Here is a 115,343-nt window from a genome sequence, read left to right as displayed (position 1 = left end):
GGGCTCTCCCGAAGTGGCTCGCGATCCACGCGGCTTCGCCACCAAGTTCTACACCGAAGAAGGCAACTACGACCTGGTGGGCAATAACCTGCCTGTCTTCTTCATTCGCGATGCGCTGAAGTTTCCCGACATGGTGCACTCGCTGAAGCCATCGCCCGTCGACAACAAGCAAAGCCCAAAACGTTTCTTTGACTTCTTCAGTCACCAACCGGAAGCGACGCACATGCTCACCTTTGTCTATTCCGACATGGGCACTCCCGCCAGTTATCGCGAGATGGATGGCTTCGGCGTCCACGCTTTCAAATGGGTGAATGCCGCGGGCGATGTCACTTATGTGAAGTACACCTGGAAGAGTAAGCAAGGCCATCGCAATCTGACTGCAAAAGAGACAGAAGCTGTTGTCGGTAAGGATTGGGCCCATCTCACCACTGACCTTTATGAGAATGTTCGCAAGGGCAATTATCCGCAGTGGGATCTCTATGTCCAAACTCTGAAGCCAGAGCGTCTGAACGACTTCTCCTTTAACCCTCTCGATGCCACCAAGCTGTGGCCCGAAGCCATTGCCCCATTGACCAAGCTGGGAACGATGACTCTCAATCGCATGCCAGAGAACTTCTTTGAGCAGACCGAGCAGAGCGCTTTCTCTCCAGGCAATCTGGTTCCCGGCATTGAGCCTAGTGAAGACCGCCTGCTGCAAGGCCGTCTCTTCTCTTACTTCGATACGCAGCGCTACCGCATTGGATCGAACTTCCAGCAACTGCCGATCAACCGCCCGGCGGTCAAGGTCGTGACCAATATCCAGAACGGAGCCTTCAGTAACCAAGGCCGCACGGGCGAAGTGAATTACGAACCCAGCCGTCAGAATCGCAACGATGCAAACAAGTCTGAGTATCTCGACGACAACAAGTATCGTTACTCGAGAAAGCCTCTCTCCGGAACCACGCTGCAACAGGCCATTGCCAAGACCGACAACTTCGCACAAGCTGGCGAGCTCTACCGCTCCTTCAGCGAGAGCGAACGCGCAAACCTGATCTCGAATCTTGCCGGCGACCTTAGCCAAGTGACCGACAAGGTGGTGCTGAGCCGCATGGTGAATTACTTCTACCAGGCCGATAAGGATTATGGCACCCGTCTGATGAAGGCTCTTGGCCTCAACCTGAGCGAGGTGCAGAAGGCGGCAGCAGAATGAGGATCGCAATCCTAACACTGTTCGCCATTGCTGCTTTTGCCGCTACACCGGAAGAGTTGCAGAACGCAGCGCGTGCTGACGACGTTGTCAAAATTCGCGCGCTGCTCGATGCTGGGGCCGATATCAACGCCCCAACCGATAAGGGCTTCTCGCCCCTGATTCTGGCCTGCTATGCAGGTTCAGAGGCCGCGGTGGAAGAACTCCTCCGCCGCGGCGCCCGCGTCGGCGATTCCGATTGGACCGGCTCAAACGCCTTGATGGCCGCCAGCTTCAAGGGCCACAAAGGCATTGTGCTGAAGTTGTTGGCCAAGGGCGCCCGTGTGAATGATACGAACAAAATCGGAGCCACGGCTCTGATGTTTGCCTCGCTCACCGGCAAAAGCGATGTCGTCGATCTGCTGCTCGAAAAAGGCGCCGATCTTCGCCGTCGCGACCAACGCGGCTACGATGCCATCCAATTAGCCGAAGCGCAAGGCAACCAGCCACTTGTCGATCGCCTGATTGCAAAGTTACACGGCCGCTAAAGGTGTAAGGATGTTGAGATAGCAATGGAATTTCAGCAGCTCCGCTATTTTCTCGCGGTCGCACGCACCGGAAGTTTTGTCCGTGCCGCCGATCAGGAAGGCATCGCTCAACCCTCCCTCTCCCAGCAAATTCGCAAGTTGGAGAGGGAGTTGGGCGTTTCTTTGTTTGATCGCCTGGGCCGCAGTGTCCGGCTCACCACTTACGGGGAAAAATTGGTCGAACAAAGCGAGCGCATCCTGTTCCAGATGGATGAAGCGCGCGCCGCCATTGAAACGCTCAAAGGCGAGGACAGTGGTGACTTGAAGGTTGGTGTGATTCCGACCGTGCTTCCTTATGCGCTCGTAAAACCAATCTCAAATTTCCAGCAGCGTTTCCCCAAAGCCAATGTCATCCTCAGCGAAGGCACCACCGCGAATCTGGTGGAGCACCTGCGTCGGGGAGAAATCGATGTCGCCATCCTCGCACTCCCCATCAAACATGCGGAGATCGTCTGCAGCGAACTCTTTCGAGAACCACTGCTCGCCGCCGTTCCTCTCGATCATTGTCTGGCCAACAGCACCAAGATTGATTTAAGCCGCCTCGGCATTGAACGCATGCTCCTACTCAAAGAAGGCCATTGCCTGCGAGAAGATGTTCTCACCGCCTGCACCAAGGCAAAGGCGCAATTCCAGCAGATCTTCGAGAGTGATCACCTCGAGAGTATTCTGCGTCTGGTTGCGGAAGGGTATGGGCTGAGTCTGGTACCAGACCGGGCCGCTGAAGGCCGTACGGATTGCCGCTTTGTGCCTTTTGAGCCGACAGCAGTCCGCCGCATCGGCTACGCGCTCGCGAAAGGACGGCAGGCCACTCCGATCCGGGCATCGTTTATCCGGCATCTCAAACAATGGGATTGGAAGAAATAGAGAGGGAGAAAAGAGGAAAAGGGGTGTTGGAGCGGGAGACGAGATTCGAACTCGCGACATCAACCTTGGCAAGGTTGCACTCTACCAGCTGAGTTACTCCCGCACAGGAGCCCGGCGTCTGCGTTACAAGCGCCGAAATCTTAGTATCGCCGACAGAGTCCCAGCTTGTCAAATGCTCTGTTTGAGACGATGAAAACCCGATGACAGCATCAAGTTCTACACCCATTTGTCAACTATCGGAAGCCCCTGAAAAACGCTGCCAAATACCTCACAACAAAGCACTTATATTTTGATTGTTTTTTGGTTGCCCTCTTCAGTATCTGTGCTAGACTCTGTAATCGCAGGCCAAATAGCGGGCTAATGCCTTCTGCTCCTCGAGATTCTCTCGAGCCGAATAGTTCTCCAACTCACATCGCTCGTCCCCCGACTTTTCCACAGCATGTGGAAAACTTGTGGGATTTTTGTGTTTTGGTCTGCGCGGAGTAGTATCGCTTTGAAATTGCGGAAATCATGAACGCCTGGGAATTAGTAAAACAGACGCTGGCAGCGACCCTAAGCGCAGAGAGCTTTGAGAATTGGGTAGTACGGACTACGCTTGCCAGGACGGATGGAGACATTCTGTACGTCTCTGTTCCGAATGAAACCACGCGGGAGTGGATGGAACGCGAGTACTCTTTGCAGGTGGAGCAAGCCATTGCCCATCTCAACCTGCCCTATCGCCGCGTTGTCTATGACCTTGAAGCGATCGCCCCGATTGCGCCGCCAGCCCCCAGTTTCAACCGGCCTGCGCAAATGAATCATGCCTACACTGATTCCCCGCAGTCGATTGAGAACCTGTTCTCGCAACCAGTTGCTCCGCTGAATCCAAAGTTTTCTTTCGACAATTTTGTTGTCGGTTCCTGCAATCAGTTCGCCCACGCCGCGGCGCATGCCGTTGCCACCCGCCCTTCCCGCAGCTACAACCCGCTGTTCATCTATGGCGGAGTGGGCATGGGAAAAACCCATCTGATGCACGCCATCGGCCGCAACCTTCTCCATGAACATCCGGGGATGAAGATCATCTACACCACGAGCGAAAAGTTCATGAACCAGATGATCCAATGCATCCGCATGGAGAAGATGAGCTACTTCCACCAGTTCTATCGCTCGGCCGACGTGCTGTTGATCGATGACATCCAGATCATCGGCGGCAAGGAACGAACCCAGGAAGAGTTTTTCCACACCTTCAACGAGCTGTTCGACAACCAGAAGCAGATCGTGATCTCCTCCGATTCACCGCCCAAGGAAGTTTCGGGGCTGGTCGAACGCCTGCGCAGCCGTTTTGAGTGGGGTCTCATTGTCGACGTCCAGCCGCCTGATCTCGAAACGAAAATGGCGATTCTCGACCACAAGGCCGAGCACGAAGGCATGAACCTGCCGGAAGACGTGCGCATCTTCCTGGCTACACGTACGAAATCGAACATCCGGGAGCTGGAAGGCGCTCTGGTGAAGCTGATGGCCTATTCGAGTGTGACGGGCAGCCCCATCACGCTGGAGATGTCCAAGCAGCTTCTCAAGCACCTGACCCAGAACAGCGAGAAGCGGGTATCCATCGAATCGATTCTGAAGGCCGTCGCCGATCGTTTTGATTTAGTGCCCAGCCAGCTCAAGCAGAAGTCGAATGAGCGCCGCATCGCCTATCCTCGTCAGATTGCGATGTATCTGGCCAAGGAGCTGACCACGGCTTCGTTGCTTGAGATTGGCCGTTCCCTTGGGAACAAACACCATACCACCGTGCTGCACTCCATCCACAAGATTGACGAGTTGCGCCATAAGGACCAGGATTTGAACAAACTTCTCCACAGCCTAATCGACTCATTCCACTAGTGATAAGTCGTTTTCCACATCTTCGCTCCTTCTTCGCGTACAGGACGGGATAGGAAAACGGGCCGTGGAGCCGAGTGTTGCAGAAGTCGGCCACAGGGTTTTAATCGCAAGCCATAGCGGCAAGCGTTTTTGTTTTGTATAATTTAGAGAGATATCCACATTTCCGCAGCACCTACTATTACGGTTCTAGAGAATACATAGATATCTTGTCTTCTTGTAGTACTTCCGGAAAGCGTCGGGCAAGGACCACCAACGAATGGAATTTAGCGTAAAGCAATCGGACCTGGTCAGAGAGTTAAATCTCTCTCAAGGTGTAGTTGAAAAGAAGACAACGATCCCAATTCTGTCGAACGTCCTCATTGAGACGGGCGAAGGGGTCATTCATTTAACGGCGACAGATCTGGAACTGGGAGTTCGTTGCTCCTGCCCTGCGCGCATCATCAAAGCCGGCTCGGGCACATTGCCCGCGCGGCGCTTGCTGGATTACATCCGCTTGCTGCCGGACGCCGAAGTGAATTTCAAGATGATGGACAACCAGTGGGCGAACATCGTCTGCGGGCGTTCCCGTTCGCGGATCGCCGGCATGTCGCGCGAGAGCTATCCGGAACTTCCGGCCATGCCCGCGCCGCTGGGCGAGATTCCGGCCTCGACCTTGTCGCAGATGATCCAGAAGACGATCTTTGCGATCTCCAGCGAAGAGAGCCGCTTCACCCTCAACGGTTCGCAACTGTTGATGACCGACAAGGCGCTGACGATGGTGGCCACCGATGGCCATCGCCTGGCGCTAGTCGAAAACAAAGTATCCAATCCGAGCGTCGAAGGCGTCTACAAGACGCTGCTGCCGAAGAAGGCAATGACGGAGCTGCTCAAGCTCTCCTCGGACGCTGCTGAGGGCGCAACGCTCCAGTTCAGCGGTGATGACAATCACCTGTTTTTCCAGTTGGGCGACCGTCTGCTGCTGAGCCGCAAGCTCACGGGCAACTTCCCCGATTTTGATCGTGTTCTGCCGAAGACCCAGACCCATCAGGTCTGGCTTGGCAAAGATGAGCTGAAGTCCACTGTCCAGCGTGTCAGCCAGTTCTCTGAAGAACGTTCGAAAGCGATCCGCCTGCAGTTCGCCGATGGCGAAATGAAGGTCTTCTCGTCGATGTCCGACACCGGCGAGAGCGAAGAGACGATCGCGATCGAATACAACGGACCTGCCACCGACATTGGCTTCAATGCCCAATACTTGCTCGATTTCCTGGGCGCCACTCCTGAGGGCGCTCTCAGCTTCCTGTTCAACGACGCGCAAAGCGCCGGAGAGATGCGTCCCGCTGCTGCGGGTGATGGAGATAAGAAGGCTGGAGAGGTAGGCTACACCTATCGCTACGTCGTGATGCCGATGCGCATCTGACCGTCTCCCAACCGAAACAAGCTCAAATGGCTGATAACCCGACATACGATTCCACTAGTATCAAGATTCTGGAAGGCCTCGAGGCGGTGCGCAAGCGCCCCGCGATGTACATTGGCTCGACAGGAGAGATGGGTCTACACCATCTCGTCTATGAGGTCGTCGACAATTCCGTTGACGAGGCGTTGGCCGGCCACTGTACGGAAATCAACTGCGTCATCCACCTGGACAACTCGATTTCGATCTGGGATGACGGGCGCGGGATTCCGGTTGATATCCACGCGGGCGAGGGCGTTTCAGCTGCTCAAGTCGTGCTCACTAAGTTGCATGCGGGCGGCAAATTCGATTCCAACAGCTACAAAGTTTCCGGCGGCCTGCACGGCGTCGGCGTCAGTTGCGTTAACGCGCTGAGCGAATGGCTGCACCTCGAGATCTGGCGCGGCGGCCAGACCTGGGAGCAGGACTACCGGCAGGGCGTGCCGCAAGCGCCGCTCAAGGCCACCGGCAAGTCTGGCAAGAAAACCGGAACAAAGATCACCTTCAAGGCAGACAGCACCGTGATGGACACGGTCGAATTCAATTTCGACACCATCTCGCAGCGTCTGCGCGAACGCGCGTTTTTGAACAAAGGACTGCGCATCAACATCGCCGATGAGCGGGAAGATCCGCCCAAGGCGCACGAGTTCTTCTACGAAGGCGGCATTGCCGAATTCATCAAGCATCTGAATAAAGGCAAGCAGGTTCTGCACGAGAAGCCCATCTACTTTGAGGGCGAGCGGGACATGGCCAATGACCAGGGCCGCGTCTATATGGAAATCGCTTTCCAGTACAACGACGGCTATTCGGAAACTCTATTCAGCTTTGCGAACAACATCAATACGAAGGATGGCGGTGCACACCTCACCGGCTTCCGCACGGCTCTCACGCGCACCATCAACTGGGCGGGCGAGCAGGCCGGCCTCTTCAAAGATGTCAAAGAAAAACTAAGCGGCGACGACGTTCGCGAAGGCCTCACCGCCGTCATCAGCGTCAAGCTGCCGCAGCCCCAGTTTGAAGGCCAGACCAAAGGCAAGCTCAATAGCGACATCAGCGGCCAGGTCACGCAAGTGATCAACGAAAAACTGCAGGAATACTTCGACAAGAATCCTGCCGTGATGAAGCGCATTGTGGGCAAGGCCATCGATGCGGCACGAGCCCGCGAAGCGGCTCGCAAAGCACGCGATCTCACCCGCCGCAAAGGCGCGCTTGATGGTGTCGGTCTCCCCGGAAAGCTTGCTGACTGCCAGGAAAAAGATCCCACCCGTTGCGAACTCTTCCTCGTTGAGGGCGAGTCGGCAGGCGGCACCGCCAAAGGCGGACGCGATCGCCGTTATCAGGCAATTTTACCGCTGCGCGGTAAGATTCTGAACGTTGAAAAAGCCCGTTACGACAAGATGCTCGGCCACGAAGAAATTCGTTGCATGATCACTGCGATGGGTACTGGCATTGGCAAAGATGATTTCGATCTTGCCAAGCTGCGTTACGGCAAGATCATCATCATGACCGACGCCGACGTCGACGGCAGCCACATTCGGACGCTGTTGCTGACTTTCTTCTATCGCCACATGCAGCCGCTCATCGACCGCGGCCATGTCTTCGTTGCGCAGCCGCCGCTCTTCCTCATCAAGAAGGGCAAGAGCGAGAAGTACATCAAGAACGAAGCCGATTTCACTAAGGAAATTCTGCGCCGCGCAAGCGACAGCATCTCGCTCGAAATTGAAGGTAAGAAGGTAGAAGGCGCAGAAATGCGCGGCTTCCTCGCCTCACTCGACGAACTGGTGCAGGCCACTATCCGCACTGAGCGCCGGATGCGCGATGCGCGCGTGGTGGAAGCTCTGCTTTCGCAGTCGCTGGAATTGGATTCACGCGAGAACTTCATGGAAGAAGCAAATCTGCTGAAGCTGCAGGAGTTGCTGAATGAGGTGAAGCTCGAGTCGAAGATCGTCAGAGACGAAGAGCACTCCACCTATTCTTTGGTCTTCCAGGATTCCACCAAGGCAGAACGTGTGGTGGGTCTTGAGCTGGCAACCTCGCCCGAATACCGCCGCACCCGCGCTTTGGCCCGGGCTGTCGCGCCTCTCAACAAGCCGCCTTTCTTCATGGTGAAAGACAATGGATTCCGTGAAGAAGTAGGCGACTGGCGCACGCTATTGGCACGTACGAAGGAAGAGGGCACGCGCGACATCAACGTCACCCGCTATAAAGGTCTTGGCGAAATGAACGCTGAGCAGTTGTGGGATACGACGATGAATGTCGAAGGCCGTACCCTGCTCCGCATCGATCTCAAAGATCTGGTGGAGACCGATGAGATCTTCTCGACGCTGATGGGCGACGATGTTGAAAATCGCCGCAAGTTCATCGAAGAGAATGCGCTCGATGTACGCAATCTCGACATCTAGTCGAGACGCAAAACAATCTTTCCAAAATGCCCTGCGCTCTCCATATGGCGCAGGGCTTCTTGTATCTGGGCGCCTTCATAAACAGAGTCGATTACGGGACGGATGTGGTTCTGGACGATCGCGGCATTCATCGCCTCAAACATCTCGCGCGAACCGACATAGATTCCCTGCACCGTCACATGCTTGTGGAGCACTCTTCCGATATTGATCGGTCCGGCAGCGCCACTAAGAACTCCAATCAGACTCACTCTGCCTCCGCCGCGTACGGCAAGTAGCGATTGCTCGAGAGACCCAGCGCCACCGACCTCGACCACATGATCGACACCACCAGCCTTCGCAATCACCTTGCCCCAGTCGGCCACTTCTTTGTAGTTCAACACCCAGTCGGCTCCCATTGCCTTGAGCATCTCCATTTTCTCCGGCTGACTGGAGGTGGCAATCACCCGGGCTCCGGCTGCCTTTGCGAGTTGCAAGGCAAAAACACTCACGCCACCGGAACCCAAGACGAGAACTGTCTCTCCGGACCGCAGGTCTCCGCTGGCAAAGAGGGAATTCCAGGCTGTCACTCCGGCACAAGGCAACGCCGCGGCTTCCTCAAAACTCAGATGCTGGGGGATCGCAACCAGCCCTTCCTCGTCAAGCACGACTTCCTGGCTGAACACTCCGTCAATCGCTCCCCCGAGAGCCGAGCTTGCATAGGAATCGCGATAGCGGCCGGCGAGCCAGCCCTGCATAAAAATTCCCGCCACCCGGTCGCCCAATCGAAAACGCTTCGTCCCTTCGCCGAGGCCAATCACTTCTCCGGCGCCATCGCTGCCCATCACGCGCGGCATCGGGAGCTTGGGATCATATTTCCCGGTTGCCAAGAGGAGATCCCGGAAGTTCAAAGAAGCGGCGCGCATCCGCACCAGAACTTGCCCGGGACCCGCCTGGGGTGACGGGGCCTTGGCCCATTGCACATTCTCAATTCCGAATCCGTTCTCGATGCGAGCTTGGAGCATATTGCTAGGATTCCAGATTGCGCCCCAAAGATCTTGGATTTCTTGGAGGATCGTGAGTGAGGAGGGAGAGTGTTCTGGAGTGAATCAAAATGAGAGTTTTCGCTACCGACAAAAATACTTGTCAGTAATAGTAAAGAAAGTTGAGGTGCGAGTCGGTTCGCGTTTCGCTACCGACAATATATTTTTCCGGTCACAGGGCATGAAATTACTGAAATTCAGAATTTCTGATAAATACTCTAAGGCTGGGCAGCGTAGAGGAGGGATCTGGTGAGTTTGATGGTTGGTGATCTGTCGATCGAATCCGCTGTGGCAAGGGCTCTCTTGCTTTACGGCGGACGTCAGGCATTTGCTGTCGTGTGCTCGTGAGGGGTTGCTTGAGCGCCTAGGCTGCTGATGCTGGTTCCGGTTGGGCGATTGGAGGAAGCGAGGGAGATTCGCGAAAGGAAGGGAGAGAGGAGAAGAAGGAAGAAGTTGTTTGTGGCGTCCCCACGGGGATTCGAACCCCGGTTATCGCCGTGAAAGGGCGGTGTCCTAGGCCTCTAGACGATGGGGACGCATTGTTTGCTGTGGCCGCAGAGGACCGGCCACAGCTATTGATTGTACCAGACAGAAGGCCGATTGAAGCAATGCTGGCGTGAAGTTCTGTAAGATTTACAGTGTCTTCAGATAGGCGATCAGATTGTCGCGCTCTTCAGCGCTCAACAACTCTTCATAGGCGGGCATGCCATTGCCACCGCTGTTGATCAAACCGCGGACATTCTCTTCGGTCGGCTTCTTGCCGTTCTGCATCTTTTCTTTCTTGAAAAGACCCTTCAAGGCCGGACCCATCTTCTTTTCGTCCGTGTCAGCGTTGTGGCAAACAGAGCACTGCTCGAACACTTCTTTGCCTTTCCCCGCATCACCCTTGTCAGCCGCAGCGGACGGGAGCGATACCAGCGACAAGGTCATCAACGAAGTCGCGCCGAAAGTCAGCAGAGTACTCTTCTTCATGCGATTCAATTTTACAATGAGCATATGTTCCCCGTCATCTTGCTTTTCGCGAAGGCACCGGTGCCGGGCCAAGTAAAAACCGGACTCCAGCCTGTTCTCACTCCTGCCGAGAGCGCTGAACTGCACCTTTCCTTCGTAGCAGACGTGCTCGACTGGCTCAAGGGTTACAACAGCTTGGCGGACATCGAGCTGCACACCGATCTGATTAGCGACGCCTGGCGCGACTATCCCTACCGGCGTGTCCTCATGGGCGAGGGCGATCTGGGGGAGCGGATCTTCGACGCGGTGAGCGCCGCCATGACCGAAGGACGCAAGCAGGTGATCGTGTTGAGCAGCGACTCGCCGAATCTACCGCCGGCCTACCTGCAAGAGCTGCTGGAATCTCCGGCCGATCTGGCGATCGGTCCTACTGAGGATGGCTCCTTCTATGCTCTCAGTCTGCGGAAGCTCCCCCCATTTCTTCTGAACACTGTTGATTGGACCCGGAGCGATCTTACCCAGCAACTGACGGAAGCCGCCCAGCGTTGTCATTGCAGTGTTGAGATTGGCCGCGAGTGGTTCTCTGTGAATTCGCCCGCCGATCTCGTCCGTCTGGTGACGCATCCCACGCCGCCGCGCACCACGGAATTTCTCAAGCGGCACCATTTTCTGATTCCTAGTAACCGAGGCACAATCTAAATCTATATGGCACTCCAAGAAGGCGCAAAAGCTCCTGACATCACTCTCGAAACTGACAGCGGCGAAAAGCTGCAGCTCTCGAGCCTGCAGGGCAAGAATGTAGTTCTGTACTTCTATCCGAAGTCCGACACTCCCGGTTGCACGGTGCAAGCCTGTGAGTTCCGCGATACGGCAGCAAAGTACAAATCGATCGATGCCACGGTGATTGGCATTTCTCCTGATCCAGTTAAGAAGCAGGCAAAGTTTCGCGACAAGTTTGAGCTGCCGTTTACTTTGCTTGCGGATGTAGATCACGCTGCCGCCGAGACCTACGGTGTATGGGTGGAGAAGAGCATGTACGGCAAGAAGTATATGGGAGTTGACCGCACGACCTTCCTGATCGATAAAGAGGGCAAGATTGCGAAGATCTTCTCTAAGGTCAAGCCGGCTGGTCACGCGGAAGAAGTGCTGGTTGCATTGGCGACGCTGTAGCAGCGAATCACGCAGCCAGGCTCCAAGCCGACAAATAATTCTGTCGGCTTGGAGCCTAGGAGACAATTGAGTGCCTATTTCGAAGGATGAAGTGCGTGCTGCGAGGGAGCTAGTTCTCGAATAGTTCTTCTTCAACAGCACTGGAAGGTTTTGCAGCGATTGGGCAGCCGCAGATCGAAGACCTTCTACGTCAGGCAATGACGATGTTGGGTCGCCCTGCATCCGTGAACGTGAAATCCGGCAATCTGTCCTTGACCGCTTGCCTATACCGTGTCAAGTAATCGATGCCCCGAATAGATTCAGTTGGTGGCGTGGGATGACGAAATTTGCCTGCCACCGTACACTGTTCTCGGATGCCTAGGTGTGGGGTCTCAACAGGGATTCCTCTCAAGTAGGGATCTGCTGATCGGAGGCGACAGGCCCAGGCTCGCATGTGGTCTGTGCTGGTTGTATTGGTGGAGCCAGGGGCAAGAGCCCGGAATCGGTCCGCGGAATCCTGGTAGGGCCGTGCATCAGCCCGTTCTCTGAGCGCTGTTTGAAGAAAGTGTTCGGCCTTGTCGTTGGTGCGTGGCGTGTCGGGTTTTGTGAAGCGATGCTTGATCCCAGGATCGCGACAGGCAGCGGAATCGATGAGGTCGTGAACTGCGATCGACCAAGCCTGCAGAGCCCGGCGGGCGAAAACGCTGGACCCATTTGCTGCGGTCTGGGCGTTGACGTTCGTTTCCGGGCAAGTTGCTCTCGATGATGAATGGTCAGTCGGGCATTCTGGTGGTAGTCCATCTGGTCTCCTCGGTCGCCGGTCTTTGCAAACTCAGCTTCCCAGTTGTTGATCAGGTAGACCACCTATGGAGGCATCACGGCTAGAGCCTGTCATTCACTTTGACTCGAGGCCAACGGCAATATGGACCTTAGTTCTCTTTCGTCGTTTTGCCCCGCCGTAGTCGGCTCGGGCTCCGCTTTCTGGTGTCGATTGCAGGGCTTGCAAGGCACGGCTATCGAGAATCACCGTGGTCGGTTGCACCTGCCGTCCTTCCCGCAAGCGCACCACCTCTCGGAGGTCATGACCATGGCTTCAAACACCTGCGCCCGAATCCAGCGTTGTGTGCGGCATCAATTGTCAGGACACTCCGGAATTCACGAGATACCGCAACTGTCAAGGTCAGATAGGGCGCTGCACGTCCTGTTTCAGGAATTGAGGCGTCTCCCTTCAGCTTCTAGGGTCAGAGGATGGTTGGTTGGCCTGTCCATAGCTGAAAAGGGCGTATGCCGTAGTGGCACACGCCCTTTTCCAGTGCAAAATTCCAAACGCGTTTAGGATTTCACCAGCGGCCGGCGCTTTACGCTCGTACCTGGAAAATACTGCTCCAGTAATCCTGCGATATCCGCCCCGCGTACAGTGACCTTGCCGCCATTCGAGAGGCCCGTCACTTCATCATGCTTCAGCTTCAGGCCCTCCCATGTCGTCTCGACTGGCGTGAGCGCGACGGCTCCGCCACGCGGCTTTAGCTTGCCCTGCTTCAAGAGCGCCTCGAACTCTTCCGCGCCGAGCAGCAGATCGATCTTCTCCTGCGCTGCGTCCTCGTCCTTTACCTCGAAGATCACCTTGTTCACTTCGCCGAGCAGCGGCTTCATCATCGGGAAGAAGATCACGTCATAGATGTCTTCCTGGCCGGTGAAGATCATCGCCATGCGCTCAAGACCCGGGCCGATGCCGGTGGTTGGCGGCATGGCGTGTTCGAGCGTCTCGACAAAATCGTAGTCGAGCGGATGGAATTCGCCCTCGTCGCGATCCTCGGGCTTGAAGGCTTTCTTCCAGGTGCTGAGCAATTGCACAGGGTCGTTCTGTTCGGTCCAGTTGTCGCCGCATTCCATGCCGGCGATGAAGATCTCGAAGCGTTCGACGTAGCGCGGGTCTTCCTGCATGGGCTTGGCGAGCGGAGAGATCTCGATCGGGTGCCCGTAAATGAAGGTCGGCTGGATGAGAGTCTTTTCAACCTTTTCTTCAAAGGCCCGCACGAGCGCATTGCCGACGCTCGGTTGCGGATCGTGAATGCCGATTTCGGCCAGCTTCGCGTTTGCGACCTCGACGTCAGTGATGGCGGTGAAATCGATGCCGGTTGCGTCCCGGACAGCGTCGGTCATGCGGATACGCGGCCAGTCGTGGGCAAAGTCCACCTCGTGGCCCTTCACCTGGAAGGTGGTCCGCTGGAAGACATTCACCGCGATGTGGCGGAACATCTCCTCGATGAGGCGCATGTTGTATTCGTAGTTCTCATAGGCCGTCATGGTCTCGAGCATCACGAACTCGGGATGGTGGCTGCGATCGATGCCCTCGTTGCGGAAGTGGCGGCCGATGATGAAGACCTTGTCAAAGCCGGCTGTGATCAGCCGCTTCAGATACAGCTCATGCGAGATGGCCAGATACATGTCCGTCGACAGCGCATTGACGCGTGTGAGGAAGGGCTTGGCCGTGCCGCCGCCGTACTGCGGCTGGATGATCGGCGTGTTGAACTCAAGAAAACCCTTCAGATTGAGGAAGCGCCGGATCTCAAACAGCATCAATGCGATCTGTTCAAAGTGGGTGCGGTTCTCGGGGTTTACGGTGGTGTCGAGATAGCGCTTGCGCAGGATGATCTCGCGATCCTTGATGCCGAAATGCTTATCCGGAAAGGGGCGCAGGCTTTTGGTGAGGATGCGCAGGCTATCGGCAATCACCGAGATTTCGCCGGTTTTGGTCTTGCCCACCTTGCCGGTGCACTCGACGACGTCGCCGACATCGAGCAGATTGAAGTTCTCAAAGCCGAGGGTGCCGTTGGCTGCATCGGTGCCTTGCATTTCGCCGCGGCGCAGTGCGATTTGAATCTGCCCGCTCTGGTCCTGCACGTTGCCGAAGGCCATGCCGCCCATCTTGCGCCAGCTCATCAGGCGGCCGGCCACGGTGACCTGCTGGCCTTCTTTTGCGTCGTAGTCGCTGGTGATGGCGGCAGCCATATGCGAGCGGTGGCTCTTCGATGGGAAGGGATTCAGGCCCAGTTCACGCAGTGATGCGATCTTTTGCAGACGCACGTTGCGGATGGCAGCTAAGGGGAGATTCGACAAGAGGGTACCTCAAACAAAAATTGGAGCAAATTTTCAGGATAGCGCTAGCGTGGGCCGCGGCGTCGGGTTGCCTCTGCTGGACTGCTATTGCGGCGGAGGTAGAAATGAGGCGGGCCAGCCTCTCCTGGCTATACTCACGGTGGTCGCCAATGGATTCCCTTCTGCCTGGCCCCTCCTTCGCAACAGCGTTCCTGGATGGAAGTAAGCGCGACGGTCAGTCGCTCTCACTCTGCGCCGTTGCTGCACTGAACAATGATTGGGTTGAGTTTGATGAGCAATGGCGATCCCTCCTCATGGAACGCGGTGCGATCGATACTTTGCACATGAAGCATCTGATGCCGAAGCTCGGAAACTTTAGAAGCCCCGATCCTAACGAGATCCGGTGGACGATAAGTGGCGCATCGGATTTGCTCGCATGCTACACCCACGAATCGCGGATCCTTGTTGTCACATGCACCATTGACCTGCAAGCCTTTCAAAAGTGGAGCAAACGTAAAAAACTTTACAGTCCTGATTTTGTTTGCGCTCGTGCTGTTGTCGTTCCACTTCTGCGTTGGTACTCAAGTCTTCCTCTTAAAATCGCAAGCCAAGTCGACTTGAACTTCGACAGGAACGAGCCGTTTCGAAAGCACATTGAACGCTTAAAGCTCAATCATCCGCTCCGGACTGGTCTTCTGGCGCTGTCCTACTTGGACAGGATCTAACGCTCATCCGGGAATGCAGGCCGCAGACATGGTTGCTTGGTGTATGGGGCGACTTGCCGTGCAAAGAACCCTGAGTACGCCAACATCGATGAATTCGATGTGGAACGTGTCAGATGACCACTCCATCTTCGCCAACTGGATTGTTGGATGCCAGAAGACCATTCACATACAGGTTGGCGAATTTGAGATCGCGACGGGACGCCTCGATGTCATCACCGGGGAGTGCTGAAAATAACGGCTACAGATTGGCGATCAGCTTGGCCAGTAGCGCGGTGCGGTCGGCAACGCGGTCGAGGAGCAGACATTCCTGTAGGGTGTGTGCGCCTTCGCCCACCATGCCGAGGCCATCAAGCGTCGGCACGCCAAGGGCAGCCGTAAAGTTGCCGTCGCTGCCGCCTCCCGTTGCAGACTCCTCCAGCTTCACATCGAGATCGAGCGCCAGCGTGCGTGCTTTGGCAAACATCGCCGCAATCGCCTGGCTGCGCTCCATCGGCGGCCGGTTCAGGCCGCCTTCCACCGTGATCTGGCAGCGCTTGTCGATCGCCTTCAGCTTGCGGAATTTGCGGTCGAGCGCGTTAAAATCCTTCAGCCTCGCAATGCGAATGTCGACATCCACTTGCGCCTCGGCCGCCACCACATTGGTCCGCGTGCCGCCTTGGATCACGCCGGGGTTCACGGTTAAGCCGCGCTCAAGATCCGTAAAGCCTGCGATCACTTCAATTTGCTTCGCCAACTCGACAATCGCGCTTGCCCCGGCCAGAAAATCGACTCCGGCGTGGCTTGCGATGCCCTTCACCCGGACGCTATAGTCGCCGGTGCCCTTGCGCGCGGTTTTCAGCTTGCCGCTCAGGCCTGTGCCGGGCTCAACCACCAGCACATAGTCCGATTGCTTCGCCATTTTTTCGCTCAGCGCGCGTGAGGAATCGCTGCCAACCTCTTCGTCGCTGTTGATCTGCAAGACGACTTTCTTCGCAACCGGAATCCCCCAGGCGCGCAGCGCCCGCGCCGCAAATACGAACTGCGCGATGCCGCCCTTGATGTCGAGCACGCCGGGCCCAAACAGCCTTCCTGCCTTCGCTGCAAAGGGGAATTTCTGCAAGGTGCCGGTGGGATGCACGGTGTCGGAATGAGCGAGGCCGAGAATCTGCCCCTTCTTCTTTGCGCCCGGCAAATCAAACTCCAACAGCAGATGCGGCCCAAAGCCGGGGCCCTTCACGCGCTTGACGGTTGCAATGTCCGAGACGTGTTTTTCCAGCAGATCGGCAAAGCGCGTGATCGCCATCTCGTCGCCGCTGGGGGTCTCCACTTCGACCATTGCCTTGAGAAAAGCAATCCATTCCGGTTGGTTCGCTTGTGTCCAGGAAAGAAAAGGGTCCATCGGCGGCTATAATAGCTTGTTTGCATGCCTGAGCTCGATATTCTCGCGATCCAAGAGATTCTTCCCCATCGCTATCCCCTGCTGTTAGTCGACCGCATCCTCGAACTTGAGGAGACGCGCGTTGTGGGATTGAAGAATGTCACGGCAACGGAACCTCATTTCCAGGGTCACTTTCCCGACTTTCCAGTGATGCCCGGCGTCTTGATCGTCGAATGCATGGCGCAAACCGCGGGCATCCTCGTGCTGAGCCAGATTCCCGACCGGAAAAATAAAGTGGTGCTGCTCACCTCGATCGACAACGCGAAGTTCCGCAAGCCGGTGGTCCCCGGCGACCAGTTGCGCATCGAGATGACCGTCATCTCCAAGCGCTCCTCCCTCGCCAAGATGCGCGGCGAAGCGCGGGTCAACAACGAACTGGTTGCCGAATGCACAGTGATGTGCGTTCTTCGCGACAAGGCAGTTCTGTAGGACAGGCGATGCCGGTACATCCATCGGCAATCCTCGATCCCCAGGCCGAGATCCACCCGAGCGCCGAGATCGGTCCTTTTTGTGTGATTGGTCCCGATGTGAAGATCGGGGCGGGTACGCGTCTGATGGCGCATGTCTACGTCGAAGGCTCCACCGAAATCGGCGAGGAGAACGTTTTCTATCCTTATGCGACGGTCGGCGTCGCCTCGCAGGACTTGAAGTACCATGGCGAGCGCGCCTATACCTACATCGGCAACCGCAATCGCATCCGCGAGTTTGTCTCAATCCATCGCGGCACCGAAGGCGGCGGGCTCATCACGCGCATTGGCGACGACAATTCGCTGCTGGCCTATACGCATGTGGCGCACGATGTCCAACTCGGCAACCACTGCGTGCTGTCGAACGGCGTCACCTTCGCTGGGCATGTCACGGTGGGTGATTGGGCTGTGATCAGCGCCCACTCGGCCGTCCATCAGTTTTGCCGCATCGGGCGCCATTCGATGATTGGCGGCTTTAGCGTTGTGGTGCAGGACGTGTTGCCCTTTTCGCTGACGACGGGCAGTGGCCGCGAGATCAAGCTTTTCGATGTCAACAAGGTGGGGCTCGAGCGCCGTGGCTTCAGTGCTGAGGCGATCCAGGCTTTGCACAAGTGCTTCCGGCTCTTACGTGACAAGAAATTGAACACGACCAAGGCGATCGAAGCGATTCGCGCCGAGGTGCCAGCGCTTCCCGAGCGCGAAGAGCTGCTGGCCTTCATCGCCAGCTCCGAGCGCGGCTTCATCAAGTAAATGTCCTCCCGCTACGCCATCATTTGCGGCAATGGCCGCTTTCCGGTTCTGGCTCTCGAAGCCGCGCGCCGGCAGGGCGACGAAGTGCTGGCGATGGCGATCAAAGAAGAGGCCGATCCGGTGATCGAGACGCTGGCGGCAAAGACGGTTTGGATCTCGCTGGGCGATCTCAGCAAGCTGATCGACACGCTGCACCAGGACGGCATCACGCAAGTGATGATGGCGGGCCAGGTGAAGCATGTCAGCATCTTTTCGGCGATCCGGCCCGATTGGCGGCTCTTCAAGCTGCTGGGCAAGCTCGCCACTAAGAACACAGACTCGCTGATCGGCGTCGTGGTCGACGAGCTGAAGAGCGAAGGCATTGAGCTGGTTGCTTCAACACGCCTGCTCACCAGTCTTCTTGCGACCGAAGGCCTGATGGCGCGCCGCAAATTGACTGGCGACGAAGAAAAGAATGTCGCCTACGGACGCACGGTGGCTAATACGTTGGCCGGTCTCGACATCGGACAAAGCGTGGCCATTGCCGACCAGGCCTGCGTTGCGGTGGAAGCAATGGAAGGCACGGACGCGATGCTGCGCCGTGCGGCCAGTCTGGTCAATGGCAAAGAACTTACGCTGGTCAAGGCGTCGCGCCGCCGCAAGCATCTGCTCTTTGACGTGCCGGTCACCGGACCCACCACCATCGAGGTGATGCGGGAATGTGGCGCGCGGGTGCTGGCTGTCGATGCGGGCCGCACCTTGTTGCTCGACAAAGACGCTCTGCTGAAGGCGGCAGACGATGCCCGTATCAGCATCATTGGCTTTGCACCGGCAGAAGGCTGAGATGCTCGCTTCGCTGATCGAGAAAGATCGCCTGCGCTCCTTCCGCTATGGCGAAACGCCGCTCTTCTATCATGAAGACCATCGCTGGGTGTTGCCGCTCATTTTCCAGGCGCAAGAAGAAGGCCGGCTTCCCCGGCCCGTCAAGACAATCCTTTTCGATCGCCACACCGATGCCGCCGACCCGGTGGATTTCGAGCTCTTCCCGCTCACCCTGGCCTCGCTCCTCGATTTCTGCGAACACACGCTCAGCCATCACGACGACGATTGGATCGTTGCCGGCATCCGGCTTGGCATCCTCGAAGATGTCTTCATCTTTGGTGTCGACGATCGCATGGGAGACTTGCCCAAGGCAGTCGGCAATGCGGCGATCATGGGCCGCTACCAGATGCCGGCCAAGCTCGACAGTCTTGGCGCGCGCGCAAAAGCGTTGCTCGATTGGACCGACACGCCGATCCTGCTCGACATCGATCTCGATTGCTTTGCCTATGCCTACCGCGACCGCGTGCTGGCCTGGGACGAAGGCATCTTTGCCAGCGAGTTTGGTGCAAGCCTGCCGCTGTTTGCGCAATACGTCCGCCGCGCCGGGCTCATCACCGTTTGCCGCGAACATGGCTGCTGCGGCGGCGAAGCCAATGCCGACCGTATCTGGGAGCTGGTGCAGCGCTATTTGTTTGGCGCCTCGATTTTGCCCTTAGCGCGGGAGTGACTCCACACGTAGAAGCAACGCCTGCCGCAGAGCGGTCTGGGTGGGAGAGCTTTCTGGTAGGCTTCGTACAAGGCTCCCCAGTTCGGGATCTGTGGTCTGAGACAGTTTGGATAGATGAACCTGCCACAGGCCGTACTCGGGTACGCCAATCAATATCATCAGTTCAGCTCGCAACGCTGCATAGGAATCCACTTGTGCGCGGATCTTTGGGCCAACCGTTAGAAAGCGACGACGATGACGGTCTTTGGTCTCTAATTTCAAAATTTCAGCGTTCGCCCAAGGGGAGATGGCGTCGAGTCGCTCTCCAAGCGACTTCTCTCCTGGCTTCGGAAAACGCGGGACAGGTCTGAGATCAAACGAAACCACTCCTGGCATGAGTTCACTCTCGAAGCGGAACGCATCCGTTCGTCCGGTTGCAGCCATTGCCTCCCGGTCGATGCCATCGCCTCCCACTAAAATAAACTCAAGCGACGGATGTAATTTATCGACACCTTTAAATGTCTTCCACCCTGAGGGCAATCTGACCGTGAGAGAGTCTGGATCTTCGCTGGCCATGCTGAACGCGATGACTTGGTTTAGCGCACCGGGGCCAGTTGTCAGCTTGCAGTCATAGATAAACTTCGATGCCGCACGTGAAATGTCGCAGCTCCAGTTGGCGTTGATGTTTGTTTCAGGAGGGATCCGAAAGGATTCATTCCTGGAAGACACGATGATATCTCCGCTTGCGGCGTCCAACTGAACGGAATCGTTCTCTTCCCGCTCCAACTGAGGTGCAGTTGATGGCTGACCGACGGTGATCCGGATAGGTTTGGTTTGCTGTGCCGTCGCAATTATGCTGTAGGTTACAATTACTGGCAGTCGGTGTAAATATTTCATAAAGCACCTTATTTATTAAAACCTTAAATGGAAATGATCAGCGTGAACGACAATGGGGCCGCCACCATCCCCACCTCCCGCTTCAGCCATCGTTTTAAATAGCGCTCTTTGAGTCACTGTTCCTAAAGAAGCGAATGAAATATCAGCATTCGTTCCAAGTCGGTGCTCTTGATGGCCGCAAGACACAGTATCTGTCCAGCACCCGGAGCTGGAACTCCCTACCACAAAATCAAATTTCCCTCCATATATTAAACTCATATCGTTCACGGAGGGCAATAATCCAGTTGATCCTCTGAATGCTCCAATAATTACTCCTAATTTCGTAATTGCGTCAGTGGTGCCGTAGTGGTTTTGTGGATGTGGAGGCGTCATTCCAATTAGTTGGTAGCTGGAAGGGGCAACAGCTAATGGAAGCAATAGGTCTCCTCCATCGGCCTGAGTGTATACCAGCAAGTTCGAGAGGTCTGAACCGCCGCCTCCGTATGCGGAAATATCATAAAAGCCAGAAAATATTGGGGCAACCCATGTGACGTGAGCACATCCATCAACACCCGTGTAGACGCCAATAGTTGTTGCGGATCCAAATCCAGAGAAACTCCCTCGAGGACGCGCGCTGACATCGTGGTTCGTCGCCTCATGTCCTCCGCCCCCGCCGGAAGTCGTAGTAAAGGTTACAAGTTCCCCAGACCCGCCGGACGATAAACATCCCGAAAGTGGAATGGTGGTTCCCGGCTTAAGATAGTAGAGTCCAAGAATGTTGTTGCACACTATTAAAAATAAAAGGATGATTTTCATTCAAGCTACTCCATTTTCATTAGTTTGTTTCTTTACCACTCTGTGGATAGTCCATGTTGAGATGCTATAGGACATATGTAGCGATTGCAATAAAAAAAAGTTCATACCTGGAAGGCTTATAAGTTCCAGAGAAATGATAGAAATTTTTTATTATTCGCCGCGTTCAGTGATCTCCTTCTAGCTGTAGTTAGAGCTAAGCTGAGCGCAACGCCACCATGGGGTCGATCTTGGAAGCCCGGCGCGCCGGTAGATATCCCGCCAGCAGCGCCACCGCCGAAATCGTAATCAGCATCACCGCGAAGGTGAGCGGGTCATTCGGCGTCACTCCGAACAACAAGCCGGACAGCGACTGCCCCAGCGCCCAGGCCGCCGCCGAGCCAACCGTCATCCCAATGGCAGCCAACACAAGCGTCTGCTTGAGAATCCGCAATTGCAAGTCGCCCGCCGTCTCGCCGAGCGCCATGCGGATGCCGATCTCCTGAGTTCTTTGGCTAACGGAGTATGAGATCACGGCATAAATCCCAAGCGAAGCGAGCACCAGGGCAAAGGCGGCAAAGCCTCCCAGCAGCATCACGATCAGGCGCCGTGGCGAAGTGGATTTATCGACCAACTGCTGCAGCGTACGGAACTCGTTCGCTGGCAGATTTGGTTCAATCGGGCGGAGTGCCTGGCGCACGGCCTCGGCCAATTGCGCGGGAGGCAGCGTCGTCCGCACCACCAAATCGACGGAAGCAAAGTCTCCGGTCTGCCGAATGGGCACATACATCTCGTTGCCAGACTCCTTCTCGAGCGCCAGATGCCTCACGTCCGCGGCAATGCCGATCACACGGCGATCCATCTTCGGCCCAAAAGGCACTAGCTGTCCGATTGCATTCTGCCCCGGCCAGAGCGTGCGCGCCATGGTCTCGTTAATAATCAGAACCGGCTCCGTGCCCGGAGTATCGCGCGGACTGAAGTCGCGGCCTTCCTTGAGCGCAATGCCCATCGCCTTCAGATAGCCATCGCTCGAGATGCGGACAAAGGCCTCTGGATACTTGTCGGGATCATAGGCAACACCCTTTGCGCCTGCACCCCAGGTACGGTTGCGGCCGAGCGGTAAAGCGTCCGTCAGGCCTGCGGCCTCCACTCCCGGAATCGCCTTGGTCAGGCGCAGCGCTTCATCAAAGTAAGCGTTCTGTTTTTCCCTGGTGTTGTACTTCGAGCCAGGGTCAATGCGTATCGCCGCCGTACGGGCGGGCTCAAACCCAAGATTCACATCGAGCACACGCAGAAAGCTGCGAATCAGCAGTCCGGAGGCGACAACCAGGACACAGGCAAAGGCAATTTCGGCCACGACCAGCACGCCTCGAATCGAGCCGCGTCCCTTGCCTTCGCTCGATCCCCGGCTGTTGTCCTTCAACGACTCATGCAAGGCAAGGCTCGGAATCTGAAAGGCGGGCACTACGCCAAACAGCAAGCCGGTCAGAATAGCCGCCACCAACGTGAAGCTAAATGCTCCCAGATCTAAGTTGACCTTGCCCAAGAGAGGAACGCTGACTGTCGTGAGGTGAGAAAGAAGATAGGTGCCACCAGCTGCCAGTGCGAGTCCGACGATGGCGCCCAGCGAGGAGAGCACGATACTCTCTGTCAGCATCTGCCGGATCAAGCGTCTCCGGCCCGCGCCCAGTGCAATGCGAACGGCGATTTCCTTCTGCCGGGCGGTTGTTCTCGCCAGCAGAAGATTGGAAAGATTCGCGCAGACAATCAGCATCACGACACCGACTGCAAAAGCAAGCAAGAGCAGTGCGGAGCGCAGCCTGCCGCTCACATGCTCTGTGAGACGGCTGGCCTGGAGAGTGAGCCTGTTCATGTTGCGGTTTTGCTGCATCAACTGGACACTCAAGGCTTGTGCTTCCGCATTCGCTGCTGGTAGCGACACGCCCGGCTTCAATCTGCCAATCAACGCCAAGGTGTTGCCCCAGCGATTGGTCTCGGCCGTCAACGGGAAGGGAGCATACAGATCAAAATGCGTACCTGGCGCAAAGACCGAGGCAAAATCGAAGGACGCGGGCAGCACACCCACCACCGTCAAGGTTGCGTCTTCCATCGTCAAGGTGCGGCCAACAATCTTCGGGTCCGAGGCAAAGCGTTGCTCCCAGAAGCCATGGCTCAGCAACACTGCTTTGGGGCCGTTCCACTTGCACTCCTCGTCGGTGAAGTTGCGCCCCAGTTCAGGCTGGATGCCCAGGAGGGGGAAGAAATTCTGCGACACCGGTAACTGGGTGAGCCGCTCCGGCGGTCCGTTGCCCACCATTTTCAGATCACCATTCCCATAGAAAGCAAAGTAAGCGGCGATATCCGAGAAGCTCTGGTTGCGCTTTTTGAATTCGAGCAGATGATTCACTTGCACGGTCTGCGCCGAGAGGCCTTCATCGCTCTTCGCATTCGCCAGCCACACCAAGCTCGCCGGATCGGCAAAGGGCAGTGGCCGCAGTAACAACGCATTGACGACGCTGAAGATGGTGCAACTCGCGCCAATCCCCAGGCCGACGATCAACACGGCAAACACAGTAAAGCCAAGGTCCTTGCGCAAGGTTCTCGCTGTATAGCGGAGGTCCTGGAGAATCGTTTCGAGAAAGGGCAGGCCCCGCGCATCGCGTTGCTGCTCCGTTGTTGCCGACATGCCTCCCAGGCTGATCAGCGCCTGACGCCGAGCCTCGGTCTCGCTCATTCCTCGCGCGAGGTTCTCCTCCACAGCCAGTTCAATGTGCGAGGCGAGTTCTGCCTTCAGATCCGCATCCATCTGCTGCTTCTGGAACACCGAGCGCAGTTTGGCAAACCATTCCCGGGAGGCGCTCATTGTCCGGCCTCCATGGCAAAAACACGGCTCATCACGCCGGCCAGGCGCCGCCAATAGGCGAGATCTTCTTCGAGTTGCTTCTTGCCTCTCGGCGTGATCGTGTAGAACTTTGCCTTGCGGTTATTCGCGGAGCAACCCCACTCGGAATCGATCCACCCACGCTGCTGCAAGCGCACCAGGGAAGCATAAATGGTCCCTTGATTCAGCAGCACTTCATTGCCGCTCACCTGTTCAATGCGCCGGGCAATGCCGTAGCCATGCACCGCGCCCATCGCGTTCAGTGTCTGCAGCACCATCACATCGAGGGTCCCTTGCAGCAGATCGAGTTTCTCTTCAGCCATGCACTCTCCTGTGGCGATGCCACATCAGTACTACGCGCTGAGGCGGAGAGCGTTCCCTCATTCCGCAAAAAAAATTAAAAGCTTTGGTGAAAATCCCAAGGCCGCAGTTCTACACTCGTCTTCTCGAGCAGGCAGATGTTGGACGGCAGCAACATGGTCTGGAGATGGAAGCCTTCGCGGGGCGAGCGCCGCAATCGGCCTGCGATCCGTTTGATCGGCGATCCAAAGCCTGGCTTGGATTCATAGGGAACCATGCGATAGTTCTGATTCCGCAGAATAAAGGAAATCAGCTTGCGAACCGCGGGCATCCACACGTCATCGATCATGATCAGCCCGCCCACTTCCATCATCTTGTCGATGTAGAAGAAGTCGAGCAGTGCGTAATCGAACAAATGACAGCCATCGATAAAAGCAAAGTCGAAGATCTGTTTTTCGGCCAGAAGTGCCGGCAATGCGACATGAGAGGCTTGTTCGAAGAAGCGAAAATTCTTGCCGAGTCCAGACCGTTCGACATTCAATAGCCCAATATTTCCCCAGCGATGGTCTTGTCCCGGGTCGAGTGCAATGTGTGTCCCGCCACCGTTGTCACAATGGGCTTGCAGGATACTGAGCGTCGAGAGGCCATAGGCCATGCCGATTTCGATGGTGCGCCGGCGTTCACTGCCGACAATCTTGTCGTAGAGATGAGCGCTGATCTCAGGCGGAGTGGAAGTTGGAAACGGATTCCGTTGCTGGCCTGCGTGATCCGTAACGATATCCGTCAAATAGATCTCACGAAGTGTCGGACATTTCTGTGCGGGCAGGGGCAATTGATTTTCAGCGATTGGCACCTCAATACGATACTCGATTTCTAGGGTTGTGGAATCGAGTATCGATTAGATTTTCCTGTCCGCGATTGCCAACGTGATCTAGCCGTTCCTGCATCCCACCAATCGATCCGCAAAGCGTTCCGCCCGCACAAAGATCTTTCGGGCAAAAATCCTACGCGCACCGCCTTCCGCTCCTACTGCGGCGCAACCGAGCTGCTCTCGATGCTGCAATCCAGGTATACTTCCTCAATCTTCTCTTCAGCCCTGCATTCGACGATGCTGCCGAGCGCCACCATGTGCAGCGTACGCGCCTTGTTCTTACTCCTTATGTAATCAGGAACACGGCGTGAGGCATGGATGTTCCCTCTTTGGAGAACAATCTGAGAATTGAGGCTGTTCGCTTTTCGATTCCTCAGGAAGGAGCCGCCTGTGTTGTCGGTTCCTCGATCCAGGCTGCGGCCAGCGCAATCAGAGCCCCAGTCCAAGTCACTATCCATCCGTGGCAGTAGACTCTCTACATCTAGATCGCGAACAAAAGAAAACCCCGGCCTAAGCCGGGGTCTCGATCAGGGAGTCTTCTGCGGAGCGACTGCCAATCTGCGTCGCATCAAAGGGCGTTGTCTGGTAGATCTCGTTGATCCAGTTTCCAAACAACAGATGCGCATGACTGCGCCAACGGTTCTCCGGGGGCCGATGCGGATCGTCATGCGGAAAGTAGTTCCGCGGAACGAGAATCTCGCTGTTGGCCGCAACATCGCGCGCATATTCCTCAGCCAGCGATGTCGAATCGTATTCCACATGATTGAACATATGGAGAGCGCGGCGCTTCGGATCATCGAGCAGACAGACTCCGGTCTCTTCACTCTCTGCCAAAACTCGAATCCCATGACCAGACGGAATGTCTTCCCGCCGAATCTCCGTCCAGCGCGAAACCGGAATCGAGAAGTCGTCAGAAAATCCGCGCAGATACGGCGAGGCGGGCGCCAGGTTGTGATGCCGGAACACGCCAAAGGCCTTGGCCGAAAGATCATATTTCGGCATCCCGTGGAAGTGATAGACGGCGGCCTGGGCGGCCCAGCAGATATTCAGATTGCGATGGACATGGGTTTGCGACCAGTCAAAAACGCGGCGCATTTCGTCCCAGTAGTTGACGTCCTCAAAAGGCATCCGTTCGACCGGCGCGCCGGTGATGATGAAGCCATCGAAGCGCTCGTTCTGCACTTCTTCCCACGGGCGATAGAACGAGATCATGTGTTCGGTCGGGGTATTGCGAGCGACATGGTTCGTGATGCGAATCAGGCTCAGCTCCACCTGTAGAGGACTGGCCCCAATCAGGCGCGCAATCTGCGTTTCGGTCCTGATTTTGTTGGGCATCAGGTTCAGTAGCCCAATGCGCAGGGGGCGGATATCCTGGCGCACAGCGTCGGTCTCACGCAACACCATCACGCCCTCGGCTTCGAGGGTGCTACAGGCAGGCAGATGATCGGGTATTTTGATCGGCATGGACGCGTCTCTCCTACATTTCAGGGGATAGACGCCTCACCGTACTCCGTTTCGTTGCCGAATCGGCCACATCCTCCCTCGCGGGAGCGCCACCTTGCTCGGATAGCAGGTTGGCGTTGGGCGTCACCCCAACTCTTGATGTGTGAATTCCAGAGGAACCCACATGCGTCGGCAATCCAGCCGAGCGCTCGATTTCATTATATATGTTGCGGCAAGGAGAATGGTGCTCAGCCGCGAAGCGTTCATAGTGGGGCCACTTTACACGGAACTGCAGTTTGACTGAAGCCAAAGGCACCAGACTTTTGCTAAGGATCATGGTTCAGAAAGCGCCTGCGGGAATCAATTAGAAACTTCCAAATCCATCCCAGAATCATCTCGAGGCCGAATGCCCAGCCAAGCGAGATGTGAAAGTCGGCGATCCGGATGAGTTTCGGTAACTATTTACTGATATTTAGGAATATTCTACCTTATATCTGTTGACATTTTTTCTAGTTCTGTTACTGTCTCACGCATGCGTCGATTCCTTACCGCATATTGTTTCTTGGTCGGCTCGTTTACCCTTTTGGGTCAAACCACTTGTGCAAACTGGCCAACTGTGGAAAATGTTTCTGTCGGAACTGCCATCGATGGAGAACTTAGAGATCCATCGTTCACCTGTACTCAGCCGATGACGGCTCCAATCGGTCAGCGCCTCATTTTAGTCATCATGAGCGAATATTACTTGCAGAACCACATCCGTTGCTCAAGCCCGACGCCAGGTGAAACGTGTAGCGCTTCTTTCCAGACTTCTCTAAAGGATCTGACCACGAATACGGCCCTTATTGACTTTTCCTCTTCGGTGAGTGGGGGAACTACGCCCCCTAGTGGCTCAGGTTGGACGTCAATGCCGACATCAGACGGAACATTGTGGACTCGCTCCATTCCTAAGGCAATTGACATTAGCCACCTCACTACTGATGAAGAAGCCTCATTCGAATTCGAGGTAACCTCAACCCGAGGATCATATTTTTCACCGCTAGGATTTGACATTGTGATCGATTGTCGGTTTTCCTTTGATATGAACTCGACTCCTTATTCATTCCTTCCTCGGGCTAAAGGAGATTCGGCAGCGAAATGTGGCGTGGAAAATTTGGTTTGTGAGTCTGAGTATTATACTGGCTTCTCAACACGAACCGGATTTACCGCCAAAATCACGTTTGAACTCACTAAGTATGCAGGTGATAGTGGATTTCGTCCAGGAATCAGCAGTAACGTTGGCGCTGATACTGTTAACGATCCAGATTATAAGCTCGAGCCTTTCGTTGAAGATGATTTTGATCCACCAATCTCCAATGGGCAATCCATCACGACGATTGATGATGTTAACTTCGCTGCGGTAAAAGTGATCTCCCTGGATTACGGGGGCGTCACTTTGCTGCGAGCAAAGGCCAAAATTGGGGATGAGTGGATATACGCAGAATCAACTCCAGTTTATGACGCGGATTATGAAAATATTCTTCCGCCTCCTACTTGCGCTGTAGGGATGGAAGATGTCAGAACAATCATACAGATACCCATTGATACCGACTGCAACAAAATTGCAGACAGTTGGGAAATCGATTATGCAAGGACGGCACTAATGCAAGATCACTTTCCGCCAAACTGGGATGAGGAAAAAACATCTGTCGCTGCCACTGGTATTAAGGCTGGTGATGGCTATAGCGCCTATGATGAGTATCGAGGATTTCATATAACTGTCGACGGACAGCCCGAGCATATACGAACCAATCCTCTCATCTTGACTTCATTCTTCGCTGATGAAACAGGTATAAATAATCGGGCAAAGACAGCTATCGGGGTTATCTTAAAACCCAAGCTAGAAAACGAGGTAGAGTTCTTCGAGCTTGGATCGACACAGTATTCAACACTGCCGACAGGCGATCTAGACAAATTGAACTTAAATTCAGAAGCCTCAAGCGATCTTCAAAATTTTCCACTTGTCTTCACAGCCTCCACCACCGGCGCTTGCAATTCTGCAGAGACGATGGGATGGGTTCCGAATCTCGGAAAGGATAAAGTTAAGATAAATATTTGTTTGGTTAATATTGACAACGCAACTAATAGTCCAGCTGTGCAGGATATGATCGTTGCCATATCCGTGGCCCATGAAGTTGGGCATAGGTTTGGTCTCGAACATTATATGCGACCGTTGACGCGAAAACCGACTCCGCTAGATGATACAACAGCTCTCTCATCTCTAGGGTTCAACGAATATTCGGAGTCTACTTCCTCCAATAAATCACTCTATGCTACGACACAGTATATATGCTATACGGGCGGTGGTCTCTCTTATGCCAAAGTATTAGATAGTCCAAGTCCGCATATTGGAGCTAGTGCCGGTCTGAGCACCACATCTTTGTCTCTTGCGCTCTGTACTTCGGCTTCAAGCACAACCACTATTCAGTTCGCTCCTACTCGGTTTGATTTTTTGAGCGCTCCGAATACAAGCCTTCTCACCTACTTAGAGCTATTTGACTTGCAAGGAATTATGAGTGCCATCATCGATCCCGGACTCGTGAGCCTCCTGCCCGGAAGTTATATATTCCAAAGCACAACAAGTGCGCTGTCTGCGAGCAGAAATGACGTCTCATTGCTCAGATTGAACTGAGGTCTCTTATGAATACATCTTCTTTTCACGTACGCGCTGTTTTGCTCATCTGGTGTACGTACCAGGCGGCACACGGTCAAGACTTCACTCCCCAATGCCGCCAGTTCCAGGATTTGATGGAGCAAAAAGGCTTGAACTGGCGAACGGAGCTTCGGAATCAACCCTTACTACCTGGTCAGTTGCTCGCTCCTGTGATAGCAGTGACGAATCAAGCCGGTGTGGCTCTTCAAATTCCAAACTTAAAAAGCTACACGGGAATGCTCATCGAAAGTCCAACACGGACTTGGAATGAAGCTGAGCACAAATATGCGTATCGGTCTGTATACCATCAACCCCGTAAAGAAGGTGACAAGCCATTCTGCTTGCCAGATACAATCTTGATTCTGCCTGGTGAAACCAAGGAGTTCAACTTGGCGTGGTTTCCGGATCGACTCCTGGAAGGCGAGATTGATGCCACACGATATATCGCGACAGCCAGTAGAAATGCAGGGGAGCAGCTCTATATCTTTCATCTTGGGCGCTTTCGGGTAGAAGGATATTACCAGGTTGCGGAAGCAGAGCTTGTCGATTATACCTGTGTTGATCGAGAGGTGGTGCGGACCTATATGGAGAAAGGCAAAATGGTCCAAGACCCAAGGAAGTTCTGTCAGCCCTTCGCAATCGTAAATCTCGAGGGACGCCATCTCCTCTTGGCAGCAGTTGGGGCAGGGCATACGATTGGTTATCAGGCAGCAGTCCGGGACTATCACCGGGAGAAGTCTGCGCTAGCATCCAGGTTCCTCATTGAGCGCAATAGCTTGGTGCTTACAGAAGTGCCGCCAGATACGAGGTTCCGGATCTCGCGGTCGAGCGAGTCTATTTCACTCAAGCAGTTAATTGTGCAGTCCTCGACTTTCACTCACGACTCGAAGTGGATTGAGGAGACGTATCAGGAATCGAGAAAGCGCTTTCGTCCATGATCTTCTCCCTCTGGTTTGCCCTGGCCCTCCAACAGCTAAGCCCGGGAACACAGAATGACTGTGTTGGATTTTCTCGATTGCTAGCAGATCAAATGATATCAGCGGAAGCCCAAAGCGCTTATCCAGTGCTATTCCCTGCCGAAAAGCTTCATGTCATTGTTTCTATCGCTAACCTCCACAGCGAAAAGAGTGTCATCGTACCGACTACGTCGCCGGAGCGGTCCGTCATTGAGCCGTTATTGCGACGACGCGACCCAAGCGGAGCATTTCGATATGTGAGCATTCATGAGCGACATCGGTACCCAGTCTCCGATTGTAAAATTGGCGAGCGCTCATTATCCGTGGGTGATCGGGTTCAATATCGAATTCGTTCGTCGACCTCACCTATTTTTCCGGCCGGGGTATCGACGAAGTCATTGGCCTATGCGCAGAGTAGTGTGGGAGATCATCAGTTTGAAGTGCGGATCGATCCTATTTCGCTTCGTGGTAGATTTACGGTCGAAGTTCCAGAGCTTGCCGATTACGCGTGTGTTTCTATTTCACAAACTACCTGCTGCATGCTAATGATTATTAAATTTAGCAACTCAACTTGGTTGATCTCCGGCTCTAGGGCGATTCAGTATGAACGTTATCTTGAGTGGTTCAAAAGAGTGGAAGCAGAATCGACTTTTGAGATACCGTGGGCACTGGCCTGGGCGTCCGAGAGAGTATTGGAATTAGATCAGGATGCCCATTTTACGAAGCCCAGAAAGCCCGAAATGCAGTTTCCTGTGGAATTTGGAATTATCACTGAGGGAGCTGTGCGTTCGATTTCCGAAATCCAACAGATCTTCAGAGACAGGAATCGGGATCAATATTAGCTGAGATGCAGATGGATATTTACCAGGCAATAGGATCAGAGACGGAGGCCGGAGCGGACAAAGTGAAATGTTTGCGTTGCAGTTCTCGGTTCGCTCCAGTTATTGGTTGCACGATTCTGCAACAGGCTCACGAAATTTTGACACTTCGGGCGGATTGACAATAGCGAAGGCGCCCCCATCAGTCCGCCAGCGGCCGCTCGTCGCTAAAGCCGCCGCGTCCCGATCGCCACACACGCCCACGCGACGGTCAGGCAGGCAAACGACGCTACCACTGGCGCAAGCCCTTCCGACAGAACGGCTCCTATCAGCCGGACGCCCGCCAGATTTATATCGGCCAATGTGCTGGCAACGAGAGCGCCATTCGCAATCGCCAAGACAAGTCCACAGAGCGCCGAAAACGTGGCGGCCAGCGTCAGCGGCTTCATCAGCGCCAACCCCCGCTCGCTCGGCCGAATCGCATACCAGACGCCAACCAGGGTCGGCGCCACGCAAATCAGTAAACCCAAAAGCGAAGCCATGCTCGCTCCAACAATTCCACGCATATCGATTCTCCTTACTTGTTGTCACAGTGACTACACTTGGGAATAACGCCGCAAGCCGCAACTCGTGACAGCTGTCACGAACAAGCTTGGTTGGCGTTATGCTTCCTATGGAGCGAGAACAGGAAGTCGCGCTTGTCCAACAGTTGCGGGCTGGTGATGTCCGTGCTTTTGACGCGATCTACGATGCCTATAACTTGCGCCTCTTCAACTTCCTCCTGCGCATGACAAGAAACCGCAGCGCTGCCGAGGATTTACTGGAAGAAACCTGGTTGCGATTGGTCTCCAACGGAAAGACGCTCGCCCCCGACACCCGGCTCGGACCCTGGCTCTTCACCGTCGCACGCAACTTGTTCCTCAGCGACTACCGTTCCAGATCCCGCGAACAAGCTGAAGCGCGCGATTGGATATCCTTATGCCAAAGCGGCGCCCCGTCCTCGCCGCTCGACTTAGCGGTTGTCGATGAATTGGAACAGCGGCTCGAAACAGCTCTCATGGAGTTGCCGCCCAAATACCGGGAAGTCCTCTTGCTGGTTGGCTATGAAGGCCTGCGCCCCTTAGATGCCGCCCTCGTCTGTGGCGTCTCCCCGGAAGCCCTGCGCCAACGCCTGAGTCGCGCTCGCGCCCTACTCGCGCAACGATTGAAGGACCAGGAACTGCCTAGCGGCATCCTTTCGAATGAGGTGATCCAATGACGAATCGCGAAGATCAAGTGATTGAACGCTTGGCCAACTTGCGAACTGTCAAACCCAGCGCCGATTGGGAGAAGCGAGTTCGCGCGCGCTGCCATTCGAAAATGACGCTCAGGCAGGCTCCACAAAGCTTGAGGCTGGTCGATTGTGCCGCTTTGGCCGTCCTGTGTCTCTACTTGTCGGCCGTGCTCCAGGCAGCCTCGCGTTTGAGTGGCGTGCTCTAACAAGAGCCCGCACGGCGTGATCTCCAACTCGCGAAACACTCGCAACCCGGTCACCGATTCCTAAATGGATTTCCCAGAAAATCCTCTTGCACTCCTGCTGCAGCACCCTCCGGAGGAGATCAACTGAAATAAGCAGTAGATGTCTCGTCGCCCTCCGATCCCAAAACTCACCTAGACACCAAAAACGAAGGGATAAAACTACCGAGCAAATATCTCAATTATTTTCAATTGCTTAAGAGGTTTCCAGGCGACCTTAAATGAAGCAATTCTGTGGCCTCCAACGAAGAACCTGCCCCTCGAATGTGATATTGTCCCAGCAAGAATCTGCAGTTGCTCTTCAGGAGGGCATCATGAACATATTTAGACTCTGTAGTCTATACTTAGCGATATTTCTGCCAGCAATGTTGCTGGCGCAAGTCAACGGCTCCATCAATGGAACCGTTACCGACTCCACCCAAGCCGCTCTACCCGGCGCCAACCTCGTCCTACGAAACACCCAAACCGGTGAAACGCGGCATACCCAAAGCAGCGCCGAAGGCTTCTTCAATTTCATCGATCTTCCCCGCGGCGAATACTCGATCAACGTCACCGCCCAAGGCTTTCGCGAACTCCATCTCGGTCCTCTCCAACTCACCGTCGGTCAGCAGCTCACCGTGCGTCCCAAACTCGAAATCGGCAGCGTCAGCGAGACCGTCGAGGTCGAAGGCACGCCTCCGCCCGTCGTCACCTCCACCAGTTCCGTCTCCCAACTCATGGACAGCAAGCGCATCGAGCAACTGCCCCTCAATGGCCGCAACGCTCTCCAACTCGTCGCCCTCTTGCCCGGCGTCGTTAACGCAGGCACCGGCGGCCAATTCGGCGCGACGCAGTCCACCTTCAGCACTTCCGGCGGCCGTAACATCGACATGAACTTCACGCTCGATGGTGGCTACAACATGAACTCCTTCTACTCGATTGCGAACGAGTATCCCAATCCCGACGCTCTCCAGGAATTCACCACCACCACCCGCAACTACTCGGCCGCCTTCGGCCGCGGCACCTCCTCGGTTTCGGCCGTCACCCGCTCCGGAACCAATGAATTCCACGGCTCCGCCTTCGAGTTCATTCGCAACACCCAACTCGATGCCCGCTACTTCTTTGCTGCCAAGCGCGCAGACTTCAAACGCAACCAATACGGCGGCACCTTCGGTGGCCCCATCGTCAAAAACAAACTATTCTTCTTCTTCGGCTACCAGGGAACCAAGACCCGCGGCACCCCCAGCGACACCCGCTACCGCACCTTGAACGATGCCGAGCGTCTCGGCAACTTCTCCGGCCAAAGCACCGTCATCCGCGACCCCGACAATCCCGGCGCCGTCTTCCCCAACAACCAGATCCCGGCCAGTCGCATCCGCCCCTTTGCCAACACCTTCATGGCGAAATACCTCCCGCGCGCCAACGACGCCACCAACTTCTACAGCTTCGCGCCCAGCGGCAACCGTCTCGACCAGAACCAGATCATCGGCCGCCTCGATTACACCATTAGCGAAAAGGACAAGATCAACTTCCGCGCCTTCTATAACGACGTCCCGCAAGTGCAACCCTGCGCGAGCGTTGCTGCCGATTGGCTCTGCGATCTCCCCACCCGCTTCCAGAACTACACTCTCGGCGAAGACCACATCTTCTCGCCGTCGCTCGTCAACTCCTTCCGCATGAGCTATGTCCGCAGCGCTTTCGGCCTCCTCACCCGCAAGGACTTCTCGCTCACCGGGCTCGGCTTGCCCATCAGCATTGCCAACATCAACACCGGCTTCGGACTCACGCCCGAATCGGTTCTCGGCATCTCGGGCTTTGTCTCGGCCGGTACCGGCGCGCCCACGCGTGACATCATGCCCACCACCCACATCAACAACACGCTGTCCTGGAACAAAGGCCGACACTCGATGAGCTTCGGCTTTGAGTATTACCGCAACCGCGTCAATGAGCTGCAGAACTGGCAGTCCGGCGGCAACATCCAATTCACCGGCGCGCAATCGGGCAACGCCGCAGCCGACTTCCTGCTCGGCAAATTCAACTCCTACCGCCAGGTCACCGGACTCACCTCGCGCGTGCGCCAGAATCTCCCGGCCCTCTTTGCACACGACGACTTCCGGCTCAGCCGCCGCGTCACCCTCAACATCGGCGTCCGTTGGGAACCCTACAACGGCTATGTCTCTGAAGACGGCCAGATGATGCTCTTCGCCCCCGGCAAGCAATCGCAGCTCTTCCCCAAGGCCCCGCAAGGACTGCTCTTCGCAGGCGACCCCAACGTCCCGCAGAGTGTGGTCGGCAGCCGCTGGAATAACATCGCGCCGCGTCTCGGCATCGCCTGGGACGTCTTCGGCGACGGCAAAACTTCCATCCGCCTCGGCGGTGGCAAGTACTTCGTCCCGATGACCCGTGGCATCAGCCTCAACCGCTTTACGCTGATCCAGCCTTACACCACCGATCTCACCGTTGTCAGCGGCGATGCCTACAACATCTTCGCCAATGCGCCCTTCAACGGCGTTAGCCCCTTCCCGCGTCCCTCGGGCGCCAACCTCAAAAATGCCGACTTCGTTCCCACCGCGAACGAAACCACCTGGAGCCTACCCTTCAAGACGCAGTCCGATTACCAATGGAGCCTCTCGCTGCAACAGGCGATCGGAAAAGGAACTGCGCTCGAACTAAACTACATCGGCAGCTCCTCGGTGAACCTCTTCTCGACGGTCGAATCGAACTTTGCGCAATACATCCCCGGCCAGTCCACGATTGCGAACACCCAGACCCGCCGTCTCTACCCGCAGTTCGGTCAGATCAACAACACGCTCAGCGCCTTCAGCTCCAACTACAATGCGATGCAAGTGGTGATGAACCGTCGATATGCGAAAGGCTTCAGTGTCCTCGGCTCCTACACCTGGTCCAAGGCGATGGGCGTGAACGTCTCAAATGGCGAAGGCAGCAACGGCCCGCGCAATCCCTACAACTACCAATCGGACTACGGTCCGCTTGGCCTCGATCGAACGCACAACTTCATCGTCTCGGCGATGTGGGATCTGCCGTTTGCGAATGCAGGCTCTCCCAAATGGCAGCGCTACACGATTGGTGGCTGGCAGTTGAGCGGCATCGCCAATGCGGTCAGTGGATCGCCGCTCACCATCCGCGCCGGCCGTGACAATTCCCTCAGCGCCATTGGCGGCGACACGGCGGACGTCATCGGCAACTGGCACCTTTCCGGCGACCGCAGCCGTCAGGACCAGATGAGCGCCTGGTTCAACCCGGCCGCTTTCGCGCAAAACGCCCCCGGAACTTTCGGCAATACAGGCATCGGCTTCATGCGTGGTCCTGGCACCTGGAACACCGACCTGGCACTGCAAAAGCAACTCCGCTTTACGGAGCGCCGGCGTCTTGAATTCCGGGCCTCGTTCTACAATCTGTTCAACCACGCGAATCTGAACAACCCGGACACGACGCAGTTGAATACAACCACCTTCGGAAAAATCACCTCGGTGAGCGCCCCGCGAGTGGTCGAACTCGGTCTCCGCTTCGCGTTCTAGCACATGCAACGAATTGGACGGGCGAGCGCCCGTCCAATTCGTAACAATCTGGCCATGAATATTTTTGTTTTTTCTAGACGGATGGCTCTAGGGTGAATAGGTGAAATGCCTTAGGTTATTTGTTTTTTCATAAATTTCTTAATCGATCTGAATCAATCGCTAGTGCCTTTTCTTTGGGCTTGTAGTTGCTTTCTCCATGGCAGTGATAAGCTGTGCGTACCCACACAATGCCAAGCCAAGATGAATTCAACCAGATCATGGAGGAGGCGGAAGCCGCCGCCTGGCGGAACAGCCACAACTTCACCAGCCGCCTCCAGACGAGCGCTCGATTTACCGGCCGCAAGATGATGCGCAAGTCGCCCACCATGGCGATCCGGTTTCTCGCCGGAAGAGTTCCCTTGGTTGGGAGTGTGCTCAGCTTTGGAGTCGACAAGATCAGCGCCAAGATCCGTCAAAAGCGCCTCAAGGCGGGTGTTTTCAAAGCCGAAGGCGAGTCTGCCAGCGCAGTGAACGCAAAGTTCATGTCCAAGTCCTTGTCTGAATTGGCGACAAAGATCGATTCCAACATCACAAAGCAGAAGGCTGCCTATCAGGAACTCGACGCCGCTCTCCGGAAACTGAATCAGGCCGATTCCGGATCAGGTGAAATCTCCTGTCAGGACTGGCTCAATGCGTTCAAGGCCGCAGCTTACGCCTACTACCGCGTCGACCATTACAATCTCAAGATTGCCGAACTGGTGGATCTTGGCGAGAGCCGCATGGAGAATCTGGGCAAGTGGGCTGAAGCCGGAACCGACCTGCTCGTATCTGGAAAAGACGAACTCTGGAAGGTTTTCGACGAACGTCATGACAGCCTCACCGACAGCGATCTGAGACTCCTCGGCGCCGGTCGAGTGCGCTCCAGCTCCAGTTCCAGTCTTTAGTCGATCGATATCAAATTCGAATGCAAGTCTGAGCCTCCCCTCCTGGGAGGCTCTTCGTATTTGCCCTCATATTCCGCCCCGAACACGCGAGCGGCATCAGACTGTCGATGCAACTCCAGAATTGAAACCGTCCTACTCTCGACTGTTCGGGAATCATCGCTCAACCTCCGCATCGCGCGTGATTGAGCATGGATTTTGATCGGGGTATATTACGCGAGCCATCGTTACTTTCTTTCGAAAAAGCACACTATCGGCCCTGGCTGGTGGTCCATTTCATAAGCACCGTGAAATCCTGCCAGGGTTCATGCCGGCATTCCTGTCCAAGGGGCCGAAAAAGTGCTCTGGCGTGGCCATGTAGTTTGGGCCGAGCAGAATCTTGCATGCCCATGGGGAGCCGAGTGCGCCAACTTGCGCAGCCTTCGTCCGCATCGCTGCTTGTTGGTCCAACACGGCAAAGCAATCCTCCGCACCGGGCTATGGCGGTAGAACGATCGCCGCGAGATCGATCGGAGAGTCCACGAAAACCGCCGGTTTAGGGTCGAGTCGCTCGACCAGTGTACGCGCTTCGACCTTTCGGCATCGCTTGGAATTTCTGAGGCGCAAACTGCGATGTCGCGCCGGTAGGAAAAACCACAACGTGTTCTTGGGCCACACCGGGCGCGATTTCCTGATTCTCAACACGAGGCTTCGACGATCCAACGATGGCAAGGGTATGCCTGGACATCGCGCTCGCAATGACGGAATCCACCTAAAGTGATGCTTTTGGAATCAGGAGCATACAGCGTGCTTCCCTTCAATTTTCGCAGCGCGGGCACGGGTGCTCCACTTCTGGCGAAGTCGCCGGCTAGCTGTCCATTGGCGAATCGCGCGTGATCCAGGAGCAATCGAGACAGAGGCCGTGGCGACTTCTCGTTCATCGGATCATCTCCGGTTGACAGGGCATGCGCACCACTTGCCCAAACCATCAGCGGCTCGAGGGCTAAACAACCTGAACTTGACGCGCGCATTCTCGTGGCCATAAGCTAAGAATTCTTGGTATGGGACGCAAGGCGCAAAAGAACGATTCATTACCCGGTTCCCTGGACATGTTGATTCTGCGGACGCTGTCGCTGCGCGACCTCCATGGATACGGCATCGTCCAGTTCATCCAACAATCCTCCGACAATGAACTCCTTGTCGAGGAGGGCTCGTTGTATCCCGCCCTCCAACGGCTGGAGCTCAACGGCTGGATCGACGGTGTCTGGGGCGTGACGTCGAACAATCGGCGGGCGAGGATCTACACCATTACGGCGGCTGGCCGCAAACAGCTAGCCGTTGAAACCCGGCAGTATGCCAAACTCACGCTCGCGATCGCGCGCGTGATGGGAACGGAGTGACGGACATGTTCCGACGGTTGAAGTATTGGATAGAAAGCGCCAGGCGCAGCGAGACGCTGCGTGAAGAACTGGAACTCCATCTGGCGGAAAGAGCCGCGGAACTGGAAGCAGACGGGATGACGGCAGATCACGCCCGGGCGGAAGCACGCCGGCGATTTGGCAACCTCGGCCTCAAGCACGAAGAGTCACGGGAGATTTGGCTGACACGATTCTGGTCGGAACTGGGTCAGGATATCCGCTATGGCTTTCGGACCATGGCCACCAACAAGGCATTCAGCGCTTTGGCGGTCTTGTCGCTGGCGCTCGGCATCGGGGCCAATACTGCGATCTACAGTTTTATGGAGTCGATTCTGTTGCGCTCGCTGCCGGTGGCCGATCCTGAGTCGCTGGTGGTTTTGAACTGGCATAGCCAGCCGCCCCAGGGCGCGAGTAAGGATTGGGTGCACGTTGTCCATTCGGTATCCGGCCTTTTCTGGCAGGGCGCCAAAGGCGCCGTGGTCACCGGGATATTCCCGTATGGGGCGTTCGAGACGCTACGCGAGGACAATCCCGTCTTTTCGACGCTTTTCGGATACGTGAACGGACGAAACCGTACCCTGTCCATCCGCGGGCAGGCCATGAGCGTCAGCGCGGAGTACGTCAGCGGTGAGTATTTTCGCGGGTTGGCTGTGTCGCCGGCTGCGGGACGGCTGATCGGCTCCGAAGACGACCGTCCAGGCGCAGCGGCCGTCGCCGTCATCAGTTTTGCGACAAGCCAGCAGCGCTTTGGAGGGCCGTCCAATGCGATTGGACAAGCGATTCTCGTCGATAACGTGCCCTTTACGGTGATCGGCGTTGCACCGCCGGAATTTTTCGGGGTCGACCCGGCGGCGGCGCCGGGCCTTTACCTTCCATTGCACACGAATCTGCTCGTGGACGGACCCGGAACGGAGCGCATCTATCGCGACGGAAACCACTATTGGGTCGAAATGATGGGCCGCCTGCGTCCCGGTGTCAGCATGGCCCAGGCGCAGGCCGCGCTGGCTCCCCGCTTCCACCAATGGGTTGCCTCCACGGCGGCGACCGACGGTGAACGCGTCAAATTGCCCGCGCTCTTGCTGCATCCGGGGGCCGCCGGTCTGGGCAGCTTGCGCCGCGAGTATTCCAAGCCTCTATCTGTGCTCCTGGCGATGGTGGGATTGATTCTGGCGATCACATGCGCAAACATCGCCAACCTGCTGCTGGCACGGGCAGCCGCGCGGCGCCGCGAAATGGCGGTCCGGCTCAGCTTGGGAGCGGGGCGCTTCCGCATCGTGCGGCAGTTGCTGACCGAGAGTGTCATGTTGGCGTCGCTCGGCGGAGCATTCGGGGTCTTGTTTGCGATCTGGGGCGTGCAATCGCTGACCTTTCTGTTCTCCAAGGGGCAGGAGAACTTTACGCTGCACGCGGAATTGAACTGGAAGGTGCTGGCTATGACGGCGGCGCTCTCCGTGGTTTGTGGCCTGTTATTTGGCCTCGTCCCAGCGATTCAGTCGACGCGTCCGGACGTCATACCAGAGCTAAAGATTAGCCGCGGGGGCGGATCGCGCCGTCGCATGCAGCACGTCCTGGTGGTTGCCCAAATTGCGATGTCTTTTCTCATCCTCGTTGCCGCGGGTTTGTTTGTCCAGACGCTCCATAAGCTGCACTCCGTCCAACTGGGGTACACCCGCGAGAACATCCTTCTGTTCTCGTTGAATGCGCGGCAGGCCGGGCATCGCGACCCGGAGATTGCCACTTTCTACGCGGATCTGCGCAAACGTTTCGAATCGATCCCTGGAGTGAATAGCGCAACGCTTTCGCACGCTTCGATCATCAGCGCCGACCGTGCCGGGGTCACATACAGGGGGCCCATAAAGATCGGCGCTGTTACCGTCGAAGGCGCGCGCGTCCTGGTCGCCGGACCGCGTTTCCTCACGACGATGCAGATCCCGGTCCTCGCTGGGCGTGAGATTGACGACCGCGACCAGCCGGGCTCCACACCGGTTGCAGTCATCAGCGAGCGGCTGGCACGGACTTACTTCGGGAACGAAAACCCAGTGGGCCGACGAATCACGTTCCTGGATGAGAAGCGCGATCTCGAAATCACCGGTGTGTCGGCTAACCTGCGGCACGGCAGTCTGAAAGAGGAGAGCTCTATGACCGTGTTTGTGGCGGCCAGCCAGATTTCTCCTGGCGGAATGACCTATGCGCTGCGTACCACGGGCGATCCGCTGCTGTATGTCAGGAATGTGCGTGAGATCGTGCGGGAGGCAGATTCCTCCATACCCCTCACTAAGGTGGTCACACAGGCTGCGGAAATTGATCGAACGATCAGCCGGGAAGTCACGTTCGCGAAATTATGCACGGGTTTCGCGGTTCTCGCGCTGCTGACTGCCTGTGTGGGACTCTACGGAACGATGTCCTACAGCGTCGCGCGGCAGGTTAGTGAGATTGGAATCCGTATGGCTCTGGGCGCGAAACGCGGCGCTATGATCTGGATGGTTCTGCGCCGCGTTCTCCTCCTGGCCGCAGTGGGACTGGCGATCAGCGTGCCTGTTGCGTTAGGCGCATCCCGCTTTGTCAAATCGTTGCTGTTCGGAACCCAGCCCAATGATCCGGGAATCCTGGCGCTGGCAGGTACTGTCCTCCTCGGCGCCGCGATTCTCGCTGGCTATGTGCCGGCAAGGCGAGCGTCTCGAATTGACCCGCTGGTGGCTCTGCGGCACGAGTAAGACAGGGTCCTTCGTACCGCAACGAAGGAGGCAAGTGTTTCGGGCGAGCGTATGTCAGTCCTGGTAGGCGCTCGCATGAGATGCCGAAGTCGAGCCCCACGCTGTGGTCTGGTCGCTCCTGCATCGTGGGCAATCCAGCCACGACAACTAACTACGACATACTGTTACGAATCTGATGGTTCCTACCCGCGTTGCCCTCTTCAGGTGCTAGCCGTGTTCGACGCGCACCTTGATATCCGAGTAAGCCACATCAATGAGCTGGCGTAGTGCTGCGGCGTTTGTGGCCGTTCCCGGCCGGATCTTCACATGGCGCATAAACTTGCCGGCGCCTTGCAACAAGTGAGCCGGATCCGGCAGCGATGCCCCCTGATAGAACCCCACGTTGACATGCGAAGTGAATACATTGACGTAGCCGAAGGGGACATCTCCCAAACAGGCAACTGGACAGCCGTCATGAAAGAGCTCCCGGACTTCGTCTCCGCATTTCCGCATCGCCTCAAACCATTGATGCGCAATGGCTCCCAATTCACCGGCATGCTCTTTCATCCAGACATCGATAGCAGGATCCCGCTCGACAGCGCCGTCGAATCGCAGCAATGCTGTTCTCTTCATCGCTCCACCTTTCCCTTTCGAGATCTATAGTTCACAGGGAGGGCTCCTCCGTTTGCCGCTAAACTGGACACGATCTGGATTTACCTGAGCATATCCGAATGGAGATTCTGCTCGCTCCCCGGCCAAGGATCAGTCGCAAAAGGTGTCGATCCGGCCCACTCGAATTTTTAGCAGTACCCACTGCCGGGCAAACTTTCTAAAAGAGCCCCGCGTCTGGTATGGGCATGAGACTCTCTCGACGTGCCGCCTTGGCAGCAACTGCCGGTGCAGCCCTTGCACTTGCCCAGAATACGAAGAGCAACCTCCCCATGACGCCGAGTCCATCCGATGCCGTCTCAGAGTGGATTCGCCGCGCTGCAATCCCGCTGGCAACGCCGGTTGCAGGGCACGGGTTTGAGGACATGGAGCCGCTGAAGAAGATCGTGGGTGATGCGCGCATTGTGGCGCTCGGCGAAGCAACGCATGGCACACGGGAATTCTTCCATCTGAAGCACCGGATGCTGGAGTTCCTCGTTACACAGATGGGCTTTTCGATCTTCTCACTCGAAGCGAGCATGCCAGAGTCGTATCGCCTGAACGATTTCGTCCTCAAGGGAGAGGGCGATCCGGCGAAGCTTCTCAAAGGTCCGCTCACGCTGTGGGACACACAGGAAGTGCTCGACATGGTGCTGTGGATGCGAGACTACAACAAATCGGGAAAAGGACGTATCGAGTTCACAGGCTTTGATATGCAGAATCCCACTCTTGCCCTCAAGATCGTGCGTGATTTCGTAGAGAAGGCAGATGTGGATTACGCACCCGCTTTGGCGCACGCCTCAAAGATGGCGCTTGCCCTGAATCCGAGAGCAGTGGATCCGGAAATTGCGATTGAGTGGGAGAAGGTCGTGAAGCGTTTGGAGGCTCAGCGCCCGCGCGCTGGCCTCGAGTGGGCGATCCAGAACGCGCATATTGTGCGGCAGTTTATCCAGCAGGCCGCCAACATGAGGAATGGGCCATTATCCATGGCGATGCGCGACGCGAGCATGGCGGCCAACCTAAAGTGGATTCTCAATCAGTCGAAGGGCGCCAAGATCGTTCTGTCAGCTCACAATTTTCACGTCATGACGGGGCCAGATAACAGCATGGGAGCGGTGCTGCGAAAGATGTACGGAGACAAGTTGGTCACCTTTGGCTTTGCTTTCAACCAGGGCTCGTTCCGGGCAGGGGCAAGGAATGGAGGGATGGAGAATTTTACGGTTGGCCCGCTTCCGGCGGGAAGCTTGGATGCCACGCTGGCAGCGAGCGGCACACCGCTGTTTGCCCTGGATCTGCGGGGTGCCCCGAGAACTGGTCCCGTCGCTGAGTGGCTCGGCGTGAAGCATTCCACACGCAACATCATGGGGCGTTTTGATGAGGACGCGCCGAACTATACAATCTTCGAGCAAGTGATCACAGAGCGATACGATAGCTTGTTCTTCATCGATCAGACCTCGGCGGCACGCCCGAATCCGAAGGCGGAGTGAACCGGAAACTCCCAACCTGAAGCTCAGGCGATACTCAATCACTCCGTGCAGTACAGCGTTCTGCCAGGCTTCGGTTCGTACGAACTACGTCGAGATCTCCAGTTGAAAACATGGACCAAAGCCAAGATCGAAGTAGCTGCTTGCTCTCGACGCCTGTCGTCCGTCACTCAGGCCAGCCTGAGGGATGATATTCAGATTATCTACAATTGTTGGTAGTCTAGGCGTATGGCAAAGCCAACCGATCTTGTCCAAGGCACTCTCGATCTCTTGATTCTCAAGACCATCTCGCTCGAACCCAAACATGGCTGGGCGATTGCCAAGCGCATCCAACTGGTTTCACAAGATGCTCTCCAGATCCAACAGGGGTCTCTGTACCCGGCGCTACACCGTCTGGAACAGCAGGCCTGGATTGAGGCCGAGTGGCGGACGACTGAGACCGGGCGTATGGCTAAGTTCTACTCGCTGACGCCTTCGGGACGAGAACAACTGGAAAAGGAATTGGCGAACTGGGTTCGGCTATCGGCGGCCATCAACGTCGTGGTCCAGGAGGCTTAGCCATGCGGATTTTGGACAAAGCCCGTTTGCGGCTTCGGTCGCTGTTCCGCCGCCGGAAGGTCGAGTTCGAGCTTGAAGCCGAACTTGCTTTCCACCTGGATCAGCTCATCGAAGAGAACATTGCATCCGGCATGACGCCCGAGGCCGCCCGCTGGGCCGCGCGGCGAACGATCGGAGGCGCCACGCAATACAAAGAGGAGTGCCGGGATATGCGCAGCGTAAACTTTGTTGAAGATTTTGTACGGGACGTCCGTCATACGATTCGATCATTAGCAAAGAGCTTAGGGTTCACTGCCGTAGTCGTTACCACGTTGGCTCTTGGGTTCGGCGTCACCACTGTGATCTTCACGATCGTACATGGGGTGCTCCTGCGTCCACTGGACTATCCTAAGCCCGATCAATTGATGTATCTGACCGCGGAATCTCCGGTCACGGGAGCAACTGGAACTGCACTCTCCGCGCCAGAGTACCTGGAGTTCCGCCAGATGAACCAGTCATTCGCGGATGTTGGCGCTTATTCTACCGGCGGTGCCGCATACACTACTGGGGAGGTGAACCTGACGGCGGGGGATCGCCCTCTGCGGGTGCGCTCAATCTCAGTCGATGCACCTTTGCTCAAGGCGCTCAGGATTCAGCCGGAGCACGGACGCTTTTTCCGGGACGAAGAAACCGCTCGCTGGACCGGAACACTACCGCCACCGATCGCAATGCTCTCGCACGAACTGTGGCGAACCGGATTTGGAGGACGGCCAATCATCGGACAGAAGGTGGAAATCGAAGGCCGCCCTCACGAAATTGTTGGCATTATGCCACCTGGGGCCGACGTGATGGATCATCACACCCAGATTTGGTTACCCCTCTGGCTCCACCCCAATGCGGCGCGGCAACGCGAAGCGCATGTCCTGTACGTTGTTGCGAGGCGGAAAGACGGCGCCAGCGCGGAGGCGGCACAGGCGGAGTTGAGCGCATTTCTGGAAAACTGGGGTGATCGTGCCGGTGTGACGGACCATGTCCCCATCAAGCGCCCTATCCGCTCAATCGACCACACGCTCCGGTTGCGGACGCTCCAGGATGCGATTGTTGGAAATGCCAGCCGGGCAATCTGGGTTCTGCAGGCCGCCGTTGGATTTGTTCTGCTGATCGTCTGCGCGAATCTTACAAACTTGGTGATGGCTCGCGCCGGATCACGCAGCCGCGAGTTTGCACTGCGCACTTCTCTTGGCGCCAGCCGCGGCCGGTTGCTCCGGCAGTCGATTACCGAAGGTGTGGTGATGGCCGGGGCCGGTGGCATCCTGGGTTTGTGGCTGGCCAACGCTGGCTTGAAGATGCTAATCCGGGCCTACCCAACCAGCATCCCGCGGACAAGTGATCTTAGGATCGATTTACCCGTTCTGTTGGTTGTGCTAGCGATCTCGACTGGGACTGCCCTGCTTTTCGGATTCCTGTCACTCGGGCGGACGAGGTCGGGTAGCTTAGCGAGTGCGCTGAAGGACGGCGCGAGGGGCGTCAGCAGCACGCTGCACGATTACACCCGCCGTGGACTCGTGATCGCCCAGGTCGCTTTCGCTGTGATGCTCGTGATCGGAGCGGGTTTGCTGGTTCAAACCGTCTACAACCTGACCAAGATCGATGCAGGGTTTGACCGGTCGCGACTCGTGACATTCTCGATGACAATGCCAATGGCGAATTCGAATCCCGACACACGGGCCCAAGCCTACCAGCGGATCCTGGACAGACTTCGCGCCATACCAGGAGTGCTGGGAACAGTGGCGATGTCGGGTCTGCCGCCACATCGAACTCCAGATGCGGTGGCGACTCCGATCGAGAACCACATCTCTGAGGACGGAAGGCCCTCTGAAATCGTCGACTACTACCAATTCGTCATGGGCGACTATTTCAGAACAATGGGCATCCCGATCGTCACTGGCCGCGGCTTCGAATCAACCGACAACGCGTCGCAGGGCAAACTAGCTATCGTCAATGAGACCTTGGCGAGAAGGATCTGGAAGGGACAGAACCCGATCGGCAAGCGTCTGCGTCCTCCTGGTGCCTCGTTTGGTGCAACCGATGACGCCTGGCATACGGTGATCGGAGTGGCCAAGGACGTCAGGCAGCAAGGGTTAGAACGTCAGCCAGGATCTGAACTGTATCTGTCCCTGGACCAACACAGGGTTTCTCCGCCCAGTATGAATGTGGTGATGCGGACGACGCTGCCGCCAACGTCGCTGTCCGCAACGATCGAGCGTGTAGTGTCGGAAGTAGACGCCTCGGTTCCCGTTGTGCGCCTTCGTGACATGGACTCGGTGTTCGCTGAATCAATTCGCCGGCCAAGACTCCTGGCGCAGCTATTGGGCGCATTTGCCACACTCGCGCTGGTACTCTCGGCCATTGGCACATACGGTGTGCTCTCTTACATGGTGACGGAACGCCGGCGTGAGATCGGCATTCGAATCGCCCTGGGTGCAGTTCGCTCCCAGGTGCTCACACAGATCATGAAGCAAGGCCTGCAGGTCACGGCAGCTGGTATCGCGATCGGCCTGGCAGGCGCGCTTGCCTTAAACCGGCTGATCTCGTCAATGCTGTTTGGCATACAGCCGACGGATACGGTGACGATCGCCTTTGTGATTGCGGTGATTACGGTAGTAGCGATGGTTGCCAGTTGGCTACCGGCCTGGCGTGCCTCTCGGGTAGATCCGAACATCGTGCTCAAAAATGAGTAGCACTGCTTTCCGGAATCGTCTGAAGATCGATCTGGGAACAACTAGGCGGCTCAAGCCGTGAAAGTGAAGGTCACTCGCCAATCGCCGAGCACCACTGGTCCCCATAAAATCGGATGTGCAAGAAGCCGAAAAGCAGAACGCTTGCAACCCCCACCGAAGCACCATCACGCACGAGCCGAATGAGCTGAAAGTGGGCTAGCTCCGCCCCAAACAATGCAACACTCCCAGATACTGCGCCCACGGCCCCACCGCCTCCCGATGCTGCACCGCGATCACCCGCGACAACTGATGCAAATGCGTTAGATCATGCACGGCCCAGGTCGCGATCAACTGTCCCAGCGTCACGGAACCAAACGCCGGATGCACCCCACGGCGTTCTAAATCCAACGGCCCCAGACTTTCAAATTCTTCGAGACTCGCTGCCCGCGCCCGCACAAACTCCTCCAGCAACTCCTCGATCGAGGCCCCATTCGGCTCCCCAAGCCGCTCCACCGGCCGCATCGTCTGCGACTCCCCAAACTCCAGCACAAACTTCACCCGTGGCATCCAATCCGTCTTCTCACAATGGATCAAGTGCGCCAGAATCTGCCTCGGCGTCCACGTTCCCTCGCCCTCATTCCCCAGCAGCAAACCTTCAGGCAAGCCCGAGAGCAAATTCTGAAGCGAACGAGGAAAGCGCGTCAACAACGCGAGCGACTGCTGCAAGTCATAGGTCATCGGATAGCTGGATGCGACAACCCCCCGATCCGATGCAACTCCTACGCTTTTTTTAGGCGCCGCAGCGTGTACAGATCCGGCGTCACCTGCGTCTCGACCAGGCGTTTCCAGTCGTCATCGACATGCAGAAACTTTCCGGAAATATGATTCGAAACCTCGGAGGCCAGAAAGCACGCCAGATCGATCTGCTTCTCCGGCTTCACGCCGCCGCTATGCTGGATCTTTTCGGCGGCCTCAATTTCCTTCCAACCGGCCGTATTCCGCGCTGACAGAATCTCGTCGGTCATCGAGGTATAAGATCCGCCCGGTGAAAAGCAATTCACCTGGATGTTATGCTCCCGCAACTCCTCTGCCAGCGACTCGCAAAAGCGCACCACTGCCGCCTTCGACGTTGCGTACGCCGTAAAGTTGGGTCGTGGCGCTGCTGCTCCTCCACCGGCTAGCACGATAATCTTGCCGCGCCGGTTCTCAATCATTCTGGGGATCACGGCCCGGCACGAATTGACGACACCCATCAGGTTCGTATCAATCGTCTCCAGCCAAAGCTTGCCGATGGTCTTATGAAACGGGCCGATCGGACCCTGGATGCCCGCAGCGCAAATCAGCACCTGGATCGGCCCATTGCGATGCCGCATCAGGTCGAGCACGCCGCTCACCCGTTCAAAATCCCGCACGTCAGCAGCCAGTTTGTGGCTGATGCCGCCTGCATGTTTGATCTCGAGGTCGGTCAGATCGAGCTCCGTACCCGTGCGAGCTACGAGTCCCACTCGTGCTCCCCGGGCGGCAAATCCAATCGCCAAACGTTTGCCGATCCCGCGCCCTGCGCCTGTGATCACTACATTCAACCCGTCTACCGGGTAAGCCTTTGCACCGTTGATTACACCCATTCCAGTCGCCATTCGGAGTGTACCGTACGCAGGGCTAGGTTATACTCAGGATGGTAAATTCCGTTCGCGCCCTTGTGGCGCAATCTAGCTTAAGGAGACTGATGAGTAAGGAAGATTCAATTGAAGTCACCGGTGTGGTGATTGAAAAGCTGCCTGATGGCAAATTTAGCGTGCAGCTGGACCAGGAACGCATGGTGCTTGCGCATCTGGCCGGCAAGCTCCGTCAGAACCGGATTCGTGTCCTCGCTGGCGATCGGGTTACGCTCGAACTCTCGCCCTACGATCTCACCAAAGGCCGCATTACCTACCGCCATAAGTAATTGCACCTTGGCCCGCAAAGACGGTCACAGATTTTTGCGACCCCCTCCAAATATTTCCTTTACCATCCTAAACTTCTGATTTGAAGTAGGTTACGCGTCCAGCAGTTGACGTGTGCCTGCCCGAATCGCCGCAAAGCCGCTACCGCCTCCAGCTACGCTGTTCTCGGAAGCGATTCTTTATGGCTACTTTCGGATCAGGAAATCAGAACCGTAGAAATAACTTCGATAGTGGGATCACGATGGAGTTCGATCGGTTGCTCATCGGGCAACCGGGCGTGGCGAGACATGTGCTGCCGTTTGTTCAGATGTTTGAGGCAGGCTTATCGCCAGAAGGCCGTCCCGCTGGAGTTTTTCTGTTGCTCGGCCCTACGGGCACGGGCAAAACTCGCACCGTCGAGGCACTTGCGGAAGCGTTGCATGGCAACGTTCGCAACATCCTTCGTATCGACTGCGGGGAATACCAGATGGATCACGAAGTGGCAAAGCTGGTGGGGGCTCCGCCCGGTTACCTGGGCCACCGCGAGACCCAACCGTTGCTATCGCAAGCCCGGATCAACTCGGTGGCGAGCGATCGCTCGGCCCTGTCGATCCTTCTCTTTGATGAGATCGAAAAGGCAGCCCCTTCGATGATGCGTGTCCTGCTCGGCATCCTCGACCGGGGATTGCTGCGCTTGGGCGACAACAATCTCGTGAGTCTTGAGCGCACGATGATCTTTCTTACGAGTAACCTGGGTGCGGAGAGCATGCAGAAGGAGCTCAAGCCCACCATGGGTTTTGCGGCGATTGCTCCGGTCAACGACACCGTTGCAAGCAATCAGCGTCTCGAAGCCATTGGTCTCACTGCGGCCAAGAAGAAATTCTCGCCCGAGTTCCTGAATCGCATCGATTCCACCATCACCTATGCCCCGCTCGACGACAAAGCGATTTCCCGAATCCTCGAACTGCAAATTGAAAATATCCAGACCCACATCGACACCCGGCTGGGCTCTGAAGCGTTCGAGCTCGATCTCACCGGCCGGCTGAAGCGCTTTCTCATTGAAAAGGGAACCAGCGTCCAGTACGGAGCCCGCGAGTTGAAGCGCACCATCCAACGCTTGATCCTCCAGCCCCTGGCGGCCGTGATCAACGACGGAAAAATCCCGTCCGGCGCACTGGTGGAAATGGATCTGAAGAATGGCGAGCGGATCCTGATTCGGATTCACCCCGGCGATGAGGAAGAAGAGGACACTTAGGCGCCGCGCGGTCTAGCGGGACGGCGGAAGGTATTCGACCGTCTCGCTGATCGTTCCTTTGTTGTTCGTAACCACTTCCAGACGGAAGCTCACCTTGCTGTCCGCCGTCATGTAGATGACGCTACCGTTCTGCAATTGGCGGCCATCGAGATTCACGGTCTTGGTAAAGCTGCCATCCAGAATCTGCAGCGTGCCGCTCTTCGCATTGAGGACTGCTGCAGAATTGCGATCCCAGCGCACAATGAGCTTGCCGGATTCCAACTGCGCCGTCAGCGACAGGCTCAAGCTCTGCGCCGCAATCTTCTGGGCATCTCCCCGGTTCAGCACCAGTGCGGCCTGGAAGCCAATGATCACGCCGAGCAACAGAAATACGAAGGAAAGCGGAATCCACACGGACTTGCTGCGGAAACGGGCCGAAGTGGTCGCCTCGCGATCAGAACTGTCCGCCTGGGATCTGCGATTCTGAATCCAATCGCGCAGATCATCCGGATTGCCGGGATTGGACAAGCCTTCGCCGGGTGTCTGTTCCGCCGATTCCGGCCCGCGCGGTTCTGTCCGTTCTTCTGCCGGAGCCGTCCGCATCGACGGCGAAGCGCCACCGCCCAGGTCGCGCCGCTTGAATGGAAACTCGAGGTACGACGACTCCCGGTGGAATCCGCCATTCTCCTCAAAAAAGAACCCTCCGACGCTGGGCTTGGTCGCAAACGGACGAATTAGCAGAATCACATTGGTCGGGTCGGCGAAGTACTTCTCAAAAATCTGCAAGTCTTCGTCACTGAGTGCCAATCCATCCCGTGTGTGGCTGCGATAGAAGCCCACCGCGTACAAACGCTTCTCAGAGGACTGCTTTACTGTCTCGACGGTTGCCCGAAAACGCGCCTCGTCATTCTCCGTCAACAGATAGGAAGGACCGCGCATGTAGTCGCAGGGAACAGGAATGAAATCCTCCACCCGTACCAACAGCTTGTCGCCCATCTCGATGGAGCCCATCAGAATGCCACCGACCTCAGCCCCACGGCGCGGTACCGCACCAAATCCGCGCATCACTTCCATCGCCAATTTATCAACGACTTCGAAGTCGAGATGAATGGTGACAGGCTTGCCGGCGACCTCCCAAACGAAGTACGTCGGCGTTTGTACGAAATTTTCCATGAGTGCGGTGTTCTGCGAATCGGAGCCGGATTCGGTCGGGCTGGGTTGGCTGGAAGGCTGCCAATGAGACATCACACGTCCTTTCGGGCCACCTCTGTCTATGCTACGCCCTGAGCCTGAGCTTTCTCAAGGTACCGTGAGGGGCCAGAGGGAAAATTTCCCTGTCACTTTTGCGAGTGCCGCTCAGCTACTATCGACAAGTGGCCGGACTACTTTATATCGTTGCGACTCCAATTGGGAATTTGGAAGATCTTTCCCTCCGGGCCGCGAAAATTCTTCAATCTGTTGCCGCCGTCGCCTGTGAAGACACCCGGCAGACCGCAAAGCTCATGGCGGCTGCCGGAGCGCACCGGCCCCTCATCAGCCTGCACGAGCACAATGAGAAGGAACGAAGCCAGGAGCTCATTGACCGCATGCTCGCCGGAGAGGACCTCGCGCTCGTCTCCGACGCGGGCACTCCGCTCATTTCCGACCCGGGTTTCCGCCTCGTCGAAGCCGCCGTCGCCGCCGGTGTGCGCGTCAGCCCGATTCCCGGCCCCAGCGCCGTGCTGAGTGCACTCAGTGTTTCCGGGCTCCCCACCGATCACTTCGCCTTCATTGGCTTTTTGCCTCACAAAAGTGCAGCCCGGCAGAAATTACTGGAAAGCTGGGGACAGATCGAAGCGACGCTCATCTTCTTCGAGTCCCCGCACCGCATTCTCGAAACTCTCGAAGAGATTGCCAAGATGTACCCCCATCGCCGTCTGGCCGCTGCGCGGGAACTGACCAAGATCTATGAGGAGATTCTGCGCGGCAAGGCCGCCGAGATCCACGCTACCCTCGCCGCCCGGCCCTCGATCAAGGGCGAGTTCACGTTGGTTTTGGAGCGTCATAACCCGGAACAGAACGAAGCCAATCCGGCGCAACCTGCTGATTTGAAAGCAGACGTGGAACGGTTGATGGCTGAGGGCAAATCCCGCATGGACGCAATCAAGCTCGCTGCCAAGCGCGCCGGACTCAACAAGCGCGAGGCCTATGAGCTCCTCGAGCAGAGCAAAGACAAAACAAAGCCAATTTAGCGAATCGGCGAATAAGGTGCGCTCTTATACAGCGACACCGACAAGGCCCGCGGCGTATAGCCATGCTGGTCGATTGAGTGCTGCCGCGCGGCATGCCATTCCGGATCGGCCTGGAACTTCGCCCACGCCTCTTCCCGGACAGCCAAACTGGCGAAGGGGGTCAGGTAAGTCAGATTCGGCATCTGCGGACCGGCGATGGTCGACGCATAGAACAGCGGAAAGATTCCGCAGCGGTGGAAGATCGGCACCTCAGGCCCGGCAAAGCGTTCGTGCAAGCCGTTGAACTGCCACTCGCTCGGGGCCTGGTACAGCCGAAGCTCAAAAATCCGGGGTGTCTCGGACGGCGCAATCGGCGACGAGTAGTGCGTTGCGGCGAGCAGGCTCGTGGCATGCGACAAATAAGGCCCCGCCTTGTCCCAGGCGGCATGCGCTGCGAGCAGCGCCGCATCCTGCTTCAAACGCAACGAAGCGGCGCGCCACTGGGCGACATCTTCGTACTCCTGCAAAAACAGGACCTGCGGTTGGTGTGCCGCCACAATGGCTTCGAGAACAATCTGCGCCCCACCCACCTCGCGTGCGAGAGCAGGTAAAAGTGCATCCTTCAGATAGCCATGCAGGCGGCCAATCTGTTCGCCATTATCGAGAAGAAACTGTTGCAGGACGATCAGCCGTCCCGATTCATACTGCGCATTCACACCAATCAAGTTGCCCGCCTCCAAATTTGTTTGCGCCATTCGCGGCACACTAGTTAGAGTACCCTTTGATGCCCATTCGTCCAGCACTGTTGGCCGTCGCCACGTGCCTCCTCCAAGCCGGTGACTTCCGTACCCCAGCCGGTACAGAAACCGCAGCCCGGCGTCCGGGTGCGCTCACCGTTTTGCCCGGTGGCCGCTACCTCACGCCCTTTGGGCAGCTCCAGTCCAGCGGTCCCGGCTCTTTTGGCATCGCGGTCAACCCCAAGGGCGACGCGGTCGTCTCGGCGGATGGCGGCCCGACACGTTTCTCGCTCACCGTGCTTAAGCGCGACTCGAACTCCTGGCGCTCGAAAACCATCCGTGGTCGCAAGCCTGATGCCGAAGACGACGACCCCGACGGCTTCCCCAGCGTCTTCCAGGGACTCGCCTTTGAAACCGATTCCGGCCTCTTCTTTTCGGAAGGCAATTCCGGCAGCATCCGTCGCATCGACATCGACAGCGGCCGTACCCTCTACAAGCTCGAACTGAACCAAGGCGACTTCCGCGACAGCTATTCAGGCGACTTGGCCTATGACGCCAAGCGCAAGCTGCTCTACGTTGTCGATCAGGCGAACTTCCGCATCGGCATCTTCGACACCGACAAGCGCCGCCTCCTGCAAAGTGTCCGTGTCGGCCGCCTTCCCTTTGCGCTCGCTCTCTCCCCCGACCAGACCCGCCTCTACGTCACGAATCTTGGTATCTTCGAATCCAAACCGATCGAGCGCGCGCCGTTCCCCGTTGCGCAATCGACGCTCGGCAACCCGAATGAGGACGAGGCCAACTCGCTGGCGGTCTTGGACATTGCCAGCCCGGGCCAGGCCAAGCTGCTGAAGTTCATCCGCACCGGCCTTTCCATTGGCGATCTGATCATCGGCGGCAGTTCGCCGAGTGGCGTGGTGGCGACGCACGATCAGGTCTATGTCGCCAACGCGCACAACGACTCGATCAGCGTCATCGATGCCCGCAAGCTCGAGACGGTCGCGACGATTCCGATTCACATCCCTAAGCTCGAAGGCCTGCGCGGTGTGCTGCCCATCGGTCTTGCCTGGCACGCCGGCAGCCGCCGTCTGCTGGTGGCTGAAGCGGGCATCAACGCGATTGGCGTCATCGATCCGCAGGCGCGCCGCGTGCTCGGCCACATCCCGAGCGCCTTCTTCCCCACCGACATCGCTGTCAGCGGCAACCGCATCCACGTCGCGACAGCCAAGGGCCTCGGCACAGGTCCCAATGCCACCTCAACGGTTGCCTTCGAGCGCACCGCCCAGGCCGATCTGCGCCGCGGTGGCATCCAGACCTTCGAGCTGCCCGGCGACGCTGAACTCGCGCCGCTCACCCAGACTGTCCTCAAGAACAATGGCTTTCTCGAAAGCAATCAGGATCCCGCGCCGCTCCCGGCAGGAGTGAAGCACGTGGTGCTGATCGTCAAAGAAAACCGCAGCTTCGACGAGCTGTTTGGCGATCTTGAAAAGGCCGGCAATGGCGACATCCGCGGCGCCTGGCTGCTGGCCCGTTTTGGCCGCTATGGCATTGTCCAGGTGGAGCGCAGCGCCCTGAAGCCACGCATCAGCCAGAAGGGGCAGGTGGTGAGCCCGAATCACATCGCGCTCGCCCAACGCTTCTCGATCAGCGACAACTTCTACGCCGACAGTGAGACCAGCGTCGATGGCCACCACTGGCTGGCCGGAGCTTATCCGAATGCCTGGACCGAGTCCTCGCTGATGGCGGCTTTCGGTGGCCAGAAAGACTTCCGTCTGCCCACCAACGCTCCAGGCCGTTTGCAGTTCCCCGGCACCAACGCGAGCATCCACGCCGAAGAGTTGATCGAAGCCGGTTCGCTGTGGCATCATCTGGCCCGCCACAAGATCAGCTTCCGCAGTTTCGGCGAAGGCTTTGAACTGGCTGGCGCGGACGAAGGCATGGGCATGAAGCCCACCGGTGCGCGCTTCCGCACCAACGTCTCGATGCCCGACATTCTGTTCCACAACACTTCGCGCAACTACCCGCTGTACAACATGTACATCCCCGATCAATACCGCGCCTCGCAGTTCATCGCGGAATCAAAAGAAGGCTTGCCGCAGTTCACCTTCATCCACCTGCCCAACGATCACACGGCCCGTCCCCGCCGCGAAGAAGGTTATCCGGTGGAGGCGAGCTACATGGCCGACAACGATCTCGCACTCGGCCGCATCATCGAACACCTCTCGCACACCAAGGAGTGGGAGAGCATGGCGATCTTTGTCACCGAGGCCACCACCCAAGGCGGCGTCGATCACATCGATTCTCACCGCGCACCTGTTATGGTCCTCGGGCCTTACGCAAAACAGAATTACGTCTCGCGCGTGAACACCAGCTTCCCCGGCCTGCTGAAGACCATCTACCGCCTGTTGCAGATTCCCAGCCTCCATCTCCTCGATCACACCGCACAGGACCTTGCCGATTGCTTTGCGCTCTCGCCCGACCTCACGCCCTTCCAGGCTGTTCCGGCCAACCTCGAAATCTTCGATCCCGCACGCGCTCGCGAACCGCGCGACCCCATCACACAACCATGAAAACTCTCGCTCTCACTCTCTTAGCCACTGTCGTCTTTGCCCAGGCTCCCAAATCATTACCTCCTCCCGGTGTCGCAATCCCCGCTGCCGTGCGAGCAACTCTTGAGGCAAAGCTGAAAGAGCTGAACCAGAACCTCGAGCCGATCGCGAAGCATCCGCTCCTGCCCGATGTGCTGATCTTCCGCGATGCGGTGCACACCGCGCTCACCTACAACGAGTTCTTCAAAGAAGACGAAGGGCTGAAGGCAGTCAAGCTGCTGGAGGAAGGGCTGCTGCGCGCGCGGCAACTGGCGAGTGGCCAGTCGCCCTGGACCACGGCGAGCGGACTCATCGTGCGCGGCTATATCTCGAAGATCGATGGCAGCGTGCAGCCCTACGGCCTGGTGATCCCCGCCGGATGGCAGGCGAGCGGCGCGGCTCCGTGGCGTCTCGATACTTGGCTGGCTGGCCGCAGCGATGTCCGCAGCGAGGTGAACTTCCTCACCGAACGTATGACCCGGCCCGGTGAATTCGCGCCGCCCGATGCGATCGTGCTGCATCCTTATGGCCGCTACTGCAATGCGACAAAGTTCGCTGGTGAAGTCGATGTTTTGGAAGCGCAGGCTTCGGTGAAGAGCCGCTACCGCATCGATGAAGACCGCGCCTTCATCCGTGGCTTCTCGATGGGTGGCGCTTCGTCCTGGCACATCGGCGCGCACTTCGCGGATCGTTGGGCTGGCGTTGCTCCCGGTGCTGGTTTTGCCGAGACGCGCGAGTACCAGGGCCTTGAAAAGAAGGGCGATGTCCGCCCCTGGTATGAGCAGAAGCTTTGGCGCTGGTACGATGCGACCGAGTACGCGGCAAACTTCTACAATACGCCGCTCATCGCTTACTCAGGCGAGATCGACAAGCAGATCCAGGCCGCGCAGATCATGCAGCGCTATCTCGCGCAGGAAGGCATGGCGCTCGCACACGTCATCGGACCCAATACGGAGCACAAGTACCATCCGGATTCGAAGCCAATTCTCGAATCGCGACTGGCCGCCATTGCCAAAACCGGCCGTGACACGTATCCGCGTACGCTCCGCTTCACCACCTACACCCTGCGCTACAACCGCATGCGCTGGATTACTGTGGACGCGCTGAACCAGCATTGGGAGCGGGCGCGCGTGAATGCAGAGATCACTGCGGCCGGCGAGATCCAGATCCAAACGCAGAACGTTGCCGGGCTCACCATCCACTTCGGTTCCGGGGGTTGGCAACAGCCGCTCGACCGTAAGGTGAGCGTGCGCATTGATGGCCAACCGGCAGGCCAGCTCCAGCCTCTGTCGGACCAAAGCCTTCAGGGCAGCTTCTCGAAGACCCCAACTGGTTGGCAGTCTGCGAGCCCCAACGAGTCACTGCGCAAGCGCCACGGCCTCCAAGGTCCGATCGATGATGCGTTTTTGTCCAGCTTTGTGATGGTGCTGCCCAGCGGCAAGCCACAAAGTGAAGCTACTGGAAAATGGGTGGAGGCCGAGAGCAGCCGTGCGATCCGCAACTGGCGATCGTTGTTCCGGGGTGCGGCTCGGGTCAAGAAGGATAGTGAGATCACGGATGCCGACATTGCTGCTTCGAATCTGATTCTGTGGGGCGATCCGGCGAGCAATGCCGTGCTTGCCCGTATTGCGGCGAAGCTGCCGCTCGAGTGGAACTCGAGCAAGCTCAGCATCGGGAAGAACTCCTGTGACGCACAGGGCTGCATGCCGGTAATGGTCTACCCGAACCCGCTGAACCCCAAACGCTACATCGTTCTGAACAGTGGCCCCACCTTCCGTGAAGATTCGAATGGCACCAACTCGCTGCAGACTCCGCGCCTGCCGGACTTCGCGCTCATCGATCTCTCCGAGGCTCCCGGTCCCGTGCGGCCCGGCAAGGTGGTGGCTGCAGACTTCTTCAACGAGAGCTGGCAAGTGCCGAACGCTACGCGCCCGTAACCGCCAACTCTTGCACCGAGCGCAGTTTCGGCGCATCCACTTGTAATGAGAGATCCCCACGATCTGGTCTGCGAACAACGTAGCGAGAGATTCTGGGCACCGATGAAGATCGCCAGCGCTGTCCCCGCTATGAACCCCGGGTAGTGCAGGAACGGCCGTAAGGCTCATATCGCTATGGACACACTCGAACTCCAGGCGAGGTGAAGCATGCCGGTGAAGATATCGAGGGAATATTCGTAGCGGATGATGAGGCCGCAGAGAGACCAGCCATCCTGCGCCGATGCGGAGCAATTCTCTCGACTCCGGTTGCAGCAAGCTCGCGATCCAGCCTTTCGGAGTCATCCGCCTCGGCCAGTGTTCGCTGCACCAAAGTCACTTCATGTGGAGTAGCACTTTCCGTGCCCCCTTCTTTTGCGGAAGCAAAGCTTCTGTCGATGAAGGCCTCCGGACATCGAATGCACCTCGGGTTCGAAGATCTTCGGCAAGCGCCTCCAGTACTCCTCTCATCGCCTCAGACTTGACCCATCGCTGGAATCATCGATGGGTCAAGTTTGGTAGGCCTTCTAGCGAAGAGCGACCGTAACGCCAGCCTGGCTCGTCCTGTCTCCAATCCGCACCAGCAACGGCGAGTTGGCAACCGGTGCGGCCGCGGCGCTCACTCGCGCGTTGATCTGCATCAGGCCCGCCACCGATGCCGGCGCGGCGCCAGCGTAAAGCACCTCTGCCTCGAGATTGCCAACCGTCACCGAAACGGGCAACACGGGCTTTGCGTAGCTGGGGCCACTGGCAATGAGGCCGTCCTCAACAACCGGATTGGTGAGCCCTTCACCTGTCAGATAGATGACGATGATCGACCCAACAGCGGCAGGATTCGCCGCGCCATTGAGCGTGCCGTTTTCATTCAGAACCGCGGCCTGGCCCTTGCCACTAGCGTCTACTGTAAAGATCCCTGGCAGCGCATTCACCACCGGCATGGCGACTGGCGTTGACTTGACGCCATCCACTTCCGCAACGATCGAAGTGGTGGCCTTGCTCGCGACGGCATAAGGAACAATCGCGGCGAGCTGCTTTGTACTCGAGTAGATCATTGGCGCGGCTACGCCATCAAAGAGCAGGCGCGTGCCCCCGGCTACCGTCTGGAAGCGGCCATTATTTACATTGGCCGAAACGACAGCAGTCTGGCCCAGACGATCGCCATAGAGCGTCACGATCTCGCCGGGCGCAACGGCGTTGGCCCCGTAGGAGGCGGCGTTCAGGATCCCTGTCGCCGTGAGCAGCGGCCCAGTGGTTTGGCGCGTATAGCTCAACTGGAGAACCAGAGCGTCGCCGTAGCTCTGGTCTGTGTTTGCGGTGTTGTAGCGGAGGACAGCGATATGCTGCATCGTGCTCGCATCGCTGGCGGAGTCGATCTGGTGGCTGCCATCCCAATCTCCGACGTCGTGCGTGATCTGCAGCAACAGGTCGCCGCCCGTATAGGGATAGCCGGTAGTGAAGGGAATGTAGAGGCCAAAGTTGTTTACCAGCTTGTCACTCGGCATCGAGTTGGCAGGCATGAACAGTTTGCCGCGCCGCACGGCAACGGCGTCGCTGGCCTGGTTGCCTGGGATGAAGCTGGTGAGATTTCCCACCGCGCGAGTGCTCTTCGAGAGGGTGACATCCCAGTTGTTGTAGGTGAAGTCGCGTGGCGGTCCGCCCGCTTGTCCGCTGCGCATGCGCATCTGCATGCCGGTAATCACATCGCCAGGCTTGATCCCTGCGCCCAGCACCAGGCTCTCGGCATAGATGAATTGCAGGGTGGAGGGATAACCGGAGAACGGGTAATTCGAGTAAGTAGAGCCACCCTTGGTTGCATACTCATTGGGGAGGATTGCCGTCTGAGCCCACACCAGGGTACCGAGCAGAAGGCCGCAAAGGATTTTCATACCTCAGATAGCGCAAACGGCGGCCAGACCGCGTCAACCAATTACGATTGCAGCAGCCGCGCGACCCGATGAGCAGATTTTGCGAAGGGCCGGGCATTCGCATAGGCTTTCGCGGCGGCGCTCATTGCGGCGCGGCGTTCCGGATCGCCGAGGAGTGTGTCGAGAGCCACATGCAGCTCCTGTTCATTCCGAACCAGAATGCCGAAGTCCGGCTGCACAATCGCGCGTGCGCCGTCATGATCGAAGGCAATGACCGGAACTCCATGCGACAGCGCCTCCATCAAAGTGAGGCCATAGCTTTCAAAGACCGAGGGGAACAAATAGAGGTCGGCACTGGCGAAGGCATCCGCCTTCGCTTGCCCGGAGAGATGGCCTGCAAACTCCACCTTCACCCGTTCCATCCCGCTGGCAATTGCGCGCAACGAAGCGAGATAGCGTTTTCCTTCCATGTAAGCCGCGCCGCCGCACAAAAGCAGCGTTGCGCGGCCTCGCCATCGCGACAGCATCTGGAGCAGGCGGTCGAGGCCTTTCTCTGGCGAGATGCGGCTCAAGGTCAGCAGCACTGGTTTGGCCAGTTCTCTCGGCTTGCCGGTCAGTACACGCGGAGGAGCACCCCACGGCACGACATGGATCTTCTCTGGCGGTGTGGACGGATAGCAATTGAGAATCATCTGCTTCATCGCCTCGGTCATGACGATGTGGCCTGCGCTCTTCTCGACGCAACTGCGCTGCTGGTGAAAGACCAGCTTTGCGATGGCGGGCAGTAGCTTCTCCACCGGCCTCACCAGGCGCACGAGCGTGGACGGCGAAATCCAGTCCCGCAGATACATGCGCGCGACATAGGCGACAACATCGACATGCCAGATCGTGTAGATGCGATAGCCGTGGCGGGCGAGCAAATCGAAGTCCGGGCCTTCGCTGATGTCGTTCACCAGCACGACGCATTGCTTCGGGTCTTCACTCAGAATGCGATGCGTCGCATAGCGGCGAAAGCGGTGGCAGAAGGCGGCGTACTCGCGCTCAGAGTAGGTCACCACTTCATTGGCATCCTCATCGGGCCGGATCACCACCAGCTCAAAGGGCTGGGTGATCGCCCATTCGGCGGCCAGCATGCTCGCAATGGCGCCCCCGCCTCCAATCGGCACCGCTGTCGAGGCGCCTGCATGCGCGGCCGTGTAAATCACGCGCATCGCATCAGCCTGGCCAGGTGACGTAAAGAAGGGTGGTGAGCTTTGCGGGCTCGATGGTGACGTTGCGCAGCAGCCTCCAGGCTTCGCCCCTCTCGTAGGCTTCTCCGGCGATTTTGCCCTTACCCTCGAGGAAGATCACCACCGTGTTCGGCCCACTGAGAGACAGCGCGGCATCGAGACGCAACTTTTCGGTGCGAAAGTACGGGCACTCCACCACGCCGCTTTGCAAGCCATCGTAGGGGCCCAGGCGGCTGACGGCCATGCCATGTTCGAGATGCAATTCGCGCGGCCGCCCATAGTCATAGAGGCGATAGGTGACATCGGAATTCTGCTGGATCTCACAGATGGCGACACCGCCGCCAATCGCATGGACCTCACCGGCAGGCACAAAGTAAGTTTCGCCGGCCTGCACATGCCGCCAGGCCATCATGTCTTCAATGGCGCCATTGCGCGCGCCTGCTTCCACTTCAGCAGCCGTATAGCTTTTGTTAAAGCCGAGACCGATCTCGCCTTGCGGGTCTGCCCGTAGCACATGCCACATCTCGGTCTTGCCGAGCGAGTTCTCATGCTTTGCGCCGTACTCATCATCAGGGTGCACCTGGATGGACAAGCGCTCTGAGGTGAACAGGAACTTGAAGAGCAGCGGCAGCCGCTCTTCATCCTCAAACCAAACTTCGCCGATCTTCTTGCCGGCAGAGCTGAAAATGGGGGACAAGTCCGTTGTCCCCCAGATTTTCTCGTATTGCGTGGCCTTCAGGCGGCGTGCGCCGGGCCCGATGATCATGCGAGTTTCTTGACGAACTCTTCGATGCGGTCGAGCCCCTTTTTGAGGTCTTCCATCGAGGTTGCGTAAGAGAGGCGGAAGTGGTTGTTGCTGCCGAAGGCTTCGCCCGGTACTACGGTGACGAGCGCTTCTGCAAGCAGCTTCGAGGAGAATTCCATCGGCGTGTGGATGCCGCCCTTGCCGAAGACACCACTGATGTTCGGATACGCGTAGAAGGCGCCCTGCGGCGTGCGGCAGCTAAAGCCCGGGATCGCACGCAGGCGCTCGAGCGCATAGTCACGGCGCTTGCGGAATTCGGCCAGCATGATCGTGATCGATTCCTGCGAACCGCTCAGTGCTTCAACAGCAGCCTTCTGGGCAATCGAATTCGGGTTGGACGTTGAGTGGGTCAGCAGCTTGCCGCAGGCGTCGATGACAAACTTCGGAGCGAGCAGGAAGCCGACGCGCCAGCCGGTCATCGCGTAAGTCTTGGACAAGGAGCCCATGACGATTACCGTTTCTTTTGCGCCTGGCAGCGAGGCCAGGCTGAAGGGCTCGCCTTCATAAAGGAAGCGGCAGTAGCACTCGTCGGCGAGCACCCAGATGCCACGGCTCTTGGCGAGTTCGAAGATCTTCTTCAACTCGGGCGTAGGGATCACCGCACCGCTCGGGTTGGACGGCGAGTTGATGATGATCGCCTTGGTGCGCGGCGTGATGGCCGCCTCGATCGCCTCGGCAGTGACCGCAAAGCCCTGTTCTTCGGAGGATTCAACGAAGACGGACTTGCCACCGGCGTAATTCACGATATCGGCAAAGCTCACCCAATAAGGCACCGGGATGATGACTTCATCGCCTTCATTGATCAGGGCCTGGATCACGGCAAAGATGGCGTACTTGCCACCCACGGTGACGGCGCACTCGGCGGGCGAGTAGTCCGTACCGTAGTCGGTCTTGTGGCGATTGCAGATTGCGGCCTTCAGGTCGGCAGTGCCGCCCGCCGGAGTGTACTTGGTGAAGTTGTGATTGATCGCGTCAATGGCCGCCTGTTTTACATTGGCGGGCGTGGGGAAGTCGGGCTCTCCCACGCTGAAATCCACGACATCATGACCCTCGCGGCGGAGACGGTCCGCATCGGCGGCCACCTTCATGGTGGCGCTCACGCTGATTCGCGAGATTCTTTCGGCTAGTTCGGTCGGCGGCGCAACAGGCATTCGATTTACTTCGTTAGCTCCTTTTCAAAACGGGCCTTCAACAAGGCCTCAACATGCGGCGGCACCATGCCGCCAATATCTCCGCCCAAGCGGGCGACTTCCTTGATGATGCGCGAGCTGACAAATGAGTACTGCTCGCCTGCCATCAGAAATACGGTTTCCAGATCCGGCTTCAAGCGCCGGTTCATCAACGCCATCTGGAGTTCAAATTCGTAGTCAGAGATGGCGCGGATGCCCCGGACGATGATGCGGGCACCCTCGCGTTCTGCAAACTCCACCAGCAATCCGTCAAAGTGAGTGACCTCGATATTCGGGTAGGACTTGACGGCTTCGCGCGTCATCTCCACTCTTTCTTCGATCGGGTACATCGGATTCTTGTTCGAATTGAGCAGGACGCCCACCACCAGACGGTCGGCCAGGCGGGAGGCACGGCCAATGACATCCAGGTGACCGTTGGTAATTGGGTCAAAAGAACCCGGATAGATTGCTGTGAACACGCGGTTGGGTAAACAACTATTGTAGCCTTAGCCCCAGGTTGCTTCGCGCGTAGTCGAGTGAGACCCGGACGGCGTCCTCTTCCATCTGGAGCACCCGGGCCTTGCTGAGCCCTGAGGTGCGGGCCATGGGAAAGGGTGCTTTCTGGGTGCGCACCATGGCCAGCGTCGTGGCGAGATCCACTGCTTTGCGGTCCCCAAAGGTGGTCCAGTACTTCGGTGTGAGGCAGGGCACCTGCAGCGGGTCGCGGGTGATGGTCTCGAGCAACAGACGCACGTTGGGACGGGCCTTCCGGATGGTGGCGAGGATGCGTTTGAGATCGAGAGAACCCTGGCCGAGCGGCACTTCCGCCATCTCGAAGCCTTCGGGCGTCTCGGCCCAGGCCATGTCCTTGATGTGCGTGGAGGTGGCGTAAGGGGCGAGCGCTTCGATGATCTGGTAAGGATCGTCGAGTAAGGAGATGTTGTTTCCGGTGTCGATGCAGACGCCGAGAGACTCGCTGCGGTAGTCCCGGAGCAGACTGAGAAATTCCTCGCGGGTCCAATCCTTGTGATTCTCGAGAGCGAGAGTCATCTTCTCCTGCTCGAGAATCGGGATCGCCATCTGGATGCTTTTCCGGCTGGTGGCGACAAAGTTCTGCCACGCGGCGAGAGTGGCAAAAGTCTCATAGCGGCGTCCGCTCAGGCAGCCTGTGCGGATGACAGTTGCGCCCACCGCCTTTGAGGCGCGCACCTGCGCGCGAAAGAGATCAGGATCGGCATTGAAGACCGGCACCATGGTCTCGAGGAACATGCCGTACTCGCCGGCGCGATCGCGCAGTGTCTTCTGCCCGGCGGCGTCCAACTGAAACAAGCCCATCTGGATGCCACCGGCGCCCATGCCGTGGCAGAGTTCAAGAAAGGCGAGCGGGTCGGTGGGGCGCAGGGCGGTGAGAAAGCTGGTGCTGGCGACGCCCAGGGAGGACTTGGGCGGCATCATGCGAGGTTCATGCTCTTCAGCATCTTGGCCCAAGGTTCGCGATAGGGCCGTTCAAGCATTGCGTTGGCCTCACGATCGCCAATGATTTCTTCCTTGTCGCCATCCCAGCGCAGGGCGCGCCCGAGACGCAGCGAGAGGTTGGCAAGGTGGCAGGGGATGGCCGTGTAATGACCATCTTCCACGTCAGCAACCGTGCGCTGCCGTGTCTTGATGCAGTCGAGGAAATTACGCACATGCGAGTCGAACTGCTGCGGGCTGGAGCCTTTGGCGGACTTCGCTTCAATCCACTTTTCGGGCTTGGTCTGGGTACGCACGGCGCCGCCCGTGGGATGACCCTGGAAGCTGGGGATCGCGTTTTCAGGAGGCTTCTTGTCGTCGCCGATAATCTCGTAGCCGGCTCGGCCAATTTTCAAGCTGCCCTTGGTGCCGTAGAACTCGAGGCCGCTGCCTGCCGCATCGCCCTGGCTGCCCTCGCGATGGCTCCACAGCGAAGTGAGCTTATTCGAGTAGGTGAAGGCGGCGTCCTGAGTGTCGGGCGTTTCGCCGTCGTCTTCGATGACAAAGCGGCCTCCGTTGGAATAGACGGCTTGTGGGCCTTGATAGCCGAGATACCACTGCAGAATGTCGATCTGGTGCGCGCCAAGATTTGTCATCTGGCCGCCGGAATAGTCCCAGAACCAGCGGAAATGATAGAGAGCGCGGTGCGGACTGTACTGCCGGCGGGGCGCGGGACCGCACCACATTTCGTAATCAAGCTCGCTCGGCACCTGGTCGGCGGTGGGCTTGCCAAAGCCGGGCATGATGTTGCGGAAGCTCGCCATGCGGACGCTATGCACCTTGCCGATCGCGCCATCGGCGATCAGCTTCTTGGCCTCCTGGTAGTGGAGACCGCTGCGTTGCTGGGTACCCACCTGCACGACGCGCTTATGCTTGCGCGCTGCGTTGATCATCCAGCGCCCTTCCTTGATGAAGAGCGTCATCGGCTTTTCGACATAGACGTCCTTGCCGGCGGCGCAGGCCATGATCGTCATCATCGCGTGCCAGTGATCGGGCGTCGAGACCACGACAGCCTGCAGATCCTTGTCGTCGAGCAGACGGCGGAAGTCTTTGTAACCTTTGGCCTTGCCGCCGCAGGCCTGGATGCCCTGCTCCATACGGGGCTGGTAGGTTTCGCTGACCGCGGCGAGATCTGCGTCGCGTTGATTCTTAAAGTCGAAAACGTGTTGCGCGCCGATCAAGCCGTAGCCGATAAAACCGACTTGCACCCGATCGTTGGCGCCGAGAATACGCGAATAGGCTGCAGCCGACATCGCTGCGGCAAAACTTCGTCTGGTCATGGACATCGGGCGAATCATATCAAAGCGAAGCGCGCAGCCGACAAAGATTGCGCCGACCCTGACGCCAACAGCAACGCTGGCCCGAAAACAGGACCTTTCCTAAGCCAATCGATGCGCATCGCAATTTCCCAGAGGGAGGAAGTTCCCGAAGGCGAAGAGCGACAGGAATCTGTCTGGAACTAGCGGCTATTGGCGAGTGAGAGGATCACCACTGCCAGAACCATGGCTGGCGCGGTGAGCAAGCCAACCAGTACTGGAACACTGAGCTGGACGATGAAATCCGCACGAGCGAAGAGAAGCCAGGTGAGTTGGGCGGCCAGCAAGGGAAACAACATGCCGATACACCAGGGCGTCAGCACGCGATTGGTCACTTCGTTGTCGCCGAGCCAGTAGAAGGCTGGGAGGCTCGCTACGATGCCAAGGAGCCAGGCGAGGAAGAAGGCGGGGATCGTTTCGATGCCGCGGGGCCGCAGGCTCATCAGGCAGACGAGAGCGATGAGTGCAACTCCGAGCGGCAGGAGTGCCTTGAGCGGTGGATAGAGATCGGTATAGACAGTCATATTCTCATTCGAGGAGTTGTGCTTGTGGTGATCAGGATAAGAGGGGGTTCGTTTCGAGGGCCAGCAGGAAGAGAATCCAAAACCGGACGGAGGTAGCACCGATCATCTCACCGGTGAACAGTGGGACCCAGAAGATGAAGCCGCCGCCAGCTTGCGAATGGGAGCGGTATTGAGTATTGGGATGGGAGCCAGGCGAAGATTGAGCCATCAGCCTCGCGAACCCAAGTGGAATCCTCTCATGCCCAGCACAAGAAAAATCGCGCCGACCAGCGATTGAGACGAAGCGGAGTCCGCTGCAAGAATTCCCAGTGTGAGGATTGCAACTGACGGATGCATCTTGGTCCAAAACTTAGCAGGAAGAGGTTCCGGGCAGGAGGAATTCGAATACTGGCAGCATTTGAAGCCACCCGCGATAGGATGAGGAGTTCATGTCATCCTCGCTATCGCCGAATCTTCTTGCCCTTGTGGAATCTGCTGACAAGTCTGTTTTGGAAGTTGTTTCTAAAGCAAAGGGGCCTGCTGGCGCGCTTCCCATCACCGCCGAAATGCTGTTGCAGAAGCCTTCGGGCGACCTGTTCGGCTGGACCCAAAATGCGGGCATGGGTTGGGACCCGAAGTTGCTGGGCGGCAAAGAGATTCTGCTGCTCTCCACCCACGGTGGCTTGCGGGCCAATGACGGCACGCCTGTCGCGCTGGGCTATCACACCGGCCATTGGGAGGTGAATCTGCTCATGGCAGCGGCTGCGGAAGAGCTGAAGAAGCACCGCGCCGTGCCTTTTGCCGCTTATGTAACCGACCCTTGCGATGGCCGGACTCAGGGCACGGTCGGGATGTTCGATAGTCTGCCTTATCGCAACGATGCGGCGCAGGTATTCCGCCGTCTGATCCGCAGCCTGCCGACACGCCAGGGCGTGCTCGGTGTCGCGACTTGCGATAAGGGCTTGCCGGCCATGATGATGGCGCTCGCGGCCACCCATGATTTTCCAACCATCCTCGTGCCCGGTGGCGTCACGCTGGCGACGGAAGACGGGGAAGACACCGGGAAGGTGCAGACCATTGGCGCGCGCTTTGCGCATGGCACGATTACGCTCGAGCATGCCGCCGATATGGGGTGCCGTGCTTGTGCGTCCCCGGGCGGCGGCTGCCAGTTCCTCGGCACGGCGGCGACGGCGCAGGTGATTGGCGAGGCTTTGGGCTTGAGCTTGCCACATTCCGCGCTCGCTCCCTCGGGTGCGCCGATCTGGCTCGATATGGCACGGCGCTCGGCGACCGCTCTCTTGTACCAGTCGCAGCAGGGCCTCAAAACGACAGACATCCTCACCGACGATGCGATTGCGAATGCCATGGCTGTGTTTGCTGCCTTTGGCGGCTCAACAAACGTGATCATGCATCTGGCTGCGGTTGCCTATCATGCGGGCCGCAAGCGGCCAACGCCTGCTGACTGGACGGCGATCCATCGCCAGGTACCGCGCCTTGTCGATGCGTTGCCGAATGGCCCGCGCAATCATCCGACGGTTCAGGTGTTCCTTGCGGGCGCGGTGCCTGAGGTGATGTTGCATTTGCGCGATGAGGGACTCTTAAAGCTGAATGCGCTGACGGTTACGGGGTACACGCTCGGCGAGAGCCTCGAGTGGTGGGAGCACAGCGAACGCCGTCATCTCCTGCGCCAGCAACTGCAGGAGCGCGATGGCATCCATCCCGATGATGTGATCATGTCGCCCGGTACGGCCCGTTCTCGCGGCATGACCGCGACGGTCTGCTTCCCGCTCGGCAACCTGGCGCCCGGCGGCGCTGTGATTAAGAGCACCTCCATTGACCCGAGCGTGGTGGATGCGGACAATGTCTATCGCAAGCGTGGTCCGGCTCGCGTCTTCCGGTCAGAGCCCGATGCGATCCATGCGATCAAGTCGCATGCGATTCAGGCTGGCGATATCCTCGTGTTGAACTGCCGGGGACCTCTGGGCAGCGGCATGGAAGAGACCTACCAGCTCACCAGCGCCCTGAAGCATCTGGAGTTTGGCAAGCATGTGGCGGTGATCACCGATGCGCGTTTCAGCGGGGTTTCGACCGGAGCCTGCATTGGCCATGTGACGCCCGAGGCTCTCTCCGGAGGGCCGATTGGCAAAATTCAAGATGGGGATTTGATCGAGATCCTCATTGATCGCAACGATCTTTCGGGAACTGTGAATCTGATTACCGAGAATGGTGGGGCCGAGGAAGGCGACCGGATTCTCGCCGCGCGGCCGATGCCCGAAACGCTTGCGGCAGACCCGCAATTGCCCGCCGACTCACGGCTATGGGCTGCTCTCCAGGATGTGTCGGGCGGAACCTGGGCAGGTGCGGTGTACGACGTCGATCGGATTCTGGAAGTGATTGCGGCCGGGAAGAAGGCGCTGGGCCGTTAGCTGACGGGCTTGATCTCGACGCGCTTGTAGATGTCTTTGGTCTGATCGAGGGTCGGGTAGCTGATGCCCGGCAGCATCGCCGATGCTGTTCCGGCGGCAACCCCCCAACGGATCGCATCGGCGAAGGGCTTGCCCCGTGTCATGGCCCAGGTGAAGGCGGCGGCCATCGCGTCGCCGGCGCCAATCGGGCACACGGCGTCGACCCGGGGAGGGATCGCTTCATAGACATGGTTTGGGGTGCAGCCGATTGCCCCGCGAGCCCCGAGAGAGAGCAGCACGTTCTCAGAACCCATTTCACGGATACGCTCTGCGGCATCGATGAAGTGGCTGCGGGTGAGCAACGCGCGCCCGAGCAAGCGTTCGGCCTCCGATTGGTTGGGGGTAACCACGGTGGGGCCGGCTTCGACGCTGAGAGTGAGCGGGTCGCTATCGGTATCGAGCAGAGTCTTGACGCCTTCCTTGCGTGCGGCCTCAATGAGCTGCGAATAGAAATCGTTCGGCACGCCAGGGGGCAGACTGCCGCACAACATCAGCCATTTGGCTTTGGGCAGGCGCTTGATGACCAGCTGTGCAATTGCTTCCACCTCAGGACCGCTCAGGTCCGGGCCCCGTTCATTGAGCTTGACACTCAGGCCTTGTTTATCGGTGATGGCCAGGTTGTGGCGAATGGCGTTCTTCATCCGCACAAACTCGGCGGGGAAGCCATATTTTTTTAACAACTGCTCGAAATGTGTTCCGCTCTCGCCCCCAGAGAAGGCGATCGCAAGCGTCTTGCCGCCGAAGGAGTGGATCACGCGCGACGCGTTGATCCCGCGCCCGCCCGCGCTCTCGAAGGTGTCGAGAATATAAGCGCGATCGTCGAAGACCAATTGATCGGCCGAGATGTTCTGGTCAACAGCAGGGTTGAGCGTGACGGTGATGATCAAGTTTCGATTGTACTTGCTACCCTGAATTCTTGTCTGCCTCTCCTTCCAAGTCTCCTCCGGATGCGGCCTGGTGGAGTCTGGCTGCCGTCTGTTTCTTCTGGGGCACCACGTACCTGGGCATCCGAATCGCGCTCGAAGGTTTTCCGCCGCTCCTCCTGGTGGGGACTCGCTTTCTCTTGTCCGGGGCCTTGATTCTTGCCTTTGCCTGGTGGCGCGGCTGGGCGATGCCTCGCGGGGCGGCGCTTTGGTGGCCCGCCGGAACCGGACTGCTCACCCTCGGCCTGGGCAACTCCATGCTCACGTTCTCCGAGACGATCATCCCCAGCGGGCTGGCGGCACTTTTTGTCACGGTGGGACCTTTCTGGATGGTCGGCCTCGATACCATCCTGCCGGGCGGAGAAAAGTTCAGGCCTAAGGCGCTCCTGGGCATGTTGATCGGGTTTAGTGGTGCTGTCGGTTTAGTGGCTCCGGAGGCTCTCCGATTGGGAATTCACGGCAATATGGTTAAGGGATTTTTATTTTTGCAGCTAAGCTGTTTTGGCTGGAGCCTAGGGTCAATCCTGCAAAAAAGACGGCCGGAGAAGACGAACCCAATCCTGGTTGGGGGGATTCAGCAGTTCTCCGTAGGTATTGCGGTAGGGCTACTGGCGATTCTGAATGGCGACTGGGCCATTCGTCCCACCCCGCAAGTGCTCGGCGCCGTTTTGTACCTCGCGCTGTTTGGATCAATCCTTGCCTACAGTGCTTACCTCTATTCCTTGCAACATTTACCAGTAGCCATCGCCTCAATTTATACCTATGTCAATCCGGTGGTGGCCATCACCTTAGGCTGGTTGGTCTATCGCGAGGAGTTTGGCTGGGGGCAATTTGGGGCCATGTGGGTTGTGTTTTTAGGGGTCTGGCTTGTAAAACGTCTCAGTGTTTCATCTTAGAACGGCTAAGGTAAAATTCCCTTGTTTTCAAGTACTTAGAACGCGAGAGAATGATCGATACTACGATTAAGCCAGCGAAGAGGACAAAGTTCTTGGGGGTAGTGTTTCAATCTGGAGGGAATATTTCCATTTTGGAACACATAGGCCGAAATGGGTCCCGTTTTGGAGCTGTGGAAAACTTCGCAAGGAACGACAGATGGAGTCAGTAGAGGTCAGGTTCTGGCTAAGTTCATCTACAGCAATAGATTAGGGAACTGTGAGGAACCCGTAATGGCATACGCTTTGCGCCAAATTGGGGCTAAAGTTTTTGAGGAAGAACGGCACGCCCCGTGCAGTAAGAAGGGTGCCGCTCCAGTGGCGACCCGAAAGGTTGCAACGGTGGGTCGGCAGACGGGCGGAAAAAGTAAAGCCATGCGGAAGCCACCAGCTACAGAGAGAATCGGTCAAAGTCCCGAAGGACTTGACAGTCCAGCGGCGCTGACGGCTACTTTTTCTAACCGGGCGATTGAACCTATATCCCGCTTGGAGATAAATCCGATGTCTGTACCTGCCTCCTACACAATGATGTCGACTGCAATGGAAGTAAACGCCACCCTGGCCTCCTATGAGGAGCCTGCCCAGAGTCTCTATGCCCATCGCGACCGTGTTGTCTTGGAGCACCTTCCACTTGTGCGCGCCATTGCTGTCCGCGTTCATGAAAATCTCCCGGTTCACGTTGACCTGGATGATTTGATCCATGCCGGGATCATGGGTCTCTTTGATGCGGCCACCAAGTTTGACCGTGAGAAGAATGTAGCCTTTTCCTCGTACGCAAAGCACCGCATCAAGGGTGCGATTCTCGACAGTCTGCGCCAGTTGGATTGGGCTTCGCGCGATCTACGCCGCCGGCACAAGCAGGTGGAAGCGGCCACACGCGATCTTGCAACAGAACTCCAGCGCAACCCGACCGAACAGGAAGTCGCCCAGAAGATGGGGGTTGAGGTCGAGCGGTGGCGCCAGATGATGATCGACCTGCGGAACGTCGGTCTGGTTTCGGCCTCGACTCGCGCCAATGACAGCGAGGATCTTCCCGCTCCCGATTTTCCAACCAGCCCGGACATGCATCCGGACTCGATTTGTGCGCGCGAAGAGTTGCGTGGCTTGCTTGGCACTGCCCTGCACACGCTTCCCGAGCGCTACCAGCGCGTCGTTCTTTTGTATTACACCAGCGAGATGACAATGAAGGAGATCGGCGGCATGCTCGGTATCAACGAGAGCCGCGTCTCACAGATCCACAAGGCTGCTCTCGAAAAGATGGCGAATGCGCTCGGGCAGGCGGGCATCAGCTCCGCTGCCGCGTTCTAGAACTCAGCTCGCTCCTCCCTCCCCCTTACCCGGCTGGCAGTACTAAAAACTATATCCTGCGAAATCGACAAAGCTTCTGGGGAGAAGCATGGTAAATTTGCCGCGGGAGCGGTTTGTGTTGAGAAAATTTTTATCTGTGTCTGCGATCGCTGTGCTGCTGGTTGCGGGCGTCGCGCAAGCCACGACCCTCTACAACTCCGTTTCCGATGGCTCTTTGCCGGAAGGCATCGGTTCCGTTCTGGGAGGCGTCGTCTGGCAGGACAAGCTCTATGTGCTGCGGGCGAGCGGGCGCTACGACTCTGGGTCCTATTCAACTGGGACTGGGTTGAGTTTTGATGTCGAAAACTATTTACCGAGCAGTATCAAAATATCCCGCGAGGCTCTGATTGCTCTTGCGGGGGACCAGTTATTTGTCTTGGGAAGCCGGAATCACTTATATGACTTCAACCTGGCAACGTATTCGACCGTACTTCCGTTTACCGGTCTGAGCCTGCCCTTCGCCATTGCTGATGGGATGACTGTCGATCTGGTTGGCAACGTTTTTTTCTCGGCGGACGGCGGAATCTCTAAGTTTCCTCCACTCTCCGGGATTGCGGATCTGGTGTTTGGAAGCCATGTCGGCGCCATTGCAATCGGGCCGGATGGATTGATTTATGGAATCGACGGAGACAACAACGAAATCAAACGTTTCCATGCTGCCGATGGAACGGCCGCGGGCGGGTTCGTTCTTACGGGCACGATAGACCCGGCTGCGCTGCTCATTGGTCCAGATGGACGGCTCTATGTCGCCGATGGCAATGGGGGCGGGCTGATCTATGATTCGCAGACGGGCGCTCTGCTGGGCTCGCTGAGTTCGGCGGTGGCCAATCTCGATGCTTCGGGTGGACGCACTTCGCTCGCTCTCGATAGCCAGGGGCGATTGTACCTTTGGGACGCGAATACGGGTGTCCATGTGTTCGACGTTGCGACACCAGAGCCAGCAACCACCTGGACCTTGGGCGTAGGAATGATCGCGCTCGGGCTCCATCGCCGATCTGCGTTGCGCTGAGCTGTTGCAGGAACCAAGCGGCGCAAGTCGAACGGACTCCACCTCTCCAAGAGCCCTTGGAACGCTTCTCTGCAGCGGCCCTCTCGGAAACTCAAAACATCGATCCTCCTCGCGGCAGGATGGTCTTGGCCGGCCGGGAAATCCCAATTTTTTTCATCTCGAAATGCCGGCGAAGGATATCTGTCGGTGCAGTGACGGAAGTCCTTGGGTGCGTTGCTGGAATCTGCGCTTTGCACCGGATGTTGGCTGTTGCTAGAGCCAGAGCGCATGGTTGAGAGCTACGGATCTTTCGTGTCGACCGTGGGGCGGGAAGCTAAGATTTAAGTTTCGATCTGCAGCCAAGAAATCGAATTGAAACTGGCTTAGCGGGCGCGATCGAGAGCCGTGAGCACCCAGCGGCCCTCCCGGCGCGAGAACTGGGCACGGGGCATGAGTGGACTCCTGACCTGCTCGGTCTGGACATAGCCGCGCAGACCGGCGGCCGTTTCTACTTCCACCCAGCCAAAACGATTGTTCGGGTCCATCAAGCTCACTTGCTTGACGATGTCGAAGGAAAGCGTTGCGAGGGCTGGCGCGTCCCGGTCTGGCCTGGCCCGCAGCGGCAAGGCATCACGTAAAACCACCAGGTGTAGATTCGGATCCAGTTCGCGCGGGAACTTCCACACGACGTAAGGAGAAACATAGATGGAGGGCATCTCACGAAAGAAACCAAGATCGATCAGGTCTGTCAGCACGTCCCAGATGGGACCGCCATTCTCCCCCACACACCAGATGGCGCGAAACTTCGGCCAACCCCGCAGGTCCTTCTGCCCCTCGACGCTGGTCAACACTTCCGGGTCCACCAGCTTCCGCAGAGCCTTCTCGTCGCGCTTGGCGACTACGGTCTTGAGCTTCTTGAGATAAGCCTGAAAGCTGGAATCGCGCGCTTCGTCGCTGACAGGCGCAAGACGCGGCGGGCCCGTCTGGGCCAGCATGCCGGCGATTGCAAGCACCGCGAGCATTGCCATCTCCCGCTATTTCACATCAATCGTATAAGGCATCCAGCGGAGCATTCCACCTTGGCGCAGCGCAGGACGCAGACCCTTGCGGAGTTCGTCCACATAGGCGGGTGTCTCCAGCTTGAAAGCGCCGCCGAAAGCGGACTGGAAGGCGGTGCTCACGAGCTTGTCTTCGCTAAACCACTTCTCCAGGGCGTTCTGCGTGGGTGGGTAGGGAACCAGGCGCAATTGGCTCGTGTTGGTGAGATTTCCCTTCTTGTAGAGCGCGGCCAGTGCGGCGTCGATGCCGCCCAACTGATCGGTGAGGCGCTTCGCCTTCGGGTCCGATGCAATCCAGGCGCGGCCCTGGGCGAGAGTTTCAATTTCCTCTACCTGGGCCTTGCGCCCGGCGGCCACCTTGCCGACGAAGGTCCGGTAGCTTTCCTCGATGCCTTCCCGCAGTTTCTTGCGGGCCGTGTCACTCATCGGTTTGTATTCCGAATCGAGATCGGCGTTCTTCCCTCGTTGCAGGCCATCCTTGGTCAGCCCGATTTTGTCGTAGAGGCCTTTCAGGTTCGGCTTGCCGAAGACGACGCCAATCGAGCCCGTGATGGTGCCGGGGTAGGCGAGGATCGGGTCGCCAGTAACGGCCATGTAGTAGCCGCCGCTGGCAGCGACATCGGACATCGAGATGACGAGCGGCTTGGCTTTGCTCAGTTCCTGGAGCGCGGCCAGCAACTCGTCGGAAGCGATGGCATCGCCACCGCCGGAATCAATCCGGAGCAGAACAGCCTTATAACTGGAATCGTTCTTGAGCGCCTGTACGTTCTTAATGAAGTCGCGCGAGGCGATGATGCTGTCGCTGTTGCCAAAGCCACCGCTGGCCGATCCCCGGATGATGTCGCCCTCAGCGACAAGATAGGCGATCTTCTGATCGGCATTCTTGTCCCAACGGAAGCGGATCTGCTTGCGGTAGTCGCGCGCGGAGCTCCGGCTCTTGGACGACACATTGGCCACCTTGGCCAACTCATCCATCGCACCCTCCTCGTAGCTGAGCGCGTCCACCAGCTTTTCTTTAAGTGCGGCCTTAGCGAGGAAAGGGCCGTCGTCCATCAGCCGTTCAATTTCGGCAGGAGTGCGCTTGCGGCCTTCGGCAATCCCTTGGACCATGACATTGAAAATCCCATCGAGGATGGCACCCATTGATTCGCGCGTCTCGGGCGTCATCGAGGTCTTGGTGTAGCTATCGCCGAAGTCCTTGTACTTGCCGATGTGCTCCACCTCCACCTGGATCCCCAGCTTGTCGAGAGTGTTTTTGTAATAGGTGCGTTCGACGCGGAGGCCTTTGAGATCGAGATAGTCCTCGTCCACCATCGAGACGCGATCGGCGGCTGTGGCGACAAAGTAATCCTTTGCATTGGGCGTGCGCAGGAAGGCGTGGACCGGCTTGCCACTCTTCTTAAAAGCAAGAAGGGCCATGCGGAGTTCTTCCGCCTTGGCCCATCCCATTGAGGTTCTTCCGCCTTCGAGGAAGAGTCCCTTGATCTTGTTGTCGGTGGCGGCGCGCTCGAGAACCTGTTTGATCTCCAGCACCGTCCAGGGCGACTGCATGTCGAACCACGGAATCGGATTCTCGTCCGCCGGGCGCTCGACAATTTCACTATCGAGGCGAAGCACGAGAAAGGATTCTCCTGCAGTTTCAGGAGCGCTTTTCGATGCTGCTCGAATGAGCGCGAAGCCGAGAATCAAGATCGCGAGTCCGGCGAATACAAAGCCGCAGAGGATGCCTAGGAGAAACTTCTTCATGCACCTTCTAGGATACGGTCGAATCGCTTGCTCACGTCAGCTAAGTAAGCCGCATCTCCACCGCGCAACTCCACCGTCGCCACGCCGTCATAGCCGATGTCGGTAAAAGCCTGGTGGACAGCCTTCCAATCGATCTCTCCATCCCAGAGGTCGACAAACTCGGCAACCCGGTTTTTAAAGCGGAAATCCTTGATGTGGACCTTGGCGATGCGCTTCTTGCCCATGGTGCGGATCCAGTCCTGTGGATAGCCGGTGAGGACGATGTTGCCGACATCAAGATAGTTCCAGAGATAGGGCGAGCGGAACTGATCGACGTAGCTGGCCATCTCAAGCGGGCTGAGTAGAAACTTATTCCAAACATTCTCGACGGCGATGATGACCTTGGCCTTCTCATATTCGGGCAGAAGAATTTTGATCTGCTTGGCGCTGCGGGTCATGGCCTCGCCATAAGGCTCTGTGGCGCTGACGACGCCAGGCACAAGCAGGACGGTGCTGGCGCCCCAGGCCTTGGCGTTGCGCAGGCTGGTGCGCATGCCCTTCATGCTCTCTTCGACCACGGAAGAATTGCTCGAGTTCAGCGGGTATTTCCAGTGAGCGGCGTTCATCACGCCATGGATCTTGAGTCCGGTGTCGGCTGAGGCCTTGGCGATTTCCGCTTCCTCTTTGGGGTCCTCGACGGTGCCCATCTCGATGTGTGTAAAGCCAGCATCCTTGCCGACTGCAAATTTACTCTTCCAGTCTGGAAGAGCTTTCGGCAGCATGCTGCCGAGCACTGCCTTCTTGATCGGCAATCGCGCCGCTTGGGCGCTCCCTGCCATGAAACTCGCCACTCCAGCTGCGATCAGGTCACGTCGATTCATTGGAATTCTCCTCAGGCCAGTGGGTAATTTAACTCACCGGCAATCTTCTTAATGTAGACGAAGCCTTCCCGGTATTCATCGGCTGTTTTCAAATGTTCGAGCATGAGTGGGGCGGGTGTTTGGAGACTGCGCAGGCCACGCAGATAGGAGTGGTAGTCCACTTGGCCCCGGCCGGGGATGACTTCAAGGAAATGCAGATTCAACTCGACGATCCACTCGAGGTCCTTGGCGTGGCAACTGCGGATGTGCGGACCGAGCTTGCGGAACCACTCGTCGATCAAGGCGCCCGAATTGTAAAACTTGCTGGGGGAATTGATCGCGTTGCAGACATCGAGATGCACGGCGAAGCCCTTGCGGTCGACGGCTTTGATCAGTCGCAGATAGCTGTCGGGCGAATCGGGGTGGATCCAGCCCATCACCTCGACGGTGAAGAAGCTGCGCTTCGGTTTGACCTGATCGAGAATGCGGCGGCAATTCTCGACCGTGGCGTCGAAGCCCTCTTTCGAGAGATTTTTCGGGTGGGGTCCGTACCAGCTCTTCTCGCTGTAGCTGCCGGCGATGTCGACACAGCAGCGGGCGCCGATCTCGTCGGCAATGGCCATCCGCTCCACCACATAGTCGAAGTTTTCTTTTCGCTTGGCGGGGTCGATGTCGAGCAGATTCTTCCAGGCGCCGACTTCGGCGATGACAACGCGCTCCTTGGCATAGGCTGCTTCGATGGCGCGGAGCCGTTCTTTTTCGTGGATCCGGACCGGGGGGCAATAGGCGGCACTGTAGCCGAGGCGCCGGTGTTCGCGGGCGAGCTCGGCTGGATCGTCGGATTTGAGAAAGACAGGGCCTCCAATGAGCAAAGCCTCCGCGACGGGAGCCGCGGAGGCTGGGAATGCTTGCCCTGCGAGAACTGGGCTGATCTTTAGAAAATCACGGCGTTGCACATCGCGATTGTATCGGTACCGATCCAGCTGGTGCTAAACCAGATTCGGAATCTTGATGATCTTTTTCTGGATGGCGTACTGCACGAGCTGCGCCTTGTTGTGGATATCGAGCTTGCGCATGAGATTGAACTTGTGCGCTTCCACCGTTTTGACGCTCAGGTTGAGGTCACAGGCAATTTCCTTGACGCTGTTGCCTTCGGCCAGCATTTTCAGCACTTCGCGCTCCCGGGTGGTGAGGGTGGCAAAGCGGGGCAGCCGGTTGGCGCTCTTGATGCGGCTGCGGAAGTCGTCGACGAGTTGGCTGAGCATGCGCGGACTCAGGTAACTACCTCCGCGGCAGATGTCGCGAATGGCGCTGACCAACTGGCCTGAAGGACTATCTTTCAGGACATAGCCGCTGGCGCCCACTTCCATCCCTTCCACGAGATAATCTTCGTCGTCATACATCGTCAGAAACAGGACCTTGGTTTCCGGACGATTCTTCTTGATCTGGCGCGTTGCCTCAAAGCTGCTGAGGCCCGGCATTCCGATGTCCATGAGGACGAGGTCGGGACGGACTTCAGCGCCCCGATCCACGGCGTCGCCACCGTTGGAGGCCTCCGCCACCACTTCCATGTCCGCTTCTGCGTTGATCAGTGTTTTAATCCCCTGGCGGAATAGTGTGTGGTCGTCTGCCAATAGGATTCGGATCTTTGCCATGCTGTACTGCCTCCCAAATACGTCGGGTTTCTAGTTCACTTCACGCAACAGCGGCAACTCGATATGAATTCGAGTCCCTTTCCGAAAACGGCCTTTGAACTTCATTCCTCCGCGGGCCACGGATTCATTCAGGCGGGACACTGGGGTGTCTGCCTTATTTCCTCCGTCTTTTCCGGGCAATCTCGGATGGCTCTCGACATAGAACTTGCCACCTAAGAGTGCTACGCGTTCGCGCAACCCAGCCAAACCGTAGGAATCCCTACGGGATAGAGCCTCCTCTACCTCGAAGCCAATGCCATCGTCTTCGACGTTCAGCCTTAACACTCCATCGGCACTTTCGAGCGAAATGTTTACATGAGAAGCCTGAGAATGTTTCGCAACGTTGTTCATACATTCCTGAACAAGCCGATAGAGAATCACTTCCGTCTTCTTAGGTAGTTTCCCCATCCGCGATAGCGCCAGTTTCACTCGCGCGGTGTGGACCCGGCTAAAGCGGCTCACCAGTTGCCGGAGCGCGGCGCCCAGACCCAATTGCTCGAGCACGGCGGGGCTCAGGGCGGCGATCAACCGGCGGATCTCGAGAATCGTGCGCTCAGTGAGATCGCGCGTTTCCTGGAGTTTGCCCTTGAGTTCGTTTTCTTTGGGCCCCAGGTTGCCCTCGATCATTTCGAGTTGCAGGCGAATGCAGAGCATCGACTGCCCTGCCTCATCGTGCAGCTCCCGGCTGATCCGGCGCCGCTCCATCTCCTCGACTTGCAGCATCCGCTCCGCCAGACGCCGCACTTGCTCCTCGCGCGCCGCCAGATCTTCCATCAGGCGAGCCTTGGCCGCCGCCATCAGACAGCGCTCGCCGGCTACTTCAAGCATTTCCTGTTCCCGGGGCAGCCACTCATAGGTTTTGCGGAAGCGGAACTGCATGACCCCGCGCAAACGGGAGCCATCCAGGAGCGGCACACTCCAGCAGGTGGTGTATTTGTTGCGGGTGCGCCGGTCAAGAATGAGTTCGGAATTGGGACCCCCTTCCTCAACGCAAAAGGCAGAACTGAGTGCCGCCGTCAGCTTGGGCTCATTCGATACCAGATGCGGCGGTGTTTTGCTGCCGACTCCGACAAAGGCCATCGGCACCAACACCTGGTCGTTCTTGTCGAGGAAAAACAGGCAAGCGCTGTCGGCGTGGTACAGCGTGGCGAGGGTGGTCAGAAAACGCCGTAGCAACTCATGCAGACTCCGGCTCTCCAGCTCAATGCGGAAGAGCTCGTTGTAGGCCTGGGTTTCGCTCTCGCGGACCTGGTAATAAGCGTTATTGAGGGTGAGCAGGACGCAGAAATGGAGTTGCTCGTTGGCCCAACGGAATTCAGCGGCACGCTCGGGCCCAAGACGGGCGATCAGCGGCAACAGAACCTTATCGTATTCCTGCAAGGCGAGTTGGATGCCGCTAGGGGGCAGATTCAGCTTCGCCAGACGGCGGCCACTGTATTCCACCTGCTCGAGAAACTCAAGAATTGACTTGCGGTTGCCCTTGGCCGGGCCCAGAACCCGCGCGGCGGTGCCGGTGGTGATTGCAATCAGCGCCTGCACTTGGCGGGATTCAAAGCGAAGCGCCTTCAGCCGGGCGACGAATTGCTTCTCCAGACCATCGGACAACGGCGAGAGCCACTGCGCCATATGCGACAAGGGACGGCGCACCGGCTCCTTGAGGATATGCGCGGCATTTGCGAGGACGGTTGAGGGCTCTACCCGATGGACGGCACTGGCCATACTGCTCCAGTAAGTTTCATCGAGCGCTTAGGGGCTGAGCTTTAGGATTGTGGCAAGAATTAAGGCCGCTTTATTGCAAATGGCTTGTCGGGATGCCAAAAGGGCTCCGCCGCCGCGATGAATTCGATGGGAAGGCCGGGAACAACGTCCTTCAGCCATTCGGCGCAGTACTTCATGCCTGCCTGCTCGGAGACGACGTGGCCTAGCACGATGAGCGCTTTCTTCTGCCCCGAGGCAATCAAATCCTGCGCATACTCCACCAGTTCCCATTCGCGGCACTCGCCGACGATCAGCACGTCAACATTCGGTTGGGCCATGCTGCGCAGGCCTCCCTCAAAGGAGCCATAGCCCCAATTCGCCGCTACGGTGTTGACGATCAGATCCGGATCGCCGACGACGCGCATGGTGCGAATCTGCAATTTGGCTTCGATTTCCTTGGCAAAGCTGGAGAGCTTGAGGCCGGGGAAGTTGAGGCGGCGCGAGTTGTTCGGGTCCAGATGCTTTTCCCAGCCGAGATCCCGCAGCATGCCGGTCTGGATGCCATCGGGCCGGCGCGCATGCCAATGATCGTGAAAACGGAACACGGCCATTTTGTTTTTGCGCAGAAACTCATCCTTGAACTGGAAGGCGGGGTCTTTTTCCATGCCCGCAAAGCGGTCGAGATGGGTGTAGTAGGTGGGCTCATGGGTGATGACGAAGTTCTTGCCGGCGGCTGCGGCGCGCTGGCAGACCTCGAGCGTGGCCATCATCGTGGTCGCGATGCCCTGCACCGCCACCTCGGGCGAGCCAGCGACAATTTTGTCCACCGTCTCCGTGCGCCACGGTACACCGACGGCTGCTTGGATCTTTTCCACCACCTGGGTGGCGGTCAGCGCAGGCCCGGCCGCGCCGAGAGGCATGCTTGCCGCCAGGGCGGCGAGAAAGGTGCGGCGCGAGCCTGCGTGCTGGTTCATGGTTAGGCGAGACCCTTTTTGCAGTACTCGAAGCACTTCTTCACTTCGGTGAGCGTGTCGGCGCCCTTGTACTCGTATTCGATGTTGGCGGGGAACTTGTACTTCTTGGCAGCCATCAGTTGCAGCACCTGGTGGATGGGCGTATCGCCTTCCCCAAACACGACATTGGCGCCCTGGTTCTTCTTGCGATCCTTGATGTGCAGCGAAACCACATGCGGCGCGATCTTCGGCAGATACTCGATGGGATCGAAGCCTGCGGCAACAAAGTGGCCGATGTCGAGATTCACCGCAATGTACTTGCTCTTGCCCTTCATCGCTTCGGCAAAGTTCTCGGCGGTGGCAAACTCATTCGGCCGGAGGTTCGAATGGTTGTGCATGCCGACATAGACCTTCGCCTTCGAGGCATAGGGATCGATGCGGGCGGCAGTGCTGACATTGGAGGAGGCCGTCAGGCGGGTGACGCCAAGCGCCTTGGCAAACTCGAAGCCGCGGGCCATTTCTTTGTCCGAGAAGTCATCGCGGAAGCTGTAGTTGTAGGCCCAGAGCTGAATGCCTGCGTCGTCGAGTTTCTTGCGCACCTGTTCGAAGTGGCTCAGCGCAACAGTCTCGCGCCAGTTGCGCAGTTCGTTGCGTTGCATCTTCGGTTCGACGTGGCCGCTCCAGAGTTCGACGGAGCCGATGCCGATTTCCTTCATGGACGCAATCGCTTTGTCGAGATCGCCGTCGCGGAAGCTATAGCTTTGAGCGCCGATGGTGACGCCCTTGAATGTGGAGTTGATTTTGGCCGCCGAAAGACTGGCCGCTCCGGCCGTGGCGAGCACGCCAGCCGTGAATTGTCTGCGAGATAGCATGCAGCTATTCTATGTTCCTCTGGACGGGAGCGCTCAGTTCACGTTGATTTTCGCGGCCGCGCTCTCGGTGTTCCCCACTTTTACGATCACCTGCTGGGTTCCTGATGGCGTATTGGCAGCAACGGTGAAGTTGAGCTGCATTACGCCGACGAGGCTGGGCGGAATGCCGGCGAACTCGATTCTGGCCGGAACCTCGCCGATCGTCATCGAGACGGGAGCCATTGGTTTCGGAAGATTGGCGATGCTGCTGTTGGCGCTTGGCGCCGCGCCCGTGGCAAGCGCCGGGCTGACCGCGCCTTGTCCGGTGATAAACAGGATACAGGTCTCGCCCCGGCCACAACTGGTTTGCGGCACCGTGAAGCGGTTGCCGTCGGTAAAGATGCCCGGGGCGACCGATTGGACGTTGAAGGTGTAGCGCGCCGCATTGCCCTGGAGGAAGCCGAGAATCAGTTCCGCGGTGCCCGGCGCTGTGGTGAACGGAATCTGTAGATTCACCTGGCTCGGAGACACGTAGTAGAACGGAGCGCTGACGCCGTTGATTGTCGCCGAAATCGCTCCCATGAACGTTAAGAGCGGAACGGCGGCCGCCGCCTGGGTTCTTTCCGCGAGATTGGCGCCAAAGACGCTGAGCACGCCGCCGGGGGCGACGCTTTGGGAAAAGGAAGCGCCATTTGCCACCCCGCCAATGGTGGGCGTCACCGGGAGGGGATAGAAGGGCAGATAGAGGGTTTGGGTCCAGTCGGCGCCGTTCGCATCGGTCCCCCCGATCTCGTAGGTGCGCACCAGCGGAGCGCTCAGGCCCCGTGCGCTCAGTCCGGTGCTCAGCGCTCCATTGGCGGGCAGGGTGCTGCTGCCAAAGAAGCTCCGGATCTGGCTTGTATTGTCTTCGCCGTTGATGCGGAAGTAGCGGATCTCCGCGGCCACTCCGGCATGTTCCTTCAAGGTCAGGGTATAGGTCCAGATGAGGCCGCTTGTGTCCGGCTGTGCATAGACCGGATCCTTGCTGCTGGACAGCGTAATGAGAGACTTGGCCGCATTCTGCTGCGGCCAGGCTGCGAGCAGCTTGGCGACGTCCACCGACCCGAGTCCGGTCGACATGTCATAACCCGCGCCCGCTGCATAGCCCATCTTGCCGTTCCGGCAATCGGGCGCATCCTGGGAGCAGGGCATGAAGGTATCGCCAGTGGCGACGTCATGAAAAACCTCAGGATTGGTCTGCGCCAAGGGATAGAGCAGCCGGTTGGCGTTCCCCAATCCATTTTGCCCGGTGGTCTGCAGCACCAGCGCCAGGATTCCGGCAAAGGCGGGGGCTGAGGCGCTGGTGCCCGAGAAGATATACCCCGTACCCTGATAGATCACGTAGTAGCCGTTATAGGAGGAGGCCGCAAAGGCTACATCGGGAGATTTGCGATACAGCTCGGTGCCCACTCCCGGGCCTGCCTGCCAAGGCGGGCGGGGATGGAAGTTGCTGATGCCTCCGCCACCGGCGAGCAGGCGATTGGTGGCGGCACTCTCATTCCAGGGAACTTCCGGGATATACGAAAGCGCCGAGGCCAGATTCGCGTCGTTCGTACTTCTCCAGTAAGTGCCGCCCCGGTCATTCAACTCTGTTCCGCCAACCGAGGTGATCTCCGGCGTACTCGAAGGGATGCGCAAGGACAAGCCATTTTGCGCGATCGCGGTTCCGTTCGCATCGCAACCTGCTGGGCCGGCATCGCCAGAAGAGTTCACCCAGGTGATGCCCTGGACATTGGCCTGCTGGGCCAGCAGGCGAAGAGAAGCAAGGGTGGCAAAGGAATTACTCGCCTCGCAACCGCCGCTAAAGCTGGCGCTGATGATCGGCGCATAGTTCTGCTCGACGGCATAGGCGACCGCGCTAAACGCACTGCGCCCATAGACGTAGTAAATCTTGGCGTTGCGCGCGACGGCGGCGGCCCACTGCAGGTCGAGGTTTGCTTCCTCCTGTGAGGAGGTCACGCCAGGGTTGGGCGAGCCGGCATAGAGGATCTGTTCGGGATCGTTTGCCGGCAAGTTGTAGCGCTTGCGGAAACTTTGCATGTCGCGCAGGTCGATGGTCGATTGTCCGACAATCACGATCTTCTGGCCGCTGCCGTCAATGCCGTTCTCATAGGCAGGCTTCAGATTGTAGATCTGCGCGAAGTCGTCAGGGCTGAGATAGTGAGCGCCGCTGGAATTCGTGGTTTCGGGAAGCGGCAAGGAGCGCTGGCGGATCTGCGATTGCGGCAGAAAGTCATGCAGCCCTTCGATATCGAGCACCATCGAGGCGAAAGCCTCCGGCACTTCCGGGATCCCGGTGTGCGAGAAGTGGCGGCGTCCGTCTACTTCAAAGCGATGGAGTTCTGTTTTGAAGGCGCGCCGTACGCTCGACACCGGCCCTGAGACGGTGAGGTAGCTGCGCGATTTCGAAAGATAGCGCAGGGAGAAGCCTTCCGATTCAAGCCAGGCCCGGAGCTTGGCGACATCGGCCACTGAGGCGCCGAAGCGATCGGCATATTCCTCCGGCTTGAGCCAACGATGAAAGTTTGGCGAACTCGGCTTGTGCAGTTCTTCGAGCAGCCGGTCCATGTCGGCTTGCTGCTCGCTGGACCTTCCAAAGCGGATCTCAATCGAATCGAGAACCTCTGTGGCCGCGAGATTTCCCAGGTCCCGGCTGGCGCGAAGCTCCGGCCGCAAATTGACCCGCAGCCGGACGCTTCGGGTGGGGTCAAGGGGTTTGGTGACCAGATTCCGCTGGGCGAACAGGGGTGTCGCCAGCAGAGGGAGCAGCAGTAGGGCAAACTTCATCTGTAATCCTATATCGGATGGCTTCAGCAATTTTTTCGCCATGAAAGCGGCCGTTCTCAATGAAGATCTCATTGGTATGGACCCCAGCCACCAGGACTCCGGCGAGGTAGATGCCAGGCCGTTGGGTCTCAAAGGTGTCTGGATCTAAATAAGGACGCTGTGTATCAGGATTCAGCCGGATGCCGTGCCGTTCCAAAAAAGTAAAGTCAGGATGATAGCCGACCAAGGCAAAAACAAAGTCATTCTTCAGGCGGACTTGGCCTTGCGGCGTCTGGAGTAAGACTTCGCGCGGCAGGATTTCTACAATTGTCGAATCGAAGTAGGCCGGAATCTCCCCATTCTTAATGCGGTTTTCGATATTCGGCTTGATCCAATATTTGACGTGATTGTGGATCTCCGGGCCCCGATGCACCAGGGTGACGCGGGCCCCGGTCCACCACAGTTCGAGTGCGGCAATGGCGGCGGAATTCTTCGCCCCCACCACCAGCACATCGGCGTCGTAATAAGGGTGGGCCTCGCGGTAATAGTGAATCACCTTCTCGAGTTCTTCCCCAGGAACTCCCAGGCGATTCGGCAGATCGTAGTATCCGGTGGAGAAGATCACCTTGCGCGCCTCGGTGACTTTGGGCTCGCCTTCGCGGGTGGTGGAATGCACCCGGAAGTGGTTGTCTTCGCCATCGACAAATTCCACCCGTTCATATTGCCGGATGTGCAGCTTGAAGTGGTCGGCGACGCGCCGGTAATACTTCAGCGCTTCGTTGCGGGTTGGCTTTTCATTCATGGCGGTCATCGGGATGCCGCCGATTTCGAGCAGTTCTGGCGTCGTGAAAAAGACCATGTTGGTCGGGTAGTTGTAGAGCGAGTTGACGACGCAGCCTTTCTCGATCAACTCGACGCTGAGACCGCGCTTGCGCAGTTCGATTCCACAAGCGAGCCCGGTTGGGCCCGCTCCGACAACCACCACGTCCAACATCTAGATCAGCTCCGCTACTTTTTGGAGTGCTTCGGCCATGCGGGCCACATCCTTGCCGCCGCCTTCGGCGCGGTCGGGACGGCCGCCGCCCTTGCCGCCGACAATCTCGCTGATGCTCTTGATGATGTTGCCAGCATGGATTTTCGGCGTCAGGTCCTTGCGCACTGCTGAGATGAACTCGACGGTGCCGCCCGCGGTTTCGCTGCCCAGCACGATGATGTCGGCTGCGCCGCGATTGAGGAAGTCGTCGGCGACCGAGCGCATCTGCACGCGGTCCATGTTGTTGACCTTGGCCCGGATCACCTTCAGCCCCTTCAACTCTTCGGGCTGCAGGGTGGAGGATTGGGCCAGCGCCAATTGCTCCTTCAGTTGGGCGAGGGCCTGTTCGAGATCTTTCTTTTCCTTTTCGGCACGGGCGAGGGCCTGGTCCTTGGCGCTCAACTGTTCCTCAAAGTATTCGGTGACCCGCGGACCGGCAACCGCCTCGATGCGCCGGACCCCGGCAGAGCTGGAGCCTTCGTAGACAATCTTGACGCCGCCGATGTCGCCGGTGCGCTTGACGTGGGTGCCGCCGCAGAGTTCCTTCGAGAAGTCGCCGATGCGGACGACGCGGACATTGTCGCCATACTTTTCGCCAAACAAAGCCATGGCGCCCGACTGCAGCGCTTCATCGAGACTCATGACATTAGTGGCGACGTCGATGTTTTCAAGCACTTCGGCATTGACCAGTGCTTCGATCTCGGCCTTCTCTTCGGCGCTCAGCGCGGCGTAATGCGTAAAGTCAAAACGAAGCCGATTCGGCTCGACAACGCTACCAGCCTGCTTGACGTGGCGGCCCAGCACCTTCTGTAGCGCGGCCTGCAGCAGGTGGGTGGCCGTGTGGTGGCGCATCGAGGCGCTGCGCGCGGAGGCTTCCACCTGCGCGAGCACCGTATCGCCAACTGCGATCGGCTTCAGGCTCTTGATCTTGTGGACAATCAGGCCGGGCATGCCGTAGGCGGCGCCACTGACTTCGGCCAGCTTCTCGCCCGTTGCGGCATCGTAGAGCGCGCCGTTGTCGCCTATCTGGCCACCGGAGTTCGCATAGAAGGGCGACTGGTCCAGCACCACTTCGCTGTCGCTCGCATAGAGCACCTTGGCGGTGGATTCGAGATTGGTGTAGGCGAGGAACTGGGTCTTGGGGAGCTCGGCGAAGGCGGGGTTGACGGTGGCCTTCTCGGCGCCCTTCCAACTGGCGCGGGCGCGTTGCTTCTGGCCTTCCATCGCTTCGTCAAAACCGGCGACATCGATGCCCAGGCCAAGTTCACGAGCCATGTCTTCCTGCTCGTCGAGGCCCAGGCCATAGGTGTCATAGAGCTTGAAGGCGGCCGCGCCGGGGAGGATGCCACCGACAGCGGTCTTTGCTTCGTCGCGGAACATCTTTTCGGCTACCAGGAAGGTGGAGGCGTAGCGCAGCTCTTCTTCTTTGACGATGCGCGAGACGCGTTCGGTGCTTTCGAGCAGTTCGGGATAGGCGCCGCTCATGAACTCGGCGACAAAGGGCGTCATCTGGTGGAGGAAGATGCCTTCAAAGCCGTCACGGCGGGCGTGGCGGATGGCGCGGCGGATGATCTTGCGCAACACATAACCGCGGCCGTCATTGGCCGGCAGCACGCCGTCGTGGATCAAAAACTCAGCGGCGCGGGAGTGATCGGCAACGACGTTCAGCGTCGCGGGCTTCATCTTGTTGCCCAGCAGTTCGGTCGCCTTGTCGCGGATCGGCACGATCAGATCGCATTCGTAATTCGAGAGTTTGCCTTGCAGAATGGCGGCCATGCGCTCAAGACCCATGCCGGTGTCGATCGAGGGGCGCGGCAGCGGCGTCAGCACGCCGTCGGCGCTACGGTCGTACTGCATGAAGACGAGGTTCCAGAATTCGACAAAGCGGCCGCCGCCGTCGAGGGGAAATTCTTCGTGCTCATGACCGGGGCCAGCGCCTTCGGGGCCCAGGTCAAAGTGAATCTCCGAGCAAGGGCCGCAGGGGCCGGTGTCGCCCATCTGCCAGAAGTTGTCCTTCTCGTCCAGACGGAAGATGCGCGATTTCGAGATGCCGGTGACCTTCTGCCACAGCTCTTCGGCTTCGTCATCCTCGCGGAAGACGGTGACATAGAGGCGTTCCTTCGGGATGCTGTAGACCTTGGTGATCAGTTCCCAGGCAAAGGAGATCGCGTCGGCCTTGAAGTAGTCTCCAAAGCTGAAATTCCCCAGCATCTCAAAGAAGGTGTGGTGGCGGCGGGTGTAGCCGACATTCTCAAGATCGTTGTGCTTGCCGCCGGCGCGCACGCATTTCTGCGAAGTGGTGGCGCGCGAGTAGTCGCGCTTTTCCTGGCCAAGGAAGATCTCCTTGAACTGGTTCATGCCCGCGTTCGTGAACAGGAGGGTGGGGTCGTCCGCGGGAACGAGCGAAGAAGAGCGGACGATGCGGTGCTGGTGGCCCGCAAAGAAATCGAGAAATGTCTGACGAACTTGATGACCGGTCATGATAGGAAGCTTCCATTTTCCCACTTTGAAACCCACGCTGCCCTAAACTGGTAGGAACGATGAAAGCTCGTGTCCACGTATCCCTGAAACCTTCGGTCCTTGATCCTCAAGGCCAGACCATCTCGAAAGCACTGCGTTCCTTGGGTCACGCAGAGATTCTGAGCGTCCGGCAAGGTAAGTATTTTGATATTGAGCTGGACTCTGCCGTCTCGAAGGAAACAGTAGCCAAGAATTTGGAGTCGATCTCAGCGGAAGTTTTGTCGAATCCGGTGATCGAAGATTTCCAGATCGAAATTCTCGACTAAAATTCTTCCTTCCTGACGGACGAACGCGAAGCAGCACCGGAGAACACTATGTGTGGAATCGTTGGCTATATCGGCGGTCGTCAGGCCGTGTCCATCATTATGGATGGATTGAAGCGTTTGGAGTATCGGGGCTACGATTCGGCGGGAATCGCAGTTTTTGACGACACCCAGACGATCTCAGTACGCCGTGCTTCCGGCAAACTGCGCAACCTCGAAGAGGCACTGCGGCAGAACCCGACCGATGGCAACTTCGGCATCGGTCACACGCGTTGGGCCACCCATGGCCGCCCAACCGAAGAGAATGCCCATCCCCATCGCGATTCCAAAGGGAATCTGGTGGTGGTCCACAACGGCATTGTTGAGAACTACCTCGTTTTGCGGCATGGTCTACAGGCGCGCGGGCATGTTTTTCTGTCCGAAACCGACACTGAGATCATTGCCCACCTCGTAGAAGATGCCTTTACGGGCAATCTCGAGGAGGCCGTGCGCGCCGCGCTCGCGCAGATCCAGGGCGTGCTGGCCATTGCCATCATTTCCCGCCTGGACCCGAACAAGATTGTCGCCGCCCGGCAGGGGCCGCCGGTAGTGATCGGTTTGGGCGAGGACGAGTATTTTGTCGCCTCCGATGTCCCTGCCATCCTGAGCCACACCCGCGACATGTTCTTTCTTGCCGATGGGGATATGGCGATTCTGACGGCGAGCGGCGTCACGCTGACTGATTTTGTAGGCAATCCGGTCACCCGCAGTGTTTCGCGCATCCTCTGGGACCCGATCATGGCGGAAAAGGGCGGCTACAAGCACTTCATGCAGAAAGAGATCTACGAGCAGCCGCGCTCGACGCGCGACACGATGCTCGGACGTCTGGGGGCAGAGTCGGGCCGCGCCTTTCTCGATGAAGTGCTCATTTCGCCCGAGCAGATGCGCGGCTTCCGGCAGATTCGCATTGTGGCCTGCGGCACCAGTTGGCATGCGGCTCTGGCAGGCAAGTTTTTGATCGAAAAGCTGGCGCGAGTCCCGGTAGAAGTCGATTATGGCAGCGAATTCCGCTATCGCGACCCGATCCTGGGCCCCGATACGCTGACGATCGTGATTTCGCAGTCGGGTGAGACGGCTGATACGCTCGCCGCGCAACGCGAGGCAAAGAGCAAAGGCTCGCCGACGCTCGCCATCTGCAACGTGATTGGCTCGATGATCACGCGCGAGGCCGCCGGAATGCTGATGACGCATGCCGGGCCCGAAATTGGCGTTGCCTCAACCAAGGCCTTCACCAGCCAGTTGACCGCGTTGTTTGTCTTGGCACTTTATCTCGGCCAGGAGCGCGGTACTTTGACCGAGGCGCAGGTGCGCGCCCAGATCGAAGAAGCACTGAAGATTCCGGGGAAGATGGAGCAGATTCTGGCCAGCGAGGTGATCTACCAGAATCTGGCCCGCTCGCTGCATAAGGCGAAGGATTTTCTGTATCTCGGGCGTGGCATTCACTTTCCAATTGCGCTTGAGGGGGCCTTGAAGCTGAAAGAAATCAGCTACATCCATGCCGAAGGCTATCCGGCGGGCGAGATGAAGCATGGCCCGAATGCGCTGATTGATGAGAATCTGCCGGTGGTGATTTTGGCTGCCTATGATCCGGACGATGCCGAGAGCCGGCTGCGTTATGAGAAGACCGTGTCGAATATCCAGGAAGTGAAGGCGCGGAGCGGTATTGTGGTGGCGATCTCGAACGAAGGCGACAAGGAAATCGCCGAGATGGCCGATTATGTCATCCCGATTCCGGTCACCAGCGAGATGCTGTTGCCACTGCTTGAGATCATTCCGATGCAGTTGCTGGCCTATCACATTGCGGTGCGGCTGGGCTGCGATGTCGATCAGCCACGGAATCTGGCAAAGTCCGTTACGGTCGAGTAAGGCTCAGGGCCGTTTTGGCCAATAGCCGTCGCGGGTTTGTACGACCAGTCCCTTTTGCCGGGTGCTCAGGTGGATCTTGCGGAAGGCGGGAAAGCCGACCGGGATGTCGGAGACATAGCCAATGCTGTATTGGCTGCGCAGTTCCTGCTCGATGGCCTGGAAAATGGCTTCGATCGTCATTTTTTTTGAGACTTCGAAGAAGCCGCCGCCTGTCTCTTTGGCCAGCCGGGCCATCACTGCGTGCCCGTTTGGCACCCCGAAGCCGAGGCTGTAAAAGGCCGGGTCAGTGAAGTACACCGTATAGACGAGGGTGTCGGCACGCAAGGCCAGCTCGATCGCTGTGGCGAGGGTCTGGTCACTGGACGAATCGACGCCGTCGGACAGCACAATCAGCGCTTTACGCCCGGTTTCTGCTTTCATCAGTTCGGCACCTGACCCAATCGCGTCGAAAAACGCGGTTCCCGATCCGCCCGCCGCGCGCAGCTCCTTGCGGGTGGGAGTATCGATGTCGTTCAGAATGCCTTCCAACTGCGAACGATTGCTGCTGAAGCCGAGGCGGACCCGGGCAAGGGTATCGAACTGAATCAGGAAGACCCTGTCCAGTTTCTCGCGCAGCACCTGATCGAGAAAACGGTAGGCCGCGGCTCGTTCCGCGGGGATCACTTTCTCCTGGCTCATGCTGGTGTCAACGAGCAGACCGAGGCGAAGCGGCAGGTCGGTCTGTTGCGAGAAATAGCGAATTTTTTGAGGTTTTCCGGTTTCGGTGAGGATGAAATCCTCTTCGGTCAGGTTTTGGATGAGCTGCCCACGCTTGTCGCGCACAGTAGCCAGCAGGTTGATGACATTCACGTTACTGGAAAACGTGGGGTCCTGAGCGAAGGCTGGACTAGCCAGGAGAAGAGCGCGGCGGGAGAGCATCACTGCTACGACGATGCCAGAGGCTCTCCGGTTTTGCGAAGATTAAAGTGGAATTATGCTGCGCGGATTCACATTGGCGGCAGGTGCGGTGCTATTGGCAGGTTTGCTGACCGGCGCCACCAAGAAGGCGCCCGCGAAACCGACAGCAAAAAAAGTCTCGAGCAGCACAAAGAAGTCGAGCGCGAAGAAGACCACAAAGAAACGCGTTGTGGTGGCCAAGCCGCCTGTGGTGAGCGCCAAAGTGAAAGAGGCGTCCCAGGAATACGTGTCGGGCGCGATGGATGCCGTTGCCGCCGCAGCGATTGAGAACTCAGCCGCATTGGTGCCCTTCTATGAGCAGCTCTGGCAAATGGAGCAGAGCAAAGAGAAGAATCTCCATGTGCTGCAGTATGGCGATTCCCATACGGCCAGTGACGATTGGGCGAACCAGTTGCGTGTTCTGTTTCAGGGACGTTTCGGAAATGGTGGGGCTGGTTACAGTATTGCGGGGCGGCCTTTCGCCGGTTACCGCCGCTATGACGTCAAGAGCGGCCAGAGCACACGTTGGGAGACCGAAGGCCTGTTGACCAAGGGATCTGACGGCTATTACGGCCTGGGCGGCGTCTCGATTGCGGCCCAGCGGGCCGGCGAGACGGTGTACCTGGATGCCGAAGGGCAGAATGTGGAGTTGTCCTACTTACAGCAACCGGGTGGCGGCAAGTTCCGGGTATCGATCGATGGCACAGAGACTGCCACCATCAGCACCGACGGACCGTTGGGCCCCGGCTATTGGAGTATGGCGACGCCCGAAGGTCTCAAGCGCTTTACCGTCGAAACGCTGAGCCATGCGCCGGTGCGTCTGCTCGGCTGGGTGACAGAGCGCAACCAGGGCCTGACCTGGGAGACACTCGGCATCAATGGCGCGCAGGCGAATCTGAGCTTGCGTTGGGAAGAGAATCAACTGCGCGAACTGGTGGCCAAGCGCAATCCGGGCCTGATCGTCTTCGCCTATGGGACCAACGAGGCCAGCAACCGGGATTGGACTCCCGAGACCTACCGTGCGATGTTCCGCGGTGTGCTGCAGCGTTTTCGCGCGATGGCTCCCGGGGCTAGTTTCCTCGTGGTGGGACCTCCTGATCGAGCGCAGCGCGTCAACCGGGCCTGGGTACCTGTCCCGAAGCTCGATATGATCAGCGAGGCACAGCGCGCCGTTGCCTTGGAGATGGGCTGCGCGTTCTGGGATTTACGGGAAAGAATGGGTGGCAGCGGAGCCATTCAGCGTTGGGTTTACGCGGGTTTTGCGCAGGGTGATTTTGTGCACCTGACGGGCGCTGGCTATCGTCTGGTGGGCGAGACCCTCTATAAGGACCTGATGGCGCACTACGAAGAGTTCCGGCGCATCCGGCAGAAAGTTTTTGGCGACAGTACTGGCAATAACAATGATTCAAAACAAAATTAGTGAGATCGTCGCGACAGTGGCAAAGAAGCCCGTCAACATCGCTTCCGATGAAAGTCTTTTTGATAGCGGGCTGCTCGACAGCTTTGCGCTGACTGACCTGGTGACGGCACTCGAAGCCGAGTATAAGATCAGCGTTCCCGATTCTGACTTGAACCCCCGTAAGTTCGACACGATCGACAAGATCGTCGGCTACGTTGAGGCGCATCAATAGATTCATGGCTTTTCTGCGTGGGTTCGGCAAGTATCTTCCGGAGCGCGTGGTCGGCAATGCCGAAATCGGCGCGCAAATTGGAGCCGAGCCGTCCTGGATTCACGAGATGTCGGGCATCGAGGAGCGGCGCTTTGCCCGCGCAGGGGAAACGGTAGCAGAGATGGCTGCCGCCGCAGGCAAGGACGCGCTGGAGCGCAGCGGTGTCGGGGCGGAAGAACTGGGCTTGATTCTGGTTTCGAGCGGCAGTGCCGAGCGGCGCTTTCCGGGGCCGGCAAGCGAAGTGCAGCACCGATTGGGCGCGGCGCAGGCGATTGCGATCGATGTTCCGATGGCCAGTGCGGGCGCGCTATTTGCCCTGGCCCAGGCCGAGATGTGGGCCGCGCGCGTGGGCAAAGTCTTGGTGGTGGCCGCGGAGAAGATGAGCGAGATTGCGCTGACGCCGCCGATTGAAAAAGGGACGGCCATGCTGTTTGGCGATGGTGCTGGCGCGGTTCTGGTCGATCGCGATCAGGGTGTGGCGCGGATGGTCGATTTTGAACTGGGTAGCGATGGCGCAAGTGCGCTGGAGCTACGGCTCGATTTCAATGCGCCGGTGTACATGAACGGGCGGATGGTGATCATGCACGCCGCGCGAAAGGTACCAGCTGCGATCCTTGCCGTGCTGCGCCGCGCGGGCCTGGAGGCCTCTGATGTGCATACCTTTCTGATGCACCAGGCGAACTCGAATCTGATCACGAGGATCGCTCAGACTCTTGGGGTCGAGGGCGGCAAGTTTTATTCGAATATTGCCCGCTATGGCAACACCAGTTCGGCCTCAATGCTGATTGCGGCCTGCGAGTGGGATCATCATTTTGCCGCCGGAGATCAAGTGGTGTTTGCTGCCTTTGGGGCTGGTTTCCAATGGGGCGCGCTGTTAGTAGAAGGAGTTTAGAATGCCGAAATTGATTGCGGCTCCCACCACGATTCCGGTTCCGGGTGGCAAGCGCATCGACGAGTATGCCGGGCAGGTGAACAATCAGGAAGAACGTCTCAGCGTCGCTCATATGCGCAGCCCGAGCGGCTGGTCGGAACCGGGCCAGACGCCAGAATTCGACGAGTACACCGTGGTGTTGCGCGGCGCAATGCGCGTTGAGCATCGGGAGGGTGTGATTGATGTGGCCGCAGGCCAGGCGATCCTCACCACTGCGGGCGAATGGATCCGCTATTCGACCCCCGGGCCTGAGGGTTGTGAGTACATTGCGATCTGTTTGCCTGCCTTTACCCTGGATCGCGTGCACCGCGACGAGTAAAGTGGGGCTATGAAGCAGAAACTGCTTTACGGCGTCGGCACCTTGCTGCTGACCGTGCTGGTGGGCCTCCTCGTGTGGCAAGGCAGCTTCAGCTTTGGAGATTTTGCTCCGGCAGGGCCGCAGCAGGTCACCATCTTTTGGGCTGTCTCGACGGTCGTCTTTCTGCTCACGGTGCTGATTGGATTTCTGCTCTTTCGCACCTTTGTCAAAATCTATCTGGAGCGGCAGCGCAACCGCGAGGGTTCGCGGCTGCGCACCAAGCTGCTGGTGGCGGCGCTGGGCATCACGATCCTGCCGGTCTTTTTCTTTGCTCTCTTCAGCGTCTATGTGTTGAATCGCAATCTTGATAAGTGGTTCAGCCGCCCGGCGATCAGCGCGACCAACACGCTGGTAGGGATGTCGATGGCGCTCGAGCGGGGCGCCGAGGGCAAGGCGACGGCGCAGGCGGAGCTGCTAGCCAGCCGCCCCGAGGTGCTCGATTACGCCAATGGCAACGAAGCCGGGCTCGCACGGATCCAGAAGTTCTGCGTCGACCATGGCATCGCCGAGGCGATGTATGAGAACAAGGAGGGCCGGCGGCTGCCGCTGTGCTCCACCAGCCGTACCTCCACCCGCGAACATGCGATGCGCGCCGCGCTGCCCGATCTGTTGGGCACGGTCTGGGTGCGGGCGCATCTTGAAGCAAGCGCCGAGGCCGAGCACCAGAAGCTGCTCGATAGCATTGCGCAATACGACCAGCTTGCTGTCAGCAAGCGTGAGCTTTGGCAGTTCTACTTATTGTTGCTTGCGCTGATTTGCCTGTTCATTCTGTTTCTCTCCACCTGGGCGGTGTTGCTGTTGGCCAAGCAGATCAGCGTTCCGATTGCGGAACTGCTGAAGGGCGCCGAGGAAGTGCGTCAGGGGAATCTGACCTATCGTCTGGAGACGAAAGCGGCCGATGAGTTGGCGACGCTGGTGAGCGGCTTCAACGACATGACACAGTCCTTGGAGGCGAACGATAAGGAACTGGAACGCCGCCGCCGTTTTACGGAGGCGATTCTAGAGAACATTCCTACCGGAGTCGTGTCAGTGGGGGCCGAGGGCCGTGTGCTGCGCGTGAACCGGGCGATGCGGGAGATCTTTCCGGAGATGGAGGCGGAGCTATCCTTACGTCTCGAAGACCTCTTTCCGAAGGAAGAGGCCGGCGAGTTGCGCTACATGATGAAGCGGGCCCGGCGCACGGGAATCGCAATGGGGCAATTTGAATTTCTGAAAGAGGGCCGCCGCCTGCATCTGGGGGTGACGGTTTCGACTGTCGAAGAGAACCCGGGCTCGCCCTTTGTCCTTGTGATCGAAGATACCAGCGAGTTGCTGCGCGCCCAGAAGCAGGCGGCCTGGCATGAGGTGGCGCGGCGTGTGGCCCATGAAATCAAGAATCCGCTGACGCCGATTGCGCTCAGTGCGGAGCGGATTGCCCGGCAACTGGATCGGGCGGCGATTCCTCCGGAGAATGCGCGTGTGCTGCGCGAGTGTTCGGCGCTGATCAGCCGCGAGGTGGAAACGGTACGGACGCTGGTGGACGAGTTTTCCCAGTTCGCCCGCTTTCCGGCGGCGCAGATGGCGGCTGTCGATTTGAATGGTGCGGTGGAGAACGCGATGCGTGTCTTTGAAGGACGTCTGGAGGGCATCACGGTGGATCTGGAACTCTCTCCCGATTTGCCGCTGGTGCATGCCGATGGCGAGCAACTCAAACGGGTGGTGGTCAATCTGGTGGACAACGCGGCGGAGGCAATGCACGAAGCGCATGTCAAACGGCTCTATGTCGGGACGCATCCCCTTGGAAACGAAAGTGTGGAGTTAGTTGTCTCCGATAGTGGGAGTGGTGTGTCCAAAGAAGATCGCGAGAAATTGTTTCTCCCTTACTTTTCCACGAAGGGGCGGGGCACAGGCTTAGGCCTGGCGATCGTGAATCATATTCTGAGTGAACACCACGCGCAGATTCGAGTGGAAGAGAATCAGCCGATTGGCGCGCGATTTGTGATCGAGTTACCGGCCTGGAGCGAACGGGAATCGGATGCGCTGCAGGATGGAAAAGTGGAGGCGAGAGTTTGAGGCATATCCAGATTCTGGTGGTGGACGATGAGCCAGGGATTCAAGAGTCGCTTCGGGGGGTGCTAGAGGACGAAGGCTACTCCGTCAATACCGTGGGGCGCGGAGAAGATGCCTTGGAGGCTCTGTCCAAACGCAGCTACGATGTTGTTCTGCTCGATGTCTGGCTGCCGGGCATCGACGGTCTTGAGACGCTGCAACGCATCCAGCAAATGCCGTTGACCGACCGGCCGAACGTCGTGATGATCAGCGGCCACGGCAATATTGAAACGGCGGTGCGGGCGACCAAGATGGGCGCCTTCGACTTCCTGGAAAAGCCGCTCACCATCGAGAAGGTGACGATCACCATCCAGAACGCAATCAAGCAGCGGAAGCTGGAAGTAGAAGTGGAACGGCTCAAGGGCGCGAGTGGCGAAGAGCGGCGCATCCTCGGCGAGAGCGTTCCCATGCGCGCGCTCCGGCAACAACTGGAGTTGATGGCCAGAACCAATGGCCGGGTGCTGATCTTTGGAGAAAGCGGCAGCGGCAAGGAGTTGGTGGCACATGCGATCCACCGGATGTCGCCGCGGGTGCAGGGCCCCTTTGTGGAAGTGAATTGTGCCGCGATTCCAGAGCATCTGATCGAGAGCGAACTCTTTGGTCATCGGCGCGGCAGCTTTGCCGGTGCGGGCGATGACAAGATCGGGAAGTTTGAGCGCGCCGATGGCGGAACGCTTTTTCTTGACGAAGTGGGCGACATGAGTTTGAAGACCCAAGCGAAGGTGCTGCGGGTTCTCGATGAGGGACGCTTCCAGCCGCTGGGCGCGCAGGAGAGCATTCGTGCGGATGTCCGCGTGATTGCCGCAACCAATAAGAATCTTGAAGATGAGATTGAGCGCGGCAACTTCCGCGAAGACCTGTTCTATCGGTTGAATGTCATTCCCTTCCACGTTCCTCCGCTGCGCGAGCGCGTCGAAGATATCCGCTTGCTGGCCGATCACTTTCTGCATGAATTTACAACCAGCTATGGCCGCAAGGCGAAGGAACTCACGCCGGAGGCCTACCGGGTGTTGGACGAATATAGCTGGCCCGGCAATGTACGCGAACTGAAGAATCTGATGGAACGCATTGTGATCATGAATCCGCAAACGCGTGTTGAGGCAAGGCAGATTCCTTTGAATGCGGCCAAGCGAAATCTTCCGGAGAGGCCACTGGAGCGCTTTGGGAGTTTGCAGGAAGTTCGTGAGGCCGCCGAGCGCGACTATATTCTGAAGAAGCTGGATGAGACCGGCGGCAATGTGACCAAGACCGCGGAGTTACTCGGCTTGGAGCGCAGCCATCTTTACCGTAAGATGAAAGCGCTCGGAATCGGGCCGAAAGAAAACTAGTGCAGCGGGTAAATTTTGAGCCGTCGGCGGCGGCTGTGATGCGGAGCTTTGCCGAAGCGAGCGCAGGCGAATGGATTGACGTCGCTGGTGGCGTGGCGGGCTATTGCGGGGAGGGCTCTCCGGTGAATGCCGTCAAAGGCATGAGTCGCGCGCCGGTGCGTGAAGAATTGGATCAGATTATCCGCTTCTATTTCGATCGTAAGATGGACGCGCTAATCGAAGTTGCTCCCTGGGTGGAAGAAGCAAGTGCGGCGCTTTTGCAGTCGTGCGGCTTTGAGCGGGTGGCGGTGGAAGATGTGATGGCGCAACGAAGCAGCGCCATGGAGAGAGTTGAGGGTGTGGAGGAATGCCGCGATCCCGAAGCGTGGGCCCGGCTGATGAGCCACAGCTTTTTTGGCGGTATCTCGGAGTTATCGATGGCGGTGGGCCGTACGATATTCCACCTGGGAGGCTCGCGGAGCTTCGGTATATGGCGGGACGGCGAGATGGTGGCCGGGGCTAATATTTTGTATCCATCCGGGGTGGCTTTGTTTGCCGGCGATGGCACTCTGCAGGCGCATCGAGGGCAAGGCTTGCAGCAGCGTTTGATTCGCGACCGGATGTGCCTGGCCTTCCAGGCGGGAAGCGAATGGATGCACGCCGAGGTCGAGCCCGGCGGCGGATCGCAGCGCAATTACCAGCGTTGTGGTTTTACCGTTGCCTATTCGCGGATGCATTACCGCAAGCCGTTCCCGGCTTGAAGAATTCTTACAGACCCTTCGGAAACCACTGGGCCAAGGTCTCGCGCAGATTGTCGAGATCCACCCAGCCCTTCATCCAGGCTTTGTTGCCAAACTCGCCATCGATTTGCCCGGTCGCATAGAACTTACGCCGGACAAAGCCGGATTGCCAACCGTTTCCCTGTCCACCGTCGGCGGTGACCCAGGAGTTTCCTTCCGCGCTGATGATCATGCCGACATGCTGGAACTTCGCCTGATTCTCAAAGTTTGTGAGGGTGTAAATATCTCCGGTCTTCGGGCGGTTGGATCCGGAAAAGGGCACCCAGATTCTCTTTGCCGGGTTGTACTTCTGGTCGACGGCTTTGGCAAACTCTTCCCACTGCGTCATCGGACTGGTGAGATAGAGCTTGCCCAGCCCTGGAACTGCAATCTCAAAGGCGCCGCGCTGCGGGGGACCGAGCACCGGCATCCGGCGCATGACGCGCCCGGGGAACTCTCCACATCCTGTTCCTCGCGCACCCGGTGCAGGGACACCCTTCGATAACTCTCCCGGCTTCGGCAGCAACTGCTCGGCAATTTCTTTCGCTTTCGCCCGTACCGGCGTCAGAGAGCCGGAAGTATTTGCAATGGCTGCCACCGCCAAAGGCGAAGAGCGCAGGATGCGCCATCGGATCTCTCCATCCTTGTAGGCGGGCAGAGCTGGCGCATAGGCGCGTCCGGTACCGGCACGATGAGCCAGATCCTGCTCGCCGGTTGGAGCGGCGTGGAGGATAACGGTGCAGTCTTTCTTGCGCGATCCCAAACCGTCCAGCAGCCAGATCACTCCGGACGGCCGGACGTCGAAGACGCCGCGGTCAGAGAACATGACGTGGTTCCACTTGGCAGCCGCAGGCGGGATGCTCCAGGTTCTGGTTGTGAAATCGAGCTCCAGCTCGGCAGAGTTCTTGTCGTTAATTGTGGCGGAAAGAATCATCAGTTGCTTCTCACCAGAACATGCGCGATGAGGCCGTATTTTCAATCACGAAACGAACAAAATTTTTAGCAAGAACTCGACAAAACAGAAGAGGCCGGGATCGCAACCCGGCCTCAAAAGTTCCCAGTAGGAAGATTGGTGAGAAGAATAGATAGAGTGCTAGCAGGGCTAGACCGAGGCGGTAGTACCCCGTGAAAACATGCGATAGGCAAGCAGAATCACTACCGCTCCTAACACGGACATGATCCATCCCGCGGCTTGGCCATTTTGATAGAGGCCCATGAGTTGGCCCACCCAGCCGCCGAGCATTGCTCCACCGATTCCCAGCAAAATAGTGACGATGAAGCCGCCAGGGTCTCTCCCTGGAGTCACAAGTTTGGCAATGACGCCAACAATCAATCCGAATACGATCCATCCGATTGCACTTGACATTATTGTGGTCTCCTAGCTCTTATCGAGCACGTTGCCTGCCAAACAATCTTTCTTCTGCGCTCCCGTCCCGCCACTTGTAACTGATCGGGCGGGGAGTTGTCCTACAGGGGAATTCGCAAGGAGATTCGAATGAAACTTGAAATGGCTCTTTTGATCGCGGTCGCGATCGCTACGGTGGGTTGCTCTGAACGGCAGCAGGAGAATACCAAGCGCGACGTAAAAGAGGCGGCGAGATCGGCTGAGCGTGAGATGGATGACGCCGGTACGACGACTGCCGTGAAGACAAAGTTGGCTGCCGACGTTCGTCTCTCGACCTTGACCTCGATCAATGTCGACTCCGTCGGCAGCACTGTCACGCTGAGCGGCCACGTTCCTACTGCCGCAGACAAGCGGAAAGCAGAGGAAACGGCGATGTCTGTGAGTGGCGTTACGAAGGTTGTGAATAACCTCGAAGTGAAGCCGTAGTTATCGTTGCTTCAACTGCGGAATCTTCAACACTTGGCCCGGGCGGATGAGGTTGATGTTTGGCCCAATCGTTTTCCGGTTGGCCATGTAGATCAGTGGGTACTTCATCTTGTTGCCGTAAGCGCGTTCTGCAATTTTCGAGAGCGAATCGCCTGACTTCACGGTGTAAGTACCGCCGGGCAGAGGATCTCCTGCTTTGATATAGACCGGATCCATGTGTAGTGTCCTGCGGGGTGCAGGACCGGGTGCGGCTGGGGCCGCTGGGGTAGAAGGGGACTCTTCGCTTTGCTTGTAGGCCTCAAAGAGTTCTTCCGTTGTTTCCTGATCGTGAGTAACGGTAGCCAGGACTTCGATTGCCAGAGTGGCGATTCCCTTGGGGCCGACAAACTTCATGAAGACATCTTTGATGGCAAAGCCCTCATTGAAAGAGGCCACTCCGCTGCGGCTGTACTTTTTCGCTAACTCCTCCACCGTATTGAAGACCTCCGGCAGCTTGCCCAGGCGGCCTCCACGATCCATGATCCTGACCCGGCCCAGGGCATCCCGGAACGCATAGACGCGATGCGCCCCGCCTCCGACGAAGTTCACGCCAAAAGTGACGACACTGCCATCGCGGGGCACCGCACGTTCGATGTCTTTCCAAGACTGAAACTTCATCACCGGACCCATCGCCACTTTCAGCTTTGTTAAGAACGCTCTGAGTTGCCCGGCGTTGGCGGCCCCGGTTTGTTCGAGGCTCATACCCAGTTCTTTTGCCAGCTCGTGGACGCCTGTGTAGGCTCTTTGCCCGGTCTGCCGGAGCGCCTGCGTTGCGGAAACATAAACGCAGCGGCCGCCGCCCGGGTCCACAATGAGTTTGACCATGCGGCTGCGAGCCACGACTTCCTTGACGATCTTGGCGCCTTTGCCCACTGTTCCGACAATGGATAAGGCCCGTAAGGCATCGGTGGCAACTCCGCCGACCGTGCCCTCGGCCGCTCCTTCTCCCAGCCGTAGCACGTCGACTGAGCCCTTGCCCAGATCCATCGCGGTTGCGACCGTCGTTGCGACGATCACGCCGAAGAGGCCTGGGTTCTCATCGACAAAATCATCCAGAGCTCTTTTGGACTCTCTATGTTGCTTGTCCCACCAATCAGCAATGTCTGAAGCTGTGCGCATCGGTACTCCTCGCATCAATACGCGGAAGAGAACAGGAAAATGGGCGCAAAAGCTTGGGCTGCTTCTGGGCTGGATGGGTAGAAGCGGATCTCCAAAGGGACTAGCGGGAAGTGATCCACGGTGTGTTCATCACGGAGAGTCCATTCAAGACTGCAGCCTTCTCGATGATGTCCCGCGCATGGAGTGCTGCCGAGCGGACGCCTTCCTCATAACGCATATTGGGTTTGCCGGGGCCGCCATTGTAGGCTCCGACAGCAAGCGTGACATTGCCCTTGAAGTGGTCGAGCAGCGTACGAAACAGGAGGCCGGCATAGGTGGTCAGAATCTCCGGATCGAGGTTCTTCATTTTCAGTTGGCGGGGTGGACGCAGGCGGGCGGGCAGCTTGGTGTAATCCCGCTTGTCTGCCAGATAGTGTTTATGAACCTGCCGCAGCGTCTGGCGTGTGATCTGCCAGACTCCGGCAGAATCGTTGAGGACACGAACCCGTCCGTTACGGCGTTCGAGCACGATGTCGTCTTCGGCGGCTTGCCGCTTCCAGATGCTGTGCTGCAGGTCTCCGCGCACATTCATATAGTTGTTCTCGATGGCGCCGATGCCGAGGAAAAACTCGAGAGGCAGGTGATAGAAATCCGCCACCAAAATGATGTCTTCGGCGATGCGGTGTGCATCTGAGGGGGAGAGCACCTGCGGTACAGGTTCGAGACCCTTGCGGATCCTCGGGTCAGTAGTGGATTTGAATCGAATGAAGCGTTGGGCCAGCGAGCGGAGTTCTGTTGTCGAGAGGTCTTCCATCTTCTTGCGAACGGGAAGGTTATAGGCAGATTCAAAGAGATGGGTCTGCTTGCGATCGATCTCCAACTGCGAGACCGGAATCAGATTCCACTCGATGCCTTCGAAACGATCCCGGCTGGAAGCTGCCGCCAACTGGGCGACACGATCGATTGAGGGAATCATGTCGTCAGAGAGAACGAGAAGCACTTCGTAACGGGCTTCTTCGCCGTCCTTGTGGTAGCGCAGAACCAAGTCCTCTTGGGCCAATGGTCCGGTGGAGCGATAGTGTTGGAACATCAGGTAGGCAAACAGCTCATCCCGGAAAGATGCAATCTTTGTGACAAAAACAAAGCCAGGGAATCGCAGGCGAAATTTGCCATTCGCTTCCATCTCCAGTGCCGGAGGCGCCGCAGGAGCGAGCGGGAGAAGCTCGATTCGCCACCTCCAGGCGAACCAGCTTCCGGCGGCAAACAGCAGCAACGCGATGAAGGCCCAGACAGGGGAGAAGCGGCGGTGGTTTGTCGTCTCTGGCAATCAGGCTCTCTCCTTGCTTAGACGTACCTGTGGAGCGGACGCTTCGCGGTTGGCGCCCCACACGGTTCCATTTGAATCTTTCTGGGTGTAATATCAAACAAACGTATGAATGAATCGAAGGTTCGAGAAACGAAGGAGCGGATTCTCGATGCAGCGGAGCGCTTGTTGGCGCAACAGGGCATTCCGGCGACCTCCCTCCGCCAGATCACCGCAGAGGCGGGAGTGAATCTGGCGGCGGTGAATTACCACTTCCAATCGAAGGATGAACTCACCCGGCAAGTGTACACACGGCGTCTGCGCCCGATGAATGCGGAGCGTCTGCGGCGCCTGAATGAACTGGAGACGGGAGAGCATAGCCTGGACGAATTGCTCGATGCCTTCTATGGGCCGGTGTTGGATACGGCGATGGCTTTGCGGGAGCGCGGTGTAACAATCGGGCAGTTTCTGGGTCGGATCTACACGGAACCGCATGCGGTTGTGGAACAGATCTGGTCCAGCGAGATGGCAGAGGTGGCAAACCGCTATCTGCAGGCTTTTGGCCGTGCGCTGCCGCATCTACAACCTGTCGAGGCGATGTGGAGAATGACCTTGACGATCGGCGTGCTGGCCCATACGCTGGCTGCCGAAGAGAAGATCTCCCGTTTGAGCTTGGGGCAGCTGAATCTGGGCGATCGGGCTGAGGTACTCCGTCAATTGAAGCAATATGCGAAAGCAGGCCTGATGGCCGCGAGTTTGGAGGGATGAAGATGCGAAGACTGGTGTGGCTTCTGGCTCTTCCGCTGTCGGCCGCAATGATGCCGTTGAGCCTGCCGAAAGCGATTGAAATTGCCACGGCTCCGAATGGCAATTTGCGCCTGCAGATCACGCGCGAAACGATCGCCCAAGCAGAGGCGCGGCGACGTCAGGCTTTGGGCGCCTTTCTGCCGAATCTCGATGGCTCGATCTCCGCTTCCAGCCAGACGCAGAACCTCGCCGCCTTCGGATTTCAGTTGACGAGCGTTCTGCCGTTTACGATTCCGACCTTTGTTGGACCTTTTACGGTGGTGGATTATCGCGTGTCGGCAACGCAGAGCATTCTCGATCTCTCCGCGATCGAACGCTACCGGGCGTCGAAGCTGCAGCGCGAGGTGGCCCGGGCGGAGACGAGGAACACGACAGAGCTGACCATCCAACAAGTGGCGCGCGCCTATGTTCTCCAACTGAAGGCGGAAGCCAGTGTGGATACGGCAAAGGCAAATGTGGATCTGGCCGAGCGCCTTGTGCAACTGGCGGAATCGCAGAAGCGGGCCGGTACCGGAACGGGAATCGAGGTGACGCGCAGCCGGGTGCAGCTCCAGAACGAGAAGCAACGCCTGATTGCCGCCCAGAATGACCGCGAACAAGCGAGCCTCGACTTGAAGCGTGCGATCGGAATCGATTTGGCGCAAGAGATTGAACTCACCGACCGGATGAACGATGGGAGCGATGCGGCAGTGACGGCCGAGGCGGCGGTTGAAACGGCGCTGGAGCAGCGTCCAGATCTGCTTGCGCAGCAGCGCAGGCAAGGGGTGGCACAACGGAATGTGAAGAGCATTGCGGCCGAGCGCCTGCCTTCGCTTGCGGCCAGTGGCGCTTATGGTGTGATCGGCAACGGCTCAACGATGGTGCCGACGCGGAGCGTCGGCGTTGCTGTCCGCGTCCCGATCTTTGATGGAGGCCGCCGGGAAGCGCGGATTGCCGAGGGCGGCGTGCTCGAGCGGCAAGAGCGGTTGCGGGTGGAAGACCTGCGCAAACAGATTGAGCTCGAAGTGCGGGTGGCGCTGAACAATGTGAAAAATGCGCGGGCGCAAATTGAAGCAGCCCGGCTGGGCTTGGAACTGGCCGAGAACGAAGTGGAGCAGGCGCAGCGGCGCACGGAGGCGGGAGTGGCGAATAGCGTTGAGTTGACCGACGCGCAGACGCGTTTGGCACGGGCGCGCGATAACAATCTGGGCGCGCTGTATCTATTCAATCTGGCGCGGATCGATGTGGCGGCAGCGACAGGAAGCATGGAGCAAGCAGTGGCCGGGATGGTGAAGAAATGAAGCGTGTGATTCCGATTGTGATTGTGCTGGCTGTGCTTGTGGGCGGCTATTTTGCCTGGAGCCGGATCAAGCCCGAAGACGAGAACATTCTGCGGCTGAGCGGCAACATTGAGTTCCGCAAGATTGATATGTCCTTTAAGACCGCGGGTAAGCTCATCGAATTGACCGTCGATGAGGGAGACAACGTCAAGCAGGGAATGCTGATTGCGCGGCTGGACCGGGAACAGATGACGCGCATGCGCACCCGCGACCATGCTGGCATCGGTGTGGCGGAATCGAATCTGAAACAGCTTCACACCGGCATCGAGTACCAGCGGGCGTCGATGGAGAGCGAGCTCGGTTTGCGGCGTGCCGAACTGCGGCAGGCCCAAGCAAAGTTGCAGGAGTTGCTCGATGGTTCGCGGCCGCAGGATATCGCCTCGGCGCGTGCAGTGCTGAACGATGCGAAGGTGGCGCGCGACCAAGCGCAGCGCGACTACGAACGGGCGCAGAAGCTGATCGAGAAAGAAGACATCAGCCAGTCGCAATTCGATCAGTTCCGCTCGCGCTTTGAATCAACCGTGGCGCAAGTGCAGAACGCGGAGCAGCGGTTGGGCCTGATTCTCGAAGGGCCGCGCAAGACGGACATCGAATCGGCACGCGCGGCGGTGGCCCGGGCTGATGCGGCCATCCGGATGACGGAGGCGCAGAAGCTGGAGATCCTGCGCCAGGAAGAAGATCTGGGCGCACGGCGGGCGGATCTGGTGCGGGCGCGGGCGAGCGTCAGCGTGATCGATTCGCAACTGGATGATACGACGATCTTCTCTCCGGCCGACGGAGTGGTGCTGGTGAAGAGCGCCGACCCGGGCGAGGTGCTAGCGGCGGGCACACCGGTGGTGACGATCGGGGAGATCGACAAGCCCTGGCTCCGCGGCTACATTCCCCAGGCAAAGCTGGGCCGCATCCAGTTGGGGATGCCGGTGCGGGTGCGCTCCGATTCCTATCCAAACAAAATCTACAACGGAAAGATCAGCTTCATTGCGAGCGAAGCGGAGTTTACGCCGAAGCAGATCCAGACCAATGAAGAGCGCGTGAAGCTCGTTTACCGCATCAAGGTGGACATCGAAAACTCGCAACGGGAACTGAAGCTGAATATGCCGGTGGATGCGGAGATCCAACTGAAGTAGATGAGCAACGCAGTGGAGGCCCGGGGATTGTCGCGCCGCTTTGGCACGATCGAGGCCGTGCGCGATTTGAGTTTTTCTGTCGCAAGCGGCGAAGTGTTTGGCTTGGTTGGGCCCGATGGCGCAGGCAAGACGACGACGCTGCGGATGCTGTGCGGCTTGATCGATCCTGATGCCGGCGAGGCGACGGTGGCCGGTTTTGCTGTGCAGAAGCAACTTGACCATGTGAAGGACGCGATCGGCTACATGGCGCAGAAGTTCGGACTCTATGGCGACCTGACGGTGGAGGAGAACCTCGACTTTTACGGCGATCTGTTCGATGTGACCGGACAGGCACGTGAGGATCTGAAGTTGAAGCTGCTGCAGATGACGCGGATGGAACCTTTCCGGTCCCGCCCGGCGGCAAAGCTGTCCGGCGGCATGAAGCAGAAGCTGTCGCTGATGTGCACGCTGTTGCACAAGCCGCAGATTCTGTTTCTCGATGAGCCAACCAATGGCGTCGATCCGGTGTCGCGCCGGGACTTCTGGCTGATTCTCGATGATCTGGTGAAAGACGGGCTGACCGTGGTGGTGACGACGGCCTATCTTGATGAAGCGGAGCGCTGCCATCGTATCGGGATGCTCGACCGTGGCAAGCTGGTGCTGATGGGCAGCCCGGCGGAGCTCAAAGCCTCGCTGCCGGAGAAAGTGTATGCGGTGCGTGGGGGCAACCTGCGCGCCAACAAGCAGATCTTTGCGGCGCGCAACGGGGTGATCGATGTGGAACTGAGCGGTACCGAACTCCATCTCTATCTCGCTCCTGATACCTCGATCTTTGAGGTGCTGGGAGACATGGACGTCGATGCGGAGCGGATTACGCCGACCCTTGAAGACGTACTGATTGCCGAAGTGCGGCGCATCAACCGGAAGCTGGCAGCATGAGCGAAGACACTGTCATTCTGACCGACCTGACCAAGCGCTTTGGCGACTTTGTGGCCGTCGACCATGTGAGTCTGCGGGTGGCCAAGGGAGAGATCTTTGGTTTTCTCGGACCCAATGGCGCGGGCAAATCGACGACGATCCGTATCCTGTGCGGCTTGCTTGCTCCCAGCAGTGGCAAGGCAATGGTGGCCGGTTTCGATGTGGCGAAGGAACCAGAGAAGGTGCGCGCGAGTATCGGTTACATGTCGCAGAAGTTCTCGCTGTATGACGACTTGAAGGTGGAGGAGAACATCGATTTCTTCAGCGGCATCTATGGCGTACCCCGCGACAAGCGAGAGGCCCGCAAGCGTTATGCCATTGAGATTTCGGGTCTTGAGGGCCGCGAAGATTCGATGACCCGAACCTTGCCCGGCGGGCTGAAACAGCGGCTGGCGCTGGGCTGCGCGATCTTGCATGAGCCGCCGATTGTGTTTCTCGATGAGCCCACCAGCGGTGTCGATCCGATTGCGCGGCGGAGCTTCTGGGATCTGATCTACCAGTTGAGCGAAGCGGGGCAAACCGTGTTTGTCACGACGCACTATATGGATGAGGCCGAGTACTGCCATCGCGTGGCGCTGCTGTACAAGGGCAAGATGGTGGAGCTGGGTACGCCGGCCGAGCTGAAAGCGAATCTGGGCAAGCAGAGTATGGAAGAGGTGTTCATCGAGAGCATCGAGCGTGAGGACGCTGCCGCATGAGTTTTCGACGCTGGTGGGCCATCACGCGCAAGGAGTTTCTGCATATCGTGCGGGATCCACGCAGCTTGTATATGGCGCTCGCGATTCCGCTACTGCTGCTTCTGCTCTTTGGCTATGCGCTGAGTCTCGATGTCGATCAGGTGCCGACGGCGGTTTATGACCTGGACCGCAGTTCCGCCAGTCGCGATCTGATCGAGCAGTTTCGCGGTAGCCGCTACTTTCGGATTGTGGCTGACGTTGCGACGCCGGCAGACATGAATCGCAGCATCGATCGTGGCACGGCACTGGTGGGGGTGCTGATCAATCCTGGCTTCGGCGACGACCTGAAGGCGGGCCGCGAAGCGAAGGTGCAACTGGTGCTCGATGGCAGCGATTCAAACACGGCCAGCATCGCGCTGGGCTATGCCACCAGCCTGGTAGCGCTCTACGGCGCGCAGCTTCGGGTGGAGGGACAGGAGCGTTTGGGCGCTCCGAAGGCGAAGGGGATTGACGCGCGGATTCGAGTGATTTTCAACAGCGATCTGAAGAGCCGCAACTACATCGTGCCCGGCTTGATCGCCGTCATCCTCATGATCATTGCCGCGGTGCTCACCAGCCTGTGCGTGGCGCGGGAGTGGGAGAACGGCACGATGGAGCAGTTGCTGTCGACCCCGTTGCGGCCGGTGGAATTCCTGCTGGGCAAGCTGGCGGCCTATTTCGCGATTGGCATGGTGGACATGGTGATCAGCATTCTGACCGGTGTCTTTCTGTTCGACGTGCCGCTGCGCGGTAGTGCGGTGCTGCTGATCGTTTCCTCCGGGATCTTTTGCTTTGGCGCGCTGTGCTGGGGCATCATGCTTTCGACGGTGACACGGCAGCAGGTGGTGGCTTATCAGGTGAGCATGCTGTCGAGCTTCCTGCCCGCCTTCTTGTTGAGCGGCTTTATTTACTCGATCGATACGATGCCGCGCGTGATCCAGATCATCTCGCATATCTTCCCCGCCCGCTACTTTGTGACGATTTTGAAAGGCATCTTTCTGAAGGGTGTCGGTGTGCAGATTCTGTGGCAGGAAATGATGGCGCTGGCGATCTACAGCATTGTTGTCTTCGTGTTTGCGGTGCGCAAGATGCGGGCGAAGGTGGCTTGAGATGTGGGAACGAATTCGGGAAATGATTCGGAAAGAACTGCGGCAAACGCTGCGGGAACCGCGCATGCGCGCGATGCTGATCATGCCGCCCTTGATGCAGTTGCTGATCTTCGGCTTTGCAGTCAATCTCGATGTCGAGCACGCCAAGCTCGCCTGGATGGATCAGGACAATACGGTGGAATCGCGCGAGCTGCTCGATGAGTTTACCGGCTCAGGGCGCTTCACGGTGGTCCGCCAGGTGGCGCATGAAGAGGACACGCAGCATGTTCTTGATTCGAGCATGGTGGATGGCGTGGTGCGCATCCAGCCGGGCTTTGCCGCCGATCTGGCGCGCGGCCGTGCGGCTGCGGTGCAGGTGCTGGTCGATGGGTCGAACTCGAATACGGCGAATCTAGTGTCGGCACAATGCACGGAGGTGATCAGCCGTTTCTCCGCGAAGAAGTTGGTAGAGCTGCAACGGCAGAAGATGGTGGGCCGCGCCGTCGATGGGCCCTTGCGCGCCGCCTTGCCGAATCTGGTGGCCGAGCCGCGGGTGTGGTTCAACCCGGAACTGAAAAGCCGCAACTACTTTGTGCCGGGCGTGCTGGTGAACATCATCATGCTGGTGACGCTAACCCTCACCTCAATGGCGATTGTGGGCGAAAAAGAAGTGGGCACCATGGAGCAGTTGATGGTGACACCGATCCGGCCCATTGAGTTGATCATCGGAAAGACTCTGCCTTTTGCCGCCATCGGTCTGGTGCAACTGGTGCTGGTGACGGTTGTTGCCTTGTTAGTGTTTCAAGTGCCCTTGCATGGCAGCCCGCTGCTGTTGGTGTTCTCGAGCATCTTCTTCATCGAGTGCACGCTGGGGATGGGTTTGTTCATCTCCACCATCTCGGACACGCACCAGCAGGCGATGATGACGACGCTGTTTGTGTTCCAGCCGGCCTTCATGCTGAGCGGCTTCAGCTTTCCCATTCGCAACATGCCGCAGGTGGTGCAGTGGATCACCTACATCAACCCGATGCGCTACTTCATGGAGGTGGTGCGCGGCATCTTCCTCAAAGGCGTTGGTCTCGAGGTGCTTTGGCCGCAGATTCTGATGCTCGCGATTCTCGGCACCAGCATTCTCGGCTTAAGCGTCTTGCGCTTCCACAAGCGGCTGGACTAACGGTCGACGTTCTGACGCTTGTAGGGTTCCTTGACGTACTTGGCTGCTTCCTCAAGCGCGCCCTGCGTGTTGTCCTTGGTGCGGATCGCCTGGTTGTATTCGCTGACGGCGCGTTCGCGCTGGCCGGTGACGTCGAAGATCTTGCCGAGGTGGATGTGGGTCCAGACTTCGGTCCATTTCGGCTCGATGTCGCCATTGAGCACTTCGCGGAATTCGTTTGCCGCAGCCTGGTAGCTGTTGCGCAGGAAGTTGATTTCTGCAACGCGGTAGTGGGCGAGTGAGGAGTTGCGATTCACTTCGAGCGCTTTCTGGTATTCCTTCATGGCTTCGTCAAAGTCGCTGACTTCGGCAAACTGTTCGCCCTTGCGGATGGCGACTGAGACGCGGATCTTGTCGTCGTAGCGCAGCACCTGCATGTCGGGGTCGAGCTTGACTGAGATCGGCTTGCCGAAGGTTTCGACGCTGAACTCAGAGGAGGTGCCCACCACCTCGACGGTTTTCTCTTCGGGATTGCCTTCCGTTTCGATCTTCAACCGAACCGGCATGCGGAAGGTGTCCAGATCCTGCGAGACCTTGCCCAGCACGCGGAAGCCCTTTGCGGTGCGGAAGACGGTGTAGCTGAGCTTGAATTCGGGCGCACCCGAGGATTCAATCCACTGGATGAAGAAGTAGTTCAGATCCTGTCCGTAGACCTGCTCGGCCACCTTGCGGAAGTCGTTGGTGGAGACTTGCTTGTAGGCGAATTCTTTGGTCAGGCGCTTGAGGATCTCGGCGAACTGGTCCTTGCCGACGATGTTGCGCAGCATGTTCAGCACTGCTGAGCCCTTGCCCGCAGTGGCTGCCCAGAATTCCGGCGAATAGTCCTCGTAGCGGGAGCTTTGGATCAGTGGTGGCTCAGGCTGGGTGAGCGCCTCGACGTAGACATCGCGCATCTCCAATTCAACTGCCGAGGCGCCGCCGGTCGATTCAAAGTACAAAGATTCCGAGTAGCGGGCCAAGCCGTTCACGATCCAGATGTGGTTGCGGGACAACGGCGAAATCAGGCCGCCCCACCATTGGCGGGACACCTGGTTGACGATCAGCCGGGTGTTGGGTTCTGAGCCAATGCCGCTTGGCGAAAAGAAGAGGATGCCGGGGGCGGAATAGCCATTCGGGAAGCCCTTGAAGGTCTCTACCAGCGTGAGGTTGACGGCGGGCGGGCGGCCATTCAGATCGGAGAGAAAGTTCATCGCCTTGGCCACCATCTCGCCGGTGGGCTTGGCCATCGCCAGGTTCTTGAACCAGACCGTGCTGGTGACGCCTTCTGAACTCACGCGCTCCGCATTGCCCTTGACGACGGCAAAGCTGCCGTAGAGGGCGGGCTGCGTCATCTGGAAGCTGTACTTCGCCCGGCCGGCGGCATCGCTCTTGAGATCGACACCCGAGGAGAGGACGCGGAAGTCGGCCGGCACGGTGACATTCAGATTCATCGTGTAGCGGTCGGAGGTGTATTCATTGATTGGGAACCAGCGGGACGGATACAGCATGGCCGCGCCGCTGGCTTCGATCGCGGCAAAGCGGATGCCATAGACCGGACTCTCTTCGCGGCCGTCAAACTTGCCGTCGTAGTCGAAGGTGAGCGTGACGGGCTTACCCTTGGCGAGCGGGACGGGAAAGATCAGCCGGTAGTTGAAGTCGGTGGTCTTTGAGATGTTGATGTTGGCGCCGCTGTCGTCGGTGATCGCGCCAATGCGCATGGCATCGTTGAAGTCGAGCTGAATTGTGGAGAGTCGATCGTCCAATGGGACAAAGCGCATTTTGACTTTGGCTTTGAGGGTTTGGGTTGTGGGGAGAATCTCGGCGTCGATATCGTAGTGTTCGACGTCGATGCGGCCTTTACGGTCTTGCTGCGCAAAGAGCGAAGCACTAAGAAGCAGAATCGGCAGGAGTCGCAATTTTTTCATCTAAAATTTCATCCACAATCCGGGCCCCCAACTCGAATGGATCCTGGTCGCTCCGTAAGACTCGCGCCACTTCCAACAGGCCCCTTTTCATATCATCCCGTTCCTGAGAGCTGTGAAGCAAACGCAGGGTTTCGCGCGCCAGGCTCTCGCCGCTCATGTCGTCCTGCATCAACTCCGGAATCACTCGCTTGCCAGCCACCAAATTCACCATCGTATAGAACGGAATGTCGACCAGGAATCGTCCGATCCACCAACTCAACGCACTCACACGATAGAAGCTGACCGTGGGCGCTCCCAACAGGGCGGCTTCCATCGTGACTGTTCCAGAAGCAGCAAGAGCGACGTCACAGTGTGCCAGCAAATCCCAGCTCCGGCCTTCCTTCACATGGATGGCTGGCGGCAGAGATTGGTTAGCAAAAAATGCGCGGCCGATTGCGGGAGGGGTTCCCAGTACAAACTGGATGCCGGGCATTTGCCTGACGGCGTCGCACAGGGCGGGCAGATGGCGCAGAATTTCGCCGCGGCGGCTGCCCGGCAACAGCGCCACCAACGGCTTGGCGGCGTCGAGCCCGAGTTCGGCATACCAGGCTTCGCGCGAGACGGTGGGCGCAATGTGGCGGGCGAGCGGATGTCCGATGTAGCAGGTGGGCACGCCGCGCTCGCGAAACCAGGCTTCTTCAAATGGAAAGATGCAAAGCAGCTTGCGCAGGTCGCGGCGCATCGGCTTCACGCGGCCCGGGCGCCAGGCCCAAGCCTGCGGCGCCACCAGATACACCACCGGAATGCCCATTTCATGCAGATGCCGGGCCACGCGGAGGTGAAAATCGGGAGAATCGGTCAGAATCGCCAGATCGGGCTTTTCGTCACGCGCTGCTTGCAGCAGTTTCTGGTATTCGCCGTAGATGCCGGGCAGATGTTTGACCACTTCGACCAAGCCGACGACGCCGAGCTTTTCGGCATCGATCACCGGCCGTACGCCGGCCGCCAGCATCTTCGGCTGCGCGCAACCGAAGAATTCGAGATCAGACCGGCGTCTGCGCAGGGCTTCGATGAGGCCGGTTGCGTAAAAATCGCCACTCGCTTCCCCGGCTGAGATCAGGATTTTACGCGCCACTGGAATCCAGCGTATCGCGCTATCATCCTAATAGTTGATGACAGAGCGGTCGATTGAACGTTTGACGGTAAAAGATTTTGCAGAACGTTTCCGTAAGGAAATGGTGCCTCTGTCGGGGAAGATCAGCTTCTATTCCGCGGGCTTGCGCCTGAATGAGGAAGATGAGAAGGAACTGATCTACGATCCCGTGGGCAGTCTGCCCCCGATGGTGCGGGAGTTACTTCCGGAAATTTCCATTGTGCTGGTGCCTCATCTCGAAGGCCAGGACGGCTCGACGGTGGTGATGGAAGCCCCCAAGGGGCAAACCAAGCAACAAGAAGAAGACCGCATCTGGCAAAACGAATTCCAGGTGGACGGCAATATTGTCCTGACTTTTGCCGTGCAGGGCTGTGATAGTGGTGAATATCACTATCGCCTCTTCCGCATCATTGCGGCCAAGGCGTTGGAGCGTGCGGAGCCGAAGTTTTGGGAACCCTTCCACGAGATTCTGCGCGATGAGCTAAAACGCAGGGTACATGGCGAGGTGGACGAAGAGAGTTGGCGCGCCAAGGAAGAACTGCTCAGCAAGAGCGGCACTCCGTGGCGGGATTCCAAGCAGTTCCAGGCCTACGCCCGCGTTGCCACCATTGATAGCCTGACGCTCTATCTCCACGGCCTTTGCTGCGACATCGATGTCGATCCAGGCCCGCGCCAGATCCAGAGCCGCGAGATGCGCAAGCGTCTGGTTTGGCTGCAGGAGAATGTCGGGGCGCCAGAGGGCTACGTCATTTTCCCCGAGCAGAAAAAGCCATCACCGCCCGCTGAGTAGGCGCAAGGCGCCGCTCTGCCCATTTTCTTTTGCCAGGTCTGCCGCAGTTTTTGCTGCGGCATTCTTGCGTTTGGGGTCGGCCCCCTTTTCGAGTAAGTAGGCAACGATCTCGTCGCGGCCCCAACTGGCGGCGTAATGCAGCGGCGTGGCCTTGGAATCACGATCGAGCGCATTGATATCGGCGCCCCGGTCGAGCAGCAGCTTTGCTGCGCCAAGTTGACCGGCGAGGGCGGCATCGTGCAGCGGTGTGGCTCCGCTGGCGTTTAGAGCATTCGGGCTCGCTCCGGCCTTGAGCAGCAGTTCGGCCACCGGGAGATGGCCCTTGAGGCAGGCGTCGTGGATGAGGGTGCTGCCGTTGGCGGTGGGCGCGTCGGGGTCCATGCCCCGGTCGAGCAGCAGCTTAACGACTTCGGTCTGGCCCTTCAGCACCGCCTCTTCCATTTGCTTCGCGCCCCCGGCCATTTTTGCGCCCTTGCCCATCAAGTAGTCGACCACGGCCGTGTGCCGTTGCTTGAGCGCTTCATCGAGCGGGGTGGCGCCCGATTGGTCCTTGGCATCCACTTCGGCTCCGGCAACCACCAGCAGTTGCGCCACTTCGAGATGCCCGCGCGTGCAGGCCTCATGGAGCGGAGTGATCTGGGTGTCTTTGATGCGGTGTTTCGGGTTGGCTCCCGCCTTGAGCAGCAGTTCGACTGTGGCGGTGTGGCCCTTCCAGGCGGCTTCGTCGAGAGGGGTTGCGCCGCTGCCGTCCTCGACATCGATGCCGACCTTCTTTTCGATCAAAAAGGCAACGATTTCGGTGTGTCCACGGCTTGCGGCCAAGTGCAGCGCGGTGGAGCCTAAGCGATGGGTTCGTTTGAGATCGGCGCCGCGGGAGGCAAGCAGCTCAACGACGTCCAGGTGGTTGGTGAGGATCGCGTAGTGGAGGGGAGTGGAGCCGCTCTCCGAGTGAGCGGCGTTGATCTCGATGTGCGGCGCGTCCACTTCCGCGCCGCGATCGAGCAAAAGCCTGGCAATTTCGTAGAAGCCGGCCCAACAAGCATCATGCAGCGGGGTGCCACCGAGATTGTCGCGTTCATTGACCGAGGCGCCGGCCTCGAGCAGGGCGCGCAGCCTGTCGATGTCGCCTGCCCGCACCACTGTATGCAGGCCCTGCTCCCCCAAAAGGGACAGGGCGCATAGGATGAGGACGGCACATCGCTTCACAACCGCTAGCCTAGCGCTATTTCTTCTTAGGAGCGGCTGGTGCGGCCGGGGCGGCGGGTTTTGCTTCGGCCAGCAGCTTGTCGATTTCGGTGATCAGCTTGTCTCCGGCCAGCACCTCTGGAAAGGAGCCAGGAGCCATCCACTGCCAATCGGCGCGAATCTGACCTTTCTGATCGATCAGAAACAGGTGCGGAAAGTACATCGCGGGCTTCTGCGGCGTTGCCCGCACATAGCTGCCCGCCACCTGGCCCATGTCAAACAGAATCGGGCTGGTGACCTTGAAAACATTGATGTACTTCTTGACGTCCTCAAAGTTGTCCGGCGGCACGACAATGCTGAGCACGATGACATCGTCCTTATACTTCGGCTTGATCTTCGCTTCGATCATCTTCGTCAGCGCCTGGCACTTCTCGCACTTGGTCTGCATGAACTCAACCATCACCACCTTGCCGCGATAGTCGAGCAGGTCGTGCTGGCGCATGTTCACGTCCGGCAGAGAAAAGCTGGGGGCGCGCCGTCCGCTGTAGTCGCCACTCTGTGCCAACAAGGCGAGACTGCTGAGCGCAAACAAAAAGAGATTCTTCATCATGACTTCTTACTTTCCTTCTACCAGCTTGCGGAGGCTTTCTTCAAATGGCGCAGTGGCCACCCCGCGCTCGGTGATGATGCCCGTGACGTAGCGATGGGGCGTGACGTCGAAGGCCGGGTTCTGGACGCGGGTGCCATCGGGAGCCACCTTATGCCCAAACATGGCGGTGACTTCGCTGGCGGCGCGTTCTTCGATCTTGATGCCGGCGCCGGTCAGGGTTTTGAGATCAATCGTCGACAACGGTGCGGCAACATAAAACGGCACATTGTTTTCTTTGGCGAGGACCGCGACGCTATAGGTGCCGATCTTGTTGGCGACATCGCCGTTGGCCGCAATCCGGTCTGCTCCTACCACCACACAACCAATCCGCCCGCTGTGCAGAAAGTGTCCTGCCATGTTGTCGGTGATGAGCGTGGTTTCGATGCCATCCTTCTGCAGTTCCCAAACGGTGAGACGGCTGCCCTGCAGGAAAGGTCTCGTCTCGTCGGCAAAGACATCGATCTTCTTGCCTGCCTCGACGGCAGCCCGGATCACGCCCAGCGCCGTGCCGTAGCCTGCGGTAGCGAGCGCACCGGCATTGCAATGGGTCAGAACGGTCTTGCCATCGGGCACCAGCGCGG

At 58.1% G+C, this 115,343-nt stretch carries 99 protein-coding genes, 2 tRNA genes, 2 pseudogenes and 1 riboswitch (2 of these 104 running past the window's edge); of the genes and pseudogenes, 52 read left to right on the top strand and 51 right to left on the bottom strand.

Features of this window, described 5'->3' with window-relative positions; translation table 11 throughout:
* The 3 genes in view from M017_RS0107980 to M017_RS0107970 are tightly spaced (at most 24 nt apart) and all read left to right on the top strand, a layout consistent with a single transcriptional unit that may run on beyond the window.
* Positions 1-1,189 carry the 3' portion of a catalase gene (locus M017_RS0107980; RefSeq protein ID WP_035957730.1) on the top strand. 344 nt of this gene lie to the left of the window's left edge, so the window shows 1,189 of its 1,533 coding nt (coding positions 345-1,533); its start codon lies off the left edge, out of view; the stop codon is at positions 1,187-1,189.
* The gene (locus tag M017_RS0107975; protein WP_051669625.1) at positions 1,186-1,713 is read left to right on the top strand and encodes an ankyrin repeat domain-containing protein; all 528 of its coding nucleotides are present in this window, start codon (positions 1,186-1,188) and stop codon (positions 1,711-1,713) included. The genes M017_RS0107980 and M017_RS0107975 overlap by 4 nt, the downstream gene beginning before the upstream one ends.
* A gap of 24 nt (positions 1,714-1,737) precedes the next feature.
* Positions 1,738-2,616, top strand: coding sequence for a LysR family transcriptional regulator (locus tag M017_RS0107970; RefSeq protein WP_031497157.1), 879 nt, complete (start codon positions 1,738-1,740; stop codon positions 2,614-2,616).
* Positions 2,617-2,643: 27 nt separating this feature from the next.
* Here the strand turns inward: M017_RS0107970 and M017_RS0107965 are convergent.
* Positions 2,644-2,719, bottom strand: a tRNA-Gly gene (locus M017_RS0107965).
* Positions 2,720-3,126: 407 nt separating this feature from the next.
* Between M017_RS0107965 and dnaA the strand changes: the two genes are divergently transcribed.
* The 3 genes from dnaA to gyrB all read left to right on the top strand — a co-directional run bounded on the left by dnaA (position 3,127) and on the right by gyrB (position 8,313).
* Positions 3,127-4,482, top strand: a complete 1,356-nt coding sequence (gene dnaA, locus M017_RS0107960) for a chromosomal replication initiator protein DnaA (protein WP_031497156.1) — start codon at positions 3,127-3,129, stop codon at positions 4,480-4,482.
* Positions 4,483-4,738: 256 nt separating this feature from the next.
* A complete protein-coding gene (dnaN, locus tag M017_RS0107955) occupies positions 4,739-5,878 on the top strand; it encodes a DNA polymerase III subunit beta (protein WP_031497154.1) in 1,140 nt (379 codons plus the stop codon).
* Between the two features lie 26 nt (positions 5,879-5,904).
* Entirely contained in the window at positions 5,905-8,313 is a 2,409-nt protein-coding gene (gene gyrB, locus M017_RS0107950) for a DNA topoisomerase (ATP-hydrolyzing) subunit B (RefSeq protein ID WP_031497152.1), read from the top strand.
* Here the strand turns inward: gyrB and M017_RS0107945 are convergent.
* The 3 genes from M017_RS0107945 to M017_RS0107935 all read right to left on the bottom strand — a co-directional run bounded on the left by M017_RS0107945 (position 8,310) and on the right by M017_RS0107935 (position 10,304).
* A complete protein-coding gene (locus M017_RS0107945; RefSeq protein WP_031497150.1) occupies positions 8,310-9,314 on the bottom strand; it encodes a zinc-dependent alcohol dehydrogenase family protein in 1,005 nt (334 codons plus the stop codon). The genes gyrB and M017_RS0107945 overlap by 4 nt on opposite strands.
* A gap of 478 nt (positions 9,315-9,792) precedes the next feature.
* Positions 9,793-9,868 (bottom strand) — tRNA-Glu (locus tag M017_RS0107940).
* Between the two features lie 97 nt (positions 9,869-9,965).
* The gene (locus M017_RS0107935) at positions 9,966-10,304 is read right to left on the bottom strand and encodes a c-type cytochrome (RefSeq protein ID WP_051670589.1); all 339 of its coding nucleotides are present in this window, start codon (positions 10,302-10,304) and stop codon (positions 9,966-9,968) included.
* A 24-nt stretch (positions 10,305-10,328) separates the two neighbouring features.
* Between M017_RS0107935 and M017_RS0107930 the strand changes: the two genes are divergently transcribed.
* The gene (locus M017_RS0107930) at positions 10,329-10,982 is read left to right on the top strand and encodes a TIGR04282 family arsenosugar biosynthesis glycosyltransferase (RefSeq protein ID WP_031497148.1); all 654 of its coding nucleotides are present in this window, start codon (positions 10,329-10,331) and stop codon (positions 10,980-10,982) included.
* Positions 10,983-10,988: 6 nt separating this feature from the next.
* Positions 10,989-11,453: a thioredoxin-dependent thiol peroxidase gene (bcp, locus tag M017_RS0107925; RefSeq protein WP_031497146.1), complete on the top strand. Its 465-nt coding sequence runs from the start codon at positions 10,989-10,991 to the stop codon at positions 11,451-11,453.
* Between the two features lie 371 nt (positions 11,454-11,824).
* Here bcp and M017_RS30195 read toward each other — a convergent pair.
* From M017_RS30195 to lysS, 3 genes and pseudogenes are all read right to left on the bottom strand, one after another.
* A pseudogene (locus tag M017_RS30195) lies at positions 11,825-12,069 on the bottom strand (integrase core domain-containing protein); the annotation flags it as partial.
* Positions 11,966-12,184, bottom strand: a complete 219-nt coding sequence (locus tag M017_RS30650; protein ID WP_162179859.1) for a leucine zipper domain-containing protein — start codon at positions 12,182-12,184, stop codon at positions 11,966-11,968. The gene M017_RS30650 and the pseudogene M017_RS30195, both read right to left, overlap by 104 nt.
* Positions 12,185-12,764: 580 nt before the next feature.
* Positions 12,765-14,552, bottom strand: a complete 1,788-nt coding sequence (lysS, locus tag M017_RS0107920) for a lysine--tRNA ligase (protein ID WP_051669624.1) — start codon at positions 14,550-14,552, stop codon at positions 12,765-12,767.
* A gap of 149 nt (positions 14,553-14,701) precedes the next feature.
* Between lysS and M017_RS0107915 the strand changes: the two genes are divergently transcribed.
* Complete coding sequence (locus M017_RS0107915) at positions 14,702-15,256, top strand: hypothetical protein (RefSeq protein WP_155121303.1); 555 nt, start codon at positions 14,702-14,704, stop codon at positions 15,254-15,256.
* 238 nt (positions 15,257-15,494) lie between these two features.
* Here M017_RS0107915 and M017_RS0107905 read toward each other — a convergent pair whose 3' ends face one another.
* A complete protein-coding gene (locus M017_RS0107905; RefSeq protein ID WP_031497142.1) occupies positions 15,495-16,634 on the bottom strand; it encodes a M20 family metallopeptidase in 1,140 nt (379 codons plus the stop codon).
* Positions 16,635-16,658: 24 nt separating this feature from the next.
* Here M017_RS0107905 and fabZ point away from each other — a divergent pair, with 24 nt between their 5' ends.
* The 4 genes from fabZ to M017_RS0107885 are packed head-to-tail and all read left to right on the top strand — an operon-like array spanning position 16,659 to position 19,418.
* A complete protein-coding gene (gene fabZ, locus M017_RS0107900) occupies positions 16,659-17,102 on the top strand; it encodes a 3-hydroxyacyl-ACP dehydratase FabZ (RefSeq protein WP_031497141.1) in 444 nt (147 codons plus the stop codon).
* A gap of 8 nt (positions 17,103-17,110) precedes the next feature.
* On the top strand, positions 17,111-17,890 hold the full coding sequence (gene lpxA / locus M017_RS29215; RefSeq protein WP_031497139.1) for an acyl-ACP--UDP-N-acetylglucosamine O-acyltransferase: 780 nt from the start codon (positions 17,111-17,113) through the stop codon (positions 17,888-17,890).
* On the top strand, positions 17,891-18,712 hold the full coding sequence (locus M017_RS29210) for an LpxI family protein (protein WP_031497138.1): 822 nt from the start codon (positions 17,891-17,893) through the stop codon (positions 18,710-18,712).
* Positions 18,669-19,418, top strand: coding sequence for a hypothetical protein (locus tag M017_RS0107885; RefSeq protein ID WP_155121302.1), 750 nt, complete (start codon positions 18,669-18,671; stop codon positions 19,416-19,418). The genes M017_RS29210 and M017_RS0107885 overlap by 44 nt, the downstream gene beginning before the upstream one ends.
* On the opposite strand, the gene M017_RS0107880 is transcribed toward M017_RS0107885, so the two are convergent.
* The 7 genes from M017_RS0107880 to metA all read right to left on the bottom strand — a co-directional run bounded on the left by M017_RS0107880 (position 19,404) and on the right by metA (position 26,581).
* Entirely contained in the window at positions 19,404-20,294 is an 891-nt protein-coding gene (locus M017_RS0107880; RefSeq protein WP_031497135.1) for a hypothetical protein, read from the bottom strand. The two genes, M017_RS0107885 and M017_RS0107880, sit on opposite strands and share 15 nt — an antisense overlap.
* A gap of 15 nt (positions 20,295-20,309) precedes the next feature.
* A complete protein-coding gene (locus M017_RS29205; protein WP_155121301.1) occupies positions 20,310-21,089 on the bottom strand; it encodes a hypothetical protein in 780 nt (259 codons plus the stop codon).
* Between the two features lie 193 nt (positions 21,090-21,282).
* On the bottom strand, positions 21,283-23,928 hold the full coding sequence (locus M017_RS0107875; RefSeq protein ID WP_031497134.1) for an ABC transporter permease: 2,646 nt from the start codon (positions 23,926-23,928) through the stop codon (positions 21,283-21,285).
* Positions 23,925-24,269, bottom strand: coding sequence for a PadR family transcriptional regulator (locus M017_RS0107870; protein WP_031497132.1), 345 nt, complete (start codon positions 24,267-24,269; stop codon positions 23,925-23,927). The genes M017_RS0107875 and M017_RS0107870 overlap by 4 nt, the downstream gene beginning before the upstream one ends.
* A 74-nt stretch (positions 24,270-24,343) precedes the next feature.
* Positions 24,344-25,099 (bottom strand): class I SAM-dependent methyltransferase, encoded by a 756-nt coding sequence (locus tag M017_RS0107865; RefSeq protein ID WP_031497130.1) that lies wholly within the window; start codon positions 25,097-25,099, stop codon positions 24,344-24,346.
* 173 nt (positions 25,100-25,272) lie between these two features.
* Positions 25,273-25,575, bottom strand: a complete 303-nt coding sequence (locus M017_RS30185) for a hypothetical protein (RefSeq protein ID WP_031497129.1) — start codon at positions 25,573-25,575, stop codon at positions 25,273-25,275.
* A gap of 52 nt (positions 25,576-25,627) precedes the next feature.
* On the bottom strand, positions 25,628-26,581 hold the full coding sequence (gene metA / locus M017_RS0107855) for a homoserine O-acetyltransferase MetA (RefSeq protein ID WP_035957728.1): 954 nt from the start codon (positions 26,579-26,581) through the stop codon (positions 25,628-25,630).
* A gap of 40 nt (positions 26,582-26,621) precedes the next feature.
* Positions 26,622-26,728, bottom strand: a riboswitch (SAM-I-IV-variant riboswitch).
* Positions 26,729-27,092: 364 nt separating this feature from the next.
* On the opposite strand from metA, the gene M017_RS0107850 reads away from it, so the two are divergent.
* The 3 genes from M017_RS0107850 to M017_RS29200 are packed head-to-tail and all read left to right on the top strand — an operon-like array spanning position 27,093 to position 31,047.
* Positions 27,093-29,228 (top strand): hypothetical protein, encoded by a 2,136-nt coding sequence (locus M017_RS0107850; RefSeq protein WP_155121300.1) that lies wholly within the window; start codon positions 27,093-27,095, stop codon positions 29,226-29,228.
* 8 nt (positions 29,229-29,236) lie between these two features.
* Complete coding sequence (locus M017_RS0107845) at positions 29,237-30,187, top strand: hypothetical protein (protein WP_155121299.1); 951 nt, start codon at positions 29,237-29,239, stop codon at positions 30,185-30,187.
* Positions 30,184-31,047 (top strand): hypothetical protein, encoded by an 864-nt coding sequence (locus M017_RS29200; protein WP_155121298.1) that lies wholly within the window; start codon positions 30,184-30,186, stop codon positions 31,045-31,047. Before M017_RS0107845 ends, M017_RS29200 begins: the two co-directional genes overlap by 4 nt.
* A 203-nt stretch (positions 31,048-31,250) precedes the next feature.
* Here M017_RS29200 and M017_RS0107835 read toward each other — a convergent pair whose 3' ends face one another.
* The gene (locus tag M017_RS0107835; protein WP_031497121.1) at positions 31,251-31,589 is read right to left on the bottom strand and encodes a hypothetical protein; all 339 of its coding nucleotides are present in this window, start codon (positions 31,587-31,589) and stop codon (positions 31,251-31,253) included.
* A 107-nt stretch (positions 31,590-31,696) separates the two neighbouring features.
* On the opposite strand from M017_RS0107835, the gene M017_RS27500 reads away from it, so the two are divergent.
* The 6 genes from M017_RS27500 (at position 31,697) to M017_RS0107805 (ending at position 41,087) form a co-directional block, all read left to right on the top strand.
* The gene (locus M017_RS27500; RefSeq protein ID WP_031497120.1) at positions 31,697-32,281 is read left to right on the top strand and encodes an RNA polymerase sigma factor; all 585 of its coding nucleotides are present in this window, start codon (positions 31,697-31,699) and stop codon (positions 32,279-32,281) included.
* Positions 32,278-32,502 (top strand): hypothetical protein, encoded by a 225-nt coding sequence (locus M017_RS27495; RefSeq protein WP_031497118.1) that lies wholly within the window; start codon positions 32,278-32,280, stop codon positions 32,500-32,502. The genes M017_RS27500 and M017_RS27495 overlap by 4 nt, the downstream gene beginning before the upstream one ends.
* A gap of 401 nt (positions 32,503-32,903) precedes the next feature.
* Positions 32,904-36,056 (top strand): TonB-dependent receptor, encoded by a 3,153-nt coding sequence (locus M017_RS0107820; RefSeq protein WP_031497116.1) that lies wholly within the window; start codon positions 32,904-32,906, stop codon positions 36,054-36,056.
* A 227-nt stretch (positions 36,057-36,283) separates the two neighbouring features.
* Positions 36,284-36,979 carry a hypothetical protein gene (locus M017_RS0107815; protein ID WP_031497114.1) on the top strand — a complete coding sequence of 232 codons (696 nt, stop codon included), beginning with the start codon at positions 36,284-36,286 and terminating at the stop codon, positions 36,977-36,979.
* A gap of 1,037 nt (positions 36,980-38,016) precedes the next feature.
* Entirely contained in the window at positions 38,017-38,355 is a 339-nt protein-coding gene (locus M017_RS0107810; RefSeq protein ID WP_031497112.1) for a PadR family transcriptional regulator, read from the top strand.
* Between the two features lie 5 nt (positions 38,356-38,360).
* Positions 38,361-41,087: an ABC transporter permease gene (locus M017_RS0107805; protein WP_031497110.1), complete on the top strand. Its 2,727-nt coding sequence runs from the start codon at positions 38,361-38,363 to the stop codon at positions 41,085-41,087.
* 207 nt (positions 41,088-41,294) lie between these two features.
* On the opposite strand, the gene M017_RS0107800 is transcribed toward M017_RS0107805, so the two are convergent.
* A complete protein-coding gene (locus M017_RS0107800) occupies positions 41,295-41,699 on the bottom strand; it encodes a DUF1801 domain-containing protein (protein ID WP_031497109.1) in 405 nt (134 codons plus the stop codon).
* A 224-nt stretch (positions 41,700-41,923) separates the two neighbouring features.
* Here M017_RS0107800 and M017_RS0107795 point away from each other — a divergent pair, with 224 nt between their 5' ends.
* From M017_RS0107795 to M017_RS0107780, 3 genes are all read left to right on the top strand, one after another.
* Positions 41,924-43,201: an erythromycin esterase family protein gene (locus M017_RS0107795; RefSeq protein WP_162179858.1), complete on the top strand. Its 1,278-nt coding sequence runs from the start codon at positions 41,924-41,926 to the stop codon at positions 43,199-43,201.
* A 225-nt stretch (positions 43,202-43,426) separates the two neighbouring features.
* Positions 43,427-43,756, top strand: a complete 330-nt coding sequence (locus M017_RS0107790) for a PadR family transcriptional regulator (protein WP_031497107.1) — start codon at positions 43,427-43,429, stop codon at positions 43,754-43,756.
* A 2-nt stretch (positions 43,757-43,758) separates the two neighbouring features.
* Positions 43,759-46,476 carry an ABC transporter permease gene (locus M017_RS0107780; protein ID WP_080507565.1) on the top strand — a complete coding sequence of 906 codons (2,718 nt, stop codon included), beginning with the start codon at positions 43,759-43,761 and terminating at the stop codon, positions 46,474-46,476.
* Between the two features lie 195 nt (positions 46,477-46,671).
* On the opposite strand, the gene M017_RS0107775 is transcribed toward M017_RS0107780, so the two are convergent.
* Positions 46,672-47,193, bottom strand: coding sequence for a DinB family protein (locus M017_RS0107775; protein WP_031497102.1), 522 nt, complete (start codon positions 47,191-47,193; stop codon positions 46,672-46,674).
* A gap of 41 nt (positions 47,194-47,234) precedes the next feature.
* A complete protein-coding gene (locus tag M017_RS0107770; protein ID WP_031497101.1) occupies positions 47,235-48,080 on the bottom strand; it encodes an SDR family NAD(P)-dependent oxidoreductase in 846 nt (281 codons plus the stop codon).
* Positions 48,081-48,181: 101 nt separating this feature from the next.
* On the opposite strand from M017_RS0107770, the gene infA reads away from it, so the two are divergent.
* Positions 48,182-48,400: a translation initiation factor IF-1 gene (gene infA, locus M017_RS0107765; RefSeq protein WP_031497099.1), complete on the top strand. Its 219-nt coding sequence runs from the start codon at positions 48,182-48,184 to the stop codon at positions 48,398-48,400.
* A gap of 179 nt (positions 48,401-48,579) precedes the next feature.
* The gene (locus M017_RS0107760) at positions 48,580-49,632 is read left to right on the top strand and encodes an AAA family ATPase (protein ID WP_080507564.1); all 1,053 of its coding nucleotides are present in this window, start codon (positions 48,580-48,582) and stop codon (positions 49,630-49,632) included.
* A 12-nt stretch (positions 49,633-49,644) separates the two neighbouring features.
* Here M017_RS0107760 and M017_RS0107755 read toward each other — a convergent pair whose 3' ends face one another.
* Entirely contained in the window at positions 49,645-50,856 is a 1,212-nt protein-coding gene (locus M017_RS0107755) for a hypothetical protein (RefSeq protein WP_031497096.1), read from the bottom strand.
* Positions 50,857-50,984: 128 nt separating this feature from the next.
* On the opposite strand from M017_RS0107755, the gene rsmI reads away from it, so the two are divergent.
* Entirely contained in the window at positions 50,985-51,842 is an 858-nt protein-coding gene (gene rsmI / locus M017_RS0107750) for a 16S rRNA (cytidine(1402)-2'-O)-methyltransferase (RefSeq protein WP_035958121.1), read from the top strand.
* Here rsmI and M017_RS27490 read toward each other — a convergent pair.
* Positions 51,839-52,576, bottom strand: coding sequence for an NIPSNAP family protein (locus M017_RS27490; protein ID WP_031497093.1), 738 nt, complete (start codon positions 52,574-52,576; stop codon positions 51,839-51,841). The two genes, rsmI and M017_RS27490, sit on opposite strands and share 4 nt — an antisense overlap.
* 29 nt (positions 52,577-52,605) lie before the next feature.
* On the opposite strand from M017_RS27490, the gene M017_RS0107740 reads away from it, so the two are divergent.
* A complete protein-coding gene (locus M017_RS0107740) occupies positions 52,606-55,125 on the top strand; it encodes a bifunctional YncE family protein/alkaline phosphatase family protein (RefSeq protein ID WP_031497092.1) in 2,520 nt (839 codons plus the stop codon).
* Positions 55,122-57,080 carry a prolyl oligopeptidase family serine peptidase gene (locus tag M017_RS0107735; protein WP_031497091.1) on the top strand — a complete coding sequence of 653 codons (1,959 nt, stop codon included), beginning with the start codon at positions 55,122-55,124 and terminating at the stop codon, positions 57,078-57,080. Before M017_RS0107740 ends, M017_RS0107735 begins: the two co-directional genes overlap by 4 nt.
* A gap of 563 nt (positions 57,081-57,643) precedes the next feature.
* Here the strand turns inward: M017_RS0107735 and M017_RS0107730 are convergent.
* The 8 genes from M017_RS0107730 to M017_RS0107695 form a co-directional block, all read right to left on the bottom strand.
* Positions 57,644-59,002 carry a hypothetical protein gene (locus M017_RS0107730; RefSeq protein WP_031497089.1) on the bottom strand — a complete coding sequence of 453 codons (1,359 nt, stop codon included), beginning with the start codon at positions 59,000-59,002 and terminating at the stop codon, positions 57,644-57,646.
* Positions 59,003-59,043: 41 nt separating this feature from the next.
* Positions 59,044-60,192 (bottom strand): glycosyltransferase family 4 protein, encoded by a 1,149-nt coding sequence (locus tag M017_RS0107725; protein ID WP_031497088.1) that lies wholly within the window; start codon positions 60,190-60,192, stop codon positions 59,044-59,046.
* Between the two features lie 4 nt (positions 60,193-60,196).
* Positions 60,197-60,976: a type I phosphomannose isomerase catalytic subunit gene (locus tag M017_RS0107720; protein ID WP_035957722.1), complete on the bottom strand. Its 780-nt coding sequence runs from the start codon at positions 60,974-60,976 to the stop codon at positions 60,197-60,199.
* Positions 60,973-62,166 (bottom strand): pyridoxal phosphate-dependent aminotransferase, encoded by a 1,194-nt coding sequence (locus tag M017_RS0107715; RefSeq protein WP_031497084.1) that lies wholly within the window; start codon positions 62,164-62,166, stop codon positions 60,973-60,975. The genes M017_RS0107720 and M017_RS0107715 overlap by 4 nt, the downstream gene beginning before the upstream one ends.
* Positions 62,167-62,171: 5 nt before the next feature.
* The gene (coaD, locus tag M017_RS0107710) at positions 62,172-62,663 is read right to left on the bottom strand and encodes a pantetheine-phosphate adenylyltransferase (protein ID WP_031497082.1); all 492 of its coding nucleotides are present in this window, start codon (positions 62,661-62,663) and stop codon (positions 62,172-62,174) included.
* A 16-nt stretch (positions 62,664-62,679) separates the two neighbouring features.
* Positions 62,680-63,639, bottom strand: a complete 960-nt coding sequence (locus tag M017_RS26390; protein ID WP_051669619.1) for a sugar phosphate isomerase/epimerase family protein — start codon at positions 63,637-63,639, stop codon at positions 62,680-62,682.
* A complete protein-coding gene (locus M017_RS0107700; RefSeq protein WP_162179857.1) occupies positions 63,636-64,976 on the bottom strand; it encodes a Gfo/Idh/MocA family protein in 1,341 nt (446 codons plus the stop codon). The genes M017_RS26390 and M017_RS0107700 overlap by 4 nt, the downstream gene beginning before the upstream one ends.
* Before the next feature lie 179 nt (positions 64,977-65,155).
* Positions 65,156-65,536 (bottom strand): hypothetical protein, encoded by a 381-nt coding sequence (locus tag M017_RS0107695; RefSeq protein WP_031497078.1) that lies wholly within the window; start codon positions 65,534-65,536, stop codon positions 65,156-65,158.
* 428 nt (positions 65,537-65,964) lie between these two features.
* Here M017_RS0107695 and M017_RS0107685 point away from each other — a divergent pair, with 428 nt between their 5' ends.
* Positions 65,965-67,941, top strand: coding sequence for a YjhG/YagF family D-xylonate dehydratase (locus M017_RS0107685; RefSeq protein WP_031497076.1), 1,977 nt, complete (start codon positions 65,965-65,967; stop codon positions 67,939-67,941).
* Here M017_RS0107685 and M017_RS0107680 read toward each other — a convergent pair.
* On the bottom strand, positions 67,938-68,867 hold the full coding sequence (locus tag M017_RS0107680; protein WP_031497073.1) for a 1-phosphofructokinase family hexose kinase: 930 nt from the start codon (positions 68,865-68,867) through the stop codon (positions 67,938-67,940). The two genes, M017_RS0107685 and M017_RS0107680, sit on opposite strands and share 4 nt — an antisense overlap.
* 29 nt (positions 68,868-68,896) lie before the next feature.
* Here M017_RS0107680 and M017_RS0107675 point away from each other — a divergent pair, with 29 nt between their 5' ends.
* The 3 genes from M017_RS0107675 (at position 68,897) to M017_RS0107665 (ending at position 72,191) form a co-directional block, all read left to right on the top strand.
* Entirely contained in the window at positions 68,897-69,799 is a 903-nt protein-coding gene (locus tag M017_RS0107675; RefSeq protein ID WP_031497072.1) for an EamA family transporter, read from the top strand.
* A 537-nt stretch (positions 69,800-70,336) separates the two neighbouring features.
* Positions 70,337-71,143 (top strand): sigma-70 family RNA polymerase sigma factor, encoded by an 807-nt coding sequence (locus tag M017_RS0107670; protein WP_238325838.1) that lies wholly within the window; start codon positions 70,337-70,339, stop codon positions 71,141-71,143.
* A 136-nt stretch (positions 71,144-71,279) separates the two neighbouring features.
* Complete coding sequence (locus tag M017_RS0107665; protein WP_031497070.1) at positions 71,280-72,191, top strand: PEP-CTERM sorting domain-containing protein; 912 nt, start codon at positions 71,280-71,282, stop codon at positions 72,189-72,191.
* Between the two features lie 362 nt (positions 72,192-72,553).
* On the opposite strand, the gene M017_RS0107660 is transcribed toward M017_RS0107665, so the two are convergent.
* From M017_RS0107660 to alaS, 11 genes are read right to left on the bottom strand one after another with little or no spacing between them, the layout of a single operon-like run.
* Positions 72,554-73,192 carry an SH3 domain-containing protein gene (locus M017_RS0107660; RefSeq protein ID WP_155121296.1) on the bottom strand — a complete coding sequence of 213 codons (639 nt, stop codon included), beginning with the start codon at positions 73,190-73,192 and terminating at the stop codon, positions 72,554-72,556.
* A 12-nt stretch (positions 73,193-73,204) separates the two neighbouring features.
* The gene (gene sppA, locus M017_RS27485) at positions 73,205-74,974 is read right to left on the bottom strand and encodes a signal peptide peptidase SppA (protein ID WP_031497066.1); all 1,770 of its coding nucleotides are present in this window, start codon (positions 74,972-74,974) and stop codon (positions 73,205-73,207) included.
* Positions 74,971-75,834 carry a sugar phosphate isomerase/epimerase family protein gene (locus M017_RS0107650; RefSeq protein WP_238325837.1) on the bottom strand — a complete coding sequence of 288 codons (864 nt, stop codon included), beginning with the start codon at positions 75,832-75,834 and terminating at the stop codon, positions 74,971-74,973. Before M017_RS0107650 ends, sppA begins: the two co-directional genes overlap by 4 nt.
* A gap of 11 nt (positions 75,835-75,845) precedes the next feature.
* Complete coding sequence (locus M017_RS0107645; protein ID WP_031497064.1) at positions 75,846-76,769, bottom strand: sugar phosphate isomerase/epimerase family protein; 924 nt, start codon at positions 76,767-76,769, stop codon at positions 75,846-75,848.
* A gap of 33 nt (positions 76,770-76,802) precedes the next feature.
* Positions 76,803-77,468: a response regulator gene (locus M017_RS0107640; RefSeq protein WP_031497063.1), complete on the bottom strand. Its 666-nt coding sequence runs from the start codon at positions 77,466-77,468 to the stop codon at positions 76,803-76,805.
* A 30-nt stretch (positions 77,469-77,498) separates the two neighbouring features.
* Positions 77,499-79,226: a GAF domain-containing sensor histidine kinase gene (locus M017_RS27480; RefSeq protein ID WP_051669614.1), complete on the bottom strand. Its 1,728-nt coding sequence runs from the start codon at positions 79,224-79,226 to the stop codon at positions 77,499-77,501.
* A 59-nt stretch (positions 79,227-79,285) separates the two neighbouring features.
* Positions 79,286-80,179 (bottom strand): Nif3-like dinuclear metal center hexameric protein, encoded by an 894-nt coding sequence (locus M017_RS0107630; protein ID WP_035957720.1) that lies wholly within the window; start codon positions 80,177-80,179, stop codon positions 79,286-79,288.
* Between the two features lie 2 nt (positions 80,180-80,181).
* Complete coding sequence (locus M017_RS0107625; protein ID WP_031497058.1) at positions 80,182-81,030, bottom strand: sugar phosphate isomerase/epimerase family protein; 849 nt, start codon at positions 81,028-81,030, stop codon at positions 80,182-80,184.
* A gap of 33 nt (positions 81,031-81,063) precedes the next feature.
* Positions 81,064-83,835, bottom strand: coding sequence for a protease pro-enzyme activation domain-containing protein (locus M017_RS0107620; protein WP_031497057.1), 2,772 nt, complete (start codon positions 83,833-83,835; stop codon positions 81,064-81,066).
* On the bottom strand, positions 83,756-84,808 hold the full coding sequence (locus M017_RS29925; protein WP_080507561.1) for a YpdA family putative bacillithiol disulfide reductase: 1,053 nt from the start codon (positions 84,806-84,808) through the stop codon (positions 83,756-83,758). Before M017_RS29925 ends, M017_RS0107620 begins: the two co-directional genes overlap by 80 nt.
* Complete coding sequence (gene alaS / locus M017_RS0107610; protein ID WP_031497054.1) at positions 84,809-87,328, bottom strand: alanine--tRNA ligase; 2,520 nt, start codon at positions 87,326-87,328, stop codon at positions 84,809-84,811.
* Positions 87,329-87,387: 59 nt separating this feature from the next.
* On the opposite strand from alaS, the gene purS reads away from it, so the two are divergent.
* Positions 87,388-87,633: a phosphoribosylformylglycinamidine synthase subunit PurS gene (gene purS / locus M017_RS0107605; protein WP_031497052.1), complete on the top strand. Its 246-nt coding sequence runs from the start codon at positions 87,388-87,390 to the stop codon at positions 87,631-87,633.
* Positions 87,634-87,681: 48 nt separating this feature from the next.
* Positions 87,682-89,535: a glutamine--fructose-6-phosphate transaminase (isomerizing) gene (glmS, locus tag M017_RS0107600; RefSeq protein ID WP_031497051.1), complete on the top strand. Its 1,854-nt coding sequence runs from the start codon at positions 87,682-87,684 to the stop codon at positions 89,533-89,535.
* Between the two features lie 3 nt (positions 89,536-89,538).
* Here glmS and M017_RS0107595 read toward each other — a convergent pair whose 3' ends face one another.
* Positions 89,539-90,453 carry a VWA domain-containing protein gene (locus tag M017_RS0107595; protein ID WP_031497049.1) on the bottom strand — a complete coding sequence of 305 codons (915 nt, stop codon included), beginning with the start codon at positions 90,451-90,453 and terminating at the stop codon, positions 89,539-89,541.
* A 55-nt stretch (positions 90,454-90,508) separates the two neighbouring features.
* On the opposite strand from M017_RS0107595, the gene M017_RS0107590 reads away from it, so the two are divergent.
* Genes M017_RS0107590 through M017_RS0107560 form a run of 7 tightly spaced genes read left to right on the top strand, consistent with a single transcriptional unit; the run spans position 90,509 to position 97,586 of the window.
* Positions 90,509-91,891, top strand: a complete 1,383-nt coding sequence (locus M017_RS0107590) for an SGNH/GDSL hydrolase family protein (protein WP_031497047.1) — start codon at positions 90,509-90,511, stop codon at positions 91,889-91,891.
* Positions 91,872-92,102, top strand: a complete 231-nt coding sequence (locus M017_RS0107585) for an acyl carrier protein (RefSeq protein WP_031497046.1) — start codon at positions 91,872-91,874, stop codon at positions 92,100-92,102. Before M017_RS0107590 ends, M017_RS0107585 begins: the two co-directional genes overlap by 20 nt.
* 4 nt (positions 92,103-92,106) lie before the next feature.
* Positions 92,107-93,033, top strand: coding sequence for a 3-oxoacyl-ACP synthase III family protein (locus tag M017_RS0107580; RefSeq protein ID WP_031497045.1), 927 nt, complete (start codon positions 92,107-92,109; stop codon positions 93,031-93,033).
* 1 nt (position 93,034) lies between these two features.
* Positions 93,035-93,391, top strand: coding sequence for a cupin domain-containing protein (locus tag M017_RS0107575; protein ID WP_031497043.1), 357 nt, complete (start codon positions 93,035-93,037; stop codon positions 93,389-93,391).
* Positions 93,392-93,400: 9 nt separating this feature from the next.
* Positions 93,401-95,482 carry a HAMP domain-containing histidine kinase gene (locus M017_RS0107570; RefSeq protein WP_051669612.1) on the top strand — a complete coding sequence of 694 codons (2,082 nt, stop codon included), beginning with the start codon at positions 93,401-93,403 and terminating at the stop codon, positions 95,480-95,482.
* Positions 95,479-96,846, top strand: coding sequence for a sigma-54-dependent transcriptional regulator (locus tag M017_RS0107565; protein WP_031497039.1), 1,368 nt, complete (start codon positions 95,479-95,481; stop codon positions 96,844-96,846). Before M017_RS0107570 ends, M017_RS0107565 begins: the two co-directional genes overlap by 4 nt.
* Entirely contained in the window at positions 96,846-97,586 is a 741-nt protein-coding gene (locus M017_RS0107560) for a GNAT family N-acetyltransferase (RefSeq protein ID WP_031497038.1), read from the top strand. The genes M017_RS0107565 and M017_RS0107560 overlap by 1 nt, the downstream gene beginning before the upstream one ends.
* A 7-nt stretch (positions 97,587-97,593) precedes the next feature.
* On the opposite strand, the gene M017_RS0107555 is transcribed toward M017_RS0107560, so the two are convergent.
* Together M017_RS0107555 and M017_RS0107550 are read right to left on the bottom strand one after the other, a co-directional pair.
* Complete coding sequence (locus M017_RS0107555) at positions 97,594-98,538, bottom strand: hypothetical protein (protein WP_031497036.1); 945 nt, start codon at positions 98,536-98,538, stop codon at positions 97,594-97,596.
* A gap of 168 nt (positions 98,539-98,706) precedes the next feature.
* Positions 98,707-98,970, bottom strand: coding sequence for a GlsB/YeaQ/YmgE family stress response membrane protein (locus M017_RS0107550; RefSeq protein WP_031497034.1), 264 nt, complete (start codon positions 98,968-98,970; stop codon positions 98,707-98,709).
* 129 nt (positions 98,971-99,099) lie between these two features.
* Between M017_RS0107550 and M017_RS0107545 the strand changes: the two genes are divergently transcribed.
* Complete coding sequence (locus tag M017_RS0107545; RefSeq protein WP_051669610.1) at positions 99,100-99,435, top strand: BON domain-containing protein; 336 nt, start codon at positions 99,100-99,102, stop codon at positions 99,433-99,435.
* Here M017_RS0107545 and M017_RS29920 read toward each other — a convergent pair whose 3' ends face one another.
* Positions 99,436-100,593: a LysM peptidoglycan-binding domain-containing protein gene (locus M017_RS29920; RefSeq protein ID WP_051669608.1), complete on the bottom strand. Its 1,158-nt coding sequence runs from the start codon at positions 100,591-100,593 to the stop codon at positions 99,436-99,438.
* 100 nt (positions 100,594-100,693) lie between these two features.
* A complete protein-coding gene (locus M017_RS0107535; protein ID WP_031497030.1) occupies positions 100,694-101,899 on the bottom strand; it encodes a transglycosylase SLT domain-containing protein in 1,206 nt (401 codons plus the stop codon).
* A gap of 105 nt (positions 101,900-102,004) precedes the next feature.
* Between M017_RS0107535 and M017_RS0107530 the strand changes: the two genes are divergently transcribed.
* The 7 genes and pseudogenes from M017_RS0107530 to M017_RS0107500 all read left to right on the top strand — a co-directional run bounded on the left by M017_RS0107530 (position 102,005) and on the right by M017_RS0107500 (position 109,063).
* On the top strand, positions 102,005-102,643 hold the full coding sequence (locus tag M017_RS0107530) for a TetR/AcrR family transcriptional regulator (RefSeq protein WP_051669606.1): 639 nt from the start codon (positions 102,005-102,007) through the stop codon (positions 102,641-102,643).
* Between the two features lie 2 nt (positions 102,644-102,645).
* Positions 102,646-103,962 (top strand): TolC family protein, encoded by a 1,317-nt coding sequence (locus M017_RS0107525; protein WP_162179856.1) that lies wholly within the window; start codon positions 102,646-102,648, stop codon positions 103,960-103,962.
* Positions 103,959-105,128: an HlyD family secretion protein gene (locus M017_RS0107520; RefSeq protein ID WP_031497025.1), complete on the top strand. Its 1,170-nt coding sequence runs from the start codon at positions 103,959-103,961 to the stop codon at positions 105,126-105,128. The genes M017_RS0107525 and M017_RS0107520 overlap by 4 nt, the downstream gene beginning before the upstream one ends.
* Positions 105,129-106,046 carry an ABC transporter ATP-binding protein gene (locus M017_RS0107515; protein ID WP_031497023.1) on the top strand — a complete coding sequence of 306 codons (918 nt, stop codon included), beginning with the start codon at positions 105,129-105,131 and terminating at the stop codon, positions 106,044-106,046.
* Positions 106,043-106,744 (top strand): annotated as a pseudogene (locus tag M017_RS0107510) (ABC transporter ATP-binding protein); the annotation flags it as partial. The gene M017_RS0107515 and the pseudogene M017_RS0107510, both read left to right, overlap by 4 nt.
* A gap of 35 nt (positions 106,745-106,779) precedes the next feature.
* Positions 106,780-107,910 (top strand): ABC transporter permease, encoded by a 1,131-nt coding sequence (locus M017_RS0107505; RefSeq protein ID WP_031497020.1) that lies wholly within the window; start codon positions 106,780-106,782, stop codon positions 107,908-107,910.
* Between the two features lies 1 nt (position 107,911).
* Positions 107,912-109,063 carry an ABC transporter permease gene (locus M017_RS0107500; protein ID WP_031497018.1) on the top strand — a complete coding sequence of 384 codons (1,152 nt, stop codon included), beginning with the start codon at positions 107,912-107,914 and terminating at the stop codon, positions 109,061-109,063.
* On the opposite strand, the gene M017_RS0107495 is transcribed toward M017_RS0107500, so the two are convergent.
* Together M017_RS0107495 and lpxB are read right to left on the bottom strand one after the other, a co-directional pair.
* Positions 109,060-111,006 carry a M1 family aminopeptidase gene (locus M017_RS0107495; protein ID WP_031497017.1) on the bottom strand — a complete coding sequence of 649 codons (1,947 nt, stop codon included), beginning with the start codon at positions 111,004-111,006 and terminating at the stop codon, positions 109,060-109,062. The two genes, M017_RS0107500 and M017_RS0107495, sit on opposite strands and share 4 nt — an antisense overlap.
* Complete coding sequence (gene lpxB, locus M017_RS0107490) at positions 110,969-112,120, bottom strand: lipid-A-disaccharide synthase (protein WP_051669602.1); 1,152 nt, start codon at positions 112,118-112,120, stop codon at positions 110,969-110,971. Before lpxB ends, M017_RS0107495 begins: the two co-directional genes overlap by 38 nt.
* 37 nt (positions 112,121-112,157) lie before the next feature.
* Between lpxB and M017_RS0107485 the strand changes: the two genes are divergently transcribed.
* Positions 112,158-112,928, top strand: coding sequence for a hypothetical protein (locus tag M017_RS0107485; RefSeq protein WP_031497014.1), 771 nt, complete (start codon positions 112,158-112,160; stop codon positions 112,926-112,928).
* Here the strand turns inward: M017_RS0107485 and M017_RS0107480 are convergent.
* The 3 genes in view from M017_RS0107480 to mtnA are tightly spaced (at most 16 nt apart) and all read right to left on the bottom strand, a layout consistent with a single transcriptional unit that may run on beyond the window.
* Positions 112,911-114,134, bottom strand: coding sequence for an ankyrin repeat domain-containing protein (locus M017_RS0107480; protein WP_080507560.1), 1,224 nt, complete (start codon positions 114,132-114,134; stop codon positions 112,911-112,913). The genes M017_RS0107485 and M017_RS0107480 overlap by 18 nt on opposite strands.
* Positions 114,135-114,150: 16 nt before the next feature.
* Positions 114,151-114,723: a peroxiredoxin family protein gene (locus M017_RS0107475; protein ID WP_031497012.1), complete on the bottom strand. Its 573-nt coding sequence runs from the start codon at positions 114,721-114,723 to the stop codon at positions 114,151-114,153.
* Positions 114,724-114,729: 6 nt separating this feature from the next.
* Positions 114,730-115,343: the 3' portion of an S-methyl-5-thioribose-1-phosphate isomerase gene (gene mtnA / locus M017_RS0107470; protein ID WP_031497010.1), read on the bottom strand. Its footprint extends 418 nt past the window's final position; only the last 614 of its 1,032 coding nucleotides appear in the window; its start codon lies off the right edge, out of view — the gene reads right to left on this strand; its stop codon occupies positions 114,730-114,732.

Source organism: Bryobacter aggregatus MPL3 (genome assembly GCF_000702445.1).
Lineage (GTDB): Bacteria > Acidobacteriota > Terriglobia > Bryobacterales > Bryobacteraceae > Bryobacter > Bryobacter aggregatus.
Note: the sequence above shows the minus strand (reverse complement) of the source record. Positions and strands in the feature narration are given on the sequence as shown.

Coding starts and splice junctions, on each gene's coding strand:
- M017_RS0107975 (WP_051669625.1), top strand. CDS start 1,186: ATGAGGATCGCAATCCTAACACTGTTCGCCATTGCTGCTTTTGCCGCT.
- M017_RS0107970 (WP_031497157.1), top strand. CDS start 1,738: ATGGAATTTCAGCAGCTCCGCTATTTTCTCGCGGTCGCACGCACCGGA.
- dnaA (WP_031497156.1), top strand. CDS start 3,127: ATGAACGCCTGGGAATTAGTAAAACAGACGCTGGCAGCGACCCTAAGC.
- dnaN (WP_031497154.1), top strand. CDS start 4,739: ATGGAATTTAGCGTAAAGCAATCGGACCTGGTCAGAGAGTTAAATCTC.
- gyrB (WP_031497152.1), top strand. CDS start 5,905: ATGGCTGATAACCCGACATACGATTCCACTAGTATCAAGATTCTGGAA.
- M017_RS0107945 (WP_031497150.1), bottom strand. CDS start 9,314: ATGCTCCAAGCTCGCATCGAGAACGGATTCGGAATTGAGAATGTGCAA.
- M017_RS0107935 (WP_051670589.1), bottom strand. CDS start 10,304: ATGAAGAAGAGTACTCTGCTGACTTTCGGCGCGACTTCGTTGATGACC.
- M017_RS0107930 (WP_031497148.1), top strand. CDS start 10,329: ATGTTCCCCGTCATCTTGCTTTTCGCGAAGGCACCGGTGCCGGGCCAA.
- bcp (WP_031497146.1), top strand. CDS start 10,989: ATGGCACTCCAAGAAGGCGCAAAAGCTCCTGACATCACTCTCGAAACT.
- M017_RS0107915 (WP_155121303.1), top strand. CDS start 14,702: ATGGATTCCCTTCTGCCTGGCCCCTCCTTCGCAACAGCGTTCCTGGAT.
- M017_RS0107905 (WP_031497142.1), bottom strand. CDS start 16,634: ATGGACCCTTTTCTTTCCTGGACACAAGCGAACCAACCGGAATGGATT.
- fabZ (WP_031497141.1), top strand. CDS start 16,659: ATGCCTGAGCTCGATATTCTCGCGATCCAAGAGATTCTTCCCCATCGC.
- lpxA (WP_031497139.1), top strand. CDS start 17,111: ATGCCGGTACATCCATCGGCAATCCTCGATCCCCAGGCCGAGATCCAC.
- M017_RS29210 (WP_031497138.1), top strand. CDS start 17,891: ATGTCCTCCCGCTACGCCATCATTTGCGGCAATGGCCGCTTTCCGGTT.
- M017_RS0107885 (WP_155121302.1), top strand. CDS start 18,669: ATGCCCGTATCAGCATCATTGGCTTTGCACCGGCAGAAGGCTGAGATG.
- M017_RS0107880 (WP_031497135.1), bottom strand. CDS start 20,294: ATGAAATATTTACACCGACTGCCAGTAATTGTAACCTACAGCATAATT.
- M017_RS29205 (WP_155121301.1), bottom strand. CDS start 21,089: ATGAAAATCATCCTTTTATTTTTAATAGTGTGCAACAACATTCTTGGA.
- M017_RS0107875 (WP_031497134.1), bottom strand. CDS start 23,928: ATGAGCGCCTCCCGGGAATGGTTTGCCAAACTGCGCTCGGTGTTCCAG.
- M017_RS0107870 (WP_031497132.1), bottom strand. CDS start 24,269: ATGGCTGAAGAGAAACTCGATCTGCTGCAAGGGACCCTCGATGTGATG.
- M017_RS30185 (WP_031497129.1), bottom strand. CDS start 25,575: ATGGATAGTGACTTGGACTGGGGCTCTGATTGCGCTGGCCGCAGCCTG.
- metA (WP_035957728.1), bottom strand. CDS start 26,581: ATGCCGATCAAAATACCCGATCATCTGCCTGCCTGTAGCACCCTCGAA.
- M017_RS0107850 (WP_155121300.1), top strand. CDS start 27,093: ATGCGTCGATTCCTTACCGCATATTGTTTCTTGGTCGGCTCGTTTACC.
- M017_RS0107845 (WP_155121299.1), top strand. CDS start 29,237: ATGAATACATCTTCTTTTCACGTACGCGCTGTTTTGCTCATCTGGTGT.
- M017_RS29200 (WP_155121298.1), top strand. CDS start 30,184: ATGATCTTCTCCCTCTGGTTTGCCCTGGCCCTCCAACAGCTAAGCCCG.
- M017_RS0107835 (WP_031497121.1), bottom strand. CDS start 31,589: ATGCGTGGAATTGTTGGAGCGAGCATGGCTTCGCTTTTGGGTTTACTG.
- M017_RS27500 (WP_031497120.1), top strand. CDS start 31,697: ATGGAGCGAGAACAGGAAGTCGCGCTTGTCCAACAGTTGCGGGCTGGT.
- M017_RS27495 (WP_031497118.1), top strand. CDS start 32,278: ATGACGAATCGCGAAGATCAAGTGATTGAACGCTTGGCCAACTTGCGA.
- M017_RS0107820 (WP_031497116.1), top strand. CDS start 32,904: ATGTTGCTGGCGCAAGTCAACGGCTCCATCAATGGAACCGTTACCGAC.
- M017_RS0107815 (WP_031497114.1), top strand. CDS start 36,284: ATGCCAAGCCAAGATGAATTCAACCAGATCATGGAGGAGGCGGAAGCC.
- M017_RS0107810 (WP_031497112.1), top strand. CDS start 38,017: ATGGGACGCAAGGCGCAAAAGAACGATTCATTACCCGGTTCCCTGGAC.
- M017_RS0107805 (WP_031497110.1), top strand. CDS start 38,361: ATGTTCCGACGGTTGAAGTATTGGATAGAAAGCGCCAGGCGCAGCGAG.
- M017_RS0107800 (WP_031497109.1), bottom strand. CDS start 41,699: ATGAAGAGAACAGCATTGCTGCGATTCGACGGCGCTGTCGAGCGGGAT.
- M017_RS0107795 (WP_162179858.1), top strand. CDS start 41,924: ATGAGACTCTCTCGACGTGCCGCCTTGGCAGCAACTGCCGGTGCAGCC.
- M017_RS0107790 (WP_031497107.1), top strand. CDS start 43,427: ATGGCAAAGCCAACCGATCTTGTCCAAGGCACTCTCGATCTCTTGATT.
- M017_RS0107780 (WP_080507565.1), top strand. CDS start 43,759: ATGCGGATTTTGGACAAAGCCCGTTTGCGGCTTCGGTCGCTGTTCCGC.
- M017_RS0107775 (WP_031497102.1), bottom strand. CDS start 47,193: ATGACCTATGACTTGCAGCAGTCGCTCGCGTTGTTGACGCGCTTTCCT.
- M017_RS0107770 (WP_031497101.1), bottom strand. CDS start 48,080: ATGGGTGTAATCAACGGTGCAAAGGCTTACCCGGTAGACGGGTTGAAT.
- infA (WP_031497099.1), top strand. CDS start 48,182: ATGAGTAAGGAAGATTCAATTGAAGTCACCGGTGTGGTGATTGAAAAG.
- M017_RS0107760 (WP_080507564.1), top strand. CDS start 48,580: ATGGCTACTTTCGGATCAGGAAATCAGAACCGTAGAAATAACTTCGAT.
- M017_RS0107755 (WP_031497096.1), bottom strand. CDS start 50,856: ATGTCTCATTGGCAGCCTTCCAGCCAACCCAGCCCGACCGAATCCGGC.
- M017_RS27490 (WP_031497093.1), bottom strand. CDS start 52,576: ATGGCGCAAACAAATTTGGAGGCGGGCAACTTGATTGGTGTGAATGCG.
- M017_RS0107740 (WP_031497092.1), top strand. CDS start 52,606: ATGCCCATTCGTCCAGCACTGTTGGCCGTCGCCACGTGCCTCCTCCAA.
- M017_RS0107735 (WP_031497091.1), top strand. CDS start 55,122: ATGAAAACTCTCGCTCTCACTCTCTTAGCCACTGTCGTCTTTGCCCAG.
- M017_RS0107730 (WP_031497089.1), bottom strand. CDS start 59,002: ATGAAAATCCTTTGCGGCCTTCTGCTCGGTACCCTGGTGTGGGCTCAG.
- M017_RS0107725 (WP_031497088.1), bottom strand. CDS start 60,192: ATGCGCGTGATTTACACGGCCGCGCATGCAGGCGCCTCGACAGCGGTG.
- M017_RS0107720 (WP_035957722.1), bottom strand. CDS start 60,976: ATGATCATCGGGCCCGGCGCACGCCGCCTGAAGGCCACGCAATACGAG.
- M017_RS0107715 (WP_031497084.1), bottom strand. CDS start 62,166: ATGCCTGTTGCGCCGCCGACCGAACTAGCCGAAAGAATCTCGCGAATC.
- M017_RS26390 (WP_051669619.1), bottom strand. CDS start 63,639: ATGATGCCGCCCAAGTCCTCCCTGGGCGTCGCCAGCACCAGCTTTCTC.
- M017_RS0107700 (WP_162179857.1), bottom strand. CDS start 64,976: ATGACCAGACGAAGTTTTGCCGCAGCGATGTCGGCTGCAGCCTATTCG.
- M017_RS0107695 (WP_031497078.1), bottom strand. CDS start 65,536: ATGACTGTCTATACCGATCTCTATCCACCGCTCAAGGCACTCCTGCCG.
- M017_RS0107685 (WP_031497076.1), top strand. CDS start 65,965: ATGTCATCCTCGCTATCGCCGAATCTTCTTGCCCTTGTGGAATCTGCT.
- M017_RS0107670 (WP_238325838.1), top strand. CDS start 70,337: ATGTCTGTACCTGCCTCCTACACAATGATGTCGACTGCAATGGAAGTA.
- M017_RS0107660 (WP_155121296.1), bottom strand. CDS start 73,192: ATGCTCGCGGTGCTTGCAATCGCCGGCATGCTGGCCCAGACGGGCCCG.
- sppA (WP_031497066.1), bottom strand. CDS start 74,974: ATGAAGAAGTTTCTCCTAGGCATCCTCTGCGGCTTTGTATTCGCCGGA.
- M017_RS0107650 (WP_238325837.1), bottom strand. CDS start 75,834: ATGAATCGACGTGACCTGATCGCAGCTGGAGTGGCGAGTTTCATGGCA.
- M017_RS0107640 (WP_031497063.1), bottom strand. CDS start 77,468: ATGGCAAAGATCCGAATCCTATTGGCAGACGACCACACACTATTCCGC.
- M017_RS27480 (WP_051669614.1), bottom strand. CDS start 79,226: ATGGCCAGTGCCGTCCATCGGGTAGAGCCCTCAACCGTCCTCGCAAAT.
- M017_RS0107630 (WP_035957720.1), bottom strand. CDS start 80,179: ATGAACCAGCACGCAGGCTCGCGCCGCACCTTTCTCGCCGCCCTGGCG.
- M017_RS0107625 (WP_031497058.1), bottom strand. CDS start 81,030: ATGCTATCTCGCAGACAATTCACGGCTGGCGTGCTCGCCACGGCCGGA.
- M017_RS0107620 (WP_031497057.1), bottom strand. CDS start 83,835: ATGAAGTTTGCCCTACTGCTGCTCCCTCTGCTGGCGACACCCCTGTTC.
- M017_RS29925 (WP_080507561.1), bottom strand. CDS start 84,808: ATGTTGGACGTGGTGGTTGTCGGAGCGGGCCCAACCGGGCTCGCTTGT.
- alaS (WP_031497054.1), bottom strand. CDS start 87,328: ATGACCGGTCATCAAGTTCGTCAGACATTTCTCGATTTCTTTGCGGGC.
- purS (WP_031497052.1), top strand. CDS start 87,388: ATGAAAGCTCGTGTCCACGTATCCCTGAAACCTTCGGTCCTTGATCCT.
- glmS (WP_031497051.1), top strand. CDS start 87,682: ATGTGTGGAATCGTTGGCTATATCGGCGGTCGTCAGGCCGTGTCCATC.
- M017_RS0107595 (WP_031497049.1), bottom strand. CDS start 90,453: ATGCTCTCCCGCCGCGCTCTTCTCCTGGCTAGTCCAGCCTTCGCTCAG.
- M017_RS0107590 (WP_031497047.1), top strand. CDS start 90,509: ATGCTGCGCGGATTCACATTGGCGGCAGGTGCGGTGCTATTGGCAGGT.
- M017_RS0107585 (WP_031497046.1), top strand. CDS start 91,872: ATGATTCAAAACAAAATTAGTGAGATCGTCGCGACAGTGGCAAAGAAG.
- M017_RS0107580 (WP_031497045.1), top strand. CDS start 92,107: ATGGCTTTTCTGCGTGGGTTCGGCAAGTATCTTCCGGAGCGCGTGGTC.
- M017_RS0107575 (WP_031497043.1), top strand. CDS start 93,035: ATGCCGAAATTGATTGCGGCTCCCACCACGATTCCGGTTCCGGGTGGC.
- M017_RS0107570 (WP_051669612.1), top strand. CDS start 93,401: ATGAAGCAGAAACTGCTTTACGGCGTCGGCACCTTGCTGCTGACCGTG.
- M017_RS0107555 (WP_031497036.1), bottom strand. CDS start 98,538: ATGATTCTTTCCGCCACAATTAACGACAAGAACTCTGCCGAGCTGGAG.
- M017_RS0107550 (WP_031497034.1), bottom strand. CDS start 98,970: ATGTCAAGTGCAATCGGATGGATCGTATTCGGATTGATTGTTGGCGTC.
- M017_RS0107545 (WP_051669610.1), top strand. CDS start 99,100: ATGAAACTTGAAATGGCTCTTTTGATCGCGGTCGCGATCGCTACGGTG.
- M017_RS29920 (WP_051669608.1), bottom strand. CDS start 100,593: ATGCGCACAGCTTCAGACATTGCTGATTGGTGGGACAAGCAACATAGA.
- M017_RS0107530 (WP_051669606.1), top strand. CDS start 102,005: ATGAATGAATCGAAGGTTCGAGAAACGAAGGAGCGGATTCTCGATGCA.
- M017_RS0107525 (WP_162179856.1), top strand. CDS start 102,646: ATGCGAAGACTGGTGTGGCTTCTGGCTCTTCCGCTGTCGGCCGCAATG.
- M017_RS0107520 (WP_031497025.1), top strand. CDS start 103,959: ATGAAGCGTGTGATTCCGATTGTGATTGTGCTGGCTGTGCTTGTGGGC.
- M017_RS0107515 (WP_031497023.1), top strand. CDS start 105,129: ATGAGCAACGCAGTGGAGGCCCGGGGATTGTCGCGCCGCTTTGGCACG.
- M017_RS0107505 (WP_031497020.1), top strand. CDS start 106,780: ATGAGTTTTCGACGCTGGTGGGCCATCACGCGCAAGGAGTTTCTGCAT.
- M017_RS0107500 (WP_031497018.1), top strand. CDS start 107,912: ATGTGGGAACGAATTCGGGAAATGATTCGGAAAGAACTGCGGCAAACG.
- M017_RS0107495 (WP_031497017.1), bottom strand. CDS start 111,006: ATGAAAAAATTGCGACTCCTGCCGATTCTGCTTCTTAGTGCTTCGCTC.
- M017_RS0107485 (WP_031497014.1), top strand. CDS start 112,158: ATGACAGAGCGGTCGATTGAACGTTTGACGGTAAAAGATTTTGCAGAA.
- M017_RS0107475 (WP_031497012.1), bottom strand. CDS start 114,723: ATGATGAAGAATCTCTTTTTGTTTGCGCTCAGCAGTCTCGCCTTGTTG.